Consider the following 115,343-nt stretch of genomic DNA (forward strand, 5'->3'; position numbering starts at 1 on the left):
CAAATAAATAATCGTGATTATGAGAATGACCAAATAATAGCTTGGCAAAACCCGCATTAACCTTCTCGATACAAATAAACCGGCATCTTTTAGGGTGTAATTTTCATGAAGAAACTGTTTGTAAAGAATGCCTCCAATCAAAAATCCACTCAGGACAATGAATAATTCGACACCTAAAAAACCACTTGCATCCTGTAATTTTCCCAGAATTCCGGTCGAATTATAAATCCATGAAGAATGTGAAAACAATAGTAGACTTATAGAAAGTGCTCTTAAAAAATCTAATCCGAAAAATCTTTTTGGACTTATTTGTTTTCTATCGTTCATATAAAAATGTAAATTTGACATCGATGAGAAAATCAAAGATATATAAAATTTTAGGAGTTCTAATTTTGCTGGGCATTATTGGCGGTGGAATTTGGTATTGGCAATTGCCCACGCGTCACAAAGCCATTGCAAAATCATTTTTGTTTGAAAAATTAGGCATCGTAAATCCAAATTGGAAGGTTGAAAACAAATCGGAAACCTATAAAATGATTTCGCCTGAGTTTTATATTGATGGTATTTACAAATCGATGGAAGGGCCGAAAGCTTCGAATTACGTACAACTTTCTCAAGATTCGACTGTCCTTTGGCTAACCGGATTTCAGGTCAAAGCATTAGATTCGAAAACATTAAAGTCTATTTCAAAAGATTTTATTTGCCATACCAATGTCGATTTTAATGATGTGAAATACTATAGTTCTTTTCATTTAAACAAAAGAATTGGGAAGCAATATCCAAGACTTACATCACTTTCGCATGGCATGGAAAATTTTAGTTTTCCTGCCGGTTATGGTGTTCCGATGAAGGGAAACGAATTTTTGTATGTAACGACACAATCTTTAAATCACAATCTTCCGGATGCCAATTTTTGGATCCGTCATGAAGTGGACATAAACTATTCACGGGAGAAAAATTTGAAACCACTGATGAGCCGAACAGCTTTTATCATGCTTCCGTTTAACGAATCCAACCCCTATAAATCGCCTTTAGATCCAGGTACTAATCAATGCATTCCGGTCGAAACCAAGAACCATACGTATGATGATGGAAATGGCCATAAACTTTCAGGTCATTGGGTAATTCCGACTGGAAAAAACACTTATAGAAGTTCCGTAAACAATCAATTGGGAATTCAGGACAGTTTGCGTTTGCATGCAGCTGCGATTCACGTCCATCCGTTTGCAACCAAAATTTCATTGTATGACAAAACGAAAAACAAAGCTATTTTCAGCAGCAAAATTGTGAATCACAAAGGAAAAATTGGTTTGACCAGTATTGACCCTTTTTCATCTGTAGAAGGCATTTGGCTGTACAAAAATCATGAGTACGAAATTGTATTGGATGTTGACAACACAACCCAAATCAGTCAGGACATGATGGGAAGTATGTTTTTGTTTTTCTACGACAAAGAGTTGGATGACTTACTTCAGAAAGGATTAAAGTAATTTAGCAATAATCATTTCTTCGGTAATTCCTTCGGCGTCGGCTTTGTAGTTTTTGATAATTCTGTGACGCAGAATTCCGGTAGCAACCGCTTTTACATCTTCAATATCCGGTGAAAATTTACCATTGAAAGCAGCATTGGCTTTGGCAGCCAAAATTAAATTCTGAGAAGCTCTTGGTCCTGCTCCCCAATCTAAATAATTTTTAATATAATCGTTAGACAACGGATTGTTCGGACGTGTTTTACTTACCAACGTAACTGCATATTCAATTACATTATCTGCCACTGGGATTCTACGAACTAAGTGCTGAAAATCGATTATTTCCTGTGCAGAAAATAAAGGATTAATTACGGGTTTGTTATCCGATGTGGTACTTTTTACTACATCAACTTCTTCAGAAAACGATGGGTAATCCAATTTGATGGCAAACATAAAACGGTCTAATTGCGCTTCCGGCAACGGATAGGTTCCTTCCTGCTCTATTGGGTTTTGGGTTGCTAAAACGAAGTATGGTAAGTCTAATTTATAATTCTGACCTGCAATGGTTACCGAACGTTCCTGCATCGCTTCCAGTAAAGCAGCCTGTGTTTTTGGGGGTGTTCTGTTAATCTCATCGGCCAAAATAATGTTGGCAAATATTGGTCCTTTGATGAATTTAAAATTGCGGCTTTCATCCAAAATTTCACTTCCCAAAATATCCGAAGGCATCAAATCGGGTGTGAACTGAATTCTTTTGAAATCTAACCCTAATGCTTGTGAAATCGTATTCACCATAAGTGTTTTTGCCAAACCCGGAACACCAACTAAAAGTGCGTGTCCGCCCGAAAATATGCTCAATAAAATTTGATCAATCACTTCGTCCTGACCAACTATTATCTTGGCAATTTCTTTTTTAAGTTCGGTTCTTTTCTGAACTAAATTTTGAATGGCGGCAACGTCTGACATCTATATTTTAGGATTTAAGGATTAGGGAATTAGGATTTTCAATAATCAAATTTATACTATTTTTTTAACCAATCATTGGCGAACGTACAATCTCTATACTCACCGTTTATTTTGATGTAGGTTTCTTTTATTTTTTCATCTGTCCATTTCGCAATGGCTTTGATTTGTTTTTCTTTTAGTGCCAAATCTTTAATCTTCACATAATCTCTGGCGTAATCAGCTGTGTGTTGATCAATTCGGTCAGTCACTGTGATGATTTTATATTTTTTTCCTGTTCTTTGATCGTCATCTAAAATTGGTGCTGTAATGGCTTTGTCTTTCAAATTAGAAACTTCGCTGTACAAACTCGGATCCATTTTGGTTAATTCAAAATGTGTGTCTTGGGTTTTAGGATTAATCAAAACACCCCCATTGGCACGTGTTTCTTTTTCATCAGACATTGTTCTTGCTGCTTCTGCAAATGAAATCTCTCCGTTTTCAATTTTTCTTTTTATGGTAAGGATTTTTTCTTTAGCCTCTTTTAAAGCCTGATCAGAAACTTTTGGCATCATCAGAATATGTCTCAATTCGACTTCCTGACCTTTAATTTTTTCGACCATAATAATGTGATAACCAAATTCTGTTTCAAACGGTTCGGATACTTCTCCTTCACCTAGTGAAAAAGCGACATCTTTAAACTCTTTCACGAATTGGGTTTTTCTGTTAATTTTGTAAAAACCTCCACTTGATGCTGAACCTCTGTCATCAGAATAGATAACGGCTCTTGTCTTGAAACTAGCACCAGCCAAGACTTCAGCTTTAATTTCTTTTAGTCTGTTGATTACTCTTTGCTTTTCCTCTTCCGAAATTTTTGGAGTAACAACAATTTGCGCTACTTCCATTTCGGCTCCAAAAACAGGCAAGTCACTTTCAGGAATTGCTTTGAAGAAATTACGTGTTTCTTCCGGAGTAATTTCGACACCTTCAAAGATTTTTCTTTGCATTTCGCCGGCTAATTTATTCATTTTGATGATGTCAAATAATTCAGTTCTGAACTCGTCTTCACTACTTTTTTTGAAATATTGAACCACTTTATCCATTGAACCCAGTTGCTCAACCATATAGTTCACTTGCTCATTTAATTTTTCTTTAATTTCTTCATCTTTGATGATGATACTATCCTGAACTGCTTGGTGGGCATACAATTTATCTTCCAATAATTTACCTAACATTTGACAACGAGTAATATCTTTAATCGAATTTCCTTGGCTTGATAACTCTAAATAAGACTTATCAATATCAGAATCAAGTATAATATAATCACCAACTGTTGCTATAACACCATCAACTTTTTGCTTTTTAAAAGAAGTTGCAACAGGCTTTGTTTTAACTGTATCTTTAATAATTTCCTGTGCATTGGCAAAGCCTACTGTGCAAAGAATTGCAATAATTGCTACGGTAAGTTTGCTATTTGTATATTTCATAATCATTGTTTTTAATGGCATCATTGGTGATATCCTTTTCAAATTTTTTAATCAATTCTAATTTTCTTTTGTTCAACAGCACTTCTTTCAAAGTGGGTTTACTATATTCAAATGGTGAAATTTGATTTTTATCTATTACGTTTGTTACTTTTATCAGGTAAGTGTCATCATTATTTTGAATTTCCATCTTTTTCCCGGGGCGAATTAATTCATCTCTGTTCTCGGGCGTTATAACCGGAAGCTTTGCATAAACCTGATTCATATCGACCCAAACACTATCATTCATTGCAAAACTTTTGAACTGTAAGGCGTAAGTATCCCAAAACTTTTTATCCTTTTTAGAATAATCAAAGAACTTACTTCTTATGGTTGCAAAACGTGGATTTTGTTTCGAAAGATTGATATACCGCAATCGAACTAATGTTCCGTTGGTTTTGAAATTCTCCTTATTTTCTTCGTAATATTTTTTTAATTCTTCCTGACTTATAACTGTATCAACTTCTCTTTTTACTACTTCTTCGATATAAGCTCTGGTGTATAAATCAATTTTATATTGTTTTATTAATGCGTTATATTCTTTCTTTTTGGCATCACTGAGATTTCTCTCGGCTGCTTCAATCAGTAATTTTTGACTTGCCCAGCGATCAATAAAATCACGAACCAAAAGTACACTGTCTTCTTTTGAAGTTCCGGCCGGAACCAATTTCGCAATATCACTTTTGTACAAATAATTCTTCCCTACTCTTGCAATTGACTGCGATTTTTGTTCCGGTTTGAAATAATTACAAGAACAAACCAGTAAAAAAATTAGGAAAAAACTATTTCGAATCATTTTATTGATTAAGCTGTTTCTTTACATTGTCAAAAGCAGCTTGGTTGACATTTATGGTGAATTCCTTTTTTAAATCGGACACCCAACTTTGTTCCAAGTATTGCTGATATTCATTGATAAGCTTGCCTTTGCATTCCTCAAGAGTTTTGACTCCGGCCGGAATCACTTTATCTACTTTGGTCACAAAATAATACTCGCCTTCTTTAAAAACATCTGAAACGCCAATGTTGTATTTCATTGTTTTTGGCAAACCATCACCACCCTCTTCAAAAGTACCGCTATTGATCATCACATTGATTACATTATTAACATTCAATTTGTCTTTAATGTCTTGTGGTTTTTCATTTTTCTTCAAGGAAGCCTGAGCTTTTTTAATCATGTCTTGTTTAGTCGATGAAGCAATTGCCACCTCAACTCTTTTCTTCCACATATGCTCCATTTTATGCTCATCATAAAACTTTTGCAAACCAATAGTATCGGTTTTAGCACGATCCCAAATTTCTTTTTCCATTAAGTCAAAAAGTAATAGTCCGTCGCGGTATTCTTCCATTACATTGGCAAAATCCGGAAATTCGGTTTCTAGATTGTCATCGTAATAAGCAGTTAGTTGTTCATCTAAAAATTTATCATACAAAGTGTCAACTAACTTTGATAACGGCTTTATTTTAAAACCAGCTTTTTGTTGTCTGTCTATAAAATCGAGGAATGCTTTGCCATCGATTTTCTTATCATTGATGGTTAGTAAAGTAGCAGTGTATGTATTCGCGTTTTCAGGAAGTGCCCATTTTGATTCATAAAAATCATTGGTTACCAATTTTGAAATTAATGTATACTGTTTAGCATCTTTTTTATAAGTATACTTTTTTCTTAGTTTTTCGTTTAAAGAAGCAGTAATTTTTTTAGATCTATCGTCTTTACCGATTTTATTTTCTAATTCATTTTTCATTTCATCCATCGATTTTACCGGATGTTTTTCTATCAACTTAACAATATGCCATCCGAAATCAGTGCTAAATGGTTTTGAAATATCATTAGGATTAGCAAGAGAAAAAGCTGTATTTTCAAATTCTTCAGAACTCAATTGTCCGGAAGCAAATTTATTCAACACTCCACCTTTTGAGGCAGAGGATTTATCTTCTGAAAATTGTTTGGCCAAATCTTCAAACTTTTCGCCCTGCTGAATTTTTTGATAAATTTCGTTAATAGTTTTTTCCGGATTTTTTTCAGTTTCTTCCGGTTTTGGCTTTAAAATCATGATGTGAGCCACGGTAATTTCACCGCGATTAGCTCTAATATCATTAATTTTCAGAATATGATATCCAAAACGAGTTCTGATTATTTTAGAAACTTTTCCTTTTTGTGTTTTGTATGCTGCACTTTCAAATGGGTAAACCATTCTGAAAGCTGAAAAATAGCCTAAATCTCCTTTGTTTTCTTTGGCCGATGGATCTTCCGAATATTGCACAGCTAAGTCTCCGAAATCTTCTCCGGCAATAGCTTTTTTACTGATGTCTTCTATTTTTTTGTAGGCTTTCAACGTGTCTTCAGGCGAAGCATTTTCATCTACTAAAATAAGAATATGTGAAGCTCTGATTTCTTTTTGAATTCGGTTATAGGCTTCTTCTACAAGTTCCTGAGTAATTTTTGTATCGTTAAAATAGTTTTTGGCTAACTGTGCTCTGTATGATTTTAACTCATTTTTATACTGTGCTCCATTTTCCAAACCCAGTTTATAAGCCTTATTTACTTTTAACTTATATCCTATAAAAAGTTCTAAATATTGATTTAAATCTTTTTGAGAATCGTCTTTTACTAAATCTAAATTCTTTTTGTAAATCCTTGAAAATTCATCTGTGTAATAAGGTTTATCATCGATTGTAAACAAAACTTCTTTTGTATTATTTTGGGCATTAGCTGCTAATGACAGCAAAAAGAACAACCCTAAAAAAAACTGTTTGATATTCATTTTATAAAAAATTTATATACTAAATAACTATTAAATTATATGTTTAATAACTTCCGAAAAATACTTTAGGAAAGCACCGTAACAATCAACAAAAATAACAATTCAAACACATTATACAACTATCGCGACTAGTATTAACAAAATTTTATTAACACGAAAAACCCATAGAAAGATTTGAAATATAAACCATGTGGAAATAATCAGTAAATAATAGTATTTTTGCAACCAATTTATCAAAAATCATGAGTTTTTTAAAAGAGATAGAACGACGCAGAACTTTCGGAATTATTTCGCATCCCGATGCCGGAAAAACCACGCTGACAGAGAAATTATTGTTGTTTGGAGGCGCTATTCAGGAAGCCGGAGCGGTTAAAAATAATAAAATCAAAAAAGGAGCGACTTCCGATTTTATGGAAATTGAGCGTCAAAGAGGAATTTCGGTATCGACTTCGGTTTTGGCATTTAATTATCAAGGGAAAAAAATCAATATTCTGGATACACCGGGACACAAGGATTTTGCCGAAGACACCTTTAGAACATTGACTGCCGTTGATAGTGTTATTGTGGTGATTGACGTTGCCAAAGGTGTTGAGGAACAAACCGAAAAATTAGTTGCTGTTTGTAGAATGCGACACATTCCGATTATTGTTTTTATCAATAAGTTGGATCGAGAAGGAAAAGATGCTTTTGATTTGATGGATGAAGTAGAGCAGAAATTGGGATTAAATGTAACTCCGTTGAGTTTTCCAATCGGAATGGGTTATGATTTCCAGGGGATTTATAACATTTGGGAACAAAACATTAACTTGTTTAGTGGTGACAGCCGCAAAAATATTGAAGATACCATTGCTTTCTCTGATATTGAAAGTCCGGAATTGGAAAAAATTATTGGCGAAAAACCAGCGGTTAAACTACGTGACGAGCTGGAATTGATTTCAGAAGTGTATCCGGCATTTGACAGAGAGCAATACCTTGCCGGAAATTTACAACCTGTGTTTTTTGGTTCGGCTTTGAATAATTTCGGAGTCAGGGAATTGCTGGATTGTTTTGTTGAAATTGCTCCGGCACCCAGACCAAAAGAATCAGAAACACGTTTAGTAAAACCAGACGAGCAAAAAATGGCTGGTTTTGTGTTTAAAATACATGCCAACATGGATCCAAAACACAGAGACCGATTGGCTTTCGTAAAAATTGTTTCAGGAACTTTTGAACGCAACAAACCTTATATGCACGTTCGGTTAAACAAAAATCTAAAGTTCTCTAGTCCGAATGCTTTTTTTGCTGAGAAAAAAGAAATTGTCGACATCTCTTATCCGGGCGATATTGTTGGGCTGCATGATACCGGGAATTTTAAAATCGGAGACACATTAACCGAAGGTGAAATGATGAGTTTCAAAGGAATTCCAAGTTTTTCACCGGAACATTTCAGATATATCAATAATGCCGATCCATTAAAGGCAAAACAACTGGACAAAGGTATTGATCAGTTGATGGATGAAGGTGTGGCGCAATTATTCACATTAGAAATGAATAACAGAAAAGTAATTGGAACTGTTGGTGCGCTTCAATACGAAGTTATTCAATACCGATTGGAGCATGAATATGGTGCTAAATGCAGCTATGAAATGTTTCCGGTACACAAAGCATGTTGGGTAAAGCCTGATGATGCAAAAAGTGAAGAATTTAAAGAGTTCAAAAGGATTAAGCAAAAATTCTTAGCTCATGATAAATATGGTCAATTAGTATTTTTAGCGGATTCTGAATTTACCATACAAATGACACAAAGCAAATTTCCATCTGTAAAATTATTCTTTACATCTGAATTTGATTAATTAACTTTAATAAACGTGCTATTTTTTTTTAATTTTAAAAATGATTAGTATATTTACCGCTTATATAAAAAGTGTCTATGAAAAAGCTTTTAAAATTATATTTGTTTACGTTTATCTTATTGTCTGATTTTGTTGCTTTTGCTCAACCAGGTGATGATGACGGTGGAGGCGGTGGAGGTCTCGAAGGTGGTGATCCACAACCAGCGCCTATTAACGGAAAAATGATACTATTAGCAATTGCTGGTGTTTTATTTGTAGTTTATACCTTCAGAAAAAACAGAAGAACTGCTTAAATACTCAAAAGGGTAAAAAATAATTCTCTTCCAAATAAAAAATCCATCACTTAGATGGATTTTTTATTTTGCTATATTTTCTAATTCAATTATCTGATAACTTTTTTAGTAACTGTTATTCCTTCTTCTGAGGTAATTTGTACTAATAAAACTTGATTTGTCAATCCGTTACCAATTGTAGTCTGACTGGCATTAATTTCTTTTTTCTCTTCTAGTAATCTACCTCTGATATCAAATACTTTGACAGAACCCATAATAGTATTCCCTGAATTAACTACAAACTCATTATTTTGGTTATAAATAATCACATTGTTAGCCGTAAATACAGGGTTTTCAATTCCTAACTGTGTTGTATATACGATTTCAAAACGGTCAGAGAATGTTCCTGCATTTGATGTAAAAGTATATGCACCTGTATTCAAATCATGAATAGTTGATGTCAAATTATCTTTCAAATAAATAGGTTGTGCACCACCTGTAAACAGACCATCAACATGGTCAAGTGTAATTGTATAGTCACCTGCAGTGGTAATTTTATAACGCAATGGAATTACATCTGCTGTAGTAAAAGGCAATGCTTTTCCTTGGATAGTATACTCTTCATTATTCAAAACAGAGTTCAACAACACCTCTCCGGTATTGATGTTTTTACCATCATAAATATCAACTCCATCAGTAGCATCAGTCATATAACCTGCTGCCATTTGAGAAAAAGCACCTGATGCATTGGTTAGGTTTAACCAAAATCTGTTAGTCTCAACTGAATCTGTTCTATTGACTACACTATTATTTTTAAAAAACTGATTTGCATTATCTGAAGAACGTTGTCCATTATTGAAACTCAATACCGTTTCAGAAGCTTGCGCTTCTACAATGAATCCCTGACCAGTTCTAATGATTCCGCTAGGATCAAAAACCTGGCTTTCACCATTGGAAGTAAATGTTCCTCCAGCCCATGTACAATAAGCATTATTTGCTGAAGTATTATTGGTTTCTCTCCAGAAATATAAAGTACCTGTTATTTTAGTACTATTATCCGAAACAAATTGTGACATGCTTATTGGTGATGGATAAGGATTACCTACCAAATTATATCGGAAACCTGAAGCACCATTAGTCATTGTATACGTTATATCTCCATTGTTTGGGACTCCGGTAAAAGTACCATTCCAAACAGCTGCTGTAGTTGGATGATTCCATGGTACACGAATTAAATATCCTTTGGCAGTTGCAAATTGAACATTATTAGAATCTGTACCGTTAACACCATTTCCATTTAAGCCGGTTAAACTAAATCCGACATCAGCGTTATTGTATAAATTAGTAGTTGTTCTATATACATAAAAACGATTTCCAAAAGTAAACGGTGAAAAAGCATATAGCCCTTGTCCTGAAACCGGTGACGACCATAAGGTGTAATCCAATCGTATCAAAGCAGAACTGTTTCGTTTAACTGTTGTTGCACCCGAACCTGTATTGCTAACATCATTTGTTTGCAATAAATTGGCATTATTCTCAAGAGTTAATGTTCCATCATTGTCAATTACATCAGTAACCGTTAAATCATAAGTTGAATTAACTTTTAAAGTAGTACCTGAATCCAATGTCAAACTATTGATAGTTACGTTTGATGAAATTTCAGGATAGAAGCTTGCTGTACTAATGGTAACATCTGTAACAGATGTTGGAACAATACCACACGACCAGTTACCTGACGTAGTCCACGAAGTAGAACTTGCGCCACCAGTCCAAGTGTTTGCATTAGAAACTGTTACCGCTTGAGTAACTCCTGATGTAGTAGCTGTACATGGTCCTGTTGTGTTTTCTATTCTAACCCAATAGGTAGTTGTACCACTCGGTGACACTATTAAGGTTGAAGCTGTTTCTCCTGATAACGGACTTGTACCAACTACAGCTCCTGTTCCCCATTGGTAATTAGCTCCTGTTCCTAATGTACCCCCAACGGCTGTTAAAGTAGTTGAATTTCCATTACAAATAGTCGTTGTTCCTGATATACTTGTTGGAGCTACTGAAGGAATATTAACTGTCACTAATTGAGTCACTCCTGATGTATTTGCTGTACATGGAGAAGTAGTACTTTCTATTCTTACCCAATACGTAGTTGAACTGCCTGGCGATATGTTTAAAGTCGAAGCTGTTTCTCCTGATAATGGACTTGTTCCAACTACTGCACCAGTTCCCCATTGATAATTAGCTCCAGTCCCTAATGTACCACCTACTGCTGTTAAAGTAGTTGAATTTGGACTACAGATTGTAGTCGTTCCTGAGATGCTTGTTGGCGCTACTGATGGATTATTTACAGTTACTGTCGGAGTACCTGATAATGATGCTGTACAACCATATGAATCTGTAACTGAAGTAAGTGAGTAACCAGTTGTTGAAGTTGGACTTACAGAAATATTACTTCCACTAGTATAATTATTAACTGTTCCTCCCGAATAAACTACGGTATAGGTACTAACCCCTCCAGTTACGGCAACAGTTAAATTAGTACTTGATCCGTTACAAATTGTATTAGCTCCTGAAAGTACCGCTGAAATAGCCCCACAAGAACCGATAGACACATTAATTATTCCTGTAGCAGTAGTAAAAAAAGTATCTGTCTTGTATGTTGCTGATGATGAAGTACTTCCAAAGGAACCGGAAGCTGTTCCAAAACCACCAAGAGTTAATGTTCCATTATCGGTATGAGTAAAGGTCGACAAGTTAGCAATAACCCCGCTAGCAATAGTTAGATTGTTTCCAAAAGTTGTAGCTATATTAAATGTCTTTGTTCCGCTATTCGAAAGGGTTACATTATTAAATGTTGTTGATGTTGAACCGCCAATTGATTGGGCTGTTCCGTTAAAATTAAACGTTTCTGTTCCTTTGGTGAATGTGCCTGAACTATTTACCCAATTACCGGCAACATTTACCGTTTGAGTGCCTGACATTGTTAAACCTCCTGAAACATTAATATTACCATTTACAGTTCTCGTAGCTGCTAATGTCCATGTTTTCGTTTGTGTTCCTGTAATTGTTAGATTATTATAATCTCTGTCGGTAATAATTTGAGTATTATCTGTTGTACGATAATATTCTATTGTCCCATTAGTACTTATACTTGTAGTTGTCCATGCTCCTCCTGATTGAGTTGAAAAAGAAGCATTTGCAACTGGCCCTAATCCATTTGCGTCAATAGTTTTAATTAATCCAGTAGAACCTAACGTCAAAGTTGAAGTCCCAGTAGTTCCGCTTCTGATTTCTCCATTAGCATTAGAAAAATCTAATGTTCCGTTAACTACTAATGAAGCTCCACCATTTATCGTATGGGTAAAAGATCCCGGATCAAATGTTGCTCCATTATTGACGGTAATACTTTGACCTGAAGTCATCGTTCTGGCAACACCCATGGTAATCTTACCTGTATTTGCTATAACAACACCACCAGTAGCACCAAATGATGTAACCCACTCTATACCTGCATTTGTAGTTCCCGATATTGTTCTTGCTGTTGAAGTATTGTATTGAAGCTTTGCACTTGATCCATACGTTGGAGCGGCAGATGCTGTTGCGGTACCTTCAATAGAAAGCACACTATTAACTGTTACCCCTGAAACTGTTTTTGCTCCTGAATTGGAAAGAGTAAGGTTAGAGTATGTTAAACCTAACACCGTTTGGGCCGTTCCACTATAGTCAAAAGTTGAACCTGTATTTAGTGTCCATGTAATTGTATTTCCTGAAACAACAGTTGCAGCACTAAGCTTTAAAGTTCCACTTAAATTAATTGACCATGTCCCATTATTACCGCTACCACCGACAACCTGAGTGGCTGTAACTGTAGTACCTGATGCAATAGAGAAAGTCGCATTGTTATTACCATTACTTTTATTTATTGTTATAGTACTCGTTATACTTAATGTAAAAGCTCCTGTAATTGTAGCGGTTGCTCCAACACCAGATGTTGCCAATGTGTTACAAGAATGATTGGTATCTAATGTAACAGTGACTCCAACAGGTATTGTCACATTATCATTAGAATCAGGGACGCCATCAGCATCTGTACCACTATTTAAAGTCCATGTCCCAGAAGTCCCCCAACTTCCCGTCGATGCAGTAAAATTGGCTTGACCAATTACATCATTTAGTCCAAAAATAAGCATGAAAAATAATAGTGTCCAAAAACCTTTTGTTTTTCTTACGGAATTAAGTAAAAGTGTTTTCATATAGCAATTTATTTTTTTATAATTAGTTTGATTAATGTTATTCTACTATAAAACCATTTTTGATATTTAAACATTTGTAATAAATTCAAAAGTAGTTGAATTTAGTAAAACAAAAAAATAACCAATCGATTAAATGCATTTTTTGTCGATTAAAAGCTTAATTTTATACTTGTTTGTACTAATTTTAGGTGTATAAAGTGAATTTAGTTTTAATTAACAACGATTTCCAATATCGCAAAACTACTTTTGTTAATTAAATATTTACTATTATATCGGCAAAATTAATAATATACTCGTTTAACAACGTTAATTAATAAATAAGTCTTTCCAATAGTTATGAACATAATACTTAAATAATTATATAGCAAAAAATCCCCGTCTCATTCCAAAAAAAGAGACGGGGATTTAAAAATAAATATCTAAATGATTATCTTATCACTTTCTTAGTTACAATAATTCCATCATCAGATGTTATTTGTACCAACAGTACTTGGTTTGCTAAACCGGCACTGATAATAGTTTGGCTTGAATTAATATCTTTTAAATCTTGTAACAACCTGCCTCGTATGTCAAATATTTTAATGGATGACATTGTAACATTACTTGAATTAACAACTAAATCATTGTTCTGAGGATAAACAACAACAGTATTCGCAGTAAATGTTGGATTATCAACACCTAATGGTAAGGCATATACAATTTCGAAACGGTCATTAAAAGTTCCTGCATCCGAAGCAAATGAATAAGCACCCGTATTTAAATCATGGTATGTTGTTGTCAAATTATCTTTTACATAAATTGGTTGACTAACATCTGTAAATAAGCCATCAACATGGTCAAGTGTAATTGTGTAGTTACCAGCTCCAGCCGCTTTAAACGCTAGTGGAACAACATCGGATGAATCAAATGGAAGACTTCTTCCTTGAATGGCGAATTCTCCATTATTTATTAAAGAATTTAATGCCGTTGGATTATCATTAATATAACGACCGTCAATTGCCGGGTCTATGTTTTGAGTAGCTCCAGTCATATAAGCAACCATCATTTGATTAATATTTGACGCAGAATCAGACAAGTTCAACCAAATTCTATTACGTTCTATTGTAGTAGTAGTTTTTAAAAACTGATTTGAATTATCTCCAATACGTTGATCATTATTAAATGTCAAAGATGTAGATGGTGAAGGAACTTTAACTATAAACCCTTCTCCTACTTGAATTACTCCATTTGGCACAATATTTAAAGTATCGCCACCAGACTGTACTCCACCAGCTGTAGTATAAGTTGCATAGGAAGGAGCAGCACTATTATTGGTTTTTCTCCAAAAATACAATCCATCACCTGGTGTATCCGGATCATCTCCAATACCATTATCTATAATAAATTGGTCTGCATCTATAGTAGATGGATATGGGTTTCCAGTGGCATAAAATTTTCCTGTAGGTAACGATGTTAAATTTAAAGTACCATTAAAGGCAGTCCCTCCTGTAAATACTCCGTTAAATACAGCACCCGGTGCGGTTGGATGATTCCATGGCATACGAATTAAAAATCCTTTACCAGTAACAAAACTATTAGTAGCCGTTTCAGCAACATACTGACCCGCTGCACCAAGAGTTCCATCAAATGTATAAAAACGATTAGTTAAGGTTAATGGCGAAAACGCTAGCAATTGTTGTCCACTAACTGGTGAGGACCACAACACATAATCAAGACGAATCAACTGTGCTGTATCTCTGTTCACTATCGTTGAACCTGATCCCGAATTGGCAACATTGTTTGTTTGTATTAAGTTACTATTATTCTGCATCGTTAAGGTTCCGTTATTGATGATAGCATCTGTAACTGTTAAATCTTTAGTAGAAGCTACTGTTACGGATTTACTTGCATCAATCTTTAGAGTATTTGCAGTTGCATCCACAACAGCTACTGTAACTGCATGCTTCACAGTTACATCGGCAGTTGTTGGAGGTACCGCGTTTAGTATCCATGTTGCTGCAGTATTCCAATCCCCATTTTGGACTGTATAGTAAGCATCCGGACCAGCATTGGCCAAAGTAATATTGTTTTGTCCTGCAATTAATGAACCGGTAGTTGCTGTCGTTACTGTATTTGCAGTAGCGTCATTTGAAGCAGTAGCATAAACATTACTATATCCTGTAGTTTCATCAGTTCCTGTACTATAATAAGTAATTAAAACCGGTGACTCAGTATTGCCATTAAGCTCTCCATCGCAATACGATGAAGTTAAGGTTACATTACCAGTGGCAGCAGTTGCGGGTGTTATACTGTATACTCGTTTAATGGTATTTGTAGCACTTGGTGTTGTAACTGATTTTTGCACAAATCGTTTTATGTTGGTGCTTCCCAAGGCAGTTGCTGAAGTAATAGCAATTCCCAAATAATTTGTACCAGAAACAAACGTACGTGTAGTTTGAACATAACCATTTCCTTGTGAAGGTGAACCGGAATTAATAAATTGTTTTGAACAAGTTTCACCTATTACAGTTGCTGTAGAACCTAACGTTACATTATTACTTCCATTTAAATCTAAATTACCATCAGTAAAAGTAAAGTTTCCATTAATTGTTGGACTACCTGTTAAACTAAATCCGGCAGCATTGTTTAAGGCAATAATACCTAAAGTTGCTCCTGAGATTGTTTTACTGGCACCATTCATAGTAAGTATACCGGCACCTGTTGAAGTATGTGTCCCAGTACCTATAATATTACCCGCTAATGCAATTGGATTTGTACCACTAGCCAATGTTCCTGATGCTAAATTAAGATCTCCGTTTACTGTAATACTTGCTCCTTGCGTAGTAGTGTTGGTGCTACTATTGGTCAAGTTGTTCATAGTGGTATTAGGGAAGTTTGCGGCTATAGCAGCAGTTCCATAAAACTCATAGTTGGCAGCTGCATTAAAAGTACGAGTAGCAATTGAATTAGAAATAGAACCCACCGTTGTAGATACCACACCATTTGGATTGGCTGTTCTTAATGTAGCACCGGATGCTAAGGTAAATGTTCCGTTTGTAGCACCGCCGTTAACAGTAAAAGTATTAGTATCTAAAGTACCATTTACCTTGAACACATCATACGGATTACTATTAGGCCCAATTCCGATATTCGTTAACAACTTAACAACAGTTCCTGCATTAACTGTAAAATCTCCACCGTAAGAAATTGTCGAACCACTGTAGGTTAGAGTTTGAGGAGTAGCTATTGTTCCTACTCCGTTAAAGACAAATCCTTTTGGGGTACCACTTCCCGCAACATAAGGCCTTCCTGAAGTATTTGACCAGTTGAAATTTCCTTTAATACCAAAAGTAATATCATAAGTGGTTAATGCTGTACCTCCAGTCATCCAGTCAAACGCCGTTGTTGTGCTAGACCCTGTGAAAGTTGCATCACCATTGGCTTGAAATAGAATTGTATTGGTTGGACTAGGTAATGATAATGAAGCTGCATTAGCATTATTTGGCGACATAAATACTGAAAAGACAGAAGTAGCACCATTTACCGTTACCGTAGCACCTGCAGTAGCAGCATTACCGGTAACATTAAAGGTACCCGCTGATTGTGTAAAATTACCACCAACCGTTAATGCTAAAGCTGAAGCTCCACTTGTTACAGTATAAGTTCCTGCAGTTTGGCTGTAATTACCACCCAATGTTAATGAACCTCCTTGAACAAAAGCTCCTGCTCCCGAAATGGTAAGGTTGTTATAATTATTAGTCGCTGCCGGTGATAAAACCGGAATGGTTAACCCTGTGGCATTACTAAAGTTTACTGTACTTCCTGTAACTGTATAAACTCCAGAACCTGGCGTAAAATTTGTTCCTGCAATACCAATAGTTCCTGAAGATGCCAATGTTCTATCTCCATTACCAGTATTAGTGATATTAGCATAAGAAGTAGCCGGAATCGTTTGAGAATTTCCGCTGCTAAAGTTAAATACATTCACAGTTCCCGGAGTAGTTGTTGCAGTAGTTGGAGTATATGTATTCGCAACATCTATGGTTCCTGTAGTCAAAGTTCTTGCTCCATTACCACTATTACTTAAATCATAATATTTAACAGAACCTATCGTTTGTGATCCTGAACCAGTATAATCAACTGTACTTCCTGAAGTAGCAGTATAAACTCCAGCACCCGGAGTAAAAGTTCCTGCTATACCGGTAGTTCCTGCTGTCCAAACACGCGCACCTCCTGTACCGTTTAAGTTACCATAACTAAATGCTGGTATCGTTTGAGAAGAAGCAGATGATAAACTAAAAGTACTGGTTGCATTCCATGTACCTGTACCTCCTGTATAAGTAACATTTCCTAATACCGTTATCGCAGCAGGTGAAGCGCCAACCGTAAAGAAATTGCCAGTACCATCAAAAGTAAGGCTATTGACAGTTACTGCTGTTGTTAAATTCAAGTTAGCTGCAGCACCTGTAGAACCATTAGTCAAGGTTACTGTATCAGAAGAACCAGGAACTCCTGATGGACTCCAGTTAGCACCTGTATTCCATGAACCATCAGTATCACCAACCCATATGTAAGTTACTGGCGGTGCATCACGACCTGTCCATTCTACCGAACCAAGAGGTGCGGCAGTTTCTGACACACCGGTAGCATTCGAAATCAAACTTCCACCACTATATGAACCTGTTGAAGTTGTCCAAGTAGAACCATCCCAATAAGCTGCTTTTATCAAAGAAGCTGTACCGTTTTCATCCTCAGCACCTGTAATGGCAAGAGCAGGATTAATATAATAATTATAAGTCCCACCTGCACCATTCTCAGAGAATGTCCAATAACGACTCAGATAATTAGTAGGACTTGATGGTGTATTCATATTCACACTAACATCATCAATTACTTTTGCCCCTACTACACGTGCAACAGAGTTTGCTGTAAACTGAAGTGAAACTGGTGAATATTGTAGTGTACCTGTATTTTCTCCTATTGGAAATAAATAAGTAGCTGCACCTGTTGCAATACTTCTTTTGTATAAACCTGATCCATTAATAACAATCATTTTAGAAGTTCCAGGAGTAGTAATCGATTGTGTTCCGGCTGAAATTAAGTCATTGCTTCCTAAAAGGATTCTACCGGCTGTAATGGTTAATGCACCTGTAACAGTTCTTGACCCACTTAAAGTTATTTCCGGTGTTGAAAATGTATTATTGAAAGTAACGTTAACTGGTCCATTAGTTGCCGGAAATTCTTCTCCAGTAGTTTGCGTGCCAACTGCAGTTACATAAGCTAATGTGGTAGTTGTTCCATAAGTAACCGTACCAGAAGTCACGGCAGTACCGCTTGAAGCTGCTGTAAAAGTTGTCCCTGCATTCATAGCCAAAGTACCTGTAACAGCTATACCTGTTGGGTTTGAAACTGTAACATTAATAGTGTTTGAAATAGTTCCTACTGTTGTAACTGACTGGCTCGAAGATCCATTAAATTCAAGAACACCAGAACCAGTACTTGATTCTGTAATTGTTCCTCCTGATTGATTAAATGTAGCTGAGGTTCTAATCGTACCTGTACCTGCACCTGCTGCGCAATTTATAGTTCCACCAGATTGTGAATAATTAGTACAAACAATAGTTCCGCTTGAAGCAGTTCCAAGTCTGAATTCTGCTGAACCAGTACTTGTCATTGTGAATGTTCCGGCAGCAGTTATTGTGCCTCCACCAATATTTGGAGCTGTGCTTAAGGAAGAGGTATTCCATGTAAAGTTTCCAAATGTTTGTCCAGTTAAACCATTAGGGAAAGTCCCAGCTGTAGGACTTGTTAATCCTAAAACAGCACAAGTTGAAGTAGTTCCCCAGGTAGCAGTTGGAATGGCTGGTGTTGCTGCTGAAACACCAGCATTAGCATTATTATGATTATATGTACCTGTCGTAAACAAAAGATTTGACGTTGTACCGCCCGAAACAAGTCCGGCACTGTTGATAGTCCCCGTAACTGTTGTTGTACTATTAGTTACCGTATAAGTGTTATTACTTGAAGTATTAGCTCCAAGAGTCAATGTTCCGGCAATACTTGCCGTTTGTGTTCCTGAATAAGCAAGATTAATACTGTTAGCGCCTGTACTTCCCAGTTGCAAATGACTGCCACTTGGTATATCTAAATCTGTTCCTGCTCCTCCGCTAATAGTTAGTGTAACGGCTGCGGCACTTTGTAACGTTACATTCACGTTACCTGTTAAAAGTAATTTTCCAATTGTTTCCGCAGGGACTGCTGTAACAGTTGGTGTTGGTACTGTTGATCCGTCAAATACAAGTATATCACTCGAAGAAGGAGTAGTTCTATCAGGTGTCCAGTTAGCTGCTGTAGTCCATAGAGTATCTGTTGAACCATCCCAAGTATAAGTAGTTGAAGCTTTTACTCTTCCTGTAAATTCTGAAGTCGTTGTAATTGGCAAAGTAGTTTCAGTAACACCAGAAGTGATGGTTAATACATTAGAAGCTGCCGTACTTGTTGCTTGTTTCCAGGGTGAAGCTCCATTCCAAACATTCATTTTTATATTGCCTTCTGTACCAACAATATCATCAACTGGTAAATAAGTAGCTGAAGCAGTATATGTATAAGTACCTGCAGCACTGTTGCTTAATTGCCAGTATCTTGAGATATAATCGGTTTGCACATCTACATCATTAATATCTGGATGAATCGCATCTACTGGTCTGACTCCAATTGTTCTGGCATCACTACTGGCAGAAAAATCTAATGTAAAAGGTGAATACTCTGTCGTTACTGTATTCTCTCCAACGTGATATGTAAAAGCAGCAGAATTTCCGGTTGCAAAATCTTTCTTCATTTGGCCTGTACCTTGTATTAATACATAACCGTTAGTACGAGCTACTGCTGATGTAGTGGTCACAAAATTAAAACTATTGTTGTTGCCTATATCTATAATACCATTCGTAAAAGTTGCTGTCCCACTTAAAGTAACGTCACCGATACTAAAAGTAACTGCCGCAGCAGGTGCAGCGAGTGTATTATCAAAAGTTAAACTATTGAATTTTGCTGTTGGTGAAGCCGTTAAATTTTGAAACGTTCCACCACCACTAACCGTTTGTGCTGTTGTATTAGAGTTTACTGTAGTACCAGTCCTATTATTAAAGGCAATACCTGTTATATCCGTTAAAGTACCATTATTGATAATATTTCCTTTAATTCTTAAAACAGTTCCACCAGAAATAGTTCTAACTTCAGAACCTGAATTGATGGTTAAATTACCCCAAATATCAAAACCATTTCCTGACGTTACCGAACCCGAAACAAATCTATTTGCTCCGGCAACTGCTCCTCCATTGGCTATTACATTCCCTAATTGCAAATTACTATTGCCTACATATGTATCCACATTGAAACCGTTTGTTGCGGTTGAGGCATTTCCTGTTGCTCCACCAAATTGCATGGTGTTGCCCACAAAACTTCTATTAGAACTTGTATTATTAAAACGCATAGTCAAACCAGCTCCAGAAAAAGGCGGGTCATTAAATAATATGGTACCACCAGTCACGCCTGTTACAACAGCTGCAGACAAATCAAAAATGTGAGTTCCGGATGCAACACTGGTTCCTGATACGCCACTATTAGGATCTATATTTAAGTTCCCTGAAGTCATATTAAATGTTCCGGTTGTCATGGAAATATTTCCGTTAACATTAAAGGTACCACCGTTATTGGTAAGCGTACCTCCACTAACTGTAAGAACAGCCAAACCGCCCCCTACTGCACCGAGATTCAATGTATTGGTATTGTTGGTCAGCGTACCGGCAGCAACCGTAATCGCATTGATTGCAGTTCTGTCTTCATTTATCTGCACATCGGTGCTTGCTGCATTAATCTGTACTCTATCCGGCACACCTGCACCGCTTGTTCCTATTGCCCATGTTTTATCACCACTGCCTACACCATAAGCTGCACCAGTTCTGAATGATAGTGTAGAACCTGTGGCATAAGTAGGTGAATTGTTAGCTACATAACCCCCTGAATTAATAGTTAGGAAAGCACCTGTTTGAATAGTTGTTAACCCAGCACCACAATCAAGACCTCCTGCCTGAATTTGCAACTGACCACCTGCTGTAGAAGAGGTAACACTTAACAAACCACCAGATGTAGAAGCCACTGTTTTAAGTGTACCTGTTGAACCCACAACTCTCAACACACCACTTGCATTGGTAAAATCTATTACCCTTGTTCCTCCTGTAACACGAATGTTACCTCCATTGCCATTTACAGTCAATTGAAATGCTCCAATTTTTAGAGGGCCCGTATTAAGTAACTGCAACACATCGCCAGATGCTCCATCAACGGTAACATTTGTACCTACTACAAGACCGCCAACCGCAGTATTATTGTTTACTAAATAAGCAAAGCAATTAGTGGCTCCTATTGTATTTAAACCGCTACCGGTTATTGTTTGTGTACCTGAACCATTGAAAAAAACTGCTTTATTATTGTGTGTGAAAGTACCATTTTGTGTAAAACTTCCTCCTATGTACAAATCGCCATTTGTGCCATTAAGTGTTAACCCACAACTTGCATTTACTGTAACTGTACCTGCACAACCACGAGCTGCAGCAGCAGTTGTTAACACTGTACTTGCAGTTTGTATGGTAACATTAAAAGGAACACCACTACCTGCAGTATTGCTATTACCCGTCCACTCATTACCCATACCATATCCAGCACCGGTTGAGTAAACCAGTGTGGAAGCACCTCCATAAGTTGGTGTAGAAGTAAAATAACCATTTGCATTAATTTGAGCCGTACCATTTAAAGTTAAAGCTGTTCCTGTAACCTGTCCCACTGTTTGAAAAACCCCTGTAGTACCAGTAGTAGGAACTGTTCTTGCAACAGTCATATTAATACCGCCGCCAGCACCACTGATGCTAACATTGTATGGACCTGCTGTGGTTGGCCAAAACACATCCGCATTTACTGTATAATTACTTCCGGTATTGGCAAATATCAAAGTACCTGTAGTAGCAGTATAAGTCCATACACCTGAGCCTGTAGCCCAGCCACCATTGTTTAATTGAAAAGAACCTGCTACAGAAACTGCAGCATTGGCTGTTACAGTATGGCTTGCAGCAAATGTTCTGCCTGAATTTATAGTTATAGCTTTTGAAAAAGTAAGTGCACTACCTGATGTAACTACACCTGCACCTGATACTGTAAGACTACCCAAAGGAGAACTGGAATTATTAGTAATTGTCGATGCACTTGAACCAGTATATCTTAGACCTTGTTCTGTACCCGTTCCTAAATTCCATACAGCACCAGAAGCCATCGTAAAATTACCAGTGTAATCAATATAATAGGTATTGCTACCTGTCATATTAATAATGGCAGTAGAATTAATTGTTACGTTTCCACTAACTGTTAACAAACGCGGAGTTCCGCCAGAAAATGTAAGTGTACCACTTAAATCTAAAGTTTTACATGGGTTAGTTCCAGAACTCATACCTGTCACTGTTCTCCCGGATGGAATAACCACGTCGTGCGCTGATGTAGGAATAAGTCCCAAACTCCAGTTACCTGCTGTATTCCAAGCACCTGAGGCTACGTTAAACGTATTTGTTTGTGCAAAAACACTTCCGCTAGTTCCCAAAAGCAATAACAAAAGAACAAATAAGGAATTACAATTGCTTAACATCCTTTTTGCAATTGTAAAAAAAGAAGTAAAAATTTTCATAAATCGAGTGGTATTAAATATTTTAATTTATTGGTTTGGTTTAAAAATATGTTCCATATAATCGCAAGAAATAGAGCCTGAAAAATGTTTTTCCCAAGTTCACATTTATTCGAAATCGATTTAGGGGGACGCTAAACTACAATAAAATACGTTAAAACAACATTTTCAGCCAATTAAATTAACTATAACGTTTTCGCTGTAATATTAAACTTAAATCACTTTTATAACAACTATAAAATAGAATACCCTAATCAAAAAATTACAAGTCTATGAAAAAAGAAAACTAGGTTCCTAAATTCAACAAAACAAAAAACGACTTCATCCAAAATTTAGGAAGAAGCCGTTTTACTTTTAAAACTATAGCTTTTTATGCCTGACCTGCAGTACCAAAATTCAATGGAATTTGTGGTTGTTCTGTATCTTTGATTTCACCATTAGTTTGTTCAAATCGATGAATGTTTTCACCCATTGCTTTCAGAAATCTTTTAGCATGTTGTGGAGTTAACACTATTCTCGATTTTACTTTTGCCTTTGGCACACCCGGCATAATTGTTACGAAATCAATGACAAACTCAGATGCGGAGTGATTGATAATTGCCAAGTTGGAATAAATTCCTTCGGCTGTTTTCTCATCCAATTCTATATTGATTTGTCCTTGTTGTTGATTATTATCGCTCATTTGATATTATATTTAGATATTAAAATTTGCTAATTAAAAAGCCACTAATTTAAAAATTAAAATAGTGGCTTTTATTTATTTAACTTAATCTTCTGATTAATAAATGTACTCTTCTTTACTAGCCATAATCTCGTTATAGTCTTCTTTAGAACCTACAATAGTATGATCGTAATCTCTCATACCTGTTCCTGCAGGGATTCTATGTCCAACGATTACATTTTCTTTAAGACCTTCAAGTGTATCTACTTTACCGGCAACTGCTGCTTCGTTTAATACTTTTGTAGTCTCTTGGAACGATGCCGCAGAGATAAATGATTTAGTTTGTAACGATGCTCTTGTAATACCTTGTAGTACCGGAGTTGCAGTAGCTGTAATTACTTCACGAGCAACAACAAGATTTTTATCATTACGTTTCAATAAAGAATTTTCATCACGCAATTCACGTGGAGAAACAATCTGACCTGGTTTTAACACTTCAGAATCACCTGCATCTTCTATCACTTTCATTCCATACAATTTATCATTTTCTTCTAAGAAATCAGAAGTGTGGATTAATTGTTCTTCAAGGAATAAAGTATCTCCCGGATCTTCTACTCTTACTTTACGCATCATCTGACGGATAACAACTTCAAAGTGTTTGTCGTTGATTTTTACCCCTTGCAAACGGTATACTTCCTGAATTTCGTTAACCAAATACTGTTGAACAGCAGACGGTCCTTGAATTCTTAAAATATCTTCCGGAGTAATAGCTCCATCAGATAAAGGCACACCCGCTTTTACGAAGTCATTCTCCTGAACCAGGATTTGACTTGATAATTTAACTAAGTATTTCTTAACCTCACCAAATTTAGACTCGATTACAATCTCACGGTTACCTCTTTTGATTTTTCCAAAAGAAACTACCCCATCAATTTCAGAAACCACAGCTGGATTTGAAGGATTACGAGCTTCTAACAACTCGGTAATTCTTGGTAAACCTCCTGTGATATCACCTGCTTTTGAAGAACGACGTGGAATTTTCACAAGGATTTTACCTGCTTTAATTTTCTCTCCATCTTCAACCATAAGGTGAGCTCCAACTGGTAAGTTATAAGAACGGATTAATTCTCCGTCTTTACCGTAAACCAATAAGGTTGGGATTAATTTTTTATTTCTTCCTTCCGAAATTACTTTTTCCTGGAAACCTGTTTGCTCGTCGATTTCAACTTGGAACGATTGTCCTTGTTCTAAATCTTCGTATGCAATTTTTCCTGTGAATTCAGAAACGATTACTCCATTATATGGATCCCATTTACAGATAACAGCACCTTTTTCAACAGTATCGCCATCTTTTACATTGATAACAGAACCATAAGGAATGTTATGTGTACTTAATAAAATACCTGTTTTAGCATCAATTAATTTCAATTCTGTTGAACGTGAAACCACGATATCAACTTTTTCTCCGTCAGCATCTTCACCAACAACCGTTTTCAAATCTTCGATTTCAAGTCTTCCTCCAAATCTTGCTACAATAGTAGATTCTTCTGAAACTCCTCCCGCAACTCCACCAACGTGGAAAGTACGAAGTGTCAACTGTGTACCAGGCTCTCCAATTGACTGTGCGGCAATTACACCTACAGCTTCACCTTTTTGAGTCATTTTACCTGTTGCCAGGTTTCTTCCGTAACATTTAGCACAAATTCCTTTTTTAGCTTCACAAGTTAAAGGCGAACGAACATCTACTCTTTCGATAGGTGATTCTTCAATAGCTTTAACAATAGCTTCGGTAATTTGCTCACCAGAGTGAACTAAAATTTCGTTATTCAATGGATTGATTACATCTTGCAATGCAACACGTCCAAGTATTCTTTCTCCTAAAGTTTCAACGATTTCTTCGTTTTTCTTCAAGGCAGAAACATCGATTCCTCTTAACGTACCACAATCTACAGAGTTTACAATTACGTCTTGAGAAACGTCATGTAATCTACGAGTCAAGTAACCAGCATCTGCTGTTTTCAAAGCGGTATCCGCTAATCCTTTACGAGCACCGTGCGTAGAGATAAAGTATTCTAAGATAGAAAGACCTTCCTTAAAGTTAGAAAGAATCGGGTTTTCGATAATTTCTCCACCACCAGCAGTTGATTTTTTTGGCTTAGCCATCAAACCACGCATACCGGTTAACTGACGAATTTGTTCTTTAGAACCCCTTGCTCCAGAGTCAAGCATCATATACACTGAGTTGAATCCTTGTTGGTCTTCTCTGATGTTTTTCATTGCTAACTCTGTCAATTGAGCATTGGCAGAAGTCCAAATATCAATAACTTGATTGTAACGCTCGTTATTGGTAATAAGACCCATGTTATAGTTCATAGAAATACCGTCAACCTGCTCTCTTGCATCAGCAATCAATTTCTCTTTTTGTTCCGGAATTCTAATATCACCTAATGAGAATGACAATCCACCTTTGAAAGCGAATTTGTACCCCATATCTTTCATTTCATCAAGGAAAGCTGCCGTTGTAGGAACATCAGTTACAGCAAGGATTTTTCCGATAATGTCACGCAAAGATTTTTTAGTCAATACTTCATTGATATATCCTGCTGCAGCCGGTACTACTTCGTTAAATAATACTCTACCCGCAGTAGTTTGGATGATTTTGTATACTAATTCTCCATTTTCATTAAAATCTTTAGCTCTGATTTTTACACGAGCATTCAATTCTAATTTCCCTTCATTTAAAGCAATGTTTACTTCTTCTGCAGAATAAAATACTAATCCTTCTCCTAAGATTTTGTGCTCAGGAGTTGATAATCTTTCTTTGGTCATATAATACAGACCCAATACCATGTCTTGTGATGGAACCGTAATTGGCGCACCATTCGCAGGATTCAAGATATTATGAGATGCCAACATTAACAATTGACATTCCAAAATAGCTTCTGGCCCTAATGGCAAGTGAACCGCCATCTGGTCACCATCAAAATCCGCGTTGAAAGCCGTACATACTAATGGGTGCAATTGGATTGCTTTTCCTTCAATAAGTTTTGGCTGGAACGCCTGGATTCCTAATCTGTGCAAAGTAGGAGCACGGTTAAGCATTACAGGATGCCCTTTGATTACATTTTCAAGGATATCCCAAACTACCGGTTCTTTTTTGTCGATGATTTTCTTAGCCGACTTAACTGTTTTAACAATTCCTCTTTCGATTAACTTACGAATAACGAATGGTTTGTATAGTTCAGCAGCCATATCTTTTGGCAGACCACATTCGAACAATTTCATTTCCGGTCCGACAACAATTACCGAACGGGCAGAATAATCCACACGTTTTCCTAATAAGTTTTGACGGAAACGACCTTGTTTTCCTTTCAATGAATCAGAAAGGGATTTCAATGGTCTGTTTGATTCTGTTTTAACTGCAGAAGCTTTACGTGTGTTATCAAATAATGAATCTACTGATTCCTGCAACATACGTTTTTCGTTTCTTAAGATAACTTCAGGAGCTTTAATCTCCATTAATCTTTTCAAACGATTGTTACGGATAATAACTCTTCTGTATAAATCATTCAAATCGGAAGTAGCGAAACGACCACCATCAAGCGGCACTAACGGACGCAATTCTGGCGGGATAACAGGAACAACTTTCATAATCATCCATTCAGGACGATTTTCTCTGTTGTTATTTGAATCACGGAATGACTCAACTACCTGTAATCTTTTTAACGCTTCCGTTTTTCTTTGTTTAGAAGTTTCGTTATTAGCAGCGTGACGCAATTCGTATGACAATTCATTTAAATCGGTTCTTGCTAATAAATCCATAATACATTCAGCTCCCATTTTGGCAACGAATTTATTTGGATCATGATCATCTAAATATTGATTTTCCTGTGGAAGAGAATCAAGAATGTTCAAGTATTCTTCTTCTGTTAAGAAATCTAATCTTTGCAATGACTCACCTTCAGCATTTACAGCGATACCTGCTTGGATTACTACATATCTTTCGTAGTAAATAATCATATCTAATTTCTTAGATGGCAAGCCAAGAATGTATCCTATTTTGTTTGGCAACGAGCGGAAGTACCATATATGAGCAATAGGCACAACAAGGTTGATGTGTCCTACTCTGTCACGACGTACTTTTTTCTCAGTTACTTCAACTCCACAACGGTCACAAACGATTCCTTTATAACGGATTCTTTTGTATTTACCACAAGCACATTCAAAATCCTTTACAGGACCGAAGATTCTTTCGCAGAAAAGTCCGTCTCGTTCTGGTTTGTGAGTTCTATAATTGATTGTTTCCGGTTTCAGAACCTCGCCTCTTGACTCGGCCAAGATAGATTCTGGAGATGCTAAACCAATTGAAATTCTGTCGAATCTCTTGATGGTATTTTTAGGATCTCTATTATTTCTATTATTCATCATAGTTTTTACTATTGATATTATTGAAATTGTTTTTTTAGTTGTTGGTTGTTAGTTGTTGGTTGATGGTTAAGATTTAATCTAACAACCATCAACCGCCAACCATCAACTAGTTTATTCTTCTAATCTGATGTCTAATCCAAGACCTTTCAATTCATGCATTAATACATTGAATGATTCTGGCAATCCTGGCTCCGGCATAGTTTCTCCCTTAACGATTGCTTCGTAAGTTTTAGCTCTACCGATTACGTCATCCGATTTAACAGTCAAAATTTCTCTAAGCGTGCTTGATGCTCCATAAGCTTCAAGTGCCCAAACCTCCATTTCTCCAAAACGCTGACCTCCAAATTGAGCTTTACCACCCAATGGTTGTTGTGTAATAAGAGAGTATGGTCCGATAGAACGTGCGTGCATTTTATCATCAACCATGTGTCCAAGTTTCAACATATAGATAACTCCGACAGTTGCTGGCTGGTGGAAACGCTCTCCGGTTCCTCCATCATACAAATACGTATGACCAAAACGTGGAATTCCAGCTTCATCAGTCAATTCGTTGATTTGATCTAAAGTTGCTCCATCAAAAATTGGTGTAGCATATTTTCTACCCAAGTTCATTCCGGCCCAACCCAAAACAGTTTCATAAATCTGCCCGATGTTCATACGAGAAGGTACACCAAGTGGATTCAATACGATATCTACAGGCGTTCCGTCTTCAAGGAATGGCATGTCTTCATGACGAACGATACGAGCCACAATACCTTTGTTTCCGTGACGTCCCGCCATTTTATCACCCACTTTCAGTTTACGTTTCTTAGCAATGTAAACTTTAGCTAATTTCAAAATACCGGCTGGTAATTCATCTCCAACTGTAATCGTAAATTTCTCTCTTCTTAAAGCACCTTGTAAATCGTTTAATTTGATTTTGTAGTTGTGAATCAAGTCATTTACTAACGTATTAGACTCTTCATCTGCAACCCATTGTCCTTTGGTTAAGTGAGCGAAATCTTCAACAGCATGTAGCATTTTAAGAGTGTATTTTTTACCTTTTGGTAAAACTTCTTCTCCTAAATCATTCATTACACCTTGAGATGTTTTTCCGTTTACAATAAGGAAAAGTTTCTCTACTAACTTGTCTTTTAAGTCAACAAATTTTGTTTCGAATTCCATTTCCAAAGACGTCAAATCGTCTTTATCTTTGGTTCTTTTCTTTTTATCTTTTACCGCTCTTGCGAATAATTTTTTATCTAAAACTACACCGTGTAAAGATGGAGAAGCTTTTAATGAAGCATCTTTTACATCACCAGCTTTATCACCGAAGATTGCTCTTAAAAGTTTTTCTTCCGGAGTTGGATCTGATTCCCCTTTTGGTGTAATTTTTCCGATTAGAATGTCGCCAGGTTTTACTTCGGCACCAATTCTGATCATTCCGTTTTCATCTAAATCTTTAGTTGCTTCTTCAGAAACGTTAGGAATATCGTTAGTTAACTCTTCGTTACCTAATTTAGTATCCCTAACTTCTAATGAATAATCATCAACGTGGATAGATGTGAAAATATCATCACGAACTACTTTTTCAGAAATCACAATCGCATCCTCGAAGTTGTAACCTTTCCAAGGCATGAAGGCAACTTTAAGGTTTCTACCTAAAGCTAACTCTCCGTTTTGCGTTGCATATCCTTCGCAAAGTACCTGTCCAAGTTTCACTCTGTCACCTTTTCTAACAATTGGTTTCAGGTTGATAGATGTACTTTGGTTAGTCTTTCTGAATTTAATTAATTGGTATGTTTTTTCATCTGGATCAAAACTTACCATTCTTTCTGCTTCAGTTCTGTCGTATTTGATGGTAATCATGTTAGCATCAACATATTCAACAGTTCCATCTCCTTCAGCATTAATCAATACTCTTGAATCAGAAGCTACTTGTTGCTCTAAACCTGTTCCAACGATTGGTGCTTCAGGTCGTAACAATGGTACAGCCTGACGCATCATGTTTGATCCCATCAACGCACGGTTCGCATCATCATGCTCCAAGAATGGAATCAAGGATGCTGAAATCGATGCAATCTGGTTAGGCGCAACGTCTGTATAGTGAACTTGATTTGGATCAACTACCGGGAAATCACCTTCTTCACGGGCAATAACTTTATCGGCAGTAATTTTACCTTTAGCATCCATTTCGATGTTTGCCTGAGCAATCATTTTTCCTTCTTCTTCTTCAGCGCTTAAGTAAACCGGTTCTGCAGTTAAATCTACAGCTCCGTTTTTAACTTCACGATAAGGAGTTTCGATGAATCCCATTCCATTAACTTTAGCATAAACACCAAGTGAAGAGATAAGTCCGATGTTTGGTCCCTCCGGAGTTTCAATCGGGCAAAGTCTTCCGTAGTGTGTATAGTGAACGTCACGAACCTCGAAACCGGCTCTTTCTCTTGAAAGTCCACCTGGTCCAAGTGCTGATAATCTTCTTTTGTGTGTAATCTCAGCCAATGGATTAGTTTGATCCATGAATTGAGATAACTGGTTTGTACCAAAGAAAGAGTTGATAACTGACGATAATGTTTTAGCATTAATCAAATCAATTGGTGTAAACACCTCGTTATCTCTAACGTTCATTCTTTCACGGATAGTACGTGCCATACGTGCTAAACCAACGCCAAATTGTTGTGACAATTGCTCACCAACAGTTCTAACACGACGGTTTGACAAGTGATCGATATCATCAATCTCAGCTTTAGAGTTGATTAACTCGATCAAATATTTCACGATGGTAATGATATCTTCTTTGGTCAAGACTTGCTTGTCCATTGGGATATCAAGATTTAATTTTTTGTTCATTCTGTAACGACCTACTTCACCTAAGTTGTAACGTTGGTCAGAGAAGAACAATTTATCGATAATACCACGAGCTGTTTCCTCATCAGGCGGTTCAGCATTACGCAACTGACGGTAGATGTGCTCAACAGCTTCTTTTTCAGAGTTTGTTGGATCTTTTTGCAAAGTGTTATGGATAATAGCATAATCCGCCTGATTATTATCCTCTTTGTGCAATAAGATTGATTTAACGTTAGAATCGATGATTTCTTCCACATTATCTTTGTCGATAATGGTATCTCTATCAAGGATAATTTCGTTACGTTCGATAGAAACCACCTCACCTGAATCCTCATCCACGAAATCTTCGTGCCAAGTATTCAATACTCTCGCTGCTAATTTTCTACCAATATATTTTTTAAGTCCTGTTTTTGAGACTTTAATCTCTTCAGCAAGGTCGAAAATCTCAAGGATATCCTTATCTCTTTCGAAACCGATAGCACGGAATAAAGTAGTTACAGGTAATTTTTTCTTTCTATCAATATAAGCATACATTACGCTGTTGATATCGGTAGCAAATTCAATCCAAGAACCTTTGAAAGGAATTACTCTGGCAGAATATAACTTGGTACCATTAGCGTGGAAAGACTGACCAAAGAAAACTCCAGGTGAACGGTGTAATTGTGAAACTACAACACGCTCTGCACCATTGATTACGAATGTTCCGCTAGGTGTCATGTAAGGAATTGTTCCAAGATAAACATCCTGTACAATCGTTTCAAAATCTTCGTGCTCCGGGTCAGTACAATAAAGTTTCAGACGTGCTTTTAAAGGCACGCTGTATGTTAAACCTCTTTCGATACACTCTTGAATAGTATAACGTGGTGGGTCAACAAAATAATCTAGGAACTCCAATACAAATTGGTTTCTTGTATCAGTAATTGGAAAGTTTTCCATGAAGGTGTTGTATAAACCTTCGTTGCCTCTTTCGTCAGATTTCGTTTCCAATTGGAAGAAATCCTGGAAGGATTTTACCTGAACATCCAGAAAATCCGGATACTGAGGGATGTTTTTCGTTGAGGCAAAATTCAATCTTTCAGTCTGATTTGTTATCATCAATGGACAAAATTTTGATTAAAAAAAAGTAATTTGTTGTGTGCAGAAACACTGTTTAATCTATACTTTCCTTTTTGATAACCAATACCTCTTAAAAACAAACCAGGAAAATTTGTCTGTTTTTTTCTTCGTATTGGTTAAAAGCTTATTCGTAAGGTAAGCTATTGTGGCAATAAAATGGATATAATTTTATTATACGAAAAATGGTTTAGGCCCTTGGACACTTTTATCCAAGGCCTAAACCTAGTTCTAAAACCGGGGTTGAATTACTTTAATTCAACAACAGCTCCAGCTTCTTCTAAAGATTTTTTCAAACCTTCAGCTTCAGCTTTAGTAACTCCTTCTTTGATGTTAGATGGTGCACCGTCAACAAGATCTTTAGCTTCTTTCAAACCTAAACCTGTTAATTCTTTAACTGCTTTTACAACAGCTAATTTAGAAGCACCAGCTTCTTTAAGTACTACTGTGAATTCTGTTTGCTCTTCGGCACCAGCACCAGCATCTCCACCACCAGCAGCAACTACTACAGCTGCAGCAGCTGGTTCGATACCATACTCATCTTTTAATATTGTAGCTAAATCATTAACTTCTTTTACAGTTAAGTTAACTAATTGTTCTGCGAATTGTTTCAAATCTGCCATTTTTTCTATCGTTTAAAATGTTCTTTAAATTTATTTATTTTTTAGTCTGCTCTAATTATTCTGCTGTTTCACCTTTTTGTTCAGCGTTGTTTAATAAAGCTGAAAGGATACGTTTAGCAGGCGATTGAAGTAATCCGATGATTTCACCGATAACTTCTTCTTTAGATTTAAGTGATGCTAAGCTGTCTAACAGGTTATCTCCAATGTAGATTTCCTGATTGATGTAAGCACCTTTAAATACTGGTTTATCAGATTTTTTTCTGAAGTCTTTAATGATCTTTGCAGGAGCATTTGCAGTTTCAGAAATGAATACAGATGAATTCCCTTTTAAGATTGAAGGTAAATCTCCATAATCATTAGCCGAAGCTTCCATTGCTTTTTCCAACAATGTATTCTTAACAACTTCTAATTTGATTCCTGCCTTAAAACAAGCTCTTCTTAAGCTTGAAGTAGTTTCAGCATCTAATCCTGAAGTATCTGCAATGTAGATAACATTATTTTCAGCCAACTTTGCAGTTAAATCTTCTATCGCGATTGATTTTTCTTCTCTTGTCATAATAAAATGTTTTTAACTACCAATTATACTGCTTTAGGATCTAAAGCAATAGCAGGACTCATAGTACTTGACAAGTGAATTGACTTGATGTAAGTACCTTTAGCTGCAGTTGGTTTTAATTTAACTAATGTTTGAATAATTTCGTGTGCGTTATCAACAAGTTTGTCAGCCTCAAAAGAGATTCTTCCAATTCCTGCGTGAACGATACCTGTTTTATCAACTTTGAAGTCGATTTTACCAGCTTTTACTTCAGCAACAGCTTTACCAATTTCCATGGTTACTGTTCCAGTTTTAGGGTTTGGCATTAAACCTCTTGGACCTAATACACGTCCTAATGGACCTAATTTACCCATAATAGCAGGCATCGTAATGATTACATCAACGTCTGTCCAACCATCTTTAATTTTTTGAAGGTAATCATCCAATCCTACGTGGTCAGCACCAGCAGCTTTTGCTTCTGCTTCTTTATCCGGAGTAACTAAAGCTAATACCTTAGTATCTTTTCCTGTTCCGTGAGGAAGGGTTACAACACCTCTTACCATTTGATTTGCTTTTCTTGGATCAACTCCTAAACGAACTGCAATATCTACTGACTCATCAAATTTTGCAGAAGCAACAACTTTCAATAAAGACGAAGCGTCTTTTAAAGAATAAAGTCTGTTTTTCTCAATTTTTGAAGCAGCTTCTTTTTGTTTTTTTGTCAATTTTGCCATGTCTTACGCTTGTTTTAGCGGAGAATCTCCAGTTACAGTTATACCCATAGATCTAGCTGTTCCAGCAATCATGCTCATTGCAGATTCGATTGTGAACGCATTTAAATCAACCATCTTGTCTTCAGCGATTCCTTTGATTTGATCCCAGCTTACGCTAGCAACTTTTTTTCTGTTAGGTTCGCCTGAACCAGATTTTAATTTAGCAGCATCCAATAATTGAATTGCAGCAGGTGGAGTTTTTACAACAAAATCGAATGATTTGTCTTTATACACGGTAATTTGTACCGGTAACACTTTGCCAGGTTGATCTTGGGTTCTAGCATTAAATTGCTTACAGAACTCCATGATATTAACACCAGCAGCTCCCAGAGCAGGTCCAACCGGTGGCGACGGGTTCGCAGCACCTCCCTTAACTTGTAGTTTAACTACTTTACTAATCTCTTTAGCCATTGTTTTTAAAAAATTGCATTAATCTGTGGAAGCAGACTTCTGCGGTTTATAATAGTGTAACAAATTATACTTTTTCAACTTGCATAAAACTTAATTCTAATGGTGTTTTTCTTCCGAAGATTTTCACCATCACTTCCAGCTTACGCTTTTCTTCATTGATTTTTTCAATAGTTCCGTTGAATCCATTGAAAGGTCCATCAATAACCTTAATTGTTTCATCGATTTTGAAAGGTATCGCCTGAGTATCTGTATTTACAGCTAACTCATCAACTTTACCTAACATTCTGTTTACTTCAGACATTCTTAATGGCACAGGTTCTCCACCTTTTACTTCACCTAAAAAACCTATTACACTTGTAATCGATTTGATAACATGAGGTATTTCACCAACAAGATTAGCTTCAATCATGACATAACCAGGAAAATAAACTTTATCCTTTGCTATTTTTTTACCATCTCTAACTTGAACTACTTTTTCGGTAGGCACAAGAACCTGAGATACGTAATCCGTCATTCCTAATCTATTGATTTCTGTTTCGATATAAGCTTTGACCTTATTTTCTTGTCCGCTTACAGCTCGAACCACATACCATTTTTTCACATTATTATCTGCCATTTCAGAGAAATTATGATTTTATCAAATTAAAAATCCCAGCAATTGCTTTTGCACACATTTCGTCAACTCCCCATGTTGCTAAAGCAAAAACCACTGAAAAAACGGCTACTATAATAGTAAGGCGTTGCACTTCAGCCCATTCCGGCCAAGTAACATTTGATTTTAACTCTTCAAATGCTTCTGATATATAATTAACAACTTTTGTCATTGTATTTTATTTTTTGCACGGGCGGAGGGATTCGAACCCCCATCAACGGTTTTGGAGACCGCTATTCTACCCTTGAACTACGCCCGTTGATTATTATTAAAAACCAGTGTCGTCCAAAAACGACACTGGAATTATTTATTTATTTAGATAATTAGTCTAAGATCTCAGTAACCTGACCAGCTCCAACTGTTCTACCACCTTCACGGATAGCGAAACGTAATCCTACGTTCATAGCAATTGGGCTTAACAAGCTTACTTCGATAGTCAAGTTATCACCTGGCATTACCATCTCTACACCTGCTGGTAAAGCAATAACTCCTGTTACGTCAGTTGTACGTACGTAGAACTGTGGACGGTAGTTATTGTGGAATGGTGTGTGACGACCACCTTCTTCTTTTTTCAAGATATAAACCTCAGCTTTGAATTTAGCATGTGGTTTTACTGAACCTGGCTTAATGATAACCATACCTCTTTTGATATCAGCTTTATCAACACCTCTTAACAATAAACCTACGTTATCTCCAGCTTCACCTCTATCAAGGATTTTACGGAACATCTCAACTCCAGTGATTGTAGAAGTCAATTTATCAGCTCCCATACCGATGATTTCAACAGGATCTCCAGTATTAGCAACTCCAGTTTCGATACGACCTGTAGCAACAGTTCCACGACCTGTAATTGTAAATACGTCCTCAACCGGCATCAAGAATGGTTTAGCATTATCACGTACCGGCTCTTCGATCCAGCTGTCAACAGCTTCCATTAATTCAATGATTTTTGGTACCCAGTTTGGATCATTGTTCAATCCACCTAAAGCAGAACCTTGAACAACAGGACCATTATCTCCATCATATTCGTAGAAAGACAATAAGTCTCTGATTTCCATTTCAACTAATTCTAATAATTCCGCGTCATCAACCATATCCACTTTGTTCATGAATACAACAATTCTTGGAATACCTACCTGACGTCCTAAAAGGATGTGCTCACGTGTTTGTGGCATTGGTCCGTCAGTAGCAGCTACTACTAAGATAGCACCGTCCATTTGAGCAGCACCAGTAACCATGTTTTTTACGTAATCCGCGTGACCTGGACAGTCAACGTGTGCGTAGTGACGGTTAGCAGTTTCGTACTCAACGTGTGAAGTGTTGATAGTAATACCTCTTTCTTTTTCTTCAGGAGCATTATCAATTTGATCAAATGATTTTGCTTGACAGTAACCTGCATCAGATAATACTTTAGTGATTGCAGCAGTTAATGTAGTTTTTCCGTGATCTACGTGCCCAATTGTTCCAATGTTCAAGTGGGGCTTATTACGGTTAAAATTTTCTTTTGCCATTTTAATGAATTTTAATCTTAGTTATATATTTATTTTAGTGTTCAATTTTCAATTTAAATTTGAGCCAACTACGGGAATTGAACCCGTGACCTCTTCCTTACCAAGGAAGCACTCTACCCCTGAGCTAAGTCGGCAGTTTCCCTGGCTATAAACCAATGCGGATTACAAGTAAACTTGTGATCCTGATAAGGCGTTGCCTCCTTATCTTTTTTTTTTTGGATTACCGCCATTCTGGCGATTATCCTGTATCGTCGTTCCGACGATACCAAGCTTTTTGAATTTCATTTTTTTGAAAGCAAGCTTTCAAAAAATGCCTTTTAAAAATCTTGTGGGGAGAGCAGGATTCGAACCTGCGAAGTTCTCACAGCAGATTTACAGTCTGCCCTCGTTGGCCGCTTGAGTATCTCCCCTAACCATATTTCAATAAAAAAAGAGCCGGCGGAGGGACTCGAACCCACGACCTGCTGATTACAAATCAGCTGCTCTAGCCAACTGAGCTACGCTGGCAATATCAATAAAAAAAGTCCGCTATTTCTAACGGACTGCAAATGTATATCTTTTTGTCTTTCAATCAAAACATTTTTAAAAAAAAATTATTTTAAATATGTGTTCTTATTTTTTCTTTTCTTTTTATCAATAATCGCTCTAACGATTCTGCCGAAATCTCTATTGCTTCCTCAAAAGTTTTGCATTGTTTTTTTACCATAAAATCGTCTCCCGGAACATGAATTTTAACCTCAACTACTTTATTTTCTTTATCACTTGTCTTTTCAACCTTCAAAAAAACGTCAGAAGAGACCACTTTATCATAAAATTTTTCAAGTTTACCCAATCTTTCATGAATAAAATCCACTAGCTTTCTGTCAACGGTAAAGTTAACGGCATGAACACTTACCTTCATAATCAAATCTTTTATTAATTAAACATTTAGAATTACTTTTTGTTTCTAGGATGCGCACTATTATAAACCTTTTGGAGTTCCGCTAAACTATTGTGTGTGTAGACTTGTGTTGATGCTAAACTAGAATGTCCTAATAATTCCTTTACTGAATTTATGTCAGCCCCATTGTTTAGTAGATGAGTCGCAAATGTATGTCTTAATATATGCGGACTTTTTTTTACCTTCTCTGAGACATTACTAAAGTAATAATTTATTAACCGATAAACAAACGAATCGTTCAATTTAACGCCATTTGTTAACAGAAAAAAATAGTCAGGTTCTTTAACATCTTGTATACTTGACCTTTCGGATAAATATTTTTTTATCTGCTCTTCAATTATTGTTAAAATTGGAATAATCCGTTCCTTATTTCTTTTCCCAATAACTTTGATGGTTTTATTCGATAAATCTATGTTCTGGGTTTTTAAATTGATTAGCTCTGTTCTACGAATTCCGGTTGTGTAAAACAAATCAACTATTAATTTATCTCTTACTCCTTCAAAACCTTCTTTATACTTTATCTGATTTAAAACTAAATCGAGCTCCTTTTCAGAAAAAGGAATCTGGATTTTCTTTGGAGCTTTTAATGCTTTGTGTTTCAATAACGGACTGGACTCAATCTGCTTAGTCTTGAGCAAAAATTTGTAAAACGATTTTAATGAGGAAATTTTTCTATTAATCGAAGCATTCGAAATTCCATCATCAGAAAGCGAAACTATCCATGAACGAATTTGGCTGTAATTTACCCCAAGCAAATTATCATCGTCAAATTCTCCGGACAAAAACGATTCAAAAAAACCAATGTCATTCAAATAAGCAGTAACGGTATGTCGAGAATAATTCTTCTCTAACAATAAATAATCATAAAATTTGTTTTTAAAATTTTCCATAAAAAAACCGTTAGCATCAAAGTTATAAAACTTTATTACTAACGGTTAGTATATTTACAGAAAATTAACTACTAACTTTCTATACTGTCTTTCAAGTTCTGTATGTAAGCAGCTTTTTGGATTTGTGCTCTTCTTACCACTGAAGGTTTGATAAAAGCCTGACGTGAACGCAACTGACGAACAGTTCCTGTTTTATCAAATTTTCTTTTATAGCGCTTTAATGCTCTATCGATATTTTCTCCGTCTTTAATTGGTATAATTAACATAATCTAGACACCTCCTCTCATTTAGTGGGCGCAAAGATAACAGAAAAAAGAACAAAGAAGCAAGAAGAAAGAAAAAAAGTTTAATAAATTTTTGGGCGTGTCCCTTCGGGTCGGGCTTTCCGCGCTATACGGTAGCCGCTCCAATCCCTCACGCAAAAGAAAGGGATTAGGGAAAAGTAAAAAGGGATGAGTTATCCATCATACAACTTATCCCTTTTCCCTTATCTCTTATGCCTTACTTCTTAACTGCCGGCTGATAACTCTGTTTGTCAATAATCATCTTAGACAAAATCTCTCTAAGGATTTCAGAAGTTCCGCCTCCAATTGGTCCCAAACGACTGTCTCGTAACAAACGCGCCAACGGATATTCTTCCATATAGCCATAACCCCCGAGCATCTGCAGACAACTGTAAATAGTTTCATCGGCAACTTTAGTCGATTTTAATTTGGCCATCGTGGCTTCTTTTACCACATATTCTTTATTGTTTAATCGAGCAACTGCGGCATAATTAAATATTTTGCAATGGGCAACATCTGTGGCATGATCTACCATAGTATGTCTTAACGCCTGAAATTTATCGATAGTTTTACCAAATGCTTCCCGATGCGACATATAATCAATCGTATATTCGATAGCATATTCTGCTCTAGCATGGGCATTGATTGCCATGATTAATCGCTCTAACGCAAAATGCTGCATAATATAGCCAAATCCTTTTCCTTCTTCTCCCATTAAATTTTCTTCTGGAATTTCTACATTGTCAAAAGAAATCTCAGCAGTATCCGAAGCTCTCCAACCCAACTTATCTAATTTTGTTGCCGAAACCCCTTTCAGATTCGTATCCATCAAAAACATGCTTATCCCTTTGTTTCCTAAATCTGGACTTGTTTTAGCGGCAACTACATAATAATCGGCATAAACTCCATTTGTGATGAATGTTTTAGAACCGTTTATGATATATTTATTTCCTTTCTTTATTGCTGTTGTTCGCATTCCGGCAACATCACTTCCTCCAAAAGGTTCCGTTAGGCATAATGCCCCTATCTTATCTCCTGAAATACTCGGAGCTAAATATTCTTGCTTGATTCTTTCATCACCTTCGGCATTTAAATGCGTCATTGCCAGATAAGCGTGTGCCCAAATGGCTGCAGCAAAACCGGAAGATTTTATTTTTTGAAGTTCTTCTAATAAAACAACGGTATAAAACAAATCCAAATTCAATCCGCCATAAGCTTCAGGATAAGCCAAACCGAAAAACCCCATATCGCCAAACTTTTTCCAAATAAAGCGTTCAATGGTTCCTGTTTTTTCCCATTTTTCAATATGAGGCACTACTTCAACCCGTAAAAAGTCTTTTAGGCTTTCTCTAAACAGTTCGTGCTCTTCTGTAAAATATATTGAATTCATATAACTACCTTGGTTTTTTAGTCATTCTTTTAGAATTCCAAATATAAGGCAATTATTTTGATTTTTTCAGCCGGAAATCCTTTAATTTTTGATAAATCCTCAATGGTAATATCGCCATTCATAGTTCGGTAAACAACTATATCTTTGGCTAATTGGTATCTGAAAAATGGGAATTGTGTTAACTCTTTGACTGATGCATTGTTGATGTTTATTTTTTTGCAATTTGAAGTCGATTTCACAACAAAAGAACTTTTCAATTTATCAATGACTTCGGGTGACAAACCCCAAATATCATTCATTTGTTCCATAGAAACGAAAGCGCCATACTTTTCTTTCTGCTCTAAAATCCTATCCGAAATTTTATCGCCAATACCATACACTTTCATAAAATCTTCTTTCATTGCCTGGTTGATATCGAGAACGGAAATCTTTTCCTGTTTTGAAAAATCATTTTTAGCAAAAGTTTGAAAGTTGGACTTTTTATTATTCACCCAATCAGGGAACTTGAAATAAGGAGAGATTGCCTTCAACAAAGAATCGGATATTTTAGTCACAGCTTGAAATTCGGTGGCAGAATTCACAAACTTATTTTGTTTTCGGTAAACCAGCAACCTATCTATTTCCTCTATAGACATTCCAAGTTTGTATCCTTTGAAGTCAGTTATGAAATTTGGGTTGAATGGATAAATCGTTGGTTTATAATTTTTGTCATCGAGCTTTAAACTGTCAACCGAACTTTGAAGTGCCAGCCATTTGGATTTTTCTTTGTCGTTAGTTTCTATAGTCGTAAAATCAGCAAAAAAATAAATCCCCTGAACCAAAATGATAATTCCAAAAAACAACAAAACTCCAATTCGTTGACTTTTCGAATAGGTTAAAAAGGACTGTATTATTGACGCATTCGTTTCCAAAATTTACAAATCAAAGACAGAAGTTCGTTTTCCCCGAATTAAATCTTTCAGCCTAATCCAAAAAGCTAAAGTTAAATACACCCCAAACCACAAACCTGCTGTAACAAAAGTGATGTAGATAAAAAACAAACGCACATTGGAAGCACGCATTCCAAGTTTATCCGCCAATCGGGAAGAAACGTGAAAGCCGTGTTTTTCGAAGAAATATTTTAATTGAATAACTACTGACATTGATCTTGTTTGAAAAATTAAAATTACTCTTTTAAAAGCTGAATTCCAAGGGCACATTGCAAACATTTACTGTGATTGCAATACTCATTTTTTAACTGCAACAGCGATTGTGTTTCGAAAGCATTCCTGGATTTAATTCCAAAACCGGAAAACTTTTCAATGATTACATTTTTCTCGGCAGCGACTTCACGTATCAAATCTAACAACGATTCCGCTATTTCTTTACCTAGACTTTTAGCATACGCAAACTGAATCGGGACAATAGTATTGATAACCAACAAATCGATGAACGATTTTGAAAAAGATGCTTTCTTCTTTTTACTTTCCTTATCAAATTGATAATGCGTCTGCCAATATTCTGAAATCGAAATTTCAAATAGCTGATATAATTCTTTCATTGTTTTAGTAACAATTATTTTCGAAAATAAGTTTTGCTGCTTGTGATATAACATTGCCAATTGTGCCAAACGTATCGTCGGAAAATTATCGGGTCGATGTTTAAAAAACTGAATAGGTTCGATAATTATTTTTTCCAACCGATGTTTTTGCGAAATATACTCAAACCGCTTTTTCAAATCTTTAGTATAATTATCCTGAACATCCATCGGAAACAAATCTGCCATTCCAAAAAATAAACTTTCTAAATTAGCCGCTTCTCTACTTTCCTTTCTAACAATTGCAAACGGAATCGATTTAGCCATTTTCAGAAAAGCTTCTCCATTCGTATTCAAACCGAAGTTCTTTGCCAGCATACAAAACAAAACCGCTTCCCAATCATTTTCTGTTTCTTTTAGCAGTTGCTCAATCGGAATATATTTTCGCTCCAACCTTTCAATAAATAATCTTTCCTGCCAATTCGTCAAAAGAAAACTATCAATCCTTGCAATTTGACTTTCGCAATAAATCCATGATTTTGGCAATGTCAAAGCATTATAATTTTCTAAATCCTTTTTCAACACATACTTTTTAAGTTCTAAAACCGGAATTTCGGAATTGTCTTTTCTGAAAACCGGTGTATCGTGTTCCCAAACTACATGTAGAATTACGCTGTCATAATTCTCGTCTTTCTCATGATGATGCAAATACCAATCGGAAGATTTGATATGGATTTCAACATTTCCTGCCCATTTTTGATTGCCTAAAACAATTTGAGCATTAAAGAAATCCGGGCCACTTTGCTGCTGATAATTTCCGGAATTTGTTATCGTGAGCAATTCTCCGGCAACAGTTGTTAGGTTAGAAAAATCAAACTTCTTATATTGCCATACATAATGAAGAAAATCTTCTTTCACAATTCCTAATTTTCAACTAAAGTAAGAAAATTACTTTAATATTCAAAGTTTTTGTAATGAAAAAATTACTTTTTTTAGCTTTTCTAATTCTTTCAGCTAATTCGTTTTCTCAAAATTATAAGATTACTTATTTGAAAAGTTCCAACGGAACATTGATTGAAGGGCAGGATCCAATTTGGGTTTTTACTTGTTCCGACATAACTCAAATAAGTTCTCAAAGTATTTTTAATGGAAAAGCTGATTTTCCAAACGAAATTATTTTTGTGGACAGAAAAACAAATTCCTTTAACCAAGTTGCAGATTTGGATGCAACTAAAAAAATTAATTCAAAAGACAGTATTTCTCTCGGAAAGCAAACTTTTGAATACTTAGATGAAACAAAAAAAATATTGGGCTACAATTGTAAAAAAGCCAAAACAATTGTCAATTCAAATACCATTGAATTTTGGTATACAGACGAATTGAAAGTCAAAGGTTCACCAACGGTTTTGGGACAAAATTTAGGTTTGGTTTTAGAAATGGTGCGCAATGGCAACTTTGTAATTGCCGCTACAAAAGTTGAGAAAATAAAAATGTTCCCGACAGTTCCAGATTTATCTAAATCAATAGATGTGCTGACATATAAAGATTTGCTTTGGAAAAGCCGCTTCACAACCATCTCTGTTTTTAAAGACCAAGTCATTAACTTTTCAGACCGGTCAAAATCAAATGACAGCATAATGAGATTTGCCAATGGAACTATTGCCGTTAGAAAAGTAAAAATTCCGGAAATAAAAGTCGGTAGTCAGATTTTTATGGATGTTACTGAACAATCTAATGGCGATGCTTATGACAGAACGGGGTCCTTTTTTATCATTCCGACAGACAAAGCAGCTTCTTTTTTGGATGGTTTGAAAAACGGTGTCAAAACATTACCGATTTACACTAACGGAAACGGGAAGGAATATCAAGGTGTTGTTGCGACGGAAAACTATAATCCTGTTGTGGAACTGATGCGATTTTATACGCCATTTGGAGTGAAACAATACAACACGCTTCAGCTCAAAGATAAAACCTGGGCGGAAAATGTTTTATACCGTCAGGATGTTTCTGATTTGAGAAGTTTACTGAGTAATCAGGAAGTTTGGATTGGCATCAACATTGGGAATTATGACAAAGGAGGACACAAAGTTTCAGCTAATATCACCATTCATAACGAAGAAGAAAGTAAAGTTAATCCAACCCAAATCATTCCTCTTTTCTGCACGAATAACATCATGGAAATGGCTGGACAGGAATATGGAACAATGTTCAGTTCTGATAAAGGTTTGGAAGTTACTTTCCATTTAGACAAACCTATGAAAAATTGCAGGCTTCGTTATATTACAACCGGTCATGGTGGTTGGGAGAACGGCGATGAATTTGTACCAAAGAAAAACACCATTTTACTTGACGGAAAAGAAAGTTTCAACTTTACGCCTTGGCGACAGGATTGTGGTTCCTATCGTTTATCAAATCCGGCATCGGGAAATTTTCCTAACGGATTATCTTCTTCTGATTATAGTCGGGCGAATTGGTGTCCGGGAACGGTTACGAATCCTATTTTTATTGACTTAGGAAATTTAGAAGCCGGAACACATTCAATACAAATAAAAATTCCTCAAGGTTTACCCGAAGGAAGTAGTTTTAGTTCTTGGAATGTTTCGGGTGTTTTGATTGGTGAGTAACTAAAGACTTAAGTCTGTTGCTTTGATAGTAATCACTTTACCATCACGCATGATTACTAATGATTGATTTTTTTCAATCTTGCTTTGGATTAATCGTTGAGAAACAATCTTTAATCCTTTCATCACTTTTTCTGAAAACTCAGAAGTGTTTTTTGATTTTCTTGCCATATTAACAAAAATCTGATTTTATCTTCAACCATTTTTCGGGTTGATAAATATTATTTTCTGTACTGGTATTTCCTTCAGCAATGATTTGAGAAACCGTTTCTGAATTGTCAAATATAATCCAATCGTCGCACAAAGGTATATAAATTTTGAATAGATTTTCCAAACCTCTTTTATATCGTCTCGAAATGATTTCCTTCGGAATATTATGACCTCCTTCTTTTACTCGTATTTTTACTCTATCAATCGCCATTTCTATAGAAGGCAACCAAAAAAATAAAAGCTTTATAGCATATCCATGTTCTTTAGCCCATTTTAGTTTTGACTTGTATGATTTAGTTGACAAAGTAGTTTCAAAAGCAAAGTTTTCTTCAGACAATAATAAATGTTCTATTCTTTCTAACATAATTCTTCCGGCTTCAAAAGCTACTTTTTCAGGTTGGAAAGGAGATAGCCCTTTAGCAATCTCATCAGCATTGACAAACTCTTTACACTTTAAAATTTCGGGTAAAATGGTGTAGGAAGCAGTTGTTTTTCCTGCACCATTACAACCTGCAATTATATAAAGATTTTTTGCTTTCAATTATTTTATCGAACTGATAATATCGTGTTTGGTAATAATATGATGTTTGCCATTTCCCAAATCAACTAATACCGCTTGATTGTCTTTATTGATTAGTTTGGATATTTCTTCAATTGGTGTATTTGCCTGAACTATTGGATAAGGTTTACCCATAATTTCTCGGATTGGTTTTTCGGCAATATCTCTGTCTTCTACATAGCTCCTAAACAAATCGGTTTCATCCAGGCTTCCCACAAAACCAGTTGTATCAATTACCGGAATCTGTGAAATATTATATTTTTTCAAACGCTCGATGGCGTGCGAAACCAATTCTTCGGTACGAACAACAACTAATGGTTTGTCTTTGTGGTCTTTGATAACATCTTCGGCTTTGGTGATATCTTCATCCAAAAATCCTCTTTCGCGCATCCAGTCGTCGTTGAACATTTTGCCAACATAACGACTCCCTGAATCGTGGAATAGAACCACAACCACATCATCTTTTGTGAAATGCTCTTTTAACTGATGCAATCCTTTGATGCACGAACCAGCTGAATTCCCCACAAAAATCCCTTCTTCTAAAGCTATTTTTCTGGTGTAAACTGCAGCGTCTTTATCGGTTACTTTGGTGAATCCGTCGATGATTGAAAAGTCAACGTTTTTTGGCAAGATATCTTCTCCGATTCCTTCAGTGATGTAGGAGTAGATTTCGTTTTCGTCAAAGATTCCGGTTTCGTGGTATTTTTTGAAAACTGAACCATAAGTATCAATTCCCCAAACTTTAATGTTTGGATTTTTTTCTTTCAAATATTTTCCGATTCCCGAAATGGTTCCGCCTGTCCCTACTCCAACTACAAAATGCGTTACTTTTCCATCGGTTTGCTCCCAGATTTCAGGACCGGTTTGTTCGTAATTTGCTTTTGCATTTGATGGATTATCGTATTGATTTACGTACCATGAATTTGGAATTTCGGTGCTCAATCTTTTGGAAACTGAGTAATACGAACGCGGATCGTTTGGTTCAACATCGGTTGGACAAACGACTACTTTAGCACCAACGGCGCGAAGGATGTCCATTTTTTCTTTGGATTGTTTGTCGGTGATTACAAAAATACATTTGTACCCTTTTACGATAGCGGCAAGTGCCAATCCCATTCCGGTGTTTCCTGATGTTCCTTCGATGATGGTTCCACCAGGTTTTAATCTTCCGTCGGCTTCGGCATCTTCTACCATTTTAAGTGCCATACGGTCTTTGGTAGAGTTTCCGGGATTGAAGGTTTCTACTTTGGCCAAAACCAAAGCATCAATTCCTTCTACGACTTTGTTTAGTTTTACTAAAGGTGTGTTTCCGATAGTTCCTAATATGTTTTCTGCGTAGTTCATTTTCTTTAAGATACTGAGTTGCTGAGGTACTGAGGTACTGAGCTTTTTTATTTTAGATTACAAAGATATTGATAAAAAGAAGGTTTGCAAGTTTGGAGAACGTTAATTCGAAAACGTTTGCGTGCGTGATGGGAACGGCATCCTTTTGCCCTGGTGTTCAGGGCAAAAGATATAGTGGACAGCGCGTTTTCACGCCCAATAAAAATTACTGAAAGAAATTCCAGACCAAACCGAATCGAATCATAAAGTCACGATAGGGATAATTTGGTGCGGTGTAGAAATCATTTCCGGTCATTTTGGAGTTGAAATGTTCTAACTTAAAGAAGATTCTGGTTTGACGAACCCGGGCATTGACAAAAAAGTCTATCATTGGGAAATCCCCAACTTTTCTTTGATTTTGGACAAATGCTTCGGTTGTCACCGGATTGTAATCGTTGATATAGTGTTTTGTGAAATAATTAAGCGTAAAACCGGTTTGCAGATACAGCGCTTTTTTGAAGTAATAATTGGTAAAGTATAGTGAGTTTCGGGTCACGATTTTTGGTACATTCAAAATGTCATCTTCCTGATCAACCTGTTGATACAATATTGTATTGTCTAAAGCCAATTTCCACCATTTGAACTCACGGCTGACTTTTACCGACAAATAATTGATGGCTTTGTCGTATTGTTTTGGAGATATGATTTGCTGCTGTGGATCGGTGGCATCGTTACTAAAATACAAATGGTCTTTGATAGAGCTTATTTGCAAGGAAGCATCGAGCCATTGGGTTTTAGCCGTAGCTTGTATATTATTTATTTTTTCATTTTTGAAATCGTTATACCAATTGTAGCCAACATAACTACTTTGGTACAAATTATAAATATGATCCGGAATTTTATTCAGCATTTGGTATTGGAATACAAACTCGTTTTTGTCGTTGAGTTTGTAGTTCAGTTTGGCATCAAAATTTGACATCGGTTGTTTTGTGATTGAATTGGAATAGGTAAATGTTCCGTTCCATTTGTTTTTTCTGTAGTCATATTGTCCGCCAACTGTACTGATTTCGTTACTTAAAGCACTCGGAATTATACCAGAATCTAAAATCAATATTTTATCATAGTAATAATTGAATCGGAAATCTTCGACAAAGAATTGGAATTTTCCGAGTAGTGAATTTTCGTAAATGGCGCCAACTTTATTATACATTCGGTTATAACGCGTGTGGTCGTTTATGTTTGATGAAACATAAGAATCTCCGAAACGTTTAACAATGGTATTTCCAACTGTTGATGGCACTGTTTTTTGATTGTATTCAAAAAATTTATTTTCGTAATTGAATTGGTGTGTTATGTATAGATTGTTGTCTCCTTCTTTGCTGTTAATCCTGAAATTATGATCGAAGAAAGTTCGTTTTCCTTTCATAAAAGATTTAGCATCTTTTAAGTAAACTTCGAGTCGGGCACGATTTGAAAAGGCGCCATCTTCGCTTTCAAAATCTTCAATGGTGGTAATTCCGCCATTTTCTCCATTCAGAAAATCCTGTCCGGTGAAATGGAAATTCAGATAATATCTTTTGTTTAAAGTATTGTAGCTTGAAGTGAACCTAAAATTTCCTGTGCTTGACAGTTGGTTGATGTATTTCCCCAGAGAACGCAATCCTTTGAAGGCAACCGACATATTAAATCGTTCGGAAGTATTAACCGTAATAAAGGCATCGACTGATTGCCCTTGTTCCATTACTGTTTTGAAATACAACTCGGTAACCGGTGTTGCTACAGAATAGTATTTAATATCCTTTACTCCAAGATAATTGAATTGTTTTCCTGAGAAACCAATTTCGGGAAACGAATAAAAATCTTTCATTCCGAAATCGAGAACTGCATAGGTATGACCTTCGTTGGCAAAAGGCAGAAGTCCAAAAATATCTTTTCGCAAGTAGTTGTATTGGTATTCCTTTTTGATGGTTAAAGAGGTATCAACATAGGTAGTATCTCTTTGCAATGTTATAATTCTGTATTGGTCGAAGGTTCCTTTCTTAATTAATGCCGGTTTACTCTTTTTAGAATTTAAAGAATCATTAGTTGACCCAACGCTCATTTGCAAATTTCTACCTTGTGAAAAAACAGTAATTGAAAAAAGAAGAAAACTGTACAAAAAAAAATTTCTCATTACGCTTGCTAAAGTAGGCAAATGTAATGAGAAATTAAGGACAATAAAACGAATCAAAAGTAAAAGATTATTTTTTCACAATCTTTTCTACGAAACTACCGTTTTCGGTAATTAAATTTAACATATATACTCCTTTTATTAACATAGAAGTATCAATAGTAAAGTTGCTTTGATTGGTTAATTTTTCTGATTTTATCAATCTGCCTTGAATGTCGAACAGTTGATATTTCGTAATATTATTAGCATTAGTAACATGCAGCAAATCATTAACAGGGTTAGGGTAAACTAAAATTTGCTCTCTTGAAAAATCGTTATTAGCAAGATCTACTTGATCAAAGCCTGAAACTATTAAACTATAGTTTTGAAATCCGCCATCTAAAGTCCCTTTGTGTGTAACTTGTATTGTATAAGTTCCTACTGCATTTTCAACTTCAACTTTCTCAACATTGTCCACGGTGTTATCTCCTTTAATAGCACCTGAGTTAATTGAATTTAAATCTAGCTTCCATGGTAAAGAGACTTCGGTATCTTTTATTATTCTCAAATCCAAATCATTAATTAAAGCAGGGCTTGGAGAATTCAATTGGTTGTTTTTAGGAGTACCCGGAACATCTGTCCAACATATAGTTGCTTTTAGTGTTTGTGGATTTGTAACAATAACATTAACCGTATAGGTGCTACTTTGATCTAAGTTTAATTCACTAACAATAGCGGTAGGTGTTGCGCTATTTGCGTTAGTAATTGCTAATGCTGATTCACGGGTATTTAATAAACCCCATCCAAAACGAACATCCGGACCAATTGAGTTTGAATCATCAAAAGCAGTATGGCAAACCAACCCTTTTAAGGTAGCCGATTTCATATAAGAAGCATGTAAATTATTATAATGCTGTTGTAATAAAATTAGAGAACCCGCTACACTAGGAGATGCCATCGATGTTCCTGATAAAGTAGCATAACTTGTGGTAGTTTCATTGCTTGAAGAATAAAGATTAGTTCCATCAGCAGCTATATCCGGTTTAATTCTACCATCATCGGATGGACCTTGGCTACTTGAACTATTGATTACCAAATTAGTTAAAGTTCCATTAAATTGGTTAACTGTTGGATTAGCATTAGCAACAACTAAATTATTTTTACTGTTTTTTTCACCTGTTAATTTATCTATTCCCGGGTACAAGCCATTTGAATACGATTCATTGCCAGAATTTCCTGCGGACATAACAGTTAAATAGTAAGGTAAGGTATAACTAATTTGATCCCATTGAGCAGCATCAGTATTGTAACAACCCATGTACCAATCGCCTACCTGTTGGTCTCCATTATCGTTAAAAATTGGGACACCGTAAGAATGATTAGAAATCAACAAACCATTATTAGCAGCTTCACTAGAAACTTCAGACTCATCATTTGTCCAATTATAAGAAGCCAAATTAGCTTCATATGCCATTCCTCTGGCACTTGTAGCAACACCTTTTGCGCCAACAGTTCCTACAACATGTGATGCATGTTGATCTGCAGCGGGTATAGGAGTAGAAGTATCCGGAGTAGTCACTCTGGAAACTGTCCCATTCATAAACTCTTGGTGATTTTTTAGGGCATAACCACCATCCCATATGCCAACTTTCATTCCAAGACCGGTAAGGCTTAAACCTAAATTACCACCCGGATAAAGCGTATTGGTTTTGGAAGCCATAGCGCTTAATCTATTATCTGTTGCTGTATAAACTGGTTTATTATCGATTACATCAATTAATAAATATTTTGTGCCATTCGCAACATATTCTCTCTTTGCAGCTAAATTAGAATCTAAATAGTTTCTTATTTTTTCCTCACGAAGGTTTTTTAAACTTAAAATATTCTCATTTAATTGATTAATTCTGTTTATATCGTATGATTTTTTAATTAAATCTATTTCTGCTTTAGTTTGAGAAAAACAAGAGATAGTTGATATTAAAAAAAACAAAATTGTTTTTTTCATAAAGTTTGTATTTTTTATTTGTAGTAGTTAATAATTTTTCAAAAGTAGAAAAAAAGTAGCAATAACAGTTAATTAAATAAAAAAAACCGAAACGTAAAGTTTCGGTTTTTTATAAAACATAATTTTATTTATGGAAGAGTAAAAGTAGTTTCTTGTAAGAAACCAAAATCTCCACCACCTGAAGCTAATACAGTAGTACCTAATTTAACAGTATAGGTACCTGAAACAGTTGCGCTTGTATACATACCATCTCCGTAATCATCATAAATGGTAAAAGTATATTGCCCACCTGGCAAACAGTAATTAGGTGATGTGAAAGTACTTTGATCAGCAAAACCTAATGCAGCATACCCAGTGATTGCATCACCAGCAGCATTAAAACCACCTGAAGCAATTACATTCATAGAAGCGTCACGCAAATCCCATGCAGTTTCCTCTGGGTAATTATCAAATTTAATGCTTACAACAACTTTATTAAAGTCACATCTTTCTTCAACATTGTAGGTTATTTTACCTGTATTAACAACGTTAACATAATTTACTGGTATTGATGATCCAGCTTCATAAACAGGCGTTGTTGTAAAAGAATTTATTCCAACATCTACACCTACTTCTTGTCCTAAACCAACAACAAGTTTCTTTCCAGCACCAATGTTTGTACCTGTAATTCCTACAGTAAATGTTCCAACCAATTCACCAGCTGGAATAGTTACTGTAGCAGGCACAGTATAATAACTAGCATCAAGCGTAGTAGCTGGTGTTGCTGGAGTTCCGGATAAAGTCATGTCTACAACAAGTGCAAAAGTTCTGTCAACACTAGATGCATAAGTAACATATACCTTTGATTCAGTTGTTATTGATTCATTAGGATAAAGGCTAAAAGTTTTTGATGATGGCACTTCTAAAGAAACATAATTATAATTCTTCAACGTACTACCAGTACCTTCATCCTCACAGCTTACTAATACTATTGAAAGCATTAAGAAAGCAACAAATAAAAAATTATTTTTTAAATTTTTCATAATCTACTTTTAAAATTAAAAATTAGTTCTGTCCAGTAATCGCTGGATTATTAAGTATTTCGGATTGAGGTATTTGAAATGACATTTCATCACTGTCAAATGCAAACGATTGACCTGAACGGAAAACATGATTTGTACCACGAGTTACAGTTGCTTCATTACGTTTCATAGCTAAATACGACTTACCTTCACCCCACATTTCAATTCGGGTATTCAAGTAAATAGCATCTTTTAAAGCTTGACCGCTCAAAGGATCTACATACGCATCAGCAGCTGCCGCACCACCAGCAAAACGGATAGTCATAAGGTCTTTTAATCTATTTTTTGCAGTAGCTTCATCACCAGTTTTTGCTGAAGCTTCAGCACTTAGTAAATAAAACTCATCAAATCTCATAAAAATAAGATCCGTTGTGATTATATATTGCTGACCAGCAACTCTTGCAGGATCAAAAAACTTATTAATTGGCATTCTGTTAGTAGTACCAGAAGTACCAAATTGGGTTCTTCTAATATCACCTGTTGGTATAGCAGCTAATAAACCGGTATCAATAGACTTTCTATCTCCTGCCCAGGCATAACTATAGGTAAAATAATCAATTTGTCCCCACCAATCTACTAATTGATGACCTAATTCTTCAGTCAAATCAAATCCCCACATCCATGAAGGAGTGTTAACATCATTAAACCCAGATCCTGCTCCCGGAAATGCAAGTTGTCCTCTTGTAGTCAATGTATAACCACTATTATTAATAATGTCTTCAGAAGTAACTTTAGCCTGCGCATAATTACCTTGTGCAGCATAAGTATAAGCTAAAAGTCCTTTTGCCACCCATGGATCAATTTTATCTTTTGTAGGACGAGTATAATCACTCAACAAGTCTATTGACTGCAACAAATCACTTTCTATTAAAGCATAAATTTGAGATGCAGGAACTTTTGCTAAATTATCATTTTCATCACCAACATAATATGGTAAAATCGGTTGTGATAAATCATTCGTACGTTGAAAAATTTGTGCCAAATAAAAATAGGCATAAGCTCTCAATGCTTTAGCTTGAGCATATATATGACGCGTTTCAGTAGATGCCGGCACGGCGTCATTACCACCCAACTGGTTAATAATTTCATTAGAAGTACTAATAACTTTATAATAGTAAGTCCAAATAATAGTATTTTCTTGTCGAGTAAAATCAACAGGAGAAATTAAATTAGCTACATTCTGATACCATCCATAAGAGTTTGATGAAAGAGCCATATCTGAAGATAACATATCCAACCAAATATCAACTCCTTTCTGACCTAAATCATAATGACGACCTGTACCAACAACACCTCCTGGCTCAATTACGAAATTATACAAACCATCCAGACCTCCTTGCACAATGCCAGGATTAAGCTCTGCCGCTGCAGCAACTTCTTCACCTGTCAAAACTCTTGTATCTCTTACAGGATTAAGAAAATCTTCACTACAACCTACTCCTAAAAATGAAGTAGCAATTAATAAGTAAACTAAACTTTTTTTCATATTTATTTTTTTTTAGAATTCAACTCTTGCTCCAAAACTAAATGTAGTCATTGGAATATAACCACCTATACCACTAGTACTTGTGAAAGTTTGAGGATTAAATCCTTTTCTTGCACTAAAAAGGGCTAAATTATCACCAGATATATATACGTTCAATTTTGAAAGCCCTAACCTATCAGTATAACTTTTTGCAAGTGTATATCCAAGTCTTGCATTGTTAAATGCAATATAATCTGATTTAATTAAAAAACGTGTGGATTGTGCACTTGAATAAGTATCTTCAGTCGTTAATCCTGCAGACATACGAGGCACATTGGTAATATCACCTGGTTGCTGCCATCTGTTACGTATATCAACATGATAGTTATTTGAGCCAATTTGGTCTCCAGTCTGCATTAATTGTGCATACCCATTGTCATAAGCATACCCGCCAAAACTATAACCAAACTGAGTGGTAAGATCAAAATTTCTATAACTTGCATTTATACGGAATGCACCTCTAACTTTAGGTATAGCAGATTTTCCAGTAAATTTTTGTGTAGCTATAGATGAATTATTAGTTAATGTTTTCTCAACATTAGCATCTGGATTTTTAGCAAGATAATCAGTGTAATTTGAAATTGCCACATCACCATTATTAAAAACCCCATCATCATTAACATCATTATAATACAAATTATACAATCCTAATCCTGTTGCCGGATCAACTCCTACCCATTCTCTCATATAGAATTCATATAAAGAATGACCTTTAACCAAAGCTGCAAGACCTGTATTTGGATCAAATTGGAATATTTTTTCTTCACCTGTAATATAATCATTAGGCATATCCACCATTTTACTTTTCAACATTTCTCCATTAACACCTACTGCTAATTTAAAAGCTTCAGGTTTATCACCTTTCAATACTTGATAATTAATATCAAATTCTAAACCACTATTTTGTAATTTTCCACTATTAAACTGTATATTGGTGTATCCTGAAGAAGGAGGAAGTGCATTATCGAAAAATAAATTTGTAGTATTTTTAACGTAATAATCAACATCTAAATTTAAACGATCAAACCATGAAGATTCAAAACCAACTTGTGCAATTTTTGATGTCTCCCAAGTAAGATTAGGATTAGGACGAGTAGCATTTGGCGCATATAAAATTCCTCCTGTAAGCGGTGTAATATTGTAAATACGGAAACCATATTGAAAAGCTGTTCCTTGATCACCAATAACACCATAACTCGCTTTTAATTTTAAGTAATCGATAAAACTTGCTTTCTCAAGAAAACTTTCTTTAGAAACAACCCAACCTAATCCAACCGATCCAAAAGTACCCCATTTGTCATTAATAAAACGAGAAGAACCATCTCTACGAGCAGATGCTGTCAAGAAATATTTTTGTTGATAGTTGTAGTTTAACTGAGCAAAATAACTTTCAAGTGTCCAACCTAATTTATAGTGTGTTGGAGTACCAAATAATGTAGTATATTGATAAAGTGTCTCAGCCATTGGAATCACCGCTCCGGTTGCTCCGGTTGCTAATCTATCTTGTCTGAACTCTGTAGATTCATGCGCTACAAAAGCTTCTACCCTATGTTTATTGGCAAAAGTTTTATTAAAACGCAACAATTGTAAAAAGTTCTGATTAGTAGATTTAATATTATCTAAAAACAATGCACCATCACTACCTGCATTTTGACCATAAAAAGGGTTGCTAACACTTAATCCTTCATTCATTTCATATTGACCACTATAACGTGTTTCAAAATGTAACGCATCAGTTATTTTGATATCAGTATTAAAATTACCCAAAAATGTAGTTGCATCTGTTTGCTCTTTATTCAAAGTAGCTTCTGCAATTCCATTTGAGTTATTAAGAAACCTTCTTACAGGATTCCCGTTATCACCATTACCAAAATCAAACTGATAACCTCCGAAATATGGATCTGCAACTAGATTTCCACTTGCATCTCTCAAATATGGATCATAAATTGGAGGTGCTCCAACAGTGTATGAAAACAAGTTTACAGAAGTAGCTTGGTCCGCACCGTCTGTTTGTAAATATCTACCACCTGAATAAGAAATGCTACCACCTATTTTGAACCAATCATTAACATTGCTTTCTAAATTTAAACGAGTAGTATATCGTTTGTAACTCGAATTTATTGCCGCACCTTTATCATCTAAATAACCAAATGAAGTTGCATATTTAGTTTTATCATTTCCACCACTAAACTGAACGTTTGCCTCGCTTCTCAACCCAGTACCAAAAGCAGTATCTTTCCATGACGTTGGCGTGTATCTACGAGAAACACCACTGGCTACTTGTCCTGTCGCAGGATCAATGACTTGGTCTCCAGGAACATCCCACATATTATACGCGGGATCAAGACCTATTGCATTCGAACTGTCAAACAAATTAGTGCTTGCATATGCATTCGGATTTGGATTACCACTTAAAAAAGCATTTTGTCTCAACTCACTCCAAGCAAGACCTATATATTCTTCAGGAGAAGTAAGCACTTCGTAATTTGGCAATCTAAAGCTATTAACACTTGTTCTTACATCAACCGAAACCACCGATTTACCTGCCTTACCTTGCTTTGTTGTTATCAAAATAACTCCATTAGCACCTCGAGAACCATAAATTGACGTGGCAGCAGCATCTTTCAAAACTGTAATATTGGCTATATCTTCAGGATTAATTGCCGAAATATCACTACTGTACGGAGCCCCATCAACAACATACAATGGCGAACGATTTCCATTTATCGAACCAAAACCACGAATACGAATTGTCGCATCAGCACCCGGCGCTCCACTTCCTGTTATAACGTTAACACCGGCAACCTCACCACGTAATGCTTGAGAAACATTTGAAACTGTTTTGGCTTCAATATTTTCAACTTTAATTTTTGTTGCTGTTCCAGTGTAAGCTTCTTTTGTTGTTGTACCATAACCTACAACTACAACTTCCTGTAACTCTACTCCTTCACTTAAAACAACATTGTAACTGTTGGCAGCACCAACAGTAACCGATTTTTTACTGTAACCAGTAAAAGATGCTTCTAAAACATCTCCTGCTTTTGCTTTGATGGTAAATTTACCGTCAAAATCTGTTTGTGTGCTGTTTTTTGTTCCTTTAACAACAACATTAGCACCCGGTAATGGTCCAGTTTTATCTGAAACTACACCTGTTACAGTTTTCTCTTGTGCAAACGAAAACTGCATTGATAACGCTAACAATAGCGTAAAAATCCATTTGAACTTCGATCTCATATTATTTTTATTTGAGTTAGTTATTCTGCAAACTTCTTAATTATTTCTTAATTAACCAAATATTAACAGTAAATAATCATTTTTAAAATGTGTTAAATATTTTACCTATTTATCTAACTCTAGAGTATGATACAAATGTTTTTGATGGGTTGCGTCATTTTCTATATTTTTGTTAAAAAAAAATTTAAATGCTTCAATTTAAGTTCTCAGATTTTGATATGGAATGCGGAACTGACGAAGCCGGCAGAGGATGCCTTGCAGGGCCTGTCACCGCTGCTGCAATAATTCTTCCAGATGGCTTTGAGTTGAAATTATTGAATGATTCAAAACAGCTTTCTGAGAAAATACGTGAAGAGCTAAAACCATTAATAGAAAGTAATGCTATTAGTTTTTCGGTAACGCATTTGGATTCAGGTGTCATTGACAAAATAAATATTTTAAACGCCTCTATAAAAGCCATGCATGATTGCATTGAAAAACTAAATCCTATACCTAATTATATTATAGTAGACGGAAACCGTTTTAAACCCATTAACAACATTCCCTATTCCACAATAATAAAAGGAGACTCAAAGTATATGAGTATTGCTGCAGCTTCGGTTTTAGCAAAAACCTACAGAGATGAATATATGGATAGAATCCATGAAGAATTTCCAATGTTCAACTGGAAGAAAAATAAAGGCTACCCAACATTAGAACATAGAGAAGCCATTAGAAAATACGGCACAACCAAATACCACCGAATGTCGTTTCGCTTATTGCCTGAACAATTAAAGTTGGAGTTTTAGAATCCTATATAAAGGTAGAATCGAAAAGTTTAGAAAAATGTCTTGTTATCTTTTCTTTTACTTCTTCTTCATTGACGGTTTGTCCAAGTTCAACATGCATCGATGTAACCGCTTTCCCTTTAATACCACACGGAATGATATTGTCAAAATAACCAAGATTTGCATTTACATTTAAAGCAAAGCCATGCATCGTTACCCAACGACTGGCACGAACTCCCATAGCACAAATTTTTCGGGCAAACGGCGTTCCTACATCTAGCCAAACTCCGGTTTCACCTTCACTCCTTGTACCTATTATATTGTATTCTGCCAAAGCCAATATTATTACCTCTTCCAGGAAGCGTAAATATTTATGGATGTCAGTAAAGAAATTTTCTAAATCAAGAATAGGATAACCTACAATTTGTCCCGGGCCGTGATAAGTAATATCGCCACCGCGATTGATTTTATAAAAGGTAGCTCCTTTTGTTTCCAATTGTTTTTCGGATAAAAGCAGATTACTCATATCGCCACTTTTACCTAAAGTATATACGTGTGGATGTTCGACAAACAGAAAATGATTTGGCGTTTCAATTTCGGGGAAAGTTCTTTTTTGGAGTTTCAAATCCACTATATGCTTAAAAAGTTCTTCCTGGTAATCCCAAGTTTCTTTGTAATCCCGATTCCCTAAATCCTGTAGTTGAATTTCTTTGTTCATTATTTGAATAGCAAAGCGCAAAGTTACAAAGTTTATAAGTTAACCCGACGTTAATCTTTTAGCCCCGATTGGAGCAGTCTCGTCTTTTGGGACGAGACGCGGAAAGCGGGAATATGGACAACTGATAAAGCCCAATCCTTTCGCTCCTAATTTCAAAACCACTTTGAAACTTTGCCACTTATCCCTATATTTGCACGCTTAAATACAATACTATGCAACTTTCAGAACAAGAAATCATTAGAAGAGACAAATTAAAATCTCTTCGCGAATTGGGAATCAACCCTTATCCTGCAGATTTATTTCCTGTAAACCATACTTCCAAACAGGTTAAGGAAAATTTTGAAGAAAGTAAGAAGGTTATTGTTGCCGGTCGTTTGATGAGTGTGAGAGATCAGGGGAAAGCTTGTTTTGCCGAATTGCAGGATAGCGAAGGCAGAATACAGTTGTATTTAAACCGCGATGTAATTTGTCCCGAAGAAGATAAAACCCTATACAATCAGGTTTTTAAAAAACTGACCGACTTAGGAGATTTCATTGGTATTGAAGGTGAATTATTTACTACACAAGTTGGCGCCAAATGTATACGCGTAGATAAATTTACTTTTTTAAGCAAAACATTGCGTCCATTACCATTGCCAAAAACGGATGAGGCTGGAAAAGTTCATGACGCTTTTAATGATGCTGAATTGCGTTACCGTATGCGTTATGTTGATTTAGTTGTAAATCCGCATGTGAAAGAAGTTTTTATGAAAAGAACAAAACTGTTCACTGCCATGAGAACCTTTTTTAACAATGCCGGTTATATGGAAGTTGAAACTCCGGTTTTACAATCTATTCCGGGTGGAGCTGCTGCGCGTCCATTTATCACACATCACAATAGTCTTGATATTCCTTTGTATATGAGAATTGCAAACGAATTGTATCTGAAAAGATTAATCGTTGGCGGATTTGATGGCGTGTATGAGTTTTCTAAAAACTTCAGAAACGAAGGAATGGACAGAACGCACAATCCGGAATTTACTGCAATGGAAATATATGTAGCCTACAAAGACTACAACTGGATGATGGAAATGACCGAAAACCTTTTGGAATATTGTGCCAACGAAGTCAACGGAACTACCGAAGCAACTTTTGGCGAACACAAAGTAAACTTCAAAGCGCCATATGCAAGAGTTACGATGACCGATGCTATCAAACAATTTACAGGTTTTGATATTTCGGGCAAAACTGAAGCCGAACTTTTTGAAGCTGCCAAATCGATGCATATTGAAGTGGATGAAACTATGGGTAAAGGAAAACTGATTGATGAGATTTTCGGCGCCAAATGTGAAGGCAACTTTATTCAGCCAACCTTTATTACCGATTATCCAAAAGAAATGTCGCCGCTGTGTAAAGAACACAGAGACAATCCAGATTTGACAGAGCGTTTTGAGTTGATGGTTTGCGGTAAAGAAATCGCAAACGCTTATTCCGAATTGAATGACCCAATTGACCAACGAGGTCGTTTTGAAGCACAAATGGCTTTAGCAGAAAAAGGCGATGATGAAGCCAATGGAATTATAGATGAAGATTTCTTAAGAGCATTAGAATACGGAATGCCACCAACTTCCGGATTAGGAATTGGAATGGACCGATTAATTATGTTTTTGACCAACAATCCGTCTATTCAGGAAGTACTTTTCTTCCCGCAAATGCGACCGGAGAAAAAGCAGTTAGAATTAACCGATGACGAAAAGCTAATTATTGGTTTACTAAAAACAGAAAACAATCAACCGATAGCACAACTCAAAGACAAATCGGCTTTAAGCGGAAAAAAATGGGACGCAGCCATGAAAGGTTTAGCAAAACACGGCTTAACCAAAGTAGCTGTTGATGGCGAAAACAAGACAGTGGTTTTGAATTAAAATAAAAAAGAACTCAAATGAGTTCTTTTTTTATAAAATTTAGTTAACCATTAAACCTTTTAAAAACCAAGTCGTCCTATCGGCACATTAATTAAAAAACATATAAAAATGAAAAAAGTAATTGTAGCCGCATTATTAGTTGTTGGAATAACAGCATTTGCTCAGGAAAAAGATGGAAGAAGAGCCGGAAGAGAAAAATTAACTTCAGAACAAAAGGTTGATCTTCAAGTAAAAAAACTAACCAAAGACTTAGACTTAAACGAAAAACAAGCAAAAGAAGTTAGAGCTTTAGTAACTACAGAAGTAGCCAAAAGAGAAGCTAAAAAAGCTGAAATACAAGAGCTGAAAACCAAAAAAAGAGAAGAAATGAAAGCGCAAAGAGAAGCGGATCAAGCTGCTATAAGTTCAGACATGAAAAAAATATTAACTGCTGACCAGTATGCTAAATGGGAGAAAAATCGTGAAGAAAGAAAAGCTAACATGAAAGAAAAGCTGGCAGAAAGAAAAGAAAAAAGAAAATCAAAAAGTCTTCCTGAAAGTAAATAAAAAATAAATTTTGAGTTTACGTCAAAATAAGTTAGTTTTGAACTTATTAATTCAACTAAAATTTACACAATGAAAAAATTAATTGCTGCTTTAACATTGATGTTAGCATTCTCAATAAATGCAAATGCGCAAGACAAAGATGCACCTTCGGCATATGATCTAGGAAAAAAACAAGCTGCTGAGTTATCTGAATTTTTAGGATTAGACGAAACTCAAAATGAAAATTTCGCAAGACTTTTTGAACAAAAGATCACTATTCTTGATAACAAAAACTTAACTCAGGAAAGAAAAGATGAGTTTTCAAGAGTTATTGAATCAAAAATAAGAGGAACTTTAGATCCAAAACAAATGGATAAATTAGAAAAAAACACAGTGTTGTTTCAAAAACTAATACACTAATTTATTTTCATTAATAATAAAAAGGTCCCGATTTTATCGGGACCTTTTTATTTAAAGACTTTTTGAAACTTTATCAATAGCGGCTATAGTAAAATCTAAATCTTCATAGGTCAAAGCATCGGTAATAAACCAGGTTTCATAAGCTGAAGGTGCAATATAAACCCCTTCATTTAATAAGCCGTGGAAGAACTTTTTAAAGGTTTCGTTATCGCCGTTTTTTGCCGTGTTAAAATCATAAACAGGATTTGCATCAAAATGAACCGAAATCATGGAACCTACTCTATTGATAGTAAACACAATATTATTGGCCGTTAGCACTTTCTCAATTCCTTGGTGCAGATAAGCCGTCTTTTCCTCTAATCGTTTAAAAATATCAGCATCACTGTTTAATGTTTGAAGCATGGTAAATCCGGCTGCCATTGCCAATGGGTTTCCTGACAAAGTTCCAGCCTGATAAACCGGACCAAGTGGGGACAAATAATTCATGATTTCATTTCGGGCAGCAAAAGCGCCAACAGGTAAACCGCCTCCGATAACTTTACCAAAACAAACAATATCGGCTTTGACATCAAACAATTCCTGAACTCCTCCTTTTGCCAATCGGAAACCGGTCATTACTTCATCAAAAATCAATAAGGTATTGTTCTCGTCACAAAGTTGTCTTAACGATTGCAAAAAGCCTTCTCTTGGTGGCACACAACCCATATTTCCGGCAACAGGCTCAATAATAATAGCGGCGATTTCATTTTTATTGGCGTTGAATAATGCTTTTACATTTTCTAAATCATTAAATCCTGCAAGCAATGTGTCTTTTGCTGTTCCCTGAGTAACTCCGGGTGAATTTGGCGTTCCAAATGTACTAGCGCCACTTCCGGCCTGGATTAAAAAAGAATCCGAATGTCCGTGATAACAACCTGCAAATTTTATGATTTTATCTCTCTTGGTAAAACCTCTTGCCAAACGAATAGCACTCATGCAAGCTTCTGTTCCCGAGTTCACAAAACGGATTTTATCAATATTTGGCACCATCGAAACGGCTAGTTCCGCAATCTTTGTTTCTAATTCAGTTGGCATTCCAAATGATGTACCCTTTTTTGCTTTTTCTATAATGGCATCTACAACCGGTTGAAAAGCATGGCCTAAAATCATTGGTCCCCATGAATTGATATAGTCAATTAATCGGTTGTCGTCTTCATCGTAGAGATAAGCTCCTTTGGCACTTTTGGCAAAAATGGGTGTTCCGCCAACACCTTTAAAGGCTCTCACGGGCGAATTTACGCCACCTGGAATAACTTTTTCAGCTTCAGCAAATAACTGACTGCTTCTTTGATAAATCATATTTGAAATGTGGATTTTATATTTAAAATTATTTGACAATTACAGTTTGTCCGAGAGAAATAGTATTGTCTGTTAGGTTATTTTTCCTCTTCAATTCATCAATTGAAATATTGAATTTTTTTGAAATCGAATACAATGAATCGCCTTTGACAACTGTATATTTTTGAACATTACCATTATCGGCAATTGGCTTAGTCACAACCGGAACATACTCTTTTCCTAAAACCTCTGCATCAAATCGTCCCAATTGATACTTCTCGATTAAACCAATTAGTTTGTCCGGATATTTTGAATCGGTTGCATAACCAGCCGCTTTTAAGCCATAAGCCCAACTTCTGTAATCATCTTTTTGAAACTCAAACAACTCAGCATATCTTGGTCTGCTCGTTAAAAAATAAGAATGGTCTTTGAAAGATTCACTTGGTTGATTGTACTTTCGGAAACATTCATTCTCTTCATCATCCGTATATTTTATACTTGGCCCTGTCCATTCTTTATGGCATTTAATTCCAAAATGATTGTTTGCCTGAACGCTCAACGGACCTGTTCCTGCACCTGATTCTAATATGGCCTGACCTAAAGTAATACTGGCTGGAATTCCTGTTCTGACCATATTTTCTTTGGCAACGCTTTTATAATTTTCGATATAAGACAAAACCATTTCGGTAGTTACCTTAACTCTCGTAGTTGCCTCTAAAACTTCAGTAGCATTTGAATAATTGGGAACCGTTGGCGAATCTTTTTTAGTAATTGCCACAGGATTTTTCACTGTTGCCGGTCTGTAAATTGGCTTTCTGACTCTTTGCACAATCGGAGTTTCTGACTTTCTTGGATCGGGTTTTGTAGTTCTGACAACTGCGTGATTTGCGCTACATGAAACAACAAAAATCATTAGTAGTAGTAAAAGGGCTTTCTTAATCATAAACGTTAATTTGTAATTGGTTTTTTTGTTTTAATAAAATATTCATACCGGCTATACCTTGTAAACCGCCAGTATGGATAACCAGTATTTTTGAGTTCTCCGGAAAATAATTTTTATCAATTAAATCCATAACGCCAAACATCATTTTACCGGTGTAAATTGGATCTAATGGAACTTTATGTTTTTGATAAAACTCGTTAATAAAAACTATTAATTCATCCGAAACTTTGGCATAACCTGCAAAATGATAATCTTCAATTAAATTCCAGTTTGACTTGCGAACAAATTTACAAATATCTTCTCTTAAAAAGTCACCCTTTAATGCCGGAAAACCTAAAACTTGTTGACCATTTTTTGAACAATTTATCAGTCCCGAAATGGTGCCACCGGTCCCAACAGCGCAGCAAATATAATCGAACTTTTTATCGGTTTTTGTTAAAATTTCTTCGCATCCTTTTACCGCTAAATCATTGGTTCCGCCTTCCGGAATTAAATAAAAATCGCCAAATTTTTCTGTTAGTTGTTGAATGAATTCCGGGTTACTTTTTTCTCTGTAAATTGATCTGCCCACGAACTCAAATACCATTCCGAAATCTTGGGCTTTTTGCAAAGTTGGGTTTTCAGAAATTTTATCTTGCAGTTCTTCTCCGCGAATTATTCCTATAGTTTTAAATCCCTGCTCTTTTCCTGCAGCAGCTACTGCCAAAATATGATTTGAAAAAGCGCCTCCAAAAGTCAAAAGTGTTTGTTTACTTTCGCTTTTGGCTTGAGCCAGATTGTACTTTAATTTTCTGAATTTATTTCCTGAAATACGAGGATGAAGTAAGTCTTCCCGTTTTATATAAAGCGAGACATTCGTATTTTCTAAATGGATTTTTTGATTGATACTTTCCAAAAAAAATATTTTTCCAAAAGTAGTTTATTGTGGCAATATGAAGACTAAAAATTTTATCACCTGCTTGTTTTATTAACTAGCTACTGAAAATACCTGAATGCCACTGGCAGTCCTCCTCTTAATATCAAACATAAAAAAAAGCGATTATAAATCGCTTTTTTAAAATACTATTAATTAGATGATACTATAATTTTTTGGCCACTACTTTTTCCATCGCTAGTCTGCGTTTTAACTAAATAAATCCCGTCGCTCAAAGAAGCTGTAGAAAATTCATAACTGCTTGCAGAACCTAAATCTACTTTGTTAAATAACAATTTACCTGTTATATCAAACAGTGTAACCGACTTGATTTCTAAAGAATTAGGATTAGAAACGGTCAATAATTGATTGGCATTGTTTTGAAAAACAATTATATTTTCTCTTGTTGGATTAGAAACCGACAAGGCATCGTTTCTAAATGTAATTTCAAATCGATCGCTATGCGTTCCTTCCGGTAAAACAAATTCATATTCAGCATTTTTTATATCGTGATATAAATCAGTTACTTTATCGTATAAATAAATGTTCTCCGCTTGATCAAAATTTATGATTTCTGCCACAGTAATCTTGAAAGAAGCATTATTGGTAGCTTTAAAAGTCACCGGTAATCTTTTGTTTTCATCAAATTGAATTACTGAAATGACATAGTCTTTCTCATTTAATAAAAAATTCATATCCAATGTTGTGTTATCAGGGTTTTCCGCATCTTTTGCATGATCAACACCATCTGTAGCTTCACTATCAAAAGCCAAAACAACTTGCTTAATCGCCTGACTATTTAATAAGGTATTAAACCTAATCTGAGGCACTTCCGCTGTTGAAACTGTGGTATAATCAAAACCTGAAACTGACATGATAGCTGGTAAGAAACCGCCATTATCATTTTCAGTGCGCGAATCAGGTAAGTTTCTTTCAAAAACTGAAGTTGAAACATTTTCTTTCTGAAAGACTCTATACGAATTTTTCATAGTAACGGTTGTTCCGGAAGCATTACCCTTAATCATAAACCCCTGTCCTACCGGACAAAACATTCTTGCATAACTATTGTTCGGAGAAGACTCTGTTAACGGCAATAGATTTCCTGATATGTCATAAGAATAAAATTTCGCAGGAACATATATTCCGGTTCCTCCTCTTGAAACTGGAGAAAATGTTCCATAACCACCTCTATAGGCTAGTAAGGCATGGGAAGCTACCGTTTTATCATGCTCCCAAAAATAAGCAATACCAGTGCTATTAGTTGCATCAGTTAAAAACGCTGACAAATCAATGGCAGAAGGATAAGGATTCCCTGTTAAAGTAAAATTATCATTAGCTACTGTAATGGTTATATCACCATCATTTGGTTTCCCTCTAAAGTCATAGCGTTGTTTACTACCCGGATTATTTACAGCAGTTTCTCCAACATCCGTTGCATCAGAACCACTGGTTCCTTTCATGGTAAATCCTTGACCGGCAGCTATATTTGATGTACTATAAGAATGTGACCAACCCGCATAATCAGGCATCGCTAAAAATCTAAAAATCCAATAATTAGATATTGTCAGTGCTCCTGCAGCGGAAGATCCATTATAACCGGTTGTAATTGTAGCCGCAGTACTTGCTGCATTTGTCGTTGGTACATGTAACATGGTTATTCCAAAATTTTCGTTACCAACACCGGAAGATGCATTTCCTACCGGTGAACACCAATAGTTGTAAGCATAATTGTTAGAGGTTCCTTCCTGAAAAACCGATAATTTGCCTGCACCGGTATTGGTAGAGGTTGTTGCTGTCCCTTGTATAAACTGACCTTCATTTCTCAAATAGAAATTACTGTTGGTATCGAGTTCTAAGTTGCCTTTTGCGAAAATTACAGCTCCTTTGTCAAAAATATAGCTGCCATTCTTCACGTACAACTGTCCAACAACTGAGTTTACGAAAAATAAAACGCTAAGTGTAAATAAAGTTGTTTTCATTGTTAAATGTTTAATTTCCAAATATACAAAAATATCTTTTCAAAATCATAACACATTGATTACATTTAATTTGTAATCCACATCAAATAAATTTCAAAAAACTCCAAAAAGTCCTTTGCTTTAAATAATCCAGTTGCTTTTCATTTGCATAAGCTTCCTTTTCAAAGGAGATGTTTCTGTAAGCGCTATCCCTGTCTTTACTGATAATCCATCTAACCAAAAACTCAATTCCATACCAAATAAAAAAAGGCAAAACCAACAACTCAATCTGCTGGCGAATATGAATCTTCTCATGGTTAACCAAAATCAAATTTTGCTTTAAATCATGCTCAGAAACAACAATAAACGGAAACAAAGTTATCCCTCGAAAACCTTTTGGAATTAAATATTTCGAAACGATTACAACCATTTTAGTTTAATGCTTTAAATTTGCAGCTATGAACGAGCAAAATAATGAAAATAATTTAATCGAAGGCGAAGATTTCTATTTCACACCCGAAGGTTATAAATGTTTCACCGAAAAATACCATCTTAAGCGTGGCTATTGCTGCCGAAGTGGTTGCCGTCATTGTCCATACGGATTCGATAAAAAAACAGGAACTATAAAAAAGTAAACAGTGATTAGTCACAGTATTCAGTAAATAAATTAGGGCGTTACCTCGTCTCGTTCAAAAACGAGCCGAGGTCGGGCTTTCCGCAGTACATGGTACTTGCTGCAATCCCTAACGCAAAACAAAAAACTCAGTAACTTAGAACCTCAGCAACTACAAAATGACTTTTCAGGAACAAATACAACAAGGAATTCCATCAATTCTACCCAATCCAAAACCCTACGAAACGGATATCAATCATGCACCTAAGCGAAAAGAAATCCTTTCGGATGAAGAAAAAAAACTAGCGTTAAAAAATGCCTTGCGTTATTTCGAACCGCAACATCATGCCACGCTTCTTCCCGAATTCAAAGAAGAATTAGAAAAATACGGACGCATCTACATGTATCGTTTTCGTCCGGATTACAAAATGTATGCACGTCCCATTTCAGAATATCCCGGAAAATCAGAACAGGCAAAAGCTATCATGCTGATGATTCAAAACAATTTGGATTATGCTGTGGCACAACATCCGCACGAACTAATTACGTATGGCGGAAATGGAGCGGTTTTTCAAAACTGGGCGCAGTATCTGCTTACAATGAAATACCTTTCCGAAATGACCGACGAACAAACATTAACAATGTATTCCGGTCATCCAATGGGATTATATCCTTCGCATAAAGATGCGCCAAGAGTTGTGGTCACTAACGGAATGGTAATTCCAAATTACTCACAACCTGATGACTGGGAAAAAATGAACGCATTAGGTGTTTCCCAATACGGACAAATGACCGCCGGAAGTTATATGTACATTGGTCCGCAAGGCATAGTACACGGAACAACAATAACCGTTTTAAACGGATTCAGAAAAATTAAAAAAACACCAAAAGGCGGCTTATTCGTGACTTCAGGACTTGGCGGAATGTCGGGCGCACAGCCAAAAGCAGGAAATATTGCCGGTTGTGTCACGGTTTGTGCAGAGGTCAATCCAAAAATAACACACATTCGCCACTCACAAGGCTGGATTAATGAGATCATTGAAAACATAGAGGAATTAGTTCCGAGAGTAAAAAAAGCGCTTCACGACAAGGAAACGGTTTCTATCGCTTACCTCGGAAACATAGTAGATGTTTGGGAACGATTTGATCAGGAAAACTTGCATATCGATTTAGGTTCCGACCAAACTTCATTACACAATCCTTGGGCTGGCGGTTATTATCCGGTTGGAATTTCTTTTGAAGATGCCAACGAAATGATGGCAAACAATCCTGCCAAATTCAAAGAAGAAGTTCAGAACACTTTACGCCGTCACGCCAAAGCCATTAACAAACACACTGCAAAAGGAACCTATTTCTTTGATTACGGAAATGCTTTTCTGTTAGAAGCTTCCCGTGCCGGTGCTGATGTTATGGCTGAAAATCCAACTTTAGGACGCGAGTTTAAATATCCAAGCTACGTTCAGGATATCATGGGACCAATGTGTTTTGATTACGGCTTTGGACCTTTCCGTTGGGTTTGTGCTTCCGGAAATCCGGAAGATTTAGCTAAAACCGATAAAATTGCCTGCGATATTTTAGAAGAAATGATGAAAAATTCTCCTTCCGAAATCAAACAGCAAATGGCCGATAACATCCAATGGATAAAAGGCGCACAGGAAAATAAATTAGTAGTGGGTTCACAAGCCCGAATCTTATATGCAGATGCCGAAGGAAGAATCAAAATTGCTGAAGCATTCAATCAGACGATTGCCCGTGGCGAAATTGGTTATGTAATTTTAGGCCGCGATCATCATGACGTTTCCGGAACTGATTCTCCTTATAGAGAAACTTCAAATATTTATGATGGTTCCCGATTTACTGCCGATATGGCAATTCATAATGTGATTGGTGACAGCTTCCGTGGTGCTACCTGGGTTTCTATTCACAATGGAGGCGGTGTTGGCTGGGGCGAAGTTATTAATGGTGGATTCGGTATGGTTCTTGATGGTTCTACTGACGCGTCAAGACGCTTAGAATCAATGCTTTTTTGGGATGTAAATAACGGAATATCAAGAAGAAACTGGGCGCGAAATGAAGGGGCAATTTTTGCAATAAAAAGAGCCATGGAAACGCAACCATTATTAAAAGTTACCATCCCTAACGTAGTGGATGATTCGTTGTTTTAGTTTGGAATTAAAGTTTCTGATTCTAAGCTAAACTTTGATTTAGAAAACTTAAATTTTAATAGCTATGAAGACACTTAAATTTTTACCGTTACTCCTACTCTTTATCGTTTCATCATGCTCTTCTGTTAGTGTGAACTATGATTATGACAAAAAAGTAGATTTTTCACCTTACAAGACTTTTGCATTTCACAAAGCGGGAATTGACAAAGCCGAGATTTCCGATTTAGATAAGAAAAGAATTCTTCACTCTATAGATGAAGTAATGACTTCGAAAGGATTTGCAAAAAATGATAATCCCGATTTACTGATTGCTTTTTTTACTAAAGAAAGAGAGCAGGTTAACGTAAACCAATTTAATGTTGGTTGGGGTTATGGCTGGGGCTGGGGCTGGGGCTGGGGCTGGGGTTGGAATCCTTATTTGTGGGGAGGGAACTCATCAGTTTCAAGACATACCGAAGGCACTTTGTATATCGACATTATTGATGCCAAGAAAAAAGAACTGATATGGCAAGGTGAAGGTCAAGGTGTTTTGACAAAAGACACCAATAAAAAAGATGAAGTAATTAAAGAGTTTGTAACTAAAATTTTAGAACAATATCCGCCGAAGAAGAAGTAAGCAGTCTTCAGTCGCAGTTGGCAGATTAAAAAATAAAACAGAAACCGCAATAGTAATGTTGCGGTTTTTTTAGCCCGGATAGGAACGGCATCCTTTTTCTTTGCAAAAGAAAAAGATATAGTGGATAGCCGGAAATTGCTCCTAAAAAAACATACGTTTTAGATAATTTATAACACTTCTTTGATTTAAGATTTGTAATTTTACCACAACTACTACAACAAAATTTATGGAAACAGCATTTGAAAGCAACCCTTTGATTGACAGATTACCTAAGCATTTAAAACAGTTCATCAAACCTCAGGATTATTCGGATTATACTCCGATTAACCAAGCAGTTTGGCGTTATGTGATGCGTAAAAATGTTGATTATCTTTCAAAAGTTGCTCATAATTCCTATTTAGATGGTTTGAAAAAGACCGGTTTGGAAGTTGACAATATTCCGAATATGTATGGTATGAATCGAATTCTGAAAGAAATTGGCTGGGCTGCCGTTGCCGTTGATGGTTTTATTCCGCCGAATGCTTTTATGGAGTTTCAGGCGTATAATGTGCTTGTAATTGCTTCCGATATTCGTCAGTTAGAACATATTGAATATACACCGGCACCCGATATTATTCATGAAGGCGCAGGTCACGCTCCTATTATTGCCAATCCGGAATATGCTGAGTATTTACGCCGCTTTGGTGAAATTGGCTGCAAAGCGATATCCTCTTCGCGTGATTATGAAATGTATGAAGCGGTGCGTTTACTTTCAATTATCAAAGAAGCTGAAGGAACACCTCAAGCCGAAATTGATGCCGCTGCAGCGCGAGTAGATTTTCTTCAAAACAATATGGGTGAATTATCCGAAATGGCGCGTATTCGAAACCTACATTGGTGGACCGTGGAATATGGCTTGATTGGAACCGTGGAAAACCCAAAAATATACGGCGCCGGATTATTGTCATCCATAGGCGAAAGCGCTTGGTGCATGACCGATGAAGTGAAGAAAATTCCATATGATATTTCGGCTGCTGACCAAAGTTTTGACATAACAAAACCGCAACCTCAGCTTTATGTAACTCCCGATTTTGCGCATTTGAGTCTGGTTTTAGAAGAATTTGCGAATACTATGGCATTGCGAACCGGTGGTTTATCGGGTTTGAAAAAATTAATACAATCAAATGCTTTAGGAACAATTGAATTGAGTACAGGCATTCAGATTTCGGGTGTTTTTACTAATGTGATTGAGGAGGAAGGAAAACCGGTTTATATTCAAACAACAGGAAAAACAGCTTTGTCTTATCGTGAAAAAGAATTGGTTGGTCACGGAACACAATATCATGCCGAAGGTTTTGGTTCACCAATCGGAAAGCTAAAAGGAATTAACCTGGCTATTGAAGACATGAGTCCGAGAGATTTGAGAGCTTATGATATTTATGAAGCGGAATCGGTAACGCTTGAGTTTGAAGGAAACATTACAGTAACCGGAGAAATCATTACGGGTTCAAGAAATCTACAGGGAGAAATCATAATCATTAGTTTTAAAAACTGTACCGTTACACATAATGACACCATATTATTCCAACCGGAATGGGGAATTTACGATATGGCTGTTGGCAAAAAAGTGATTTCTGCATTTTCAGGTCCGGCCGATGTGAATAGTTTTGATATGATTAATCATGTTCCGTCAAGTCAAACTATAAAGGCAAAAAAATCATCTGAAAGAGCAGAATTAGAAGTGCTGTACGCTAACGTTAGAAATCATCGAGAAGGAAAACCTACTCAAATAACTTTAAAAGAAGCCTTTGCTGCGGTTAGCGCAAATCATCCAAATGATTGGCTTCTTTCTCTTGAAATTGCTGAATTAGCTGTTAAAGAAAACAATCACGATTTCTTTGAAAAAATAATAAACCATCTCGAAAAAGTAAAACAAAATCGCCCCGAAATTGCTCATTTGATTAGTGGTGGGTTGGAGCTTTTTATGAAAAAAGAAGCCGTTTAATTTTAAATCAAATTATTATTCTTAGCTTTTTGAATGGCTTCCAATTTATTGTGCACCTGAAGTTTGTTGTAGATATTCTCAATGTGTTTCCGAACTGTAGAAGGCGAAAGAAAAAGATTTTCGGCAATGATATTGTAATTCAATCCTTTGCTTAATTGTTCCAAAACCTCAATTTCCCTAGTTGTTAATTTGATTTCTTCGTCACATTTTTGTTCAAAATCAATTGGATTTCGCAGGAGTTTCAAGGTTTTTAATGCTATTGACGGATTCATCGCTGCGCCACCGTTTATCGTTTCGATTATTCCCTGATGCAATTCTTTTGGATTAACCTCTTTTAGCAAATAACCATCTGCGCCGGCTTTTATCGCATTAAAAATATTTTCATCATTATCAAAAACGGTCAGCATGATGATTTTGATTTGCGGGTATTTTGTTTTGATGATTTGCGTAGCTTCTATACCATTGCAGTTTGGCATTTCGATATCCATCAGAATTAAATCGATGTTTTTGTTTTGCTCTAATTTTTGCTGAATTTCATTCCCGTCTATAGCGGTGAACTTTAAAACCAAATCGTCAAAAAACGAAAGCTTTTCTGCTACTGCCTTTTGCAAAAAAACATTATCGTCTACTATGGCTATTCTTATTGACATACTTAATGGAATTATAAAGCAAATTAGGTTATTTTTCTTAGGTAACAAACTGATTTAAAAAAAGTCCTTTTCAAACGTGTGATTTAGCTTGAACAAACCACAGAATGAAAAGGACAACAATAAAAACAACCTAAGTTATTTTATAATTATATCAATACCACTTGATAAAACAAATTTGATGACATAATTTGACAAAAAAAATACGGCATCTGCCGTATTTAAATTAGTTTCACCTTTCCGGTTATGCTTTTTTGCTCTTTACTTTTAGTATTATTTCGGTTCCGGTTTTTGGATTTGTAATGAATTCTATTTCGCCGCCAATATCCTGAATTCGTTTTTTCATATTGTTTATTCCGTTGCCCAATTCAATTTTATCTGCATCGAATCCTTTTCCGTTGTCTTTAATCACTATAATCAAAACGTCATTTTTTGATTTAATATCAATTTTTATGTTACTGGCTTCGGCATATTTAATGCTGTTATTTACCGCTTCCTGAATCGTTCGGTAAATGTTCATTCCTTCGATTGAACTATATTTAATTTCTTTTAAATCGTCTTCAATTTGAAACGAAAACTGAATGTTTTCTTTGGCTTCTTTGGCTTTATCGATAAAATTGTGAATTCTTGTCTGCAAATCTTCTAGCGAAATTTCACTGCTGTTCATAGCCCAAATCGTGTCCCGAAGTTCTATTATGGTTGACTTAGCGAAATTACTAATGTTCGAAATTTTAGTGTCTAACTTTGTGTTTTGTATCTCAAAAGCATATTTAATATTATCGACAGATGAAATAATAAACGTAAGTTGCGAGCCAATATTATCGTGTAAATCTCTGGATATTTGGAGTCGCTGTTCCTGCAATTTGTTTTGTGTTTCGATTTTGGAAATTGCCGATTTAAGTTCAAATTCCTGTTCCTGCTGTTTGTTTTTGAGTCGCTGTTGGCGATATACTAAATAAATTATTATCAACAACGCTAAAGAAATCAAACCTAAAATAAGAAACTGGGTTTCCTTTTTCTTTATTTCTAATTCACCAATAGCTATTTCGGCTTTTGATTTTTGGAGCAGTTTTTCTTTTTTCTCCGTTTGGTATTTTGTTTCGAGTTCAGCTGTTTGCTTAACCGTATTATCTACAAGCAATTGTTCATTTACCACTGCCCATTTATTCACATAAAAACTAACACTGTCAGGCTGATTCAGGTTAGAACAAACGATGATTAATGAGTTATAATTAAGCTGCAATTTATCCTTGAGATCTTCTTTTTCATATATTTTCTTGGTGGATAATAACAAACTTTTTGCGTTAGCATATTTTTTAGCTTCTATGAATTCCTTGGCCAAATTAAAATCAAAATTGGCTTTATCTAAATTTGAATTTAATGCTTCTCGTGCCTTTTCAGATTTCTGATAAAGAGCTAAGGCATCTTTAGATTTTTTTTGCTCTGCTTTGATAGTGGCGATGTTATTAAATCCGCTTGAAATTCCTTTTTGATTCCCAACGGCTGTACATGCTTTAACGCTTTTGTTATAGTAATTTAAAGCATTCAGCGTATCATTCATCTGAAGATAAACATTGCCCAAATTCAAACAGGAAACACACAACTCTTCGGTAAAATTGTTTTTCTCCTGATACTTTACAACATCACTTATGTATTGTCGTGCTTTTGGATAATTCTTTAGCTTAAGCAGAATTAACCCAATATTGCCTTTTGTTATACTACTGTTTTTCTCGTCTTTTATACTTTCGAAATAATTTAACGCTTCTAAAAACGAAGTCATCGCCTCTTTATAATGCTGCGTTTTTTCATAAATGTTGGCCAAATTATTATTGATTTTTGCCAAACCTCTGTTGTCCTTTCTGAGTTTTCTGATTTTATAAGCCCTGAGGTAATTTGTTTTGGAGTTTTGAAAATCACCTTTCATAAAATAGACCGCGCCAATATCGCTATACACTTGAGCCAACAAAGTTGAATCGGCTAATTTTACGGATTCCTGAATAGCCTTTCCACCATAATGCAAAGCCGAATCGGTGGCGACTTTTGAATAATACCAAGTTAAATCGGAATAAATAACAGCTGTTCTTTTGGCATCGGGATTATTCTTTAATTCTTTTTTTAAATTGTCGATTAAATCCTGGGCATTTTGAGCAAAACCAATGTTAAATCCCAGTAAGCAAAACAATAATCCTACTATTCTTTTCATGTTTATTTTTTAAAAGACAAATTTATTTTGGTTCCGTTATCGTTGCTTTGCAGTTCAAACTTTCCGCCAATTTCTTCAATTCTTTTTTGCATATTGGTTAATCCGTAGCCGCTTTCTACAGCTGCCTTATCAAACCCTTTTCCGTCATCACGGATAGTAATTTTGATAGCCTCATCCTCTTGTTTTGCATCGATATTGATTTTTTTAGCATTGGCGTATTTGATGCTGTTATTAATGGCTTCCTGAATGGTTCGGTAAATGTTCATGCCTTCGATTGAAGTGAATTTCATTTCTTTTAAATTGTCATCGATATGAAATGAAAACTGTATTTCTTCTTTAGCTTCTTTTGCCTTATCGATGAAATTGTGGATTCTTGTTTGTAAATCTTCCAATGAAATTTCACTGTTATTCATAGCCCAAATCGTATCGCGAAGTTCTACTATTGTTGACTTGGCAAAATTGCTGATGCTGGAAAGTTTATTGTCGAGTTTCGAATTTTTGAGTTCAAAAGCATATTTAATATTATCGACAGATGAAATTATAAACGTAAGCTGCGATCCAATATTATCATGCAAATCTCTCGATATTTGAAGTCGCTGTTCCTGCAATTTACTTTGTGTTTCGATTTTGACGATGGCTGATTTGAGTTCAAATTCCTGTTGCTGCTGTTTGTTTTTTAGTTTTTGTTGGCGATAAACTAAATAAATTATTATTAGCAGGGCTAATGAAATCAACCCTAAAATGAGAAACTGAGTATTCTTGTTTTTGATTTCTAATTCGCGGGTTGCTATTTCAGCTTTTGACTTTTGAAGCAGTTTTTCTTTCTTTTCATTTTGGTATTTTGCTTCGAGTTCTGAAAATGTCTTGGCCCGGTCGCTATCAAAAACAGAATCCCGGATTCTTATATAATTCTCCTGATCCTGAACTGTTTTTTCGAGATTGTTTCTTTTCTTGTTAAAGAGACTTCGGCTCATATAAAAATCGCGAAGCTTTTCGGCGCTCATACTTTTTTTAGCTGCGTCCTGAGCAATGGCAAACATTTTTTCAGCCTTAGTGAAATCATCTGTTTCGTAGGCAATTCTTGCTAAATTGGTATAACAGGTTGCTAAGTCATAATAATATGACGCATCCTTTTTCCCGCCGCTATTTTTAAAATTCACTTCATTAATGGCAATCGAAGATTTTATCCATCGCTCTGCTTCTTTGTATTTTTTTTGTTTTAATAAAGTGTTTCCAATATTGTTATAAGTATCCGGAACCCCAAGTGTGTCTTTTCCTTTGAAATATTTAAAGACTTTTTTGTGGTAATATAATGCACTGTCCGGTTTATTCCAATCATCATAATTTATTGCAATCGCATTTAAAGCAGTCCAAATACTTTTGTTGCTGGCGTTTTTTCTTTTCAGAGCATTATTGAGTGCTTTTTTTCCGTAGTAAATTCCCTTTTTAAAGCTTTCAAAATCATGATAATTTAATGCCAAATTGGTGTACCAATGACCAACCCAATTTTCCTTATTTTCTTTTTCGGCCAATTTTAATCCGTTAAGACAATAACTGATTGCTTTTTCGTAACGACCTTCTTTGTTGTAAACTTTGGCAATATTATTATATACGGTCATCAGTGAATTAAAATCACCCCCATTTTCCAGAAGTTGTATGGCTTTTTCACCATAAACCAACGCGCTGTCGAGTTTGTTAAAATCGTTACAGCGCGCATTTTTACAGAAATAATATTGGGCTTCATCCGCTTTGGTCTTAATGCTTTTCTTGGCAACTTTGAAGTAGTAATCGGAGGAATCTTTTGATTGATAGGCTTTGATTAATATCTTCTGGATATCTTGAGAAAATCCGTTGGAGAAACAGAATAAAGTGAAGAATAAAATATAATTTTTGGCCATTTGAAGAAATTATAGGATAAATATATTAAAAATGTTAATTAACACTTTCATTTTCCCGGATATAAATCTTCAATCAGACTGAGATTTAGCTCATAAATCTCTTTATTAAGTTTTGAATTGATATCGTTTAATTTTTGTTTCAATTCTGCCGACAATTGCAACTGGCTGTTTTGAAGTTTTTGTTCATCACTTAATTGCACTATAAAATCTTCCAACACTTTTATTTTGGAGTGGTATTTCAATCGGTCAGCCTGAATCTTATTCAGCAAATAAATAATTATCGCTAAAAACAGAAACGTTATGAGTATCAAAGTATTTGTCATTGAGGGTAATTCAAACAATTAAATTATTTGTTTTTATTGATGTGTAATAGCGTTAACATTTAAATTCCCATCGGTAATTGTCTTTGCAACGGTTGAATTATCACCTGTAAAATTAAAGGTGGCAACTATTTTATTGTTGATAGTATCACAAGTAGTAACATTTATAGTTCCGGCTGTAGAATGATAATAATCACCCGGATAACTCGCTCCGTTATTGGTTATAAAAGTCAACCACGAAGTAGTCATATCAAAAGATTGCTGTGCTGTGAAATTTCCTGTTTTGGCCGGAAAATGAAATTCTAAAATTTGAGTTGTGCCATCAAACCCATATACGTCGATATATCTTCCGCCTGCTACTACATTGGTATATAATGTTGCTTCCAAATTTGTTGCGGTTGTAGTGGTTCCGTCAACTTTAAAATTAATTCCGTTTGAACCCGAACTTCCACCACTACTGTCGCTGCTGCAAGAGGTTAAAACTGCTGCCAAAGCAACTAATGCAAATCCAAAATTTTTAAGTGTCTTCATGATTATAAAATTTAAAGTTATATAAGACAAATTTGTACATTATATCACTTTGAATCAATACGACAACTGCCGTATTCTGTAGCTTACTGCTTTAATAAACTGCTTTTAGAAATTGGAATTGATTTTAAAACATTGCCTCCATCAGCATAGGAAATGAAGTATAAAATTTCATTTTTTTCATCATAAAATGGCAAACCTTCAAACTCTACTGTGTTTATTTTACTGCCAAGGTTTATAGGTTCTGACCAGTTTTTCCATGTCTCATCCAATCGATAAGAAACATATAAGTCAAAATTTCCATAGCCACTAAATCCGTTACTACTGAATAGTAATGTCTTTTGATCAGAAAGCAATTGTGCCATATCTTCATCGGTAGCTGAATTGATTACCTTACCCATATTTTGCAAAAGACCATAGGTACCGTCTTCTTTTTGCTGTGCAAAATATAAATCTTTCCCACCTTGTGTGAAATCCGTTTCTAAACCCATAATAAGGACTTTCCTATCAGCCGTCATTGTAGCGTCTGATGTGTCTTCATAGTTATTATAGGCAGAGACTTTTACCGGCCCAACCGCTTCATAAGTAGCATTCTTGGTTGAAAAGACTTCATAGCCTGTCTCATTAGATCCATTGGTATACTTGCTCCCTCCTTTTAAAAGAAAATCAGCACCAACATATTCTATATAATTATATGTAATTCCCGTATTTAAATCGGTTTCTAAGGTCTTATTCCCCCAGCTGCCATCTGTTTTTTTTGTAAAAGAATAAATCAAATCTCTGTCATCGGCTATTGCTGTGACATACATTTTCTTACCATCTTTAGTTAATGTTGGATTTGTCGGTGTTATCCCATCTAAATTGACTATGGTTGACTGACCCAGTTTCTCGAAAGATTCGTTTGTATTTATTTTAGCCTCAAGCGGTGTTTCTGAATCTGAAATTCCAATGGCATCAATTTGCTTTTGTCCGGGTAGTAAAGCAAAATTAAATTCTACTCTAACGGCAACAACGCCAGAAACGGCATTTTCAAGGATTGCATTTTCAACTCCCGGATTCAGAACATCTGGTGCTTCCTGCACTTTTCTTCTCTTTCGTTTGAAATAATAAGCATGATCTGCCGGAATGGTTGCCTTAAAAGTTGGTGTTTTATAATCTTTTTTTCGGGACCAAACCGTTTCGTATTTCCCCGAACCGGTATCAACTCCGATTCTTACCACGCAACCTGCATTTAAGTTTTCAAAAACCGCTACTTGTTTTACCGTTTGAGGTTTTTCAAAGCTTACTTCTACCCACTCATAACCATCGAGTGCTTTCTTTGGTGTCCAGGCATTTGGACTGCTGCCTGCTTGTGGAAAAGCATCGGGTTTTCCTAATATTCTTTTTATTCCAAATTGTTTTCCACCTAAATCTGAGGAAAATTTTATCAGTTTATTAGCCCATTGCACTTGTTGCGCATTCACAGAAAAAAGAAAAAAGAAAAAAGAAAAAAGACTAAAAAATGTTTTCATAGTGCTACAATTAAAAAAGGACTGTAAGTCTCAAGTTACAGCCCTTTTATTCAAACTAAAATCCTAATTATTTACTTTGATTTTCTCTACTTTTTTGCCTTTAAAAGCGAAGATATATTCCCCATCAGAGGTGATGTCGATTCCGGCACCATATTTTGGACTACCACCTTTTCCTTTAGACTGAACAGATCCTTTGGTTTCTCCATTTGTCATGTCGATTCCGTAGATAATGTTTTTACTATTTCTTTGATCTCTCAGGAAATAATTATCGCCGATATGATAGAAATAATCCACTCCTTTTATTTTGTCAGAAGCATAAGCGCGAGTACCATCTTTTTTGTTATAAGCAGCCAATCCTTTTTCTGAAAGTACTACAACTCTGTCTCCAAAATCGATAACATCGGTTGCTTTACCAACTTTCGCATCATTGTGTTTTACATCAAACAATTGATTCCCCGAAGCAATGTCATAACCATAGAATTCGTCTCCGTCACCAACAAAAACTGTTTTATCATTATCGATAATTAAATCGGTAATTCTTTTGTCGAATTTTTCAGAACGCCAGGCCGTTGTTCCATTTTTGTCATCTAAAGCTAACACACTATTTTTTTGTGCTTTATAATCCCAATAAATGTAAGGAACCCATTGTTTCACTGTTCCTCCGCCAAAACCACCTAAAGCCATTCCTGCTGATAATCCGTTTGACGTTTCCTCTAATCTGTATTCCTGAACTTGTACTTTACCACCAACCTGAACCATAATTTTATCACCGGTTTTATAGATGTTTGGCATACAAAAAGCACCTGTAATTTTTTCGGAAGCCCAAAGTAGTTTCCCCGAAGCCAAATCGTGTTTTTCGATATATTTGGTTCGGTCTCTTGTTCCCAACATAACCAAATAAACCGCGTCATCAGTAAATAAAGGATCGGCTAAAGTTCTGTAAATTTTTGAACGTCTTCCTCCACTAAACAAACCTCCATTGGCACCGCCCATATCATTTTCATACGTAGCTTCCCAAAGTTTTTGCCCTGTGTTATAGTCGTATACATTAATTCCGTCTAAATACATGAATATTTTATCTCCTTTGATCCACAAATCAATGATGGCTCTGCGGGTTACCAGTTCTTTTTCTACTGTTCCTCTAAACGTGGCATCCCAAAGAACTTCACCATTAGTGGCATTAATTCTAACCAATTGGTTTTTGAATCCTGAGAACAATGCTCCTAAAGCTGTCGGTTTGAAATTCACCATAATGATTTCATTTCTCTTAGCATCGTATATATATTTCCCAACGCCACCTTTAAAACGATTGGTTTCCCATATTTTTTCACCTGTATTAGCTTTTACCAATATCACTGAATTTCTTTGTGAAATTAGAAACGAATCCAACTCATCTATGTATTTCACCGTTTCCAATTCGCCTTCATCTGTTCCTTCTATAGATTTGGCTCCACCTTTTGGAATTAAGTCTTGATATAGTTCCGAGTTCCATAATTCCCTTCCAGTAACCAAATCCAAAACAGCCACTCTATCGGTTCCTAATTTTCGTGCATCAAAAAGAAATAAGTAACCTCCTTTTTCTTTCCAAATGGTGTATTGGTATTCAGAGTTGTTGGTTTTGTTGGTAGTCAATTTTTTATAATCACCACTCCAAATCGTTTTCCCGTTTTCATCCATTACAGTTGCTGAATTGTCATCGGTGCCAATAATATATTGACCATCTCCGTCACACAAAGCCAAACGTGATGCTTTGTTGTCAAACTCTGATTCCCATACGGTAGCAAAGTTTCCTGATTTTTTTCCGGCTGATTTGCCTTTGCCTAATAGCTTCCCAAACTGGGCAGTTGCTGGTAATGTGAATGCTAAACTTAGCACTGTCATTACTAAAATACTTTTTTTCATTGTTTATTGTTTTTATTGTTAGGGTTGTTAAAATGTAGCGGTATAACGAATCTTATAACGCTGTTGTTTTTGAAGTTTAAATTGAAATTTGTGTTGCAGAATGTAGTCCGACATGAAATTGATAAAATCAATATTCTTAATATCGCTATCTACTTTAAAAAAAGAAGAAACCTTTCCGTTTTGTACCACACCAATGTCAATAACCATAGTTCCTTTTACATCAGCGTATTTTTTGTTTTTTCTTTTTACAAAATCTGTGGACTGAAATACTTCGTCAATTTCTTTGGTTACCATTGCCGAAACCTCTTCCTCATCTGTTAGCACTGGTCTTGAGTTAAAGATGTTGGTTTGAGCAAACGAATTGGTAGTACATAGCATAAAAAATGCGAATACTAAAGTAGTTTTTAAAATTCTCATGGTTTTAGGTTGTTAATTACATAGCAAACCTATGATTAAAACCTAAAGAAGAAAATACGACAAATGTCGTATTTTGTTAAAATTGAAAGTGCGGAAATTGCTTTTGAAGCCTGATAATCTTATCGTTAAGATTCCTTAGGAATTTTTGATGGCTATCAGAATTCGGATTAAAAGGGCGATGTGCTAATGCTTTTTGGATGCTGGAAACTTCTTCCATTGTTGCATGGTTTTCTTCAGTAATATAATTTTCAAAAAAGCGAATCCAAATATAATCTATCGCGGTTTGATTTGGATGCAGCATGTCTTCGGCATAAAAACGATAATCGCGAAGCTCGTCCATTAGGATTTCATAGGAAGGAAAATAGTTGCACTTCGGCAAGCTCAGTATGACAACATTGTGCAGAGCAGAAATCAAATTTGCTTTGCTTCTTTGGTTTTCTACAAAACCATCTTTGATGTGTCGAACCGGTGAAACCGTGAATATGAAATTACAATTTGGATTGACTTTACAGATTAAGTCAATGGTGTTTTGAATAGATGCTTCGATAGTTGTTACCGATAGAATTTCTTTGTCAAATTGACTTTGCGGTACTTTATGACAATTGGCTACAACTTTTTTAGATGCTTTGTTTCGGTAAACCCAGGATGTTCCGTAGGTAATGATGATATGCGTGGATTGGATTATTAGATTATTAGATTTTTGGATTATTAGATTTAATTTTTCTAAAAATTCCGCTTTATCCGGATGGCTCAACTCCGAATGTACTTCGAAACAATGCCATAAATCGTTGTGAAAAAAAATATCTTCTTCGGTAAACTTTTGGTTATTGACAACTCTCGAAATCAGTTTTTCTATAGAAACCGGATTAAAAATTATTCCAAACGGATTTGTTGTGATTTGGAATTTAAAATATTGGAATTTCTCTCCCATGTTTTCGGCAAAACACGAACCCAATGATACAATTTTAGAATCATAGTTTATCGGATTGTTCGATTTAGCTATTGGTACTTTAGTGGTGAAATCCATTCTTCAAAAGTACAAAATGATTTTAAACTCAAAATGGCTATCGAATTATAAAGTAATACAATCCAAACTCAAACATGGTGGCTAATTATTTTCTACTTTTGACATTCATAATTTTACACTTCATGAAATTACTATACAATTATCTCAAAAAACATAAACTGCTCTTATTTTTTGCCTTACTAATGGCAGCCATAAACATTTGCTTTAGCTTATCCGATTCGGTAATTACCGGTAAATTAATGCAGGATTGTGGTGTTGGCATCGCCAAATACAAAGGCAATGAAATTGGTTTTATCAAAGCGGTTTCATTTTGGCTCGGTTTATCACTTGGCGCAGCGATGATTTCGAGAATTACCAAAAACTTTCAGGATTATTTTACCAATATTGTCATTCAGCGAACCGGTGCTGAAATGTATACCGACGGAATAAAAAAATCATTGGATTTACCTTATGAAGAATTTGAAGACCAACGCAGCGGTGAGACTTTAAGCAAGTTAACCAAAGTGCGTTCCGATTCGGAAAAGCTGATTACGCTTTCCATTTCATTGATATTTCAAACCATAATCGGGTTTATTTTTGTGATTATCTATGTTGGCCGAATCGATTCCCGAATCTCAATCATCTTCTTAATTACAGCTCCGATTATTGCTTTTGTGAGTTCATACTTGGGTAAAAGAATTAAAATTGTTTCCCGGAAGATTGTAACACAAACCAATGCATTGGCTGGTTCGACAACCGAAAGTTTGCGTAACATTGAATTAGTAAAAAGTTTGGGACTAACCTATCAGGAGGAAAAGCGTTTGAACTTAAACACGCTGAAAATCCTGCAATTGGAGTTACAAAAAATTCGTTTTATCAGAAGTTTGAGTTTTATACAAGGAACAACGGTTCATTTTCTGAGAACTTGTGTGGTTTTTACACTTTATTATTTTCTGTTTGGTGAAAAAATTATTGTTGGTGATTTATTGACTATGGTCTTCTTTACCTTCTTTATTTTTGGTCCATTACAAGAACTAGGTTCGTTTATTATTGCTTTGAATGAAACCAAAGTTTCTATGGATAATTTCAAGGAATTATTGAATGCCCCAAAAGAGTATCGCCCTAAAAATGCCAAACATGTTGGCGATATTCAAGCCTTACATTTCTCCAATGTTAGTTTCAAACACAAAACGGCAAAACATCCCGCTGTGGAAGACATTACTTTCGATATCAAGCAAGGTGAAACGGTTGCTTTTGTTGGTCCGTCCGGAGCAGGAAAAACAACTTTGGTAAAACTTTTAGTAGGATTGTATCCGCCGGCAAAAGGTCACGTGAAATACAACTCGATTGATTCGACTGAAATTGATTTATTGGATTTGCGAAAACAACTCGGATTCGTAACTCAGGACGCACAATTATTCTCGGGAACAATCAGGGAAAATTTATTGTTTGTAAAACCATCGGCAACCGATGAAGAATTACTGGAAGTATTACACAAAGCCAGTTGTGACAAATTATTAGCGCGTGCCGAAGACGGATTGAATTCAACCATTGGCGAAGGCGGAATCAAAGTTTCCGGTGGTGAAAAGCAACGCTTATCTATTGCCCGTGCCATTTTGAGAAATCCAAATTTATTGATTTTTGACGAAGCAACTTCGGCTTTAGATTCGATTACCGAAGAAGAAATCAATGCAACTATCAGAAGTATTTCGGATAAAAACAGAATCACCGTTTTAATCGCTCACCGATTATCGACTGTCATGCATGCTGATAAGATTTTTGTATTGGAACAAGGTCGAATCATCGAGCAAGGGAAACACGAAGCTCTGATAGAAGAAAAAGGATTGTATTATGCGATGTGGCGTCAGCAGATTGGAGAGCGCAAAAAAGAATAAATAGCAAAAAGCCCGGCAATACTGCGAAAATTAAGAAGTTATCCAACTTATTTAAAACAGCTATTTATACAATGGTAAAACCTAAATGTAATTTTAATCTATTTTTAAGTATCTTTTTTATAATCATGATATGATTATTAGATATATTTGATTGAACTTTAATTTTAAAAAAACAAAAATGAAACATCTATTAACAACTCTTTTTGCGGTTTTTATCACTTTCACAGCCGCAAATGCACAGGAAAGCACAAGTACAAATACACAACAGGAAAAAGTACTTACTAAAGAGGAAAAAGCAGCTCAAAAGGCACAAAAAGAAGCTAATCTTCAAGAGACTTTTAAAGCAGCCGGTTTGACAGCTGAGGAACAACAAATGGTAAGAACTTCATTAGAAGCACGGTCTGCTTATAAAAAAGAATTAAAAGCAGACACTTCGTTAACTGAAGAGGAATTTAATATAAAATATAAAAAATTCACCAGCGAAGAAGACCAAAAATACAAAGCAGCTTGGGGTGAAGAAAAATATAAAATTTTTAAAGCTACTCAAAAAGCACAAAAAGAAGCGCAAAAACAAGCTGAAAAATAATTCATATTGTTGTTTCTAAATTTAAAAACAGGGCATAACTTTTATTAAGTTATGCCCTGTTTTTTGAATATTATTTTTTGTTTTTTTATTTCACAAAATCAACTGCTTTTTCCAACGCTTCTTTAATTCCGGCTACATTTTTTCCGCCAGCTGTTGCAAAGAAAGCTTGTCCGCCGCCGCCACCCTGAATGTATTTACCAAGTTCGCGAACTACGGTTCCGGCATTTAGATTTTTATCAGCTACTAATTCTTTCGAAATATAGCAGCTTAACATTGGTTTATCGCCTTCGGCTGTAGCCAAAACTAAAAACAAATTGGTTCCTAAAGTTCCCAATTCATAAGCCAAATCTTTTGCGCCTTCAGGATTTAAATCGACTTGCGCTGCCAGGAATTTAATTCCGTTGATGTCCTGCAATTGCGAAGCCAATTCTCCTTTTAAGCCTTTTGCTTTTTCTTTTAAAAGTTGCTCGATTTGTTTCTTTAATTTGGCATTATCATCCTGCAATGAAACAACCGCTTTTAAAGTATCCTGTGGATTTTTCAAGGTTTCTTTAATTGCCTCCAAATCGCTTTCCTGCTGCGTAAAATAAGCTTTTACAGCATCACCGGTAATCGCTTCAACACGACGTATTCCGGCAGCAACCGCACCTTCAGAAAGAATTTTGAAATGCCATATTTCGGCTGTGTTTTTCACATGAATTCCACCGCAAAGTTCACGGCTTTCGCCAAATTCGATCATGCGAACCGTATCACCATACTTTTCGCCAAACAACGCCATTGCGCCTTTTGCCATTGCTTCCTGAATTGGAATATTTCTGTATTCCGTCAATTGCAATTGCTCTTCTATTCTTTGGTTGACAAAATCCTCAACCTTGCGAATTTCTTCATCGGTTACTTTGGCAAAATGCGAAAAGTCAAAACGCAAATGATTTGGATTTACCAAAGAACCTTTTTGCTCAACGTGTGTTCCTAAAATAGTTCTTAATCCTAAATGCATTAAGTGAGTAGCCGAGTGATTTTTAGAAGTTGCTGTTCTTAAATCTGTATTGACTTTTGCCACAAAATTTGCTTCAATATTTTCCGGAAGTTGTTTTGCAAAATGCAGAATTAAATTATTTTCTTTCTTCGTATCAATAATGTCAATGGTTTCGTTTGCCGAAACTAATGTTCCTTTATCGCCAACCTGCCCACCACCTTCAGGATAAAAAGGTGTATTATCTAAAACTATTTGGTATAAAACACCATCCTTTTTAGAATCTACTTTTCGGATACGGGTAATCTTTACTTCGTTCTCAGTTTTATCATAACCAACGAATTTTTCGACATTTCCCGGAATTAAAACTTTCCAATCTTCTGTCGAAACTTCAGAAGCGGCACGCGAACGGTCTTTCTGTGCTTTCATTGAGGCATCAAATTCAGACTCTTTGAAAGACATTCCTTTTTCCTTTAAAATTAAAGCTGTCAAATCTTTTGGGAAACCAAACGTATCATACAATTCGAATGCTTTTTCTCCGGAAACTTCGTCGCCTTTTGTTTTGGTAACTACATTATCCAACAACTGTAAACCCTGATCTAAAGTTCTCAAAAACGAAGCTTCTTCTTCACGGATTACATTGGTAACCAATTGTTGCTGCGATTTAATTTCTGGGAAAAATTCACCCATTTGGTCTGCCAAAACTTCAACTAACTTATTGATAAAAGGCTCTTTGGTATTCAAAAATGTAAATCCGTAACGAATTGCACGACGCAAAATTCGGCGAATTACATAACCTGCTCCAGTGTTTGATGGCAACTGTCCATCAGCGATAGCGAAAGCAACAGCTCGAACGTGATCGACAATTACACGAATAGCGATGTTGATTTTATTTTGTTCCTCAGATATATTTTTAACTTCGTTAGAAGTGTATTTAAGACCTGTGATTTGTTCTACTTTTTCAATAAGCGGTGTAAACACATCGGTGTCATAATTTGATGTTTTGCCTTGTAGCGCCATACATAAACGCTCGAATCCCATTCCGGTATCGACGTGCTGCGCCGGTAATTTTTCCAGACTTCCGTCAGCTTTACGGTTGAATTCCATGAATACGTTGTTCCAGATTTCAACTACCTGTGGATGATCATTATTCACTAAACTTTTACCGGATACTTTTGCTTTTTCTTCAGCTGAACGAATGTCAACATGAATTTCGGAGCATGGACCACACGGACCTTGATCCCCCATTTCCCAGAAGTTGTCTTTTTTATTTCCAAGAATGATTCTGTCTTCATCAATTAAGGTTTTCCAGATATCCCAGGCTTCCTGATCGAACGGAACATTTTCTTCCGGGTTTCCTTCAAAAACGGAAACATATAGATTTTCTTTTGGAATTTTATATACTTCAGTCAATAATTCCCATGCCCAGTTGATGGCTTCTTTTTTGAAATAATCACCAAAAGACCAGTTACCAAGCATCTCAAACATGGTGTGATGGTAAGTGTCAAAACCTACATCTTCTAAGTCGTTGTGTTTTCCTGACACACGAAGACATTTTTGCGTATCGGCTATTCTCGGGCTTTTTGGGGTTCCGTTGCCTAAGAAAAATTCTTTGAATTGTGCCATTCCCGAGTTGTTGAACATTAGGGTTGGATCATCTTTTAGAACGATCGGCGCCGAAGGAACGATTAAGTGTCCTTTGGATTCGAAGAATTGTAAAAACTGTTTACGAATGTCTTGTGATTTCATTATTGTGTTTATAGTTTGTAGTTTATAGTTTATTAAAACGATAAACATTAAATTTAAATATAGTTTGTCTTTAGCCCCGATTGCAGTGGAAATCCTTTTTTGAAAAAAAAGATTGCAACGGAAAGCGGGAGGATGGTTGAATCAGATAATAAAAAGTTCCGCTCCTGAAAAGAATCTGAAACAAGTTCAGATTAAAATTTAGGGTTTGACTGAAACATTTGTTAAATTTGTTCGTATAACCATTGTTTTTAAAAAACTTCCACAAAAATAGTATAAAATAAAAAATGGCGAAGAAAGTAAAGTATTATTTCGATACCGAAAGTTTGGCTTACCGCAAAATAAAACCGAAACTGTCTAAAAAGTTAGGATTTATTGGTTTGTTTTTACTTGCTTCCGGTCTTTTTGGTTTTTTATGTTTTGTGGTGTTATTGAATTCTTCCTATTTAGAGACTCCGAAAGATAGATTGCAGGCACGTGAAATTGAAACGATGAAATTGCGTTATGCCATTTTGAATAAAAAAATGGATGAAGTTTCCGATGTTTTGGATGATGTTGCTGATAGGGATAATAATATTTACCGTGCCTATTTTAATACGTCGCCTATTCCGAATGAACAGCGAAAAGCCGGTTTTGGTGGTGTTAACCGATACAAAGAATTGGAAGGATTTAACAACTCCGAATTGATTATCAAAACCTCAAAACGTGTTGATGTGATTTCGAAGGAATTGGCAATTCAATCCAAATCACTAGATGAAATTTTGAAATTGGCTAAAGAGAAAAACAAATTACTTGCTGCTATTCCGGCAATTCAGCCCTTGAAAAATGAGCAATTAAAACGCATCGCTTCCGGTTTTGGTTATAGAAGTGATCCTTTTACGAAAGTGAGAAAAATGCACGAAGGGATGGATTTTACGGCAAGTACCGGAACACCCATTTTTGCTACTGGTGACGGTGTCGTTAAGGCTGCAGACAACTCGAAATCGGGTTATGGTAATCATATTGAAATCAATCATGGTTTTGGTTATTTGACTTTGTATGGTCATTTAAGCAAATACAAATGTCGCGCCGGACAACGAGTAAAACGTGGCGATATTATAGGTTATGTAGGAAGCACAGGAAGAAGCGAAGCACCGCATTTGCATTATGAAGTTCATAAAGACGGCAAAGTGGTTAATCCAATAAATTTTTATTACGGAAATATCTCGGCAGCAGAATATACTGCCATTTCAAAATTAGCTAATCAAGAAAATCAATCTCTAGACTAATGCATATAGAACTAAATCCAGACAAAAGATATTATAGCATTGGAGAAGTTTCCAAAGCTTTTAATGTAAACACTTCACTGATTCGTTTTTGGGACAAAGAATTCGACATACTGAAGCCAAAGAAAAATGCAAAAGGCAACCGAATGTTCACACCTGAAGACGTGAAGAATTTACAGCTGATTTATCATTTGGTTAAAGAGCGAGGCTTTACGCTTGACGGCGCTAAAACACATTTGAAAGAAGGCCAAAAGAAAACGCTTGACAAGTATGAAATCATCAGCAAACTCGAAACGGTGAAAGCACAATTAGTAAATATTAAAAATCAATTATAAAAGCTTTAAGCAATAGGCTTTAGGCAATAAGCAACAAAAACAATTATAAATAAATTAAACCTTAAATTAAATAAACATGAACTTTAGAAAATTTTTACCTTGGATTATCGCAATTGTTGTAATATTTGGAATATACAGCTATGTGAAAGGAATTAATAACACAGCCGTAACTTTGGGACAAACCGTAGAGCAATCTTGGGGTGATGTTCAAACCTCTTATCAAAGAAGAAATGATTTGATTGGCAACTTAGTTAATACGGTAAAAGGATATGCAGAACACGAAAAAACTACATTAACTGCGGTTATTGAAGCGCGTGCTAAAGCAACTGCTGTAACCGTAGACCCAACCAATATTACACCTGAACAATTGGCTGCGTTTAATTCGGCTCAATCCGGGGTTTCTTCTTCTTTATCAAGATTATTGGTAAGTGTTGAGCAATATCCAAACCTGAAAGCCGATGCCAGCTTTTTGAAATTGCAAGACGAATTAGCAAGTACAGAAAATCAAATTTTAACAGCCAGAACTCGTTTTAACGAAGCAGTTAAACCATACAATACTCATATCAAAACGTTCCCAAATTCTTTATTTGCGGGAATGTTTGGCTTCAAAGAAAAAGCTTATTTCCAATCGGTTGCCGGTGCTGAAAAACCTGTTGAAGTAAAATTCTAATTTAGCGCAATGTCTAAAGTAGAAGATTTTTTAACGAAAGCCGAAGAACAGGAAATTGTTGAAGCTATTGGCAAAGCCGAAAAAAATACTTCCGGAGAAATCAGGGTGCACATAGAAAAAGAAACTTCCATAGCTGCTATCGACAGGGCTATGGAAGTATTCCGTACTCTTAACATGGAAAATACCCAGGAACGTAATGGGGTTATAATCTATGTGGCTGTAAAAAGTAAACAATTTGCCATTTATGGCGATAAGGGAATTAACGAAAAAGTAGCAGCCGATTTTTGGAATTGCACCAAAGACGCTATGCAAAATCATTTCAAAAACGGAAATTTTAAGCAAGGTCTAATCGATGGCATACTGAATGCCGGAGAGCAGCTTAAGAAACATTTTCCTTATGCAGATGGTGATACCGATGAATTGTCAAACGAAATATCTATAGGAGAATGATACAGTACAAAAAGAATATCTCGATTTTCCTAAAACTGTTCGTTTGTTTTTTGGTTACTCAAGTCAGTTTTGCACAATACATTATTCCCGAAAAACCTTCTTTGCAGACTTCAGTTTATGATTATGCGAATGTACTTAGTGCTTCCGAAAAAACACAGTTAGAAGAAAAACTGATTCGGTATTCCGACTCGACTACTACCCAAATTGTTGTCATTACCATTGAAAGTTTAAAAGGAGAAGACATTGGAATACTTACCCCAAAATGGGGACACACCTGGGGAATTGGCGGAACCGAAAAAAACGACAACGGTGTTATTATACTTTTGGCGAAAGCCGAGAGAAAAATATGGATTTCGGCTGGTTACGGTTTGGAAGATAGGTTAACTGCCGGAATTGGTGGAGAAATAACCCGAAACATTATTATTCCAGAGTTCAAAGCCGGTAGTTATTACAATGGTTTAGACAAAGGAACAGATGCTCTTATTGATGTTTTTAAAGGCAAATACAAAGGCGAAAGAAAACAATCTAAAAAAGGAGATAGCTTTCCAATTCTTCCTATTATCATCATTATTATTGTCATTATAATCATTATTGCTAAGAATAAAAATAATGGTGGCAACTCCGGTGGACGTGGTGGCGGAATGGATTTAGCTGATATCATCCTATTGAGCAGCCTCGGAAGAAGCAGTGGCGGTGGTTTCGGTGGATTTGGTGGCAGTTCCGGCGGTGGCGGATTTGGTGGTGGTTTTGGCGGAGGAGGATTTTCCGGTGGAGGTTCCGGTGGAAGCTGGTAATAAAAAAAGATAGATTGTGCACACAATCTATCTTTAAAATTAACCAACTCAACTTACTTTAAATAATTATCGATTTCCCAATTCGGATATTTTCATAATTAACATAATTGCTATCATCCGTATTAAGGATATAATTTGCTATAACAGTTCCCACATAGTCAGTTCCGAAGTTTCTTATCGAATTCAAATCGGGTGTAACTATGTTGTTTTCTAACGACTGTTCTACTGCTTTATGTATGGCTTGTGCTTCTTCTTTTAATCCGAAATGTTCTAATAACATGGCGGAACATAAAATAGCAGCAATAGGATTGGCAATGTTTTTCCCTTTTGCTTGAGGATAAGAACCGTGAATTGGTTCGAATAATGCATTCTGATTTCCAACTGATGCCGAAGCTAACAATCCTATTGAACCACCAATTACGCTGCCTTCATCTGAAATAATATCTCCAAACATATTTTCAGTAAGTATCACATCAAACTGTCTTGGGTTAAGAATCATTTGCATCGCAGCATTATCAACATAAAGAAAATCCAGCGTAACATCAGGATATTCTTTGGCCAATTGAGTAACAACTCTTCTCCACAATCTTGAGGTTTCTAAAACATTTGCTTTATCAACCAGTGTAACTTTTTTATTTCTGGTTTGTGCAGCTTTGAATGCCAAATGAGCAATGCGCTCAATTTCAAATTGCGAATACTCACATAAATCAGAAGCTGTCGTACCATCATCACTTAACTTCTTTTCGCCAAAATAAATTCCGCCAGTAAGTTCTCTGTAAATAACCATATTTGTTCCTTCTATAATTGAAGTTTTCAAAGGTGATTTTTCTACCAGTGAATCAAAAGCTTTGATTGGTCTTATGTTGGCAAACAAACCCAATTCTTTTCTCAATTTTAACAATCCTTGTTCCGGACGTACTTTTGCATCTGGATTATTATCGTATTTTGGATCACCAATAGCACCAAAAAGCACGGCATCCGATTTTTTACAAAGTTCTAATGTAGCATCTGGTAAAGGATTATTAGTTTTATCGATAGCAATCGCACCAACTAAAGCTTCCTCAAATTCAAAAGTATGGTGATACACTTCTGCCACAACTTTTAAAACTGCCACGGCCTGCTTGGTCACTTCCGGTCCTATTCCATCTCCTGATAAAACGGCTATTTTCAATTTCATAATTTCTGGATTATATAGTAGTTATTATTTGTAAACTGGTTTTTTCAAATGCTTCAATGATGTCTTTATTATTCACTAAAAAATCAATATCATCATAGCCATTAATCATGCAGATTTTTTTATACGAATCAATTTCAAAATACTCTGTGTAATTAGTATCTTCAATTGAAATGGTTTGATTTTCTAAATCGATAATCAAATTTGTCTTTGGTTCAGCTTGTATTTTATTTAAAATAACGGCCAAAAATTCTGGCGAAACAACTATTGGCAATAATCCGTTATTGAGTGCATTTCCTTTAAAAATATCAGCGAAATAACTGGAGACAACTACTTTAAATCCATAATCGGTTAAAGCCCATGCCGCATGTTCGCGACTACTTCCGCAGCCAAAATTATCACCGGCAACCAAAATACTTCCTGCATAAGTAGCATCATTCAATGCAAAAGTTGGAATCGGTTGGTCCTTCTCATCAAACCGCCAATCTTTAAACAAATGATTTCCAAACCCAATTTTATCGGTAACTTTTAAAAATCGTGCCGGTATAATTTGATCGGTGTCAATATTTTCAATTGGCAATGGAACAGCAGTTGATTTTAATTGTATAAACTTTTCCATATTAATTTAATTGTTGTGAAATATCAATAATTTTTCCTTCGATTGCTGTTGCTGCAGCTACTAACGGACTTGCTAAAAGTGTTCTTGCTCCTTGCCCTTGTCTTCCTTCAAAATTTCTATTGGATGTCGAAACACAATATTCTCCGGCCGGAACTTTATCATCATTCATAGCCAAACATGCTGAACAGCCAGGCTGACGAATCTCAAAACCCGCTGCTTCAAAAACCGCAGTTAAGCCTTCATCCTGAATTTGTTTTGCCACTTGCTGTGAACCCGGAACTATTAATGCTGTAACGTTTGCCGCTTTTTGTTTTCCTTTTATATATTGGGCAACGACTCTAAAATCCTCGATTCTGGAATTGGTACAGCTTCCTATAAAAACATAATTTATGGGTTTGTTGATTAAACTTTCTCCTTTTTTAAAGCCCATATAGTCTAATGATTTATCAAAAGAGGCATCTTCTACAACCGGAATGTTATCGGTAATTTTAATTCCCATTCCCGGATTTGTACCATACGTAATCATTGGGGCAATGTCTGCTGCATCAAAATGATATTCTTTATCAAAAACTGCATCTTCATCAGATGGCAATGTCTTCCAATATTCTATTTTTTGAAGCAGTTCCTCTCCAACCGGAGCAAATTTTCTTCCTTTGATGTAGTCAAAAGTGATTTCATCGGGCGCAATCATTCCGCCTCTTGCTCCCATTTCGATACTCATATTGCAAACTGTCATTCGGCCTTCCATACTCATTTCGCGAAAAACATTTCCGGCATACTCACAAAAATAGCCTGTTCCCGAATTCGTTCCGATTTTAGAAATAATATACAAAATCACATCTTTCGGCGATACATTTTTGGCTAATTTTCCATTCACGTTAACGCGCAGACTTTTAGGTTTATTGAGTAACAAACACTGACTTGCAAAAACCTGAGCTACCTGACTCGTTCCTATTCCAAAAGCAATACTTCCAAAAGCACCGTGAGTTGACGTGTGGCTATCTCCACAAACCAAGGTCATTCCGGGTTGCGTAATTCCGAGTTCAGGCGCAATAACATGAACAATTCCTTGATATTGGTGACCTAAACCGTATAATGTAATTCCGTTTTTAGCACAATTTTTAGTAAGCATTTCGACTTGATTTCTGGCCAAATCATCTACAATTGGCAGATGCTGATTTTTTGTTGCCACATTATGATCGGCTGTCGCCACAATTTGTTTTGGGCGAAATACAGGAATCGAACGCTCCTCTAATTCGGCGAAAGCCTGTGGACTTGTTACTTCGTGAATTAAATGCTGATCTATATATAATACTTGCGGACCATTAGGGACTTCGAGTACCACATGACTATCCCAAACTTTATCAAATAATGTTTTCTTTTTCATGATTATACTAAAATACCAATGTTACTGTTTTGAATAATTTGATGCACATCGTCATCTATGACTTCTTTTTTTCTATCGGCTACTTTTACAAATTCGAGATAGACAACGTCTAATTGAAGTTTGGTAAGTTCATAACCGATTTTTTTGGCACGATAAGCCAATGCAGCCCGACCACTACGCGCCGTAAGTATAATTGAAGAATCGTTTACACCAACATCTTTTGGGTCGATTATTTCATAAGTCGATTTATTTTTAATCATTCCGTCTTGGTGAATTCCGGAGCTATGAGAAAAAGCATTTGAACCTACTATGGCTTTGTTTGGTTGGACTAGCATTCCCATATGATCGGAAACCATTTGGCTTGTGCTATACAATAATTTAGAATTGATGTTCGTATCTAAACCCAAACGAGGATGCTGTCTTAAAATCATGACAACCTCCTCGAGTGATGTGTTTCCGGCTCTTTCGCCTATTCCGTTGATGGTACATTCTATTTGTCGCGCACCATTTATGACTCCTGCAATTGAATTGGCTGTAGCCAAACCTAAATCATTATGACAATGACAGGAAAGAATTGCCTTTTCAATTCCAATGACGTTTTCTTTAAGATACTTTATTTTTGCTCCATATTCATCCGGAAGACAATATCCTGTTGTGTCAGGGATATTTAACACTGTTGCTCCGGCTTTAATGGCTTCGCTACATACTTTAGCTAAAAAAACATTATCGGTTCTTCCGGCATCTTCTGCATAAAACTCGACATCATCAACAAATGATTTTGCATAGTAAACTGCTTCAGCTGCACGGTTAATTATTTCGTCCTGCGACGCATTAAATTTATACTTGATATGCGTTTCGGAAGTCCCAATTCCAGTATGAATTCTAGGTTTCTTGGCATGTTGAATGGCTCGTGCTGCAGCATCAATGTCTTCTTTCACGGCACGTGTTAAAGCACAAACTGTAGCATTTTTTACTGCTTTTGAAATAGCTTCAACCGAATTAAAATCGCCCGGACTTGAAATAGGAAAACCAGCTTCAATAACATCAACACCTAATTCATCTAAACGCTGAGCAATTATTAACTTCTGCTCTGTATTTAATTTGCAGCCCGGCACTTGTTCTCCGTCGCGCAATGTGGTGTCAAATATTTGAACTTTTTGATTTTCCATATTAATAATTAAACTTAAATTAGTTTCTTTATACGAATATATATTTTGCATTACTAAAATAAAATCTAATTTTTGAATACATTACAGTATTAAACAAAATAATTTAGGATTTAAAATTTTGATTTACAGCATATTACAATCTAATTTTTACGATGGCAAACCCAACAAAAGATAATTTATTTGTACTTATTTCATCGCTTTCTAAATCAGAAAAGCGACAATTTAAATTGTATGTCAATCGATTAGGAGATAATGAAGACGCTAAATTTTTGCAGCTTTTTAACTTGTTAGATAAAATGAAAAGTTATGATGAAGATGAAATTCTAAAGAGTAAAATCGTAACCAAACAACAGCTTTCTAATTTAAAAGCTCATTTATACAAACAAATTCTAATTAGTTTGCGGATGAATCCTATTAATCAAAATATTAGGATTCAGATTCGGGAGCAATTGGATTTTGCCACTATTTTATATCAAAAGGGCTTATACAAACAAAGTTTAAAAATTCTGGATAAAGCCAAAGGAATTGCCCTTGAACACGACGAAAAAAATATTGCATTTGAAATAGTTGAGTTAGAAAAAATAATCGAATCCCAATATATTACCCGAAGCATTGCCTCTCGCGCTGACGAACTTACCATTGAAGCAATGGAATTGAGCAGACATAATGTAATTGCCAGCAAACTTTCTAATTTATCATTGCAGCTATATAGTATTATGCTCAAAAGTGGTTATGCTAAAAGTGATGCTGAGATGCAGGAAATCAAGACCTATTTTAACAATAAAATGCCCAAATATCAATATGAAAAATTGGGATTCAGAGAAAAATTATGGTTGTATAAAGCGCATCTCTGGCATAGTTTTTTAATTCAGGATTTCCTTTCCTGTTATAAATATTCGAGTAAATGGGTGGCGCTTTTTGATAAAAATCCACAAATGATTTCTTTAAATCCGGTTTGGTATATTAAGGGAAACAGCTATCTATTGGAATGCTTGTATTTAATAAAACACAAATCCTATATGAAAGAAGTTTTAGAGCGGTTGAAACAAACTATCGCTTTAGATTCTTTTCCAAAAAATGATAATTTAAGTTCATTATATTTTCTTTGCTATTATAACAGCATGTTCAATTTGCATTTCTTAGAAGGAGATTTTGAAGGCGGTTTATATTTGGTTGATGAAGTTATAAAAAACATCAAGAAAAACGAAGACCGTGTTGACGAACATCATATTATGGTTTTTTATTATAAAATAGCCTGTCTTTATTTTGGTACGGGCAACAATAAAAAATGCATCGAATATTTGAATAAAATTATCGAAAACAAAAACCTAACAATGCGAGAGGATTTGCTCTGTTTCGCAAGAGTTCTTAGCCTCATTGCTCACTTTGAAGCCGGAATGGATTATCGCCTCGAAGCGCAATTAAAAAACACCTATGACTTTCTAATCAAAATGAATGAACTTCATGAGGTGGAACGGGAAATGATTAAATTTTTGAAAAATTTAGAAACTATTTACCCAAATCAGCTCAAAGCAGAATTCATAAAATTGCATGAAAGATTGCTAGTTTATGAAAATCATCCTTATGAAAAAAGAGCGTTTTTATATCTGGATCTAATTTCTTGGCTGGAAAGTAAAATTCAGAATAAACCGGTAGCACTAATAATTCAGGAAAAAGCTAAGAATCTGATTCGATAAAAACTACAAAAGCATATAAAAAAACCTCTTTCAAATGAACGAGGTTTTTTTTTACCAATTGAATCTTCCGCTTGATTTCTTTTCTTTTCCGGCAAATTTTTCAATCTTATAGGTCAAAGAAAACATAACATAACGTTTTAAAACTATATTCTCTTCATCTCTAATGGTTGTTGGAGTAATTGTTCTTGTAGCATTCTGATTTTGATTCAGCAAATCATATACCTTGACTTTGGCGGTAAATTTTTTGTTATAAAAACTATACGCCAAACTCGTATTCCACAGATAGAAATCTTTCTTGAAACCATCAGCGATGTTTGAATTGTATGTATATCCAAAGTCATTCCCGAATATCCAGTTCTTTGGCCAGTAATTAGTAACCTGCATATTAAATTTATGCACAAAACTTGAAGCCGAAGACACTATATAATTCGAATATTTGGTATCATTAACCGTATATCTATATGACGGATTTATAGAAAATAATTCTCCATAATCGTAGGTGAAATTTACTCTTGGTGTGATGTCAAAAACTTTCGCTTCATACAATTCACCATTAGTAAATCCTTTTATTAAATCGTAACCTGCATTGAATCCAAAACCAAATTTAAAGCTGTGCGCTTCTTTTTTGATTGTTTTACTCCAATGAAAACCAAACCAGCTTTCGTAAGTTCCATTAATATTTTCGTAGGTAGTAGTTCTTTTTCTGTTGTCATCAAAAACTGTAGAAGACACCACTTGGTTATCATAAATGCTTCCGCCTGCATAAATACTGTAACCCGATTTGGTAGCATAGTCATAATCCCTGAAACTAAAATACATCTGATGGTATTTATTGGGATCGAGATTTGGATTTCCGATAAAAGTATTCAATGGATTGGCTAAATTTTCTACCGGAAGAATCTGGCTGGCCTGTGGAAAATAGGACTCGTAATTGTAGTTAACCCAGATGGCTTTCGACTTCGTAAAATTATAACCACCGTACAGATTCGCAGAGGGTAAAATATATTGCTTATTCAAATCGACAACATTTCCAAGATACAATGAATGGTTATCAAACTTGGTAATGGCCTGACCTAAATTCACATACAATCGGTAGTTCTTTTTCTCAATAGAAAATCCGGCTGTTGGTGTAATCGTATTTCGGGTTGAAGTCAGATGATTGGTCAGGACCTCATTCTCGATGGTATAGCTTCCTGAACCCGAATCAAAATCGAAAGCTTTTCGGTCTTCTGCAACTCTTTCGTTTTCAATTGTTGCAGCAATATTGATGGCTATAGAATCTCCAACAGGTTCCGTATACTGAAACTCAGTAGTATATTTATCCGTCACGTTTTGCGTGTTCTTAATCTGATTCCGAATATCATCCGGATTACTACCTTGATAAAAAATAGTACTCGAATTCGTCAGGTTTTTGATTTCTGTTTTGGTATTTTCATTTTCAAAAGCAGCACTGATATTCCTTCTTTTTCTTTTAAACGCTTTATTGAAATCAATCCTGTTATTGAAACTCTGCCTGTCATTTTCATTGGTTACAAATGAAGAACTTTCGTTTAGCAGTTGGTTCGACTCATCAATTGATTCTTCAAAAGAATTGGTTACTGACTGACTGTTTGATTTGGCAAACTTTGGAACAATTACAAACGAAGCCGTGGAATCGATTTTATATTCCAGTTCCATATTCATATTATGACTGTACTTATCTTCCTTTGAATCCGATACGGAGTTGGTGGTAAAATTCCCATCAGGCAGAAAATTGATCTGATTGGTTTTATTCTTATTATTGGTATCAGCACTTGCAAAAAAGTAACTGGCTGAGTTATTGAAGTCTTTAAAAAGCTCATCAGAATAATTTATTCCTAAAAGATTGGAATGTGTGATGCCTCTATTGCCTCCAAAACGCATTCCGTTTAATCCAAAAGAACCATCAGAACTGGTGTAAAAAGAATTATTCCTGGTTCCGCTCATATTGTCATAAATCTCATCCATTGAAAAGCCCGTTGCATTAATATTATTTGACGAAGCTAAAACACTGATTTTTCTTTTATCTTTAAAATAATTGACGAGTGCACTGCTTTCGTAACGTTTATCGGTTCCGCCTCCTGCCATGAATTTACCGAAAAAACCTTTGTTCTTATCCTCGTCAATCGTCAGATTAATGCTGGCATTGTTAGAACTTGCTGCTTGACCTGTGATTTCTTCTTTTTTGGTTTTGGTATCCGTAACCTGCACTTTATTAATAATATCCGAAGGCAGATTTTGCAACGCTATCTTTCCGTCTTTGTCAAAAAATGGTTTGCCGTTCACTAAAATCTGGTTGACTTCTTTTCCGTTGACGGTAATTTTTCCTTCAGCATCAATTTCGACGCCGGGCAATTGTTTTAGCAAGGTTTCGACATTCGCATCAGGGCGCAGTTTGAATGAAGAAGCATTAAATTCTAAAGTATCTTTCTTAATCCTTATTGGCGGAGTTTCATTTTTGATAACGACTTCATCCAACTGATTGGCAGATTCTTTTATTTCAATAGTGCCAAAATCTTTATCTTCAGAAACGGATTCCAATCGGATTTTAGTTTCGCGATAACTGATATAAGAAACTTTCAGAACTATAGGCTGCGTAATTTTTTTAATCTTAAAATCGAAATTTCCGAGTTTGTTGGTAATGGTGTAATCTACAACGGCTGAATCTTTGACAGAAGATAGATAAACGGTAGCAGATTCTATAGGTAATTTTGTAGTTTCATCGATTACTTTTCCTTTTAAGGAAATTGTTTTTTGGGCGAAGGTAAATGTGCTTATCAGAAGAAAGCAAATTAGAGTGAGAGATTTGGGCATAAAAAAATTAGCAGTTAGTATTAAATTGTAATAAAACGGCTAATTTCTTATTTTATTGTTTAGCGTTAAAAATTCTTACGAAACTTTAACATTTAATTATTTTCTCTGATAAAGATATCAATCAAAACCAAGATGTCAGTCTGATCTTATCGAAGACCCTATTATAAAGAGGCACTTCGACAGGCTCAGTGTAACAATGCATTTCTAATTGGCAATATAATCTAAATTTTATTTCTCTCTGATGTAAATATCAATCGGAACACCTGAGAAATCCCAGTTTTCACGGATTTTATTTTCTAAGAAACGCTTGTACGCTTCCTGAACATATTGAGGCAAATTCGCAAAAAATACGAATTGTGGTGTTGGTGTTGGCAACTGCATGCAATATTTAATTTTTACATATTTTCCTTTCACCGCTGGTGGTGGATAAGCTTCAATTAGTTTCAACATATAATCGTTGAATTTTGAAGTCTGAATACGCTGTTTCCTGTTTTCAAAAACTTGAACTGTCGTTTCCAATGCTTTTAACAAACGTTGTTTTGTCAATGCCGATACAAACAAAATAGGCACATCGGTAAATGGTTTTAGTTCTTCCTTGATTTTGTTTTCGTAATCACGAGTTGACATGGTGTCTTTTTCGACCAAATCCCATTTGTTTACTAAAATCACAACCCCTTTTCTGTTTTTCTCAGCTAGCCAAAAAATACTCTGATCCTGACCTTCGAAACCACGGGTTGCATCAATCAATAAAACACAAACATCCGAATGTTCAATCGCACGAACCGAACGCATTACCGAATAAAATTCTAAATCTTCTTTTACTTTAGCTTTTCTTCGAATTCCGGCTGTATCAACCAAGTTAAATTCAAATCCGAAACGATTGTATTTGGTATCAATTGCATCACGGGTTGTTCCGGCAATATCAGTAACTACAAATCTATCTTCTCCAATTAACGCATTGATGAAAGACGACTTTCCGGCATTTGGTCTTCCAACTACACAAAATCTTGGTAAGGCCGCTTCTTCTTCAGTTACTTCTGGTAATTCCGGTAACACTTTTACTAATTCATCTAAAAGTTCTCCTGTTCCGCTTCCGCTGATGCTGGCAATGGTAAAATATTCACCTAAACCTAAATTGTAGAATTCAACTGCGTCTTTTTCACGCATCGCATTATCAACTTTATTGACTGCTAACAATATGGGTTTGGTAACTTTTCTAAGTAATTTGGCTACCTCTGCATCCATAGGTGTAATGCCTTCTTCTACATCAACCACAAAAATAATCGCATCTGCTTCATCTATAGCCAACTCAACCTGACGACGAATTTCTCCTTCAAAAATATCGTCTGAACCCTTGATATAACCACCCGTGTCAATTACAGAAAACTCTTTTCCATTCCATTCACTTTTTCCATAATTTCTGTCACGGGTAACACCACTAACCGAGTCAACTATAGCTTCTCTTCTTTTGATTAAACGATTAAAAAAAGTCGATTTCCCTACGTTTGGTCTTCCAACTATGGCTACAATATTGTTCATGCGTATTTTTAATTTTTTGCAAAGGTAGTTTAATTAAGTTGAAAGTCAAGGGATAAGTGAAAAGGGATAAGTCATTAAAAAAGTAAAATTAAACTACAAGTATACTTCCACTTTATTTTCTATAGGTTCCAAAATATTGTTATATCAATCAATTTAAGTTTATATTTGTTGTACAATACTAGCACATGAAACACCAATTAGACGCTAAAGACCTGGCCATATTAGAAATACTGCAACAGGATTCGACTATTTCGGTAAAAGAAATTGGAGAACGCGTTGGGCTTTCGTTTACGCCGACCTATGAAAGAATCAAAAATCTTGAGAAAGACAATGTGATACTGAAATATGTAGCCTTGGTGGATCGCTTTAAAATTGGGATGCAAATCGTCGTGTATTGTAATATCACGCTCAAAGAGCAATCCAAACAGGCATTGAGTGATTTCGAAAAAACCATTATTGCTATTCCTCAAGTGCAGGAAGTAATTAGTCTTTCGGGAAACTACGATTATATGCTTAAGATTATAGCCGAAGACATAACCTCTTACAATTCTTTTGTGGTTGATGTGATTTCGAATATTCCAAATATCGGCCAATACCACAGTAGCATTGTGTTAAATGAAGCCAAAAAAGAAACGGCTTACACTTTCCCGATTAAATAAACTGATCTTTAATTTCGTTAAAAGCAGCTGTTATCTGTTCGTTACCTAAATTGCCAATACTTCCAATATGATTGTGTTGTAAGTTGTAATTAGGCTCAAAAGAATCACTTTCAATAGCTAATCCGATATTTTTATAGGCTTCTCTAAACGGAATACCATCCAACACTTGTTGGTTTACATTTTCTACACTAAACATATAATCGTATTTCGAATCTTTGACAATATTGGTTTTGACTTCAATATGCTGCAACATAAAGTCGAACATGGTCAAACAATCCTTCAACGACTGAATTGCAGGAAACAAACCTTCTTTAGTCAGTTGAAAATCTCTGTGGTAACCTGAAGGCAAATTATTAGTCAGCAACGTCAGTTCATTTGGTAACGCCTGAATTCTGTTGGTTCGTGCTCTGATGATTTCAAAAACATCCGGATTCTTTTTGTGTGGCATAATACTGCTGCCTGTTGTCAATGCATTAGGAAAAGCAATAAAACCAAAATTCTGATTGAGATACAAACACATATCATAAGCGAATTTGCTCAAAGTAGCTGCAATTCCAGACATTGCCATAGCCAGGACTTTCTCTGATTTACCTCGCGTCATTTGGGCGTAAACAGAATTGACATTTAATGTTTTAAAACCTAACAAATCAGCTGTCAACTTTCTGTTTAAAGGAAACGAACTGCCATAACCTGCACCTGAACCTAACGGAGATTTATTGGTCACATTGTGAGCCGCCAATAATAGTTCCAAATCATCCACCAAACTTTCGGCATAAGCACCAAACCAAAGTCCAAATGACGACGGCATCGCAACTTGTAAATGTGTATACCCCGGAAGTAATGCGTTTTTGTGTTTATTACTTAATTGAATTAAGGTATTGAATAAAACTTCTGTCTGAACAACAATTTCTTTTATTTCCGACTTCAAATACAATTTCAAATCGGTCAACACCTGATCATTTCTCGAACGACCGCTGTGGATTTTCTTTCCGGTCTCGCCTATTCTTTGAATTAATAAATGCTCTACTTGAGAGTGAATATCTTCAATGCCTTCTTCAATGCTAAAATTTCCTTGAGCGATTTCGGCTAAAATATTTTTGAGTTCGATTTCTAAAACATTCCATTCATCCGAAGTTAACAAACCTATAGAATGCAACATTTCGCAATGCGCTAGTGAACCCAACACATCAAATTTCGCCAAAACATAATCAAAGGCGATATCATTTCCTACGGTAAACTTCTCGACTATTCCCGAATGTTCTTCGTTGTTGCTGGCTGTTTTCTGCCATATTTTGGTTGCCATAACTATAGAATTTGCGTTAAAACATTTTTATAAATCTCAATCGCTTCTTTGATTTCGTCCACATAAATAAATTCATCACTGCTGTGAGAACGAGTCGATAAACCCGGACCCATTTTGAGCGACGGGCAAGGAATTACCGCTTGATCGGAAGACGTTGGCGAACCGTAATAAGTTCTACCCAATTGCAATCCGGCTTGCACAAATGGATGCGTTAACGGTATCGAAGACGAATTCAATCGTAGCGAACGTGCTGTTACTTCACTTTGCACATTCTCTTTGATTATAGTAAAAACTTCTGTGTTGGTATATTGCTCTGTCGTTCGCACATCAACAGTAAACTGACAGCAATCTGGAACGACATTATGTTGTGATCCGCTATTGATAATGGTTACAGTCATTTTGATTTCGCCCAACAAATCGGATACTTTTTCGAACTTGTAATTGTTAAACCAATTGATATCTTGTATCGCATTTAAAATCGCATTGTCAGGATTTGGATGTGCGGCGTGTGACGATGTTCCTTTGGCTACACAATCTAAAACTAACAATCCTTTTTCGGCTATGGCCAAATTCATTTCCGTTGGTTCACCTACGATAGCAAAATCAATAGTTCCCAATTCATTGTAAATCGATTCAACACCATCGACACCTGAAATTTCTTCTTCGGCTGTGGCGGCTAGAACAATATTATATTTCAAATTAGGCTTATCCCAAAAATGCAAAAAAGTCGCTATCAAACTCACCAAAGCGCCACCGGCATCATTACTTCCTAAACCATACAATTTACCGTCTTTTTCAATTGGCTCAAATGGATTCAACGTATAACCTGCATTCGGTTTCACAGTATCGTGATGTGAATTGAGTAATATTGTTGGCTTTGTTTCATCATAAAACTGATTAAAAGCCCAAACATTATTCATCGCTCTGTGCGTTGGCACTCCAAAATCTTCCAAAAACTGTTGAATACAATCGGCGGTTTTGTCTTCGGCTTTGCTGAACGAAGGAATCGCAATCAGTTCTTTTAAAAGTGTGAAAGCCGATTGAAATAAATCAGTTGTAGTGTTATTGAATAGTTGTTCCTTCATGGGTTTTGTTGTTGATAAATCCTGTTATATTTTTGGCATTGATGATGCCTATTTTGCCAACTTTCTGATGCAATGCCTGAAAACAATTCTCCAATTTGGGCAACATGCCTTTGCTGATAATGCCTGCAGCTTTTAAAGTCTGAAACTTATTCCAATCCAACAATGGAATTACCGAATTATCGTCTTCGGGATGATACAAGACACCGTTCTTTTCAAAACAATAAATCAGCTGAGTGTCAAAAATTCCGGACAAACTCACAGCTATCGCATTAGCAATCGAATCGGCATTAGTATTTAATAATTGCCCGTTGCCATCATGGGTAATCGCACTAATCACCGGAGTAATTCCGAGATGGAGTAATTGTTTCAGAAAAACAACATTCACATCCTCAGCATTTACATCGCCTACGAATCCAAAGTCAATGGGCTCAGGATTTCGTTTAGTTGCCTGAATCAAATTGGCATCCGCACCCGATAATCCGATGCTGTTTCGTTTGTGCTTTTGTAATAAAGCCACAATGTTTTTATTGATATAACCGGCATAAACCATAGTTGCAATTTTTAAGGTTTGTTCATTGGTTACTCTTCTGCCATCAATCATTTCCTGCGGAATATTTAAATCGGTCGCCAAATCGGTTGCCAATTTACCTCCGCCGTGAATTAAAATAAATGGTTTATTAAGCGTGGCCAAAGCATAGACAAACTCCTTTAATTGCAGTTCGTCATCTATGATGTTTCCACCAATCTTAATGATGTTAAGCTTTTCCATTTCCTTTTACAATTTTTTCCAAAATAACTTGCGCCGCAAATGTTCTGTTGTTGGCTTGCTCGTAGATTAAGGAGTTCTCACTGTCTAAAACTTCATCGCTTACTTCCACATTTCTTCTTACCGGAAGACAATGCATGATTTTCGCGTTATTGGTTACTTTTAATTTTTCATTGGTCAGTAACCAATCTTCATTCACAGGTACTACTTGTCCGTAATCTTCAAAAGAAGACCAATTTTTTATATACACAAAATCGGCGTCCTGCAAAGCCTTTTGTTGGTTATGCTCGATGGTTGCTTTTTGGGTAAATTGGATGTCCAATTCATAGCCTTTCGGATGCGTAATAACAAATTCAAAATCCGTTTTGTTTATCCATTGCGCAAAAGAATTCCCCACAGCTTGTGGAATAGACTTGATATGCGGCGCCCAAGTGAGGACAACTTTTGGTTTTTTATTATTAGGTAAATGCTCGGCTATCGTAATACAATCGGCCAAACTCTGCAACGGATGCAAAGTCGCCGATTCTAAAGAAATCACCGGAACGGTTGCGTATTTTTCAAATAAAGAAAATACTTTTTCGGAAGTATCTTCAGCTTTGTTTGTCAAACCTGCGAAACATCTCAACCCTATGATATCACAATACTGACTCAATACATTCGCGGCATCTTTGATATGCTCGACTGTAGAACCATTCATGATGGCGCCATCTTCAAATTCCCAGGTCCATGCTTCCTGACCAGCATTTAAAACTATCGTGTTTAAACCTAAATTCTGTGCAGCTTTTTGAGTGCTCAATCTGGTTCTCAAACTTGAGTTTAGAAACACCAAACCAAGCGTTTTACCTTTGCCTAAATCGCTATTCAGTAATGGAGATTTCTTAATCGAAATGGCTTCATTGACCAAAGCGTCTATATCGGTAACATCATCGGCGGAGAAAAATCTTTTCATATCGTTACTAATTTAGTCTGTGAAATGGTTTTGAAGGCCTTAACAAACAAATCCAATTCGGCTTTGGTAATATTTAAAGCCGGAAGAATTCGCAACGTATTTGGACAAGATGCATTTCCGGTTAGGATTTTAAAATCAGTCAGCAGTTGGTTTCTGAATGGTGCGCAAGACGTTTTTAATTCGATGCCAAACATTAATCCTTGGTATCTGATTTCAGCGATACTTTCATCGTCTTTTAATTGTTCGAATAGATAATTACCGGCTTCAATCGCATTTTGCATTAATTTTTCCGATTCAATGACTTCCAAAACTGCTTTTGATGCAGCGCAAGCCAAATAATTTCCGCCAAAAGTCGTTCCGAGCAAACCGTGTTTGGCCTTAATCTCAGGTGAAATCAATACGCCGCCAACCGGAAATCCATTACCCATGCCTTTAGCAACCGTGATAATATCAGCTTTGACTTTGGCATGTTGGTGTGCAAAAAACTTGCCCGTTCTTCCGTAACCTGATTGGATTTCATCGCAAATAAAAACAGCCCCATTTTCGTCACATAGGCTTCTAATTTTTTGTAAAAAAGAAGCTTCCGGAATCTGAACACCGCCAACACCCTGAATACCTTCGATAATTACAGAGGAAATTTCATTGTTAACAAAAGCTTCCTCCAATAGTGTTGTGTTGTTGAAAGGCACAAAAATAAAATTGTCGGTTTCATTGACCGGCGCGATGATACTTTTGTTGTCGGTTGCTGCTACTGCAGCGGCAGTTCGTCCATGAAAAGCTTTGGTGAAGCAGATGTTCTTTTTTCTTCCGGTATGGAATGAGGCTAGTTTTATTGCATTTTCGTTGGCTTCGGCTCCCGAATTACACATAAAAAAATTATAATTGTTGTAACCGCTGATTTTCCCTAATAATTCGGCTACTTCTTCCTGAATTGGAATTTTAACCGAATTGGAATAAAAGCCAATATTTTGCAATTGTTGGGTCACTTTCTCCACATAAATAGGATGGCTGTGGCCAATAGAAATTACGGCATGACCACCGTATAAATCCAGGTATTTTTCGTTTTTGTCGGTCCAAACGTAACTGCCTTCCGCTTTCACGAAGTTCAGATCGAATAATGGATATACATCAAATAATTTCATCGTCTTTCTTTTAAAATGCTGAAGCTTTTAGTTTTAGTCCAAGCGTTGGCTCAAAGCCCAACATCAAATTCATGTTCTGCACCGCCTGACCGGAAGCGCCTTTTATCAAATTGTCAATCACCGAATGGATGACGATATGATCGCCTTCTTTTTCCAGGTGTAACAGACATTTGTTTGTATTCACCACTTGTTTCAAATCGATTGTATCTTTCGAAACGAATACAAAGGAATTGCCGCTGTAAAAATCTTCGTAAAGCGCTGTTAAAGCTGCCAAATCCAAAGTAGTTTGCAAAGTGGAACTCGTGAAAATTCCACGTGTAAAATCGCCACGCCAAGGCACAAATTCTAAATTGACTTTATGGTTGGTGTATTTTTCTAACGTATTACAAATTTCTGCCACATGCTGATGTGTCAAGGTTTTGTATGCTGAAATGTTATTCGCTCTCCATGTAAAATGCGTAGTTGACTGCAACGATTGTCCGGCACCTGTGGAACCTGTGATTCCTGTGGTGTAGACCGTTTGCAATAATTTGGCTTTCGCCAAAGGCAACAATGCCAATTGAATTGCTGTAGCAAAACACCCAGGATTGGCTATGTAATTGGCTGATTTTATGGCTTCTGAATTCACTTCGGGCAAACCATAAACAAATTCTCCTTTGCTAAAATCGCCTTCCAATCTGAAATCATTACCCAAATCGATGATTTTCACCTTGTCATTAATCGAATGACTTTCAATCCAGGTTTTGCTTTTCTTATGTGGCAAGCACAAAAACAAAACGTCAATATTATTCGAATATTCATTGGTGAAAATCAAATCGGTTTCACCAAACAAATCCGTATGTACGCTCGAAACCGCATTGCCTGCCTGACTTCTGCTTAGGGCAAAAGCAATTTCTGCTTTTGGATGGTTTAACAGCAATCGGATAAGTTCACCACCGGTATAACCTGCAGCTCCAACGATTCCGATTTTTATTTTGATTTCCATGATTATAATTTATTGGGATTGACTTGGTTGTAAATCGCCAAGGAATTGCTAATGATTTTAGAATATCCTTTTACATCTTCACCAGACCACGCTAAATTCATTTCACCATAGCTGCCGAATTTAGATGCCATCAAATCATTACTAGATTCGATACCGTTAAGCACAAATCTGTATGGCAAAAGCGTTACGGTTACCTTTCCATTAACTGTGCTTTGAGTGTTAGCAAAGAAAGTTTCAATATCACGCATCACAGGATCTAAAAACAAGCCTTCATGTAACCAGGTTCCATACCAATCGGCCAACTGACTTTTTAGGTTTAATTGGAATTTGGACAGCGTATGTTTCTCCAACAAATGATGCGCTTTCAAAATAATTAAAGCCGAAGCCGCTTCGAAACCAACTCTGCCTTTAATCCCGACAATCGTATCGCCAACGTGAATATCTCTACCAATCGCAAATGGTGCTGCCAATTGTTCTAAATATAAAATCGCTTCACTTGGATGCGAAAAATTTGTATTGTCTACGGCTACTAATTCGCCTTGTTTGAATTTTAACGTTATTTCAGTTTTATCGGCTTCTGTCTTTTCTAATTGCGATGGATAAGAAGTCTCTGGCAAGGAAAGATTAGAGGTCAAGGTTTCTTTTCCACCAACTGATGTCCCCCAAAGTCCTTTATTTATCGAATATAAGGCTTTGTCGAAGTTCATTTCGACATTCTTTGCTTTTAGGAAGTCAATTTCGGCTTCTCTTGACAATCTCAAATCTCTGATTGGTGTGATAATTTCGATATTCGGACACATTACTGAAAAAATCACATCAAAACGCACTTGGTCATTTCCGGCTCCAGTACTTCCGTGCGCAATCGCATCAGCATCTATATTTTTGGCATAAGCCGCAATAGATTTGGCCTGAATTGTTCTTTCGGCACTAACCGATAACGGATACGTATTGTTTTTTAAAACATTGCCGTAAATCAAATACTTGACACAAGTATCATAATAGGTTTGCACCGCATCGACACAAGTATAGGAATGAATACCTAATTCATAAGCGCGTTTCTCGATAGCACGGATATCCTCAACAGAAAAACCACCCGTATTGACCGTTACAGCATGGACTTCATATCCTTTTTCTTTTGACAGATACACCGCGCAAAAAGAAGTATCTAAACCTCCGCTAAATGCTAAAACTACTTTTTTCATTGGATTCATTTTGTTTTATATTTTCATTCTGATTGAATAACATGGCAGTACACAAACAGTTTTTCTTGTCTTTCGCCATTAATATTTCATAGTTGACACAACTTTTGCAACCGTTCCAGAAGTTCTCGTCTTGGGTCAATTCGGAATACGTTACCGGTTCGTAACCCAATTCACTATTGATTTTCATCACGGCCAAACCAGTTGTCAATCCAAATATTTTAGCATTCGGATATTTTTCTCTGGACAAGTTGAATATGGCTTGCTTTATTTTTCGGGCCAATCCCAATTTTCGGTATTGTGGCGCTACGATTAAGCCGGAATTGGCGACAAACTTTTCATGGCTCCAGGTTTCAATATAACAAAAGCCTGCCCATTCGTTGCTATCCGTTAAGGCAATTATTGCATTACCGTCTACAATCTTCTGACTCAAATAAGCAGCCGAACGCTTGGCAATTCCGGTGCCGCGTATTTGAGCCGAATGTTCCATTTCGTTAATTATGGCTTCACAAAAAATTAAATGCTGTGCGTTGCTCTGCACAATAGTAATAGTCATTTGCTTTCGAATTTTTGACAAATTTAAATTTTATTTCTTATAAAACAACATAAAAAAGATATTTTATCCTTTTAATAATATTTTATAGGATTTAAAATCTTATTTAAACAAGTTGCCGAAATGAATGGTAAGAAGGAAATGGGAAGAGGGAAGAGGGAAGAGGGAAAATAGAAAAGGGATAAAACATAATTTACTTATGCCTTATCCCTTTTCCCTTTCTTGTCTTGTTCTCTATTTCTGATTATAGCCAAATCGACGCAACTGAAACGCATTGCTTCTCCAGTCTTTATTGACTTTGACATATAATTCGATGTGGATTTGTTTTCCGAAGAACTTCTCTAAGTCTGCTCTTGCTTGCATTCCAACATTTTTTAAAGCAGCACCTTTGTGTCCAATTATGATTCCTTTTTGAGTATCACGTTCGACCATGATTACGGAACGGATGCGGATGATTTTTTCATCTTCCAGAAATTCTTCTGTTTCGATTTCGACTGCGTATGGAATTTCTTTATCGTAGTTTAAAAGTATTTTTTCGCGAATGGTTTCGTTTACAAAGAAACGTTCGGGTTTATCGGTCAAAGCATCTTTTGGATAATAAGCTGGCGATGCCGGAAGTAATTCTAAAATACGGGCAAAGACTTCTTTTACATTAAAATTCTCCAAAGCTGATATTGGGAAAATTTCTGCGTTTGGAACTTTGTCCTTCCACAAAGCAATTTGCTCTTCTAATTGTTCCTGGTTGGATTTGTCAATTTTGTTTAAAAGCAGCAAAACCGGAATCTTAGCGTGAATTATTTTATTGAAAAAGTCTTCATCTTTTAATTCTTTTTCGCCAATTTCCACCATATAAATCAATACATCGGCATCTTCGAAAGCGGATTTTACAAAATCCATCATCGATTTCTGCATCTCATAAGCCGGTTTGATGATTCCCGGTGTGTCTGATAGAACGACTTGAAAGTCTTCTCCATTTACAATTCCGAGTATTCTGTGACGTGTTGTTTGGGCTTTAGAGGTAATGATAGACAAGCGTTCCCCAACGAAGGCATTCATTAAGGTTGATTTTCCAACGTTTGGGTTTCCAATTATGTTTACGAAGCCTGCTTTGTGTTCCATTTAATGAGAATAAAAAAACCGAAAACTCAATTAGTGTTTTCGGTTTTTAGTTTACTTAGTAGCGGGAACAGGACTCGAACCTGTGACCTTCGGGTTATGAGCCCGACGAGCTGCCTACTGCTCTATCCCGCGCTGTTTCGAGTGCAAATATACAACGAAAATTGACACACACAAGATATTTAAAGTAAAAAATAATATAATTTTGAAATGAGAGCTTATATATCTAAAGTAAAGAACTACTTTTGCACGAAATTTAAAAAGCCCTAATCGGTTATATTCCAGCAAAATGAATACAAAAAAAATTATTGAATACAGAGCGTTACTTGGCGTAACCAAAACAGCTACTTTGAAAGAGTTGAAAACCATTTACAGAAACTGTATGAAGGATAGCCATCCGGATACAATTCAGGATGAAACCGAACGTTTGGCAGCAGAAGAGAAAAGTACAGAGATTATTGCGGCTTATCATTTTTTAGTAAGCATTGCGCCGGAAACTTTGGAAAAAGACAAAGCAGAATATACAAGAATCACATCAACTGTAAACCTTGCTGATTTTTATTATGAGAAAGGCGTACTCTATGTTACCTTTTTAGATGGAAGTTCGTTCGAGTATTTTGGTGTTTTAAGACCAATGTATATCAAGATGGTGAATGCGGAATCTCCGAGTCGTTTTGCCAGAAGGCATATTTATAACGACTATATTTACAGAAGCGCTTCAAAAATGGTGGCAGCTGAATAAAAGTTTATAAAGTTTATGAGGTTTATGAGGTTTATTAAGTTTATAAAATAAAAAAAGTCTTGATTTCTCAAGACTTTTTTTACTTATTTACCTAACAAAATTTATAAAAAACAAGAGTTATTATTCATCATTAGCAACTGCTGAGTTTTTATCGATACTCACTTTTAGCGTCGTAGCAACACCTTGCTCATTTACCATTGTCATATTTAAGGTATCCAGTTTAGCAAGGTTTCTGGAAACCAATCCATTGAACATATTATAAGAAATATTCATTTCTTTTAAGTTTCCTAATTTCTCTAAATCAAAAGGAACCTGACCATCCATTTTATTTTCAAATAAACTTAGCGTTTCCAATGAAGTTAGACTTGAAACTTCTTTTTCTAATTTACCTGTAAGTTTATTACTGTTTAACAATAAAACTTTTAACGATTTTAATTGATAATAAGAAGCCGGAATTTGACCTTCAATTTCGTTGTTGAATAAAGAAAGTGTTTCCAAATTTGTTAAATTTCCAACAGCTACAGGCAATTGACCTGTTAGTCTGTTCATGTGCATTTCAATTGATTTTAATTGAGTAGCACTTCCTAAAGCTTCCGGTAAAGCTCCTGACACCTGATTGAATGCAATATTCAGTTTGGTAAGGTTTTTTAAATTCCCAATAGAGGCAGGCAATACACCTGTAATATTGTTTCTGAAAAGATTCAAAACTTGCAGTGATGTTAAATCGCCTATTTCATTTGGAAGTTCTCCGTTAAGGTTATTATTAACCAATTTAATTGCGACAACTTTATCATTTTGGATTTCTACACCATACCAGGTTGATACTGGTGATTTTAAATCCCATTTGTTAATCCATTGTGATCCTTTGGTTGCCTTGTTTAGTTTAATTAAAGCATTTTTTTCGGTTGACGATATCTCTGCAAAAACTGATGCAGAAACAAAAAGTAACGCGACATAGGTAAAAATAGTTTTCATAACGTTTTATGATTTGAGGTTAAGACGAGGTAAAATTATAAGCATTATCGTTTAAAAACAAATAAAATCGACGAAATGCATTTATAACTTAATTTTTTATTAACTTATCTTACAAAATCAAATAAAATTCCTATTAAAATTGAATACTTTGCCAAAAAAAATGGATTTAAGAAATATTTTTTACATTTGATACACTAACCAATTAAACTTAAAATTATGAACATCAATTTTCTAGCATTATTACTTGCTGCTTTGTCAACACTGGTTGTTGGATTTATTTGGTATAATCCAAAAGTATTTGGAAACGTTTGGATGAAAGAAGCCGGATTATCTGAAGAAGACATGAAAGGCGCCAATATGGTTAAAATATTTGGCTTGTCGATTGTCTATGCTTTTCTGATTTCTTTTATTTTACAAATGTTAACGATTCATCAGTTTGGTGCCATGGGAATGATTGGAGGTGATCCTACCATTGCAAAACCATCTTATACTGCTTTTATGGCCGACTACGGAACAGCATTCAGAACGTTCAAACATGGTGCGTTACATGGTTTTATGACAGCACTTTTTTTGGTTTTCCCATTAATTGGAACCGGAGCTTTGTATGAAAGAAGAAGTTTCAAATATGTAATGGTAACCAGTGGATTTTGGGCGGTTTGTTTCACGATTATGGGTGGAATAATCTGTATGATGCAGTAATTTAACATTCATTTATAACTAAATCGCTCTACATTTGTAGGGCGATTTTTTTTAGCTTTTTGGAAACAACTACCTATAAAATATATTCTTCTATTTCACAACTTCCTGATTCCTGGGATCAAGTTGCGTTTGACAATGCTTTTTTGCAAACGCCTTATCTGAAAGTTTTAGAAGAATCGGCGCCAACCAATATGCAGTGTTTCTATATTGGTATTTTCAAAGAATCGGAACTTATTGGAGTAGCATTAGCACAATACCTTAATTTGAATAAATTAGAATCTTTTGGTGAAAGAGATAAATGTTTTAAAACTTATGCCCGAAATTTTGTTTTTAAAAACTTTGCTTCGCATGCTTTGTTTCTAGGTAACAATATGATAACCGGACAAAACGGCTATGTTTTCAATAAAAAAATTGATTTAAAAACGGTAGCCGAAATATTAAATGAATGTGCCAAAGAAATTAAGTGCTACTTCAAAAAGCAACATATAAAAATTCACATTGTTTCCTTTAAGGACTTTTATCAGAATTGTGCTGTTGAACTTAAGAAATCCTCATTTTCTAAAATGTATGAGTTCAACACACAACCCAATATGATTTTTGAATTGGATAAAAGTTGGAAAACAAATGACGATTATGTCGCGGCTTTTTCTAAAAAATACCGTGACCAATACAAACGCGCTCACAAAAAAATTGAAGGAATCACAACGCGGGAATTATCATTGGAAGAAATCCTGTATAATGAAGAACGTATTTACGAATTGTATCATCACGTTGCCCGAAACGCGCCTTTCAACACTTTCTTTTTAGCCAAAAATCATTTCTCATCTTTTAAAAAACAATGTGGTAATAGATTTATTCTCGTTGGGTATTTTTTAAATAATGAGTTAGTTGGTTTCCATACATTGTTGCTCAACGGAACTACGTTAGAAACATATTTCTTAGGTTATGATGAGCAAATTCAAAAAGAAAAAATGCTTTATTTGAATATGTTGTACAACATGACAAAATATGGTATTGAGAATCAATTCAAAGAAATAATCTTTGGAAGAACTGCGCTGGAAATCAAAAGTTCTATTGGCGCTCAACCGGTTCTAATGTCCGGTTTTATTTATCATAGCAATAAATTGATTGACAAGTATTTTGATAAGATATTCCCAAAATTAGAACCAACATTAGTTTGGCAGCAACGACATCCTTTTAAAAACTCCTAAACTTTCCTATCTTTAAGCAAATTTGATGTATGCTTTTTCAGTTTGGTTTTTATAGTTCGCTCCTACTAATTACCTTTTCACAAGGTATCATTTATAGTATTTTGCTTTTGTTAAAAGCTATTCGGACTGAAACAAATTCAAATTATTGGTTGAGCTTTTTCATTTTTTTATGTAGTTTATTTGTCGCACCATGGATGTTAGGTTTTGCAGGTTGGTATGACAATCAGCCTTATCGGGATTTCTTATTCTACACACCATTTCAACATTTGTTTTTTATTGGTCCGGTAATTTACTTCTATACGCAAAGTCTGCTGAATCCTTCTTTTCGTTTGACCAAGAGAAATTTTCTTCATCTGATTCCCGGCATTTTATACTTACTGTATGCAGTATTTATGTGGGTTTATGACAAGTATATTTTTCAGGATTATTATTTCTACAAAGATGGAATCGATAAAGATTTTGATACTTGGTATCACAATATAGGTTTGATTTCGATGACTATTTACTTTGTTGCTTCCATCCGTTATTACAATTTGTATCGCAAATTGATGTTTCAAGTAGTAAGTTATGCCGACAGTGTTTTATTCAAATGGATTAAAACATATCTATATAGTTTTTTAGTAATGCTGTCGCTAACTATTTTGTTCGATATTGCCAGTGTCTTTTTCCCGGAATTGAATTCCTATAAAGGCAGCTGGTGGTTTTTCCTGTTCTTTTCTATTATCATGTATTATATAGCAATTACCGGTTATGCTAATCCTATTATAACCAAAATTCCATTTGAAGTTTCAATGTTTGACAAGAAACCTGTTTTGCTTTTATCGGATACATTTAATTCCGAAGCCGCTGTTATTGATATTGAACACGAAGTTTTTGAAGCGGAAAACTCTGCCGAAATAGAAAGCTGGAAAGCTAAAATTGAAAGCTTAATCAAATCGCAAGCACTTTATCAAAATCAGGAATTGACCTTAACCGATATTGCCAAGAAATTAGACACCAATGCGGCAGTAATTTCTAAAGCAATCAATCAGGGTTTTCAGATGAACTTCAACGACTTCATAAACAACTACCGAATTGAAGCCGTAAAAACCAGCTTCGAAAAAGGTGAACATAAAAAATCAACCCTACTCGGAATAGCTTTTGATTGCGGTTTTAACTCCAAAGCTACTTTCAACAGAGCTTTCAAAAAAAACACAGGCCTTTCTCCAAAAGAGTTTATTGAAAAGCTCTAATTACTTTATTCGCAATACTTCCCGAATAGTTATTACTTAGTCTCAAATCATAATTTGAAGCGATTGACTTTGTTTTATAGTGCAATTTTGCCTCAGTAATAATCACTAAAACTTCAATTATGAAAAAATGCATTTTAACTGTAGCACTAACTTTTTTATTCTTTTCCTGTGGAAGCCTGACATCAAACACAACGATTAAACCCAATGACAGTTTTATATTAGGCAAAAATGATCATGGAACTTTCAAAGTAAAATTAAAAAACGTTTCTAAAAACAATATCGAAATCCATCATGAACCAAATAATGGTGGTCGTCATTCATTTCAACA

90 protein-coding genes and 5 tRNA genes (2 of these 95 running past the window's edge) are annotated in these 115,343 nt (G+C 35.7%); 26 read left to right on the forward strand and 69 right to left on the reverse strand.

Going from position 1 to position 115,343, the window contains the following annotated elements; translation table 11 throughout:
• On the reverse strand, positions 1-327 hold the 5' end (the start) of the coding sequence (locus L1S35_RS00785; RefSeq protein WP_236395811.1) for an acyltransferase family protein. 810 nt of this gene lie to the left of the window's left edge; 327 of the gene's 1,137 nt are visible here — the first part of the coding sequence; its start codon is at positions 325-327; the stop codon falls past the left edge of the window.
• A 23-nt stretch (positions 328-350) separates the two neighbouring features.
• On the opposite strand from L1S35_RS00785, the gene L1S35_RS00790 reads away from it, so the two are divergent.
• Positions 351-1,490 carry a hypothetical protein gene (locus tag L1S35_RS00790; protein WP_236395812.1) on the forward strand — a complete coding sequence of 380 codons (1,140 nt, stop codon included), beginning with the start codon at positions 351-353 and terminating at the stop codon, positions 1,488-1,490.
• Here the strand turns inward: L1S35_RS00790 and L1S35_RS00795 are convergent.
• Genes L1S35_RS00795 through L1S35_RS00810 form a run of 4 tightly spaced genes read right to left on the reverse strand, consistent with a single transcriptional unit; the run spans position 1,482 to position 6,696 of the window.
• The gene (locus L1S35_RS00795) at positions 1,482-2,435 is read right to left on the reverse strand and encodes an AAA family ATPase (RefSeq protein ID WP_236395813.1); all 954 of its coding nucleotides are present in this window, start codon (positions 2,433-2,435) and stop codon (positions 1,482-1,484) included. The genes L1S35_RS00790 and L1S35_RS00795 overlap by 9 nt on opposite strands.
• A 56-nt stretch (positions 2,436-2,491) precedes the next feature.
• Complete coding sequence (locus L1S35_RS00800) at positions 2,492-3,919, reverse strand: peptidylprolyl isomerase (protein ID WP_370641039.1); 1,428 nt, start codon at positions 3,917-3,919, stop codon at positions 2,492-2,494.
• Positions 3,882-4,730 carry a hypothetical protein gene (locus tag L1S35_RS00805; protein ID WP_236395815.1) on the reverse strand — a complete coding sequence of 283 codons (849 nt, stop codon included), beginning with the start codon at positions 4,728-4,730 and terminating at the stop codon, positions 3,882-3,884. Before L1S35_RS00805 ends, L1S35_RS00800 begins: the two co-directional genes overlap by 38 nt.
• 1 nt (position 4,731) lies before the next feature.
• Complete coding sequence (locus L1S35_RS00810; protein ID WP_236395816.1) at positions 4,732-6,696, reverse strand: peptidylprolyl isomerase; 1,965 nt, start codon at positions 6,694-6,696, stop codon at positions 4,732-4,734.
• A gap of 242 nt (positions 6,697-6,938) precedes the next feature.
• Here L1S35_RS00810 and L1S35_RS00815 point away from each other — a divergent pair, with 242 nt between their 5' ends.
• Both L1S35_RS00815 and L1S35_RS00820 read left to right on the forward strand, forming a co-directional pair.
• On the forward strand, positions 6,939-8,528 hold the full coding sequence (locus L1S35_RS00815) for a peptide chain release factor 3 (protein ID WP_236395817.1): 1,590 nt from the start codon (positions 6,939-6,941) through the stop codon (positions 8,526-8,528).
• Between the two features lie 77 nt (positions 8,529-8,605).
• Positions 8,606-8,821: an Fjoh_0651 family PID-CTERM protein gene (locus L1S35_RS00820; protein WP_236395818.1), complete on the forward strand. Its 216-nt coding sequence runs from the start codon at positions 8,606-8,608 to the stop codon at positions 8,819-8,821.
• Between the two features lie 89 nt (positions 8,822-8,910).
• Here L1S35_RS00820 and L1S35_RS00825 read toward each other — a convergent pair whose 3' ends face one another.
• The 23 genes from L1S35_RS00825 to L1S35_RS00935 all read right to left on the reverse strand — a co-directional run bounded on the left by L1S35_RS00825 (position 8,911) and on the right by L1S35_RS00935 (position 42,224).
• On the reverse strand, positions 8,911-13,047 hold the full coding sequence (locus L1S35_RS00825) for a beta strand repeat-containing protein (protein WP_236395819.1): 4,137 nt from the start codon (positions 13,045-13,047) through the stop codon (positions 8,911-8,913).
• 427 nt (positions 13,048-13,474) lie between these two features.
• Positions 13,475-22,714 (reverse strand): RemA C-terminal-like gliding motility protein, encoded by a 9,240-nt coding sequence (locus L1S35_RS00830; RefSeq protein WP_236395820.1) that lies wholly within the window; start codon positions 22,712-22,714, stop codon positions 13,475-13,477.
• A 406-nt stretch (positions 22,715-23,120) separates the two neighbouring features.
• On the reverse strand, positions 23,121-23,432 hold the full coding sequence (locus L1S35_RS00835) for a DUF3467 domain-containing protein (RefSeq protein ID WP_236395821.1): 312 nt from the start codon (positions 23,430-23,432) through the stop codon (positions 23,121-23,123).
• Between the two features lie 96 nt (positions 23,433-23,528).
• Complete coding sequence (gene rpoC, locus L1S35_RS00840; RefSeq protein ID WP_236395822.1) at positions 23,529-27,839, reverse strand: DNA-directed RNA polymerase subunit beta'; 4,311 nt, start codon at positions 27,837-27,839, stop codon at positions 23,529-23,531.
• Between the two features lie 111 nt (positions 27,840-27,950).
• Positions 27,951-31,763 (reverse strand): DNA-directed RNA polymerase subunit beta, encoded by a 3,813-nt coding sequence (gene rpoB, locus L1S35_RS00845; protein ID WP_236395823.1) that lies wholly within the window; start codon positions 31,761-31,763, stop codon positions 27,951-27,953.
• A 266-nt stretch (positions 31,764-32,029) separates the two neighbouring features.
• Positions 32,030-32,404: a 50S ribosomal protein L7/L12 gene (gene rplL, locus L1S35_RS00850; RefSeq protein WP_187659832.1), complete on the reverse strand. Its 375-nt coding sequence runs from the start codon at positions 32,402-32,404 to the stop codon at positions 32,030-32,032.
• 55 nt (positions 32,405-32,459) lie between these two features.
• Positions 32,460-32,960: a 50S ribosomal protein L10 gene (gene rplJ / locus L1S35_RS00855; protein WP_236395824.1), complete on the reverse strand. Its 501-nt coding sequence runs from the start codon at positions 32,958-32,960 to the stop codon at positions 32,460-32,462.
• Positions 32,961-32,983: 23 nt separating this feature from the next.
• The gene (rplA, locus tag L1S35_RS00860; protein WP_236395825.1) at positions 32,984-33,673 is read right to left on the reverse strand and encodes a 50S ribosomal protein L1; all 690 of its coding nucleotides are present in this window, start codon (positions 33,671-33,673) and stop codon (positions 32,984-32,986) included.
• Between the two features lie 3 nt (positions 33,674-33,676).
• A complete protein-coding gene (rplK, locus tag L1S35_RS00865) occupies positions 33,677-34,123 on the reverse strand; it encodes a 50S ribosomal protein L11 (RefSeq protein WP_236395827.1) in 447 nt (148 codons plus the stop codon).
• Positions 34,124-34,187: 64 nt separating this feature from the next.
• Positions 34,188-34,739, reverse strand: coding sequence for a transcription termination/antitermination protein NusG (gene nusG / locus L1S35_RS00870; protein WP_236395828.1), 552 nt, complete (start codon positions 34,737-34,739; stop codon positions 34,188-34,190).
• Between the two features lie 10 nt (positions 34,740-34,749).
• Positions 34,750-34,947: a preprotein translocase subunit SecE gene (gene secE / locus L1S35_RS00875; RefSeq protein ID WP_236395829.1), complete on the reverse strand. Its 198-nt coding sequence runs from the start codon at positions 34,945-34,947 to the stop codon at positions 34,750-34,752.
• A gap of 16 nt (positions 34,948-34,963) precedes the next feature.
• Positions 34,964-35,034: transfer RNA gene (locus L1S35_RS00880), tRNA-Trp, on the reverse strand.
• 64 nt (positions 35,035-35,098) lie between these two features.
• Complete coding sequence (tuf, locus tag L1S35_RS00885; RefSeq protein WP_236395830.1) at positions 35,099-36,286, reverse strand: elongation factor Tu; 1,188 nt, start codon at positions 36,284-36,286, stop codon at positions 35,099-35,101.
• A gap of 62 nt (positions 36,287-36,348) precedes the next feature.
• Positions 36,349-36,420 (reverse strand) — tRNA-Thr (locus L1S35_RS00890).
• A 195-nt stretch (positions 36,421-36,615) separates the two neighbouring features.
• Positions 36,616-36,696: transfer RNA gene (locus L1S35_RS00895), tRNA-Tyr, on the reverse strand.
• A gap of 23 nt (positions 36,697-36,719) precedes the next feature.
• Positions 36,720-36,793, reverse strand: a tRNA-Thr gene (locus L1S35_RS00900).
• A 91-nt stretch (positions 36,794-36,884) separates the two neighbouring features.
• Positions 36,885-37,187 carry a ribosome hibernation-promoting factor, HPF/YfiA family gene (gene hpf, locus L1S35_RS00905; RefSeq protein ID WP_236395831.1) on the reverse strand — a complete coding sequence of 101 codons (303 nt, stop codon included), beginning with the start codon at positions 37,185-37,187 and terminating at the stop codon, positions 36,885-36,887.
• 32 nt (positions 37,188-37,219) lie between these two features.
• A complete protein-coding gene (locus L1S35_RS00910) occupies positions 37,220-38,116 on the reverse strand; it encodes a tyrosine-type recombinase/integrase (RefSeq protein WP_236395832.1) in 897 nt (298 codons plus the stop codon).
• 71 nt (positions 38,117-38,187) lie between these two features.
• Positions 38,188-38,382: a 30S ribosomal protein S21 gene (rpsU, locus tag L1S35_RS00915; protein WP_236395833.1), complete on the reverse strand. Its 195-nt coding sequence runs from the start codon at positions 38,380-38,382 to the stop codon at positions 38,188-38,190.
• A 235-nt stretch (positions 38,383-38,617) separates the two neighbouring features.
• On the reverse strand, positions 38,618-39,790 hold the full coding sequence (locus L1S35_RS00920) for an acyl-CoA dehydrogenase family protein (RefSeq protein WP_236395835.1): 1,173 nt from the start codon (positions 39,788-39,790) through the stop codon (positions 38,618-38,620).
• Positions 39,791-39,819: 29 nt separating this feature from the next.
• The gene (locus L1S35_RS00925) at positions 39,820-40,701 is read right to left on the reverse strand and encodes a helix-hairpin-helix domain-containing protein (RefSeq protein ID WP_236395837.1); all 882 of its coding nucleotides are present in this window, start codon (positions 40,699-40,701) and stop codon (positions 39,820-39,822) included.
• 3 nt (positions 40,702-40,704) lie between these two features.
• Positions 40,705-40,932 carry a PspC domain-containing protein gene (locus L1S35_RS00930; RefSeq protein ID WP_136150612.1) on the reverse strand — a complete coding sequence of 76 codons (228 nt, stop codon included), beginning with the start codon at positions 40,930-40,932 and terminating at the stop codon, positions 40,705-40,707.
• 23 nt (positions 40,933-40,955) lie between these two features.
• Positions 40,956-42,224, reverse strand: a complete 1,269-nt coding sequence (locus tag L1S35_RS00935) for a DUF2851 family protein (protein WP_236395839.1) — start codon at positions 42,222-42,224, stop codon at positions 40,956-40,958.
• A 56-nt stretch (positions 42,225-42,280) separates the two neighbouring features.
• Here L1S35_RS00935 and L1S35_RS00940 point away from each other — a divergent pair, with 56 nt between their 5' ends.
• Positions 42,281-43,930: a GLPGLI family protein gene (locus L1S35_RS00940; RefSeq protein ID WP_236395840.1), complete on the forward strand. Its 1,650-nt coding sequence runs from the start codon at positions 42,281-42,283 to the stop codon at positions 43,928-43,930.
• Here L1S35_RS00940 and L1S35_RS00945 read toward each other — a convergent pair whose 3' ends face one another.
• The 8 genes from L1S35_RS00945 to L1S35_RS00980 form a co-directional block, all read right to left on the reverse strand.
• A complete protein-coding gene (locus tag L1S35_RS00945; RefSeq protein ID WP_236395841.1) occupies positions 43,931-44,098 on the reverse strand; it encodes a DUF8506 family protein in 168 nt (55 codons plus the stop codon).
• A gap of 1 nt (position 44,099) precedes the next feature.
• Positions 44,100-44,678 carry an ATPase gene (locus L1S35_RS00950; protein ID WP_236395842.1) on the reverse strand — a complete coding sequence of 193 codons (579 nt, stop codon included), beginning with the start codon at positions 44,676-44,678 and terminating at the stop codon, positions 44,100-44,102.
• On the reverse strand, positions 44,679-46,040 hold the full coding sequence (locus tag L1S35_RS00955) for a pyridoxal-phosphate dependent enzyme (RefSeq protein ID WP_236395843.1): 1,362 nt from the start codon (positions 46,038-46,040) through the stop codon (positions 44,679-44,681). It abuts the gene before it with no gap.
• Positions 46,041-46,245: 205 nt separating this feature from the next.
• Positions 46,246-48,120 (reverse strand): putative porin, encoded by a 1,875-nt coding sequence (locus L1S35_RS00960; RefSeq protein ID WP_236395844.1) that lies wholly within the window; start codon positions 48,118-48,120, stop codon positions 46,246-46,248.
• A gap of 139 nt (positions 48,121-48,259) precedes the next feature.
• Entirely contained in the window at positions 48,260-50,173 is a 1,914-nt protein-coding gene (locus L1S35_RS00965; RefSeq protein WP_236395845.1) for a S8 family serine peptidase, read from the reverse strand.
• A gap of 128 nt (positions 50,174-50,301) precedes the next feature.
• Positions 50,302-51,153 (reverse strand): hypothetical protein, encoded by an 852-nt coding sequence (locus L1S35_RS00970; RefSeq protein WP_236395846.1) that lies wholly within the window; start codon positions 51,151-51,153, stop codon positions 50,302-50,304.
• Between the two features lie 64 nt (positions 51,154-51,217).
• A complete protein-coding gene (locus L1S35_RS00975) occupies positions 51,218-52,720 on the reverse strand; it encodes a RagB/SusD family nutrient uptake outer membrane protein (RefSeq protein ID WP_236395847.1) in 1,503 nt (500 codons plus the stop codon).
• 12 nt (positions 52,721-52,732) lie between these two features.
• Positions 52,733-55,993 (reverse strand): SusC/RagA family TonB-linked outer membrane protein, encoded by a 3,261-nt coding sequence (locus tag L1S35_RS00980; RefSeq protein ID WP_236395849.1) that lies wholly within the window; start codon positions 55,991-55,993, stop codon positions 52,733-52,735.
• A 188-nt stretch (positions 55,994-56,181) separates the two neighbouring features.
• On the opposite strand from L1S35_RS00980, the gene rnhB reads away from it, so the two are divergent.
• On the forward strand, positions 56,182-56,781 hold the full coding sequence (gene rnhB / locus L1S35_RS00985; RefSeq protein WP_236395850.1) for a ribonuclease HII: 600 nt from the start codon (positions 56,182-56,184) through the stop codon (positions 56,779-56,781).
• Positions 56,782-56,785: 4 nt separating this feature from the next.
• On the opposite strand, the gene lipB is transcribed toward rnhB, so the two are convergent.
• Entirely contained in the window at positions 56,786-57,478 is a 693-nt protein-coding gene (lipB, locus tag L1S35_RS00990; RefSeq protein WP_236395851.1) for a lipoyl(octanoyl) transferase LipB, read from the reverse strand.
• Between the two features lie 212 nt (positions 57,479-57,690).
• Here lipB and lysS point away from each other — a divergent pair, with 212 nt between their 5' ends.
• From lysS to L1S35_RS01005, 3 genes are all read left to right on the forward strand, one after another.
• Positions 57,691-59,382 carry a lysine--tRNA ligase gene (gene lysS, locus L1S35_RS00995; protein WP_236395852.1) on the forward strand — a complete coding sequence of 564 codons (1,692 nt, stop codon included), beginning with the start codon at positions 57,691-57,693 and terminating at the stop codon, positions 59,380-59,382.
• A 108-nt stretch (positions 59,383-59,490) separates the two neighbouring features.
• On the forward strand, positions 59,491-59,928 hold the full coding sequence (locus L1S35_RS01000; protein WP_236395853.1) for a DUF4890 domain-containing protein: 438 nt from the start codon (positions 59,491-59,493) through the stop codon (positions 59,926-59,928).
• A 69-nt stretch (positions 59,929-59,997) separates the two neighbouring features.
• The gene (locus L1S35_RS01005) at positions 59,998-60,327 is read left to right on the forward strand and encodes a hypothetical protein (protein ID WP_236395854.1); all 330 of its coding nucleotides are present in this window, start codon (positions 59,998-60,000) and stop codon (positions 60,325-60,327) included.
• A 51-nt stretch (positions 60,328-60,378) separates the two neighbouring features.
• On the opposite strand, the gene hemL is transcribed toward L1S35_RS01005, so the two are convergent.
• From hemL to L1S35_RS01030, 5 genes are all read right to left on the reverse strand, one after another.
• Positions 60,379-61,665, reverse strand: coding sequence for a glutamate-1-semialdehyde 2,1-aminomutase (hemL, locus tag L1S35_RS01010; RefSeq protein ID WP_236395855.1), 1,287 nt, complete (start codon positions 61,663-61,665; stop codon positions 60,379-60,381).
• A gap of 28 nt (positions 61,666-61,693) precedes the next feature.
• Positions 61,694-62,587, reverse strand: coding sequence for a glucosaminidase domain-containing protein (locus L1S35_RS01015; RefSeq protein WP_236395856.1), 894 nt, complete (start codon positions 62,585-62,587; stop codon positions 61,694-61,696).
• Complete coding sequence (locus tag L1S35_RS01020) at positions 62,580-63,473, reverse strand: 1-aminocyclopropane-1-carboxylate deaminase/D-cysteine desulfhydrase (protein WP_370641040.1); 894 nt, start codon at positions 63,471-63,473, stop codon at positions 62,580-62,582. The genes L1S35_RS01015 and L1S35_RS01020 overlap by 8 nt, the downstream gene beginning before the upstream one ends.
• Before the next feature lie 179 nt (positions 63,474-63,652).
• Positions 63,653-65,479 carry a T9SS type A sorting domain-containing protein gene (locus L1S35_RS01025; protein WP_236395858.1) on the reverse strand — a complete coding sequence of 609 codons (1,827 nt, stop codon included), beginning with the start codon at positions 65,477-65,479 and terminating at the stop codon, positions 63,653-63,655.
• A gap of 82 nt (positions 65,480-65,561) precedes the next feature.
• Entirely contained in the window at positions 65,562-65,888 is a 327-nt protein-coding gene (locus L1S35_RS01030) for a hypothetical protein (RefSeq protein WP_236395859.1), read from the reverse strand.
• 28 nt (positions 65,889-65,916) lie between these two features.
• On the opposite strand from L1S35_RS01030, the gene L1S35_RS01035 reads away from it, so the two are divergent.
• The 4 genes from L1S35_RS01035 (at position 65,917) to L1S35_RS01050 (ending at position 70,836) form a co-directional block, all read left to right on the forward strand.
• Positions 65,917-66,093 (forward strand): C1orf53 family protein, encoded by a 177-nt coding sequence (locus L1S35_RS01035; RefSeq protein ID WP_236395861.1) that lies wholly within the window; start codon positions 65,917-65,919, stop codon positions 66,091-66,093.
• Between the two features lie 157 nt (positions 66,094-66,250).
• Positions 66,251-68,236 carry a urocanate hydratase gene (hutU, locus tag L1S35_RS01040; protein WP_236395863.1) on the forward strand — a complete coding sequence of 662 codons (1,986 nt, stop codon included), beginning with the start codon at positions 66,251-66,253 and terminating at the stop codon, positions 68,234-68,236.
• A gap of 64 nt (positions 68,237-68,300) precedes the next feature.
• Entirely contained in the window at positions 68,301-68,852 is a 552-nt protein-coding gene (locus tag L1S35_RS01045) for a DUF4136 domain-containing protein (RefSeq protein ID WP_236395864.1), read from the forward strand.
• Positions 68,853-69,078: 226 nt separating this feature from the next.
• On the forward strand, positions 69,079-70,836 hold the full coding sequence (locus L1S35_RS01050) for an aromatic amino acid hydroxylase (protein WP_236395865.1): 1,758 nt from the start codon (positions 69,079-69,081) through the stop codon (positions 70,834-70,836).
• Positions 70,837-70,838: 2 nt separating this feature from the next.
• Here L1S35_RS01050 and L1S35_RS01055 read toward each other — a convergent pair whose 3' ends face one another.
• The 9 genes from L1S35_RS01055 to L1S35_RS01095 all read right to left on the reverse strand — a co-directional run bounded on the left by L1S35_RS01055 (position 70,839) and on the right by L1S35_RS01095 (position 81,289).
• Positions 70,839-71,486, reverse strand: coding sequence for a response regulator (locus L1S35_RS01055; protein ID WP_236395866.1), 648 nt, complete (start codon positions 71,484-71,486; stop codon positions 70,839-70,841).
• A gap of 241 nt (positions 71,487-71,727) precedes the next feature.
• Positions 71,728-73,686: a tetratricopeptide repeat-containing sensor histidine kinase gene (locus tag L1S35_RS01060; RefSeq protein WP_236395867.1), complete on the reverse strand. Its 1,959-nt coding sequence runs from the start codon at positions 73,684-73,686 to the stop codon at positions 71,728-71,730.
• A 2-nt stretch (positions 73,687-73,688) separates the two neighbouring features.
• Entirely contained in the window at positions 73,689-75,584 is a 1,896-nt protein-coding gene (locus tag L1S35_RS01065; RefSeq protein WP_236395868.1) for a tetratricopeptide repeat-containing sensor histidine kinase, read from the reverse strand.
• Positions 75,585-75,631: 47 nt separating this feature from the next.
• Positions 75,632-75,907 (reverse strand): hypothetical protein, encoded by a 276-nt coding sequence (locus L1S35_RS01070; RefSeq protein ID WP_236395869.1) that lies wholly within the window; start codon positions 75,905-75,907, stop codon positions 75,632-75,634.
• Positions 75,908-75,940: 33 nt separating this feature from the next.
• The gene (locus tag L1S35_RS01075) at positions 75,941-76,435 is read right to left on the reverse strand and encodes a hypothetical protein (RefSeq protein ID WP_236395870.1); all 495 of its coding nucleotides are present in this window, start codon (positions 76,433-76,435) and stop codon (positions 75,941-75,943) included.
• Positions 76,436-76,518: 83 nt separating this feature from the next.
• A complete protein-coding gene (locus L1S35_RS01080; protein WP_236395871.1) occupies positions 76,519-77,943 on the reverse strand; it encodes a hypothetical protein in 1,425 nt (474 codons plus the stop codon).
• Positions 77,944-78,006: 63 nt separating this feature from the next.
• Positions 78,007-79,845, reverse strand: coding sequence for an outer membrane protein assembly factor BamB family protein (locus L1S35_RS01085; protein WP_236395872.1), 1,839 nt, complete (start codon positions 79,843-79,845; stop codon positions 78,007-78,009).
• A 27-nt stretch (positions 79,846-79,872) separates the two neighbouring features.
• Positions 79,873-80,262, reverse strand: a complete 390-nt coding sequence (locus L1S35_RS01090) for a hypothetical protein (RefSeq protein WP_236395873.1) — start codon at positions 80,260-80,262, stop codon at positions 79,873-79,875.
• A 76-nt stretch (positions 80,263-80,338) separates the two neighbouring features.
• On the reverse strand, positions 80,339-81,289 hold the full coding sequence (locus tag L1S35_RS01095) for a GSCFA domain-containing protein (protein WP_236395874.1): 951 nt from the start codon (positions 81,287-81,289) through the stop codon (positions 80,339-80,341).
• Positions 81,290-81,411: 122 nt separating this feature from the next.
• Here L1S35_RS01095 and L1S35_RS01100 point away from each other — a divergent pair, with 122 nt between their 5' ends.
• Entirely contained in the window at positions 81,412-83,163 is a 1,752-nt protein-coding gene (locus tag L1S35_RS01100; protein WP_236395875.1) for an ABC transporter ATP-binding protein, read from the forward strand.
• A gap of 178 nt (positions 83,164-83,341) precedes the next feature.
• The gene (locus L1S35_RS01105; protein ID WP_236395876.1) at positions 83,342-83,749 is read left to right on the forward strand and encodes a hypothetical protein; all 408 of its coding nucleotides are present in this window, start codon (positions 83,342-83,344) and stop codon (positions 83,747-83,749) included.
• Between the two features lie 85 nt (positions 83,750-83,834).
• On the opposite strand, the gene alaS is transcribed toward L1S35_RS01105, so the two are convergent.
• Positions 83,835-86,471 (reverse strand): alanine--tRNA ligase, encoded by a 2,637-nt coding sequence (gene alaS, locus L1S35_RS01110; protein ID WP_236395877.1) that lies wholly within the window; start codon positions 86,469-86,471, stop codon positions 83,835-83,837.
• Between the two features lie 284 nt (positions 86,472-86,755).
• Here alaS and L1S35_RS01115 point away from each other — a divergent pair, with 284 nt between their 5' ends.
• From L1S35_RS01115 to L1S35_RS01135, 5 genes are all read left to right on the forward strand, one after another.
• Entirely contained in the window at positions 86,756-87,736 is a 981-nt protein-coding gene (locus L1S35_RS01115; RefSeq protein ID WP_236395878.1) for a peptidoglycan DD-metalloendopeptidase family protein, read from the forward strand.
• The gene (locus L1S35_RS01120) at positions 87,736-88,068 is read left to right on the forward strand and encodes a MerR family transcriptional regulator (protein ID WP_136150662.1); all 333 of its coding nucleotides are present in this window, start codon (positions 87,736-87,738) and stop codon (positions 88,066-88,068) included. Before L1S35_RS01115 ends, L1S35_RS01120 begins: the two co-directional genes overlap by 1 nt.
• A 76-nt stretch (positions 88,069-88,144) precedes the next feature.
• The gene (locus L1S35_RS01125; protein ID WP_236395879.1) at positions 88,145-88,738 is read left to right on the forward strand and encodes a LemA family protein; all 594 of its coding nucleotides are present in this window, start codon (positions 88,145-88,147) and stop codon (positions 88,736-88,738) included.
• 9 nt (positions 88,739-88,747) lie between these two features.
• Positions 88,748-89,188 carry a TPM domain-containing protein gene (locus tag L1S35_RS01130; protein WP_236395880.1) on the forward strand — a complete coding sequence of 147 codons (441 nt, stop codon included), beginning with the start codon at positions 88,748-88,750 and terminating at the stop codon, positions 89,186-89,188.
• Positions 89,185-89,982 (forward strand): TPM domain-containing protein, encoded by a 798-nt coding sequence (locus L1S35_RS01135; protein ID WP_236395882.1) that lies wholly within the window; start codon positions 89,185-89,187, stop codon positions 89,980-89,982. Before L1S35_RS01130 ends, L1S35_RS01135 begins: the two co-directional genes overlap by 4 nt.
• Positions 89,983-90,040: 58 nt before the next feature.
• On the opposite strand, the gene leuB is transcribed toward L1S35_RS01135, so the two are convergent.
• The 4 genes from leuB to L1S35_RS01155 are packed head-to-tail and all read right to left on the reverse strand — an operon-like array spanning position 90,041 to position 94,331.
• Positions 90,041-91,159, reverse strand: coding sequence for a 3-isopropylmalate dehydrogenase (gene leuB, locus L1S35_RS01140; RefSeq protein WP_236395883.1), 1,119 nt, complete (start codon positions 91,157-91,159; stop codon positions 90,041-90,043).
• Between the two features lie 10 nt (positions 91,160-91,169).
• Positions 91,170-91,775, reverse strand: coding sequence for a 3-isopropylmalate dehydratase small subunit (leuD, locus tag L1S35_RS01145; protein WP_236395884.1), 606 nt, complete (start codon positions 91,773-91,775; stop codon positions 91,170-91,172).
• Between the two features lies 1 nt (position 91,776).
• Positions 91,777-93,162: a 3-isopropylmalate dehydratase large subunit gene (leuC, locus tag L1S35_RS01150; protein ID WP_236395885.1), complete on the reverse strand. Its 1,386-nt coding sequence runs from the start codon at positions 93,160-93,162 to the stop codon at positions 91,777-91,779.
• Positions 93,163-93,164: 2 nt separating this feature from the next.
• On the reverse strand, positions 93,165-94,331 hold the full coding sequence (locus tag L1S35_RS01155; RefSeq protein WP_236395886.1) for a 2-isopropylmalate synthase: 1,167 nt from the start codon (positions 94,329-94,331) through the stop codon (positions 93,165-93,167).
• A gap of 152 nt (positions 94,332-94,483) precedes the next feature.
• Here L1S35_RS01155 and L1S35_RS01160 point away from each other — a divergent pair, with 152 nt between their 5' ends.
• The gene (locus L1S35_RS01160; RefSeq protein WP_236395887.1) at positions 94,484-96,028 is read left to right on the forward strand and encodes a hypothetical protein; all 1,545 of its coding nucleotides are present in this window, start codon (positions 94,484-94,486) and stop codon (positions 96,026-96,028) included.
• Between the two features lie 51 nt (positions 96,029-96,079).
• Here L1S35_RS01160 and L1S35_RS01165 read toward each other — a convergent pair whose 3' ends face one another.
• Both L1S35_RS01165 and der read right to left on the reverse strand, forming a co-directional pair.
• Complete coding sequence (locus L1S35_RS01165) at positions 96,080-98,860, reverse strand: outer membrane beta-barrel protein (RefSeq protein ID WP_236395888.1); 2,781 nt, start codon at positions 98,858-98,860, stop codon at positions 96,080-96,082.
• 228 nt (positions 98,861-99,088) lie between these two features.
• Positions 99,089-100,399, reverse strand: coding sequence for a ribosome biogenesis GTPase Der (der, locus tag L1S35_RS01170; protein WP_236395889.1), 1,311 nt, complete (start codon positions 100,397-100,399; stop codon positions 99,089-99,091).
• Positions 100,400-100,584: 185 nt separating this feature from the next.
• Between der and L1S35_RS01175 the strand changes: the two genes are divergently transcribed.
• Positions 100,585-101,058, forward strand: a complete 474-nt coding sequence (locus tag L1S35_RS01175) for an Lrp/AsnC family transcriptional regulator (protein ID WP_236395890.1) — start codon at positions 100,585-100,587, stop codon at positions 101,056-101,058.
• On the opposite strand, the gene argH is transcribed toward L1S35_RS01175, so the two are convergent.
• The 10 genes from argH to L1S35_RS01225 all read right to left on the reverse strand — a co-directional run bounded on the left by argH (position 101,051) and on the right by L1S35_RS01225 (position 110,291).
• Positions 101,051-102,361 carry an argininosuccinate lyase gene (gene argH / locus L1S35_RS01180; protein ID WP_236395891.1) on the reverse strand — a complete coding sequence of 437 codons (1,311 nt, stop codon included), beginning with the start codon at positions 102,359-102,361 and terminating at the stop codon, positions 101,051-101,053. The genes L1S35_RS01175 and argH overlap by 8 nt on opposite strands.
• Positions 102,362-102,363: 2 nt before the next feature.
• Positions 102,364-103,446 carry a M20 family metallo-hydrolase gene (locus tag L1S35_RS01185; RefSeq protein ID WP_236395892.1) on the reverse strand — a complete coding sequence of 361 codons (1,083 nt, stop codon included), beginning with the start codon at positions 103,444-103,446 and terminating at the stop codon, positions 102,364-102,366.
• A complete protein-coding gene (argB, locus tag L1S35_RS01190; protein WP_236395894.1) occupies positions 103,424-104,215 on the reverse strand; it encodes an acetylglutamate kinase in 792 nt (263 codons plus the stop codon). Before argB ends, L1S35_RS01185 begins: the two co-directional genes overlap by 23 nt.
• The gene (locus L1S35_RS01195; RefSeq protein ID WP_236395896.1) at positions 104,202-105,161 is read right to left on the reverse strand and encodes an N-acetylornithine carbamoyltransferase; all 960 of its coding nucleotides are present in this window, start codon (positions 105,159-105,161) and stop codon (positions 104,202-104,204) included. The genes argB and L1S35_RS01195 overlap by 14 nt, the downstream gene beginning before the upstream one ends.
• Positions 105,158-106,303 (reverse strand): aspartate aminotransferase family protein, encoded by a 1,146-nt coding sequence (locus L1S35_RS01200; RefSeq protein ID WP_236395898.1) that lies wholly within the window; start codon positions 106,301-106,303, stop codon positions 105,158-105,160. The genes L1S35_RS01195 and L1S35_RS01200 overlap by 4 nt, the downstream gene beginning before the upstream one ends.
• Before the next feature lie 10 nt (positions 106,304-106,313).
• The gene (gene argC, locus L1S35_RS01205; RefSeq protein ID WP_236395900.1) at positions 106,314-107,288 is read right to left on the reverse strand and encodes an N-acetyl-gamma-glutamyl-phosphate reductase; all 975 of its coding nucleotides are present in this window, start codon (positions 107,286-107,288) and stop codon (positions 106,314-106,316) included.
• A gap of 2 nt (positions 107,289-107,290) precedes the next feature.
• Complete coding sequence (locus L1S35_RS01210; RefSeq protein WP_370641036.1) at positions 107,291-108,490, reverse strand: argininosuccinate synthase; 1,200 nt, start codon at positions 108,488-108,490, stop codon at positions 107,291-107,293.
• Positions 108,465-109,043 (reverse strand): GNAT family N-acetyltransferase, encoded by a 579-nt coding sequence (locus L1S35_RS01215; RefSeq protein ID WP_236395902.1) that lies wholly within the window; start codon positions 109,041-109,043, stop codon positions 108,465-108,467. Before L1S35_RS01215 ends, L1S35_RS01210 begins: the two co-directional genes overlap by 26 nt.
• Before the next feature lie 231 nt (positions 109,044-109,274).
• Positions 109,275-110,159: a GTPase Era gene (era, locus tag L1S35_RS01220; protein ID WP_236395903.1), complete on the reverse strand. Its 885-nt coding sequence runs from the start codon at positions 110,157-110,159 to the stop codon at positions 109,275-109,277.
• A gap of 59 nt (positions 110,160-110,218) precedes the next feature.
• Positions 110,219-110,291, reverse strand: a tRNA-Met gene (locus L1S35_RS01225).
• Positions 110,292-110,445: 154 nt separating this feature from the next.
• Here L1S35_RS01225 and L1S35_RS01230 point away from each other — a divergent pair.
• Positions 110,446-110,898, forward strand: a complete 453-nt coding sequence (locus tag L1S35_RS01230; RefSeq protein WP_236395904.1) for a KTSC domain-containing protein — start codon at positions 110,446-110,448, stop codon at positions 110,896-110,898.
• A gap of 120 nt (positions 110,899-111,018) precedes the next feature.
• Here L1S35_RS01230 and L1S35_RS01235 read toward each other — a convergent pair whose 3' ends face one another.
• Entirely contained in the window at positions 111,019-111,873 is an 855-nt protein-coding gene (locus tag L1S35_RS01235; RefSeq protein WP_236395905.1) for a leucine-rich repeat domain-containing protein, read from the reverse strand.
• 216 nt (positions 111,874-112,089) lie between these two features.
• Here L1S35_RS01235 and L1S35_RS01240 point away from each other — a divergent pair, with 216 nt between their 5' ends.
• From L1S35_RS01240 to L1S35_RS01255, 4 genes are all read left to right on the forward strand, one after another.
• Positions 112,090-112,572 carry a DUF1761 domain-containing protein gene (locus L1S35_RS01240; RefSeq protein ID WP_236395906.1) on the forward strand — a complete coding sequence of 161 codons (483 nt, stop codon included), beginning with the start codon at positions 112,090-112,092 and terminating at the stop codon, positions 112,570-112,572.
• A gap of 59 nt (positions 112,573-112,631) precedes the next feature.
• Positions 112,632-113,783, forward strand: coding sequence for an 8-amino-7-oxononanoate synthase (locus tag L1S35_RS01245; RefSeq protein WP_236395907.1), 1,152 nt, complete (start codon positions 112,632-112,634; stop codon positions 113,781-113,783).
• Between the two features lie 149 nt (positions 113,784-113,932).
• Entirely contained in the window at positions 113,933-115,015 is a 1,083-nt protein-coding gene (locus L1S35_RS01250) for a helix-turn-helix domain-containing protein (protein ID WP_236395908.1), read from the forward strand.
• Between the two features lie 119 nt (positions 115,016-115,134).
• On the forward strand, positions 115,135-115,343 hold the 5' portion of the coding sequence (locus L1S35_RS01255; protein ID WP_236395909.1) for a hypothetical protein. Its footprint extends 139 nt past the window's final position; the window shows 209 of its 348 coding nt (coding positions 1-209); its start codon is at positions 115,135-115,137; the stop codon falls past the right edge of the window.

The organism is Flavobacterium anseongense, from assembly GCF_021608185.1.
Taxonomy (GTDB): Bacteria; Bacteroidota; Bacteroidia; order Flavobacteriales; family Flavobacteriaceae; genus Flavobacterium; species Flavobacterium anseongense.

Bases quoted from the DNA above. Each gene is read 5' to 3' on its own strand.
- L1S35_RS00790 (WP_236395812.1), top strand. From the start codon at position 351: ATGAGAAAATCAAAGATATATAAAATTTTAGGAGTTCTAATTTTGCTG.
- L1S35_RS00795 (WP_236395813.1), bottom strand. From the start codon at position 2,435: ATGTCAGACGTTGCCGCCATTCAAAATTTAGTTCAGAAAAGAACCGAA.
- L1S35_RS00800 (WP_370641039.1), bottom strand. From the start codon at position 3,919: ATGCCATTAAAAACAATGATTATGAAATATACAAATAGCAAACTTACC.
- L1S35_RS00805 (WP_236395815.1), bottom strand. From the start codon at position 4,730: ATGATTCGAAATAGTTTTTTCCTAATTTTTTTACTGGTTTGTTCTTGT.
- L1S35_RS00810 (WP_236395816.1), bottom strand. From the start codon at position 6,696: ATGAATATCAAACAGTTTTTTTTAGGGTTGTTCTTTTTGCTGTCATTA.
- L1S35_RS00815 (WP_236395817.1), top strand. From the start codon at position 6,939: ATGAGTTTTTTAAAAGAGATAGAACGACGCAGAACTTTCGGAATTATT.
- L1S35_RS00820 (WP_236395818.1), top strand. From the start codon at position 8,606: ATGAAAAAGCTTTTAAAATTATATTTGTTTACGTTTATCTTATTGTCT.
- L1S35_RS00825 (WP_236395819.1), bottom strand. From the start codon at position 13,047: ATGAAAACACTTTTACTTAATTCCGTAAGAAAAACAAAAGGTTTTTGG.
- L1S35_RS00830 (WP_236395820.1), bottom strand. From the start codon at position 22,714: ATGTTAAGCAATTGTAATTCCTTATTTGTTCTTTTGTTATTGCTTTTG.
- L1S35_RS00835 (WP_236395821.1), bottom strand. From the start codon at position 23,432: ATGAGCGATAATAATCAACAACAAGGACAAATCAATATAGAATTGGAT.
- rpoC (WP_236395822.1), bottom strand. From the start codon at position 27,839: ATGATGAATAATAGAAATAATAGAGATCCTAAAAATACCATCAAGAGA.
- rpoB (WP_236395823.1), bottom strand. From the start codon at position 31,763: ATGATAACAAATCAGACTGAAAGATTGAATTTTGCCTCAACGAAAAAC.
- rplL (WP_187659832.1), bottom strand. From the start codon at position 32,404: ATGGCAGATTTGAAACAATTCGCAGAACAATTAGTTAACTTAACTGTA.
- rplJ (WP_236395824.1), bottom strand. From the start codon at position 32,960: ATGACAAGAGAAGAAAAATCAATCGCGATAGAAGATTTAACTGCAAAG.
- rplA (WP_236395825.1), bottom strand. From the start codon at position 33,673: ATGGCAAAATTGACAAAAAAACAAAAAGAAGCTGCTTCAAAAATTGAG.
- rplK (WP_236395827.1), bottom strand. From the start codon at position 34,123: ATGGCTAAAGAGATTAGTAAAGTAGTTAAACTACAAGTTAAGGGAGGT.
- nusG (WP_236395828.1), bottom strand. From the start codon at position 34,739: ATGGCAGATAATAATGTGAAAAAATGGTATGTGGTTCGAGCTGTAAGC.
- secE (WP_236395829.1), bottom strand. From the start codon at position 34,947: ATGACAAAAGTTGTTAATTATATATCAGAAGCATTTGAAGAGTTAAAA.
- tuf (WP_236395830.1), bottom strand. From the start codon at position 36,286: ATGGCAAAAGAAAATTTTAACCGTAATAAGCCCCACTTGAACATTGGA.
- hpf (WP_236395831.1), bottom strand. From the start codon at position 37,187: ATGAAGGTAAGTGTTCATGCCGTTAACTTTACCGTTGACAGAAAGCTA.
- L1S35_RS00910 (WP_236395832.1), bottom strand. From the start codon at position 38,116: ATGGAAAATTTTAAAAACAAATTTTATGATTATTTATTGTTAGAGAAG.
- rpsU (WP_236395833.1), bottom strand. From the start codon at position 38,382: ATGTTAATTATACCAATTAAAGACGGAGAAAATATCGATAGAGCATTA.
- L1S35_RS00920 (WP_236395835.1), bottom strand. From the start codon at position 39,790: ATGAATTCAATATATTTTACAGAAGAGCACGAACTGTTTAGAGAAAGC.
- L1S35_RS00930 (WP_136150612.1), bottom strand. From the start codon at position 40,932: ATGTCAGTAGTTATTCAATTAAAATATTTCTTCGAAAAACACGGCTTT.
- L1S35_RS00940 (WP_236395840.1), top strand. From the start codon at position 42,281: ATGAAAAAATTACTTTTTTTAGCTTTTCTAATTCTTTCAGCTAATTCG.
- L1S35_RS00945 (WP_236395841.1), bottom strand. From the start codon at position 44,098: ATGGCAAGAAAATCAAAAAACACTTCTGAGTTTTCAGAAAAAGTGATG.
- L1S35_RS00955 (WP_236395843.1), bottom strand. From the start codon at position 46,040: ATGAACTACGCAGAAAACATATTAGGAACTATCGGAAACACACCTTTA.
- L1S35_RS00960 (WP_236395844.1), bottom strand. From the start codon at position 48,120: ATGAGCGTTGGGTCAACTAATGATTCTTTAAATTCTAAAAAGAGTAAA.
- L1S35_RS00965 (WP_236395845.1), bottom strand. From the start codon at position 50,173: ATGAAAAAAACAATTTTGTTTTTTTTAATATCAACTATCTCTTGTTTT.
- L1S35_RS00970 (WP_236395846.1), bottom strand. From the start codon at position 51,153: ATGCTTTCAATAGTATTAGTAAGCTGTGAGGATGAAGGTACTGGTAGT.
- L1S35_RS00975 (WP_236395847.1), bottom strand. From the start codon at position 52,720: ATGAAAAAAAGTTTAGTTTACTTATTAATTGCTACTTCATTTTTAGGA.
- L1S35_RS00980 (WP_236395849.1), bottom strand. From the start codon at position 55,993: ATGAGATCGAAGTTCAAATGGATTTTTACGCTATTGTTAGCGTTATCA.
- rnhB (WP_236395850.1), top strand. From the start codon at position 56,182: ATGCTTCAATTTAAGTTCTCAGATTTTGATATGGAATGCGGAACTGAC.
- lipB (WP_236395851.1), bottom strand. From the start codon at position 57,478: ATGAACAAAGAAATTCAACTACAGGATTTAGGGAATCGGGATTACAAA.
- lysS (WP_236395852.1), top strand. From the start codon at position 57,691: ATGCAACTTTCAGAACAAGAAATCATTAGAAGAGACAAATTAAAATCT.
- L1S35_RS01000 (WP_236395853.1), top strand. From the start codon at position 59,491: ATGAAAAAAGTAATTGTAGCCGCATTATTAGTTGTTGGAATAACAGCA.
- L1S35_RS01005 (WP_236395854.1), top strand. From the start codon at position 59,998: ATGAAAAAATTAATTGCTGCTTTAACATTGATGTTAGCATTCTCAATA.
- hemL (WP_236395855.1), bottom strand. From the start codon at position 61,665: ATGATTTATCAAAGAAGCAGTCAGTTATTTGCTGAAGCTGAAAAAGTT.
- L1S35_RS01015 (WP_236395856.1), bottom strand. From the start codon at position 62,587: ATGATTAAGAAAGCCCTTTTACTACTACTAATGATTTTTGTTGTTTCA.
- L1S35_RS01025 (WP_236395858.1), bottom strand. From the start codon at position 65,479: ATGAAAACAACTTTATTTACACTTAGCGTTTTATTTTTCGTAAACTCA.
- L1S35_RS01030 (WP_236395859.1), bottom strand. From the start codon at position 65,888: ATGGTTGTAATCGTTTCGAAATATTTAATTCCAAAAGGTTTTCGAGGG.
- L1S35_RS01035 (WP_236395861.1), top strand. From the start codon at position 65,917: ATGAACGAGCAAAATAATGAAAATAATTTAATCGAAGGCGAAGATTTC.
- hutU (WP_236395863.1), top strand. From the start codon at position 66,251: ATGACTTTTCAGGAACAAATACAACAAGGAATTCCATCAATTCTACCC.
- L1S35_RS01045 (WP_236395864.1), top strand. From the start codon at position 68,301: ATGAAGACACTTAAATTTTTACCGTTACTCCTACTCTTTATCGTTTCA.
- L1S35_RS01050 (WP_236395865.1), top strand. From the start codon at position 69,079: ATGGAAACAGCATTTGAAAGCAACCCTTTGATTGACAGATTACCTAAG.
- L1S35_RS01055 (WP_236395866.1), bottom strand. From the start codon at position 71,486: ATGTCAATAAGAATAGCCATAGTAGACGATAATGTTTTTTTGCAAAAG.
- L1S35_RS01060 (WP_236395867.1), bottom strand. From the start codon at position 73,686: ATGAAAAGAATAGTAGGATTATTGTTTTGCTTACTGGGATTTAACATT.
- L1S35_RS01065 (WP_236395868.1), bottom strand. From the start codon at position 75,584: ATGGCCAAAAATTATATTTTATTCTTCACTTTATTCTGTTTCTCCAAC.
- L1S35_RS01070 (WP_236395869.1), bottom strand. From the start codon at position 75,907: ATGACAAATACTTTGATACTCATAACGTTTCTGTTTTTAGCGATAATT.
- L1S35_RS01075 (WP_236395870.1), bottom strand. From the start codon at position 76,435: ATGAAGACACTTAAAAATTTTGGATTTGCATTAGTTGCTTTGGCAGCA.
- L1S35_RS01080 (WP_236395871.1), bottom strand. From the start codon at position 77,943: ATGAAAACATTTTTTAGTCTTTTTTCTTTTTTCTTTTTTCTTTTTTCT.
- L1S35_RS01085 (WP_236395872.1), bottom strand. From the start codon at position 79,845: ATGAAAAAAAGTATTTTAGTAATGACAGTGCTAAGTTTAGCATTCACA.
- L1S35_RS01090 (WP_236395873.1), bottom strand. From the start codon at position 80,262: ATGAGAATTTTAAAAACTACTTTAGTATTCGCATTTTTTATGCTATGT.
- L1S35_RS01095 (WP_236395874.1), bottom strand. From the start codon at position 81,289: ATGGATTTCACCACTAAAGTACCAATAGCTAAATCGAACAATCCGATA.
- L1S35_RS01100 (WP_236395875.1), top strand. From the start codon at position 81,412: ATGAAATTACTATACAATTATCTCAAAAAACATAAACTGCTCTTATTT.
- L1S35_RS01105 (WP_236395876.1), top strand. From the start codon at position 83,342: ATGAAACATCTATTAACAACTCTTTTTGCGGTTTTTATCACTTTCACA.
- alaS (WP_236395877.1), bottom strand. From the start codon at position 86,471: ATGAAATCACAAGACATTCGTAAACAGTTTTTACAATTCTTCGAATCC.
- L1S35_RS01115 (WP_236395878.1), top strand. From the start codon at position 86,756: ATGGCGAAGAAAGTAAAGTATTATTTCGATACCGAAAGTTTGGCTTAC.
- L1S35_RS01120 (WP_136150662.1), top strand. From the start codon at position 87,736: ATGCATATAGAACTAAATCCAGACAAAAGATATTATAGCATTGGAGAA.
- L1S35_RS01125 (WP_236395879.1), top strand. From the start codon at position 88,145: ATGAACTTTAGAAAATTTTTACCTTGGATTATCGCAATTGTTGTAATA.
- L1S35_RS01130 (WP_236395880.1), top strand. From the start codon at position 88,748: ATGTCTAAAGTAGAAGATTTTTTAACGAAAGCCGAAGAACAGGAAATT.
- L1S35_RS01135 (WP_236395882.1), top strand. From the start codon at position 89,185: ATGATACAGTACAAAAAGAATATCTCGATTTTCCTAAAACTGTTCGTT.
- leuB (WP_236395883.1), bottom strand. From the start codon at position 91,159: ATGAAATTGAAAATAGCCGTTTTATCAGGAGATGGAATAGGACCGGAA.
- leuD (WP_236395884.1), bottom strand. From the start codon at position 91,775: ATGGAAAAGTTTATACAATTAAAATCAACTGCTGTTCCATTGCCAATT.
- leuC (WP_236395885.1), bottom strand. From the start codon at position 93,162: ATGAAAAAGAAAACATTATTTGATAAAGTTTGGGATAGTCATGTGGTA.
- L1S35_RS01155 (WP_236395886.1), bottom strand. From the start codon at position 94,331: ATGGAAAATCAAAAAGTTCAAATATTTGACACCACATTGCGCGACGGA.
- L1S35_RS01160 (WP_236395887.1), top strand. From the start codon at position 94,484: ATGGCAAACCCAACAAAAGATAATTTATTTGTACTTATTTCATCGCTT.
- L1S35_RS01165 (WP_236395888.1), bottom strand. From the start codon at position 98,860: ATGCCCAAATCTCTCACTCTAATTTGCTTTCTTCTGATAAGCACATTT.
- der (WP_236395889.1), bottom strand. From the start codon at position 100,399: ATGAACAATATTGTAGCCATAGTTGGAAGACCAAACGTAGGGAAATCG.
- L1S35_RS01175 (WP_236395890.1), top strand. From the start codon at position 100,585: ATGAAACACCAATTAGACGCTAAAGACCTGGCCATATTAGAAATACTG.
- argH (WP_236395891.1), bottom strand. From the start codon at position 102,361: ATGGCAACCAAAATATGGCAGAAAACAGCCAGCAACAACGAAGAACAT.
- L1S35_RS01185 (WP_236395892.1), bottom strand. From the start codon at position 103,446: ATGAAGGAACAACTATTCAATAACACTACAACTGATTTATTTCAATCG.
- argB (WP_236395894.1), bottom strand. From the start codon at position 104,215: ATGGAAAAGCTTAACATCATTAAGATTGGTGGAAACATCATAGATGAC.
- L1S35_RS01195 (WP_236395896.1), bottom strand. From the start codon at position 105,161: ATGAAAAGATTTTTCTCCGCCGATGATGTTACCGATATAGACGCTTTG.
- L1S35_RS01200 (WP_236395898.1), bottom strand. From the start codon at position 106,303: ATGAAATTATTTGATGTATATCCATTATTCGATCTGAACTTCGTGAAA.
- argC (WP_236395900.1), bottom strand. From the start codon at position 107,288: ATGGAAATCAAAATAAAAATCGGAATCGTTGGAGCTGCAGGTTATACC.
- L1S35_RS01210 (WP_370641036.1), bottom strand. From the start codon at position 108,490: ATGAAAAAAGTAGTTTTAGCATTTAGCGGAGGTTTAGATACTTCTTTT.
- L1S35_RS01215 (WP_236395902.1), bottom strand. From the start codon at position 109,043: ATGACTATTACTATTGTGCAGAGCAACGCACAGCATTTAATTTTTTGT.
- era (WP_236395903.1), bottom strand. From the start codon at position 110,159: ATGGAACACAAAGCAGGCTTCGTAAACATAATTGGAAACCCAAACGTT.
- L1S35_RS01230 (WP_236395904.1), top strand. From the start codon at position 110,446: ATGAATACAAAAAAAATTATTGAATACAGAGCGTTACTTGGCGTAACC.
- L1S35_RS01235 (WP_236395905.1), bottom strand. From the start codon at position 111,873: ATGAAAACTATTTTTACCTATGTCGCGTTACTTTTTGTTTCTGCATCA.
- L1S35_RS01240 (WP_236395906.1), top strand. From the start codon at position 112,090: ATGAACATCAATTTTCTAGCATTATTACTTGCTGCTTTGTCAACACTG.